We start from the raw sequence: 115,343 nt of genomic DNA on the forward strand, positions 1-115,343 counted from the left end.
TTGAAGGGACTGAGCCCGGTTGACTACCGGACACAGTCCCTTGCAAACTTAGAAACGACTCCCAATTAGAACTCCCACTTAAGGGGTTCAGTTCATCACGCAGGGGCTTTCTTCGTTTAAGTTCTAACCAACTTGGTGCAGCCAGCGGACAGCCGCCATGTCTGAGGCATAACGGAAGACATCAATCTCTGAGTCCCACTCTTCACCTAGAGAGCGCGAGATGCCCGTTCTGAGCAGATCAGCATCATTTCCAGCAAAGTCCAGGACGGCGCGGAGTCTGTTTTCGGTGATAACCATGTTTCCAGCAGCATCCACGGGTGAGTGAAAGAGCCCCAGACTAGGAGTGTGGCACCAACGGCCACCATCTATGCCAGGAGCTGCGTCCTCAGTCACTTCGAAGCGCAACTGCTCCCAGCCCAATAAAGCAGAGGCTATGGCGCTTCCAGAGCCCACTGGGCCCTGCCAGACATACTCGGAGCGCTGTGACCCGATCAGGATGGGCTGTGGGCTCCAGGAGAGTGTGATGCCCTTACCAAGGACACGACTAATAGCCCACTCAACATGTGGGCTTAACGCGCGAGGCGAGGAGTGGATATAAACCACTCCAGTCGACACAGCAGTCATCTCTTCATCCTTTTCTTTGTGGTGCGTCTTCCCCTACGACCACATGGATGCCAGATAACTCTCGAGCGTATTTTGTTGTGGGACTAGTGTGACACAGCCCAGACCCGCATAACAACAAGGGTTTATCCCCTCACAGCGAGTTCTCAGAGTGGACTCTACTCAGTAGAGTGTTTCCATGGCCGTTCGCGAAGCACTCCTGGGGATCTTGACCCTGGGCCCCGCATATGGTCTCCAGCTTCATGCAGAACTGGGCGCTCGTGCTCCGCACCGCGCAAGAACTAACGTAGGCCAGGTCTATGGCACCCTCGATCGCCTCAGCACAGCTGGCCTGGTTGCTCACCAAGGCCTCACGGGCGACGGACTCCCCCTCTATGCCCTGACGGATTCTGGCATCGCAGAAGCTACTTCATGGCTCGACGGTAGCTCGCTCACGGCTCTACCTGAGTGGGTAGATGTGCAGGATGTGGTGCTCATTAGTTCCAGCGTGAGCGGTCTTCATGCTACTTCGTTGTTGAGCAAGCTAGACGTGTTGCTCGAGCAAAATGACATGAGCACTTCACAAACCACGACACAATCTCCTGCCCAGCACTTAAACGAACAAGCTAACCAGCGATACCGCGAAGCGGTGTCGTCTTGGCTAGCTGACGTTCAGGCAGCAGTCATCCAACCACAGCCTGGATATGCGATTGGACGGCCCAAACGTGGCCGTCCCGCCAAGTCTTAGTGAAGTAGTTCGCCTGCCTTGTTGAGAACGTTCTTCTCCCCTGCTTCAACAGCAAAAGGAAAACGGTTCTCAGCCGGAGGCATTGGGCAGTTGAAGTTGTAGCTAAATGCACACGGGGGCAAATAAGCACGGTTGAAGTCCAGCGTGATGGTGCCATCCGGGTTGGGAGCAACCATGAGGAAACGGCCCACGCTATAGCTCACAGGCCCTGAGGTGGCATCCGAAAACACAATCATGAGAGCACGGCCCTCTTTGAACGCAGAAGGTGCGTATTCGACGCCTTCGATGGTGAAACGAATGTCACCAGGAATCACCTTGTCACGGCTAGCTCCCTGATCTTTGAGGTGTGACACCTCAACAGCACGGCCACCGTCAATGGGAGTGAAGGTTCCGGTGACTACCCAGTCAGGGTTGTAGTCAAAGGCATCTATGGAGCCAAAGTTTTGTAGATCATCTGAGTTCGTGTCCCATACGCGAAGTGCATATTTGCCATCTTCACCCTTGATGATGGTTCCTGATTTTGTCTCGTCAAAAATAATCGTGGACGCAATCTCTGCATCTTTGCCCGTGACAACCACGGTTCCGTCAACAAGAGCTCCATCGACAAAGATGTTGTCAGCTGCTACAGCAGTGAGCTGAACACCCTTCTCGCCTTCAGGAAGTGCAGACCAGAGACCGTTGACTCCCCAGACACTCTCAGTTTCCCCGGGAGCGCCATAGAACCATTGTGTGTTGACCAGTGCCAGTGAGCCTTGAGGCAGCAGAGCCATCTCATGACGACGGCTCCGGAAATAGGCATATGCCTCTTCAGGAGTCTGTGGAGCGGGAGTCGTTGAGGATGCTGATTCAGTCACGTATTCAGAGTAGTTTGCTGATCCGGCATTGCCCGGAAACACACCCAGAAAGAATGATGACTGTGGTCACTTCTCCTGAGAAACAGAAGGGGTAGCAGTCAGTGAAATAGGCAACCAAACAGTGAGTTTCACCCCGCGTGTAAAGTTCTCAAGTTTGTAGTCGAGTGCAACGCTCTTGAGGAAAGCTGAGCCCAAACCGTTTTGTGTTTCAGAGGTCAAACGCTCACCGTTGTTGGTCATCGCGACCTGCAAAATTCCCGGCTGTGGAGAAGAGAGGATTGCTGTTGTTTCTGAGGAGCGTCCATGTTTGAGTGAATTATTTTGGAATTCGCTCAATACATCTTCCAGCACGCCCATCGCAACAGAATCGTTTTCAACCTGAGCCGACGTCTCGGCAGAGGCCGTGTATCTCATCGTGATGATTCCGGCCCAATTGTCGTTGATTCTTTGAATGATTGACGCCAAGGTGAAGTCGCGAGTAGCGGTGGAACCAAAATTGATGCTGCGGCTAATCAGATCTTTGACTTCTGGCAGTGCGTCAGTTGCAGAATCAGGGTTCGCATCAATACTCGCTTTGAGTTTGAGAGCTGCCGCAAGCAGGGTTGCCTGAACATCATTGTGCAAGGTCAGGGCAAGACTCTTTTGGTCAAGCCACAGTTCTGATTGGATTCGTGCGTTTTGCCACGCTAATTCATCATTGATTCGGCTGATTTCAACCAGCATTTCTATACGGGCTGTTCTCATACCTGCTGAAGAAGCAATGAGCCAACCCAGCACGAAGCCCAGTAGAGAGCCATACAGGATTGTTTCACTAATAACCGACTCTTGGACTACATCTGAATTGAGCGCAACTTGAACAAAGAAAATTGCAGGAACCGCATACACAATCGAAATCAAGACAACGCGAATGAACAGCGGTATCGATGACAAATGCGGAGCTAAGAATTTTCGAGCCAGTGCATTTGTTGCATAAATAAACACCAAAGCTAAGGTCCACTGCGCGATATACATCAGCCTGAGGTCAAGAAAAACAGATGGTAGAGAAAGCAGGGCTGCCATCACAGTAAGCAAGCCTGGTCGAAATGGTGCAGCAAGTGAACTTTTTCTAATCACGGTTGTAATCGGAACCCGAGGAGATTGAGCTTCTAACTGGTTTGCGCTGAGCATCAAAGGATTTTCAAATAATGAGTGACTGAGCGGGCGAACAACTTCTTCAGCCACTGAAAAGAGATTTTGAATAATCAACGGAAACTGAGGAGTCAGTTTTTCAGTTTCAGAGAGTGTGCTTTTGAGAGCAAGTGAAAGTTGTTCACGAGTAGTTTTGATGAGCTGATCCCGTGCACGAACCAAGTTATCGAGAGATGCTTCGATTACCGATCTCAGTCGAAAACGTTGGATTGCAAGCTCTTTATATGATTCGCGATAGATTGCTGAATCATTAACTACCGTTGAAACGAGTGCAAAAACAATAATTCCGGTGGTGAGCGCTGCAACAATTCGAAATCCCCATTGGGGATTCGTTTCCAGTCCAGACGCCTCAGCAAATACTTGAATCAATACCGCCCTGACAAGCTCAGTCGTGGCATAAAGGATGCCAATGAGCCAGGTACGAAGTTTTCCAAGTTGTCGCACCGAAGCATTGATGATTGCACCGAGAACCGTGAAATAGAGTCCAGCAACAATCAACGCGGCTGCGGAAGACCGCAGCAGAATCAAACGCGCTTCAGGCTCATCTGAAATCCCAGAACTAGAAATGTTCAACGAGAGCAAGAAAAGGATGGGCCACACAATGGTTTGTGAGGTGGCTTTGTATCCACCAAATCTAAAACTTCGACCGCTGAGTTCCGATTCTTGAAACACGCTTTCGGAAATACGAGGGCTAGTCACTAAATGTCCGTGAAAGTGCCGACGGCCTTGTGGTGTCCTGTAAGAACTCCAACACCGCAGCAACACGTGCATTCTTCCCCTCAGGAATGCCCAGCGCGTCATAGATTGCAATGAGGTGGTTTCCCACCGAGTTCACTGCAATTCCTAGGTCATTTGCAATTGTCTGGTTGCTGTCCCCCCGGGCAACCGAACGGATAACTTCAAACTGTCTGTTTGTCAGTGAACCAATACCCGTACCAGGCCGTGCCTGAGAGCGATTAATCAGAGTTGGATCAATAACGGTTTCGCCTCGTGAAGTCGAACGAATTGCAGAAGCAAGCGAATCAATTGACTTCGTTGAACTCTTGGTGAGGTAGCTCCAGCCTGCGCGGACGTCCTGCGGCAGACCGAGAATAAGTTCAAGCATGTCTCTGTCTGAAAGCAACACAATTCCCAAGTTGGGATTGCGCCTGCGCATGGTGATTCCCAAACCAACACCATTGCCGTCCGGGAGCTCAATGTCCAAAATCACGACGTCAAGGTTCTCGGGTTCAAACCACTTCTTTGCCTCAGTTACGTTGTCAGCGGTTGCAATGACATCAAAGTCTGCAACTTGTTCCAGGGCAGAGCTCATCAACTGCAGGAAGAGACTGTGGTCTTCTACAATTCCAATACGTAATGGCTTTACTGAGTTCACGCTCTAAGTATCCGTCAGGCTCTAAGGGGTTTTTCCCTTGTTTTGGGTGACATCGCAAAAATAGTTTTGGGGAAATATTCGCTCGACCCTAACAATGTTAGCCTTGAAATTATGCGGAATTATGGACTTTTTTTTTATTTCTGAGGTCCGCACAGGGTCGACACCGTCACATCAACTGCAATCTTGTCCCAGGCAGCTGCGGAGCACTGAGTTGGATCAATTTCGTAGACCAAACGACCGTTAACCATCCCGGTGTACCACACTGAAAACGCCATCGTGTCGAGCTCAGGAAGAACCCAGCCTTGGGCCTGTGCATAGGTCAACGTGGAATCCAAGAGTAGGTGTGATTCACGCTGAGCTTGTGCCACAGCCTCTTTGAGTTCCGGACGAGACATTGCACTTCCCAGAACATCAGCTCTGACGGCTCGCACCGACTGGCGATCATCCGCAAAAACTGCTGTCGTCACCGTTCTAATTGTTTCGATGAAAGCATCACGCGATACACATTGGTGGACGAGGCGGTCAAATACTTCAGTTAATTCAAGAAGGCCACGGATGTAACGCTTCGCCTGCGCGGCTTCAACAAGACCATCTCTGTTACCAAAATAGTGATACACAGAGGGTTCTTTCACCCCAGCACGAGCTGAAACGTCACGCACCTTGAGAGCTTTGACTCCACCTTGATCAATCACGAAAACAGCAGCATCAAGAAGACGAGCTCGAGTGTTTGCAGCTTCAGGCATCTGCCCAGCTTAGAGTTGCCTAGGCAATTCCCATTAATCGCAAAGCGACAATCAGAATCAGTACGCCGCCAAATCGGAAAATCAATGGATTCTTCTGGGAGAAACGAACTTCATCTGGCGTGGCACCATGTCGACCGAGAAGTCCCAAGAGTGCGATTACCAAAATGGGCAATGGCAAGAGAACCATGTTCCAGGCTGCGAAAGCCGGGTTGGCGCCAATGAATGCCATCACAATCATTGCAGAAGCAGCTGAAACAAACAGGGTGAACACCAGGCCCGGCATTCCCTGTGGCATCACTCGCCACAACACAACACTGTTGGGGAATGAATCACTAAATTTCGCCAAAATCGTGGGTAACAAGAAGAAGAATGATCCAACATAAACTTGCCAGACTTCACCCGACAAAGCTCCTGTGAGGAAAACCCACATTCCGTAGGACATGACCAAGGACGCCCACTGTTGAATAGCGGGTGGATCTGGCAGCAAAGACGGGTTGATCGAGTTCAATCGTGCGGGGAAAGCTTTGGTAGCAAATTCCTCGAAAATCACGCGAACTATCGCAGCTGCCGCAACATAAATTCCAAATGCTGCAACGTGGTTTGCAACTGGAAGAGTCAACCCTGCCAGTGCGGGGAGGACTGTCACCGCGGTAGTAACTGAAACCCCAGCCATCACCGGAGCAATGACGAAGTCGGTTGCCCTGTCCCACACTCCAACAAAACCTGGAACAGTGTCCTTGCGCAAAGCCCTGAACGCAGTCATGAGCAGAGCAGGACCCATCGAGATGAAGAGCACACCGAAATACATTCTGAGATCAGAAGCCTGTATGTGTTCCTGCGCAGTTAGAAGAGAGATAGCAATGAATACTGCTGCTCCCATAAATCCAGCAAAGGCGTCAAACACGCCGATCAGGGCAATTGCGAGGAACATGCCCCATTGAGGAGGGAGAAGTTGGCCGTGATTCGACACTGCCGACATAACTGCCACAGCACTGGATGCCACCGGCAACAGAAGTGACATTGATCCGGTCATGGCGCGCAAATATGCACCATCAATGATTAATTTCGCAAACATTGGGCTGAATCTCGCAGCCTTGACTGCACTGTCATGGCTAAATCGATCCAAGAATACGAACAAAGCACTTCCGAATATCGGGAGTTTGTCTCCCCACGCAGAGCGACTAATTGTAATCACATCTTCAGAAGCTTCGAGCCCTTCTAGCTCTGCTCCCCCGTCGGAGGAACCTGACTCTCCACCTGTGGGAGCTTCTCCTGCCGAGCCGGCAGAACCACCAGCAGTCGCAGCAGCAACACCGCCAGCTAATGAGACGGCCATAACTAGAGCACCGCTAAGTGCCGCGACACTCTCCGGGCTACCCAGAGGATCAAAAGCTTCTACTGGGGCAGAATCGTCACCGCTTGCCCCAATTGCCGGATTGGCTACAGCAGCAGAGGGGTCGGTGATGATGCTTGGTGGAGCAAAGGCAGCATTCAATAACGCAGCAACAGCCGCAGCAGGATCGCTGAGTGCGTTGAGAAGAGTGTCAGATAGAGAAGGTGGAGATTTTGGCGTCTTGTCACTCTTTGCTGCAGCGGCAGCAGGTGCTGCAGCAGGCACAACTGGAGGAACGATTGCAGGTGGTTCCTCCACTACTGGTGGAGGTGAAACAACTTCGCCTGTGGAAGTCTCAACCGTGATTGAAGGAGGCGGAGCTGCAACCATCCTGGTTGCGATTGTGAAATTAAACGGAACGCCATTTAGTTCCAAAGGAACAACAGTATTTGAAGCAACGTTCTGCGAATTGATCACACTTGCATTTGGCACTAACGTCCACTGGCCTGTTGTTGACTTGAAATACAGAGTGCCGAGGGAAGCAATAACTTTGCGGTCATAGGTAATTCCGGAGAACGTAGAGGAAACCGTAGTTGCGTTTTGAGCGGAATACAGAAGTGCAGAATCACCATCTGTTCCACCAAAATTGCCAGCTACATTCGCGAAGGTGTCTTGGACCCCTTCGGTATTGTCCAGTTGCATAGAGCTATCGACCGGAACTGCAGGATCGTCGTTGAGAGTGAAGTTCACTGTCTGAGTTGCAGTCGCGGAGGGTGTGCTCCCGGTACCGATTTGATAGCGAATTGTTTTTGAGGAAGAAGGGTTGACTGCCGAACTTTGGTACTTCACTGCTTTGAACAAATTGGCAACCCAAGTTGACGAAAGAGGCGGTGAAAGTTCAAACATGTCGAGTTTTACATCTGTTTGCAGTCGAGAAACGGTGGCACTTGGCCACAACGCACCCGCAGTAATTGCAAGCTTGAATCGCCCGGTAGTAGGAACAGAGATGCTGTAGTTGTCAGCCCAGTTCTCACCTTGATCCATAACAGCATGCCCAACAGAAACAAATTTCTGTGTTGAAACATCGACTAGGCCCACCCACATAGCAACATCTGCAGTAGACGAACAAGAAGTACATAAGTTTCGGTGAGTAAACGAAACCCTATCGCCAGCTGTGGCATTAAATTCAGGGCTTGTAACACCTGCACCACGAATAGATCCTCCGCCACTGGGAAGACCAGTTGCAGACATATCAAGATATATCGCAAGTGAATTGTTAAAACGACCAGGGCTCGTTCGGATGACAGAGCTATTGGTCAGTGAGGTGAACGTCGAGTTGGTGAATAGGGACGATGGTCCACCACCGATGCCAGACCATCTACCCAATAGTTCAAAAGTGATCCCACCGGAGGGAATATAAGTTTCTCCGAACGTAGAGGCAGAGGTTGAGTTGACCGGGTTGGAATTTGTCCAACCTGCCCAAGCAGATGAGTAATTCGCAGAAGGAATGGTGTCAAAGGTGTCAAGGTTGATTTTCAAAGCGGTAGCCTGACCACCTGCAAGCGTTGAATCTATCTGACCGATTCGTCGAGCGAACAGTCCGTCGCCCACATAGACCAATGAGCCAACGACGCTCACAGCTCCTGATGTAATTACTGGAGTTGAAACAGTTGCGATGGTGAGTGAATCAGTCGCATCTGCACTATCGACAGATACCTGAACATACTTTCCGAAATATTCGGTTGTAGTAGTGGGAGTTATGCCAGTCAACAATGAGGAAGCAGAGGCACCTTCGTTGATACTGATCGTACCTGGAGTGACAGAAAGACCATCGGCAGCAAATGCAGGACCAACTTGAAGTGCTAAAAACAACATCGACAGAATCACTGCAGGGATTACCCTCAGTTTTCTCATCGAAGCCACCTCTAAAAATAGGAAAGTGCTAAACACTTTCACTAGAAATGCTCTCAGAAATAGGCTTTGAACTGGTATTTCAGAAAAGGTAAAAATCCCTTTACTTATAGGGATTAACACCCCATCAAACACAATTGCGTCAAATATATGTGCATAAAGTTTTCCACAGATTTAAACAAAGAGTCTAAAAATCCAGCCCTCTCCCAGAAAACCTGCGTTGTCTGAGATGTAAGAACCGGTCACCTCAGAGCCACAAGCCCTGTCTGAACCGGAAATTCAGAACACTCAAATGAGGAGAGATACTCACGTGAAAACAACACGAGCGACAACCGCGGCGATTGCCACCTTGGCAACCGCTGCCGCATCACTAATCGCCTTTGCCACCCCGGCACAAGCAGTAACTTCTGACGTCAATGTTGACTGGAAGATCACCCAGGACTGGGGCTCCGGATACCAAGGCACAGTGACAGTCAAGAACACCACGGCCAAGAGCATCAACCCCTGGTCGGTCACCATCCCCTATGCAAACTCCATCAACTCCACCTGGGACGCCACTGCGACTAGCACCGCAGGTGGGTACCGCTTCTCCGGTCCCAGCTGGAACATGTCTCTCGCACCCGGTGCTTCTGTCACATTCGGATTCATCGGAGCCGCCAAGGGCGGCGCATTGACTCCCACCACATGTGTGGTCTCCGGCGTAACATGTTCCGTGAACTCTGGTTCTTCCAGTGTGACTCCTGACCCCACCCCCACTTCTCCTGCGCCGGTTCCTACCGTGGACCCCACAGTGACACCTACTCCAACACCCACCACTCCCGCCACTTCGGCTAGCGCACTGAAGGTTGCACTCAAGGTAACCAGCGACTGGGGAACTGGTCGCAACGTGGACATGGTCGTGACCAACACAGGAACCACCACGCTCAACAAATGGTCAGTGTCTGTCCCATGGAAGGGCTCTAGTGTCTCAATGTGGAACGCAAGTTCTTTCCTAGCAGGTGGCGTTCTCACCGCAACCAACCTGTCTTGGAATGGCACGATTGCACCTGGCGCATCAGTCTCTCTCGGCTTTACCGATAACGGCAGCTTTGTGCTCCCGACAACATGTGCAACTGCTGTGGGAACCTGCGAAGTTGCCGGATCAGGAGTGGCGCCACAACCCACACCGTCGGAGACAACCACACCAGACCCCAGTCCCACTGTTGACCCCACTACTCCCCCTGTGGAACCTGTCGACCCTCCAGTTGTTGATCCGATTGAACCTTATGTTCCCAGCGACGATGCCTACACCGGTGATAAGAAAATTGTGGCCTACTACCCCTCCTGGGCAACCTATGCGCGCAACTACCAAGTCTCAGACATTCCAGGCCAGAAAATCACACACATAAACTTTGCTTTCGCCAACATTGCTGATGGCAAATGCGTAGTGGGTGATTCCTATGCCGATACCGACAAAGCCTTTGCCGGAGACAGCTGGGACACTGGTGCCAAGCGCGGAAACTTCAACCAGCTGACTAAACTCAAAGCCGCCAATCCCAATCTAGAGACCATGATCTCTATCGGCGGTTGGACCTGGAGCAAGAACTTCTCAGCAGCTGCTGCAACGGATGCATCGCGTAAAGCGTTTGTCTCGTCCTGTGTGAACTTCATGAAGACATACAATTTCGATGGCATTGACATTGACTGGGAATACCCCGTCTCTGGCGGTCTCTATGCAGGGACTGCAGCAGATAAGGCAAACTACACAGCACTTCTGTCAGAGTTCAAGACCGAACTAGCCGCGCAGACTGCAGTTGATGGAGAACACCACCCGCTCACTATTGCAGCTCCAGCCGGCCCCACGACGATTCCAAACCTAGAAGCAAAGAACATCGGTGGAATCGTTGACTGGATGAACTTGATGTCCTACGACTATCACGGTGGCTGGGATCCCATTACGGGACACAACGCACCCTTGAACGTGGGAACAAAGGACACTGCCACAGGTTTCAGTGTCTCTGATTCTGTTGACGCGTACCTGGGCGCTGGATTCCCCGCGCAGAAACTTGTCTTGGGACTTCCCCTCTATGGTCGCGGCTGGGAGAACGTGAACACCACTGCACACGGTCTCTACCAAACAGGTGTGAACGCAACTGTGGGGACGTGGGAAAAGGGTGTTTTTGATTACACAGACATCAAGAACAACTACCTGCCCACGATGACCCGCTACTGGGACTCCGAAGCACAGGTTCCCTACCTCTATGACCCCGCACGCAAGCTCTGGATCAGCTATGACGACCCCCAGTCGATCAAGATCAAAGTCGACTACATCAAGGCCAAGGGTCTGGGAGGAGCCATGGTGTGGGAACTCAGCGGTGACCGAGATGAAGAACTCATTGATGTCATCGGGGCGAACCTGAACTAAACAGAACACACAACTGTGGGAGAAGCTCAAGAGCTTCTCCCACAGTTTGTATAACTCCTAGGCCGGTAGTGATTCTGAGAATTTTGCGAAGAGTGAAGAAAGTGCCGGGATGGGTCTTGCCTCTGAAGAAAGTGCCTTTTCTAACTGAACAATCTCATGAGGAGAAAGCTTGATCACTCTCTCTTGAATCAAAATGTCTCTGGCCTGATTCAACGCAGCACTCAAAACAAAAGAAGAAACATCCTGATTATTGACCGCAGCTGCTACTTTAAGGTCCTCGAGGGCTTCAGGAGTGATGCGCATATTCAGTCGGGCTGTGCGGAGGTTAAGTTCAGTCATGGTTTTCCCTTCACATTCAATGTACTACCAATGTATGTACAAAACAATTTTCACAGTGATGCAGTTATCTGCTTCAACGTGACAAAGAGTCGAAGTGGATCATCTGCAAACGAAGCAAAACCGTATCGACGATAGAAGGCCATCGCATCCGTATTCAATGCATCAACGATGACTACTTCCAAACCCGCATGTTCTGAAATCGCAACTGCTCCCCTCAGAGCATGAACCAACAGACGTGAACCTAATCCGTTCCCTTGCTGCTTTGTATCGACTGCGAGTCGAGCTATCAGCACTGCAGAAACTGGATATCTCCCTGTGCCCACACCAAGGAGTTGAGCTGAGTCGCTGGCCTCTACTTGAGCAATAACTGAGCTGTAATATCCAACAACGTTGTTCTCAGTGTCCCTGCGCGCCAGGAAAGTTTTGGTTTTCCCGCGCTTCTCTTGTTGGCCAGATTGAGACATCAACCAAAAATTGAGGCTGTCTTCGCCACAATCAAATCTTTCTCGATTGAGCTTCCGAGAAAAAGGTTCAATCAGGTAATCCATGGTGCTCCATATCGTGATGATCATCACGATATGGAAAGCCACTGACAATGTGAGAGTAGGGCGGACGGGACTTGAACCCGTGACCGACGGATTATGAGTCCGCTGCTCTAACCAGCTGAGCTACCGCCCCTAGTGGTGTTACGAGTAAAAGTTTAGTCGTCTGTGAGCTCGGGGTCAGGGTCAACAACCTCTTGGCCTCGATATAGAGCTTCGAATGTGTCGAGTGTGCGGGTGATGTCGTGCCCACGAATGAACTTCAATGAGTTGTTCTTCAGGCGAAGAAGTTCGTCCTTATCCGCAGTGAGAACCTTGACCAACTTGTCGCGAAGATCATCCACATCATTGGGCTCAAAGAGATAGCCGTTCTCACCATCGTGGATGAGGTGTGGCAGGGCCATCGCGTTTGCTCCCACGATAGGAAGGGCTGTGGCCATGGCCTCCATGGTCGCAATGGACTGGAGCTCGGCAATAGATGGCATGGCGAAGACCTTGGCTCGCGTAAGCGAAGCCTTCAGCTCGTCATCTGAGACATAGCCAGTAAAAGTGACCTTGTCATTGAGTCCTAGGTGAGCAACCAATTGCTTCATGGGCTGAAGCTGGTCTCCCCCGCCCACAAATTCCAGAGATGCGTTGAGCTCAGGTGGAAGTTTGCGGAATGCCTTGAGGAGAACATCGAGCTTCTTCTCACCTGTGATCCGTCCAACAAAAACGATCCGGTTTTCACCGTCAGTGTCAAAGTTCGGGGTGTAGTGATGTGCATTGATACCGCATGAAATCGCGTGAACATCGGTGAGGTGGGTGTATTCCTCAAGGAAGTTTGCAGCGCGTCGCGTGGGGGTGGTGACGGCCTCTGCGCGACCGAAGGTGCGCGCTGCTGCCTTCCACACCAAGCGGATGACTCCACGCTGAGTTGGACCAGGGAGAAGCGTGAACTGCATCATGTTTTCTGGCATGAAGTGGTTGGTACCAATGATGCGGATACCGCGAAGTTCTGCTTCTTTCGTCAAACCGCCACCCACGATGAGGTGAGACTGGAAATGAACAACGTCAGGCTTAAAGCTGTCGAGAACACGTGCACTGTTGTGACGAACGCGCCAGGGAATCATGTAGCGAAGCCAGTCGTGGGGGTACCAGCGCCAGCTCTTGATGCGATACATCGTCATGGGCTGACCTTCGTGGGTTTCTACCCAGGTTCCCGATTTACGGCCAGCAGCTGGAGCCATGACACGAACATCGTGTCCACGCTCAACAAGGCCAGCAGCTAAACGTTCTGCGAACTTGGCCGCTCCGTTAACGTTTGGACCGAAGGTGTCACACCCAATCAGGATGCGTAAAGGTTTCGGCATAGTGGCTTTAGTTTACGGACTTAGCCTTCTTGATGGCCTCTTTGGCGCCGTGTGCCGCTGTATTGACCTTGGCCTTTGAATCAGCTGTGGCGCCTTTGAACCCAGCTTTAGCTTCAGCACTGGCTTCTGCAAGGGGTTCGTGTGCATCTGGGTGATACTTCGCCAGCAGGAATACGCCGATCACGGCAAGAACTCCCGCAATGATGTAGGCCACGATGGCCCAGGGTGGCGCCTGCGAAGCCTCATCGAGGATGACGATACCGATGGTGACAGCCACGATGGGATCGATAACTGTCAAACCAGCAATCACGAGGTCTGGTGGGCCTGAGGAATAGGCGTTCTGAACGAACAATGCGCCCAAAATTGTCGCGGCAAGAAGTGCTGCCAAGCATGCCCAGGTCAACCAGTCGGTTGCACCGTGGGTGATGCTGGTGATGACAACCTTGGCCAAGGTGGCAACAAAACCATAGAGAACACCCGCGCCCACGATGTAGTACAACGCAGAGAGGTGCTTGCCAAGGAACAGGAATAGGGCACCAAAGATTGCCAAGACGATCAGCAAAATGATGAGAATTTCAGCAAGGTCGGCTGAGGTCATCGGTGCGTTCACCGCAGTGAAAGCAGCGATAGAAACGAAAATACCAATGCCTCCCACGCTGAGCGTGATGGCGAGGATTGATTCTTTATTGAGCTTGGTTTTACTTACTCGGGAATTGAGGATTGCGGTCATCACGAGAGCAACAGCACCAATGGGCTGAACCACGATCAAAGGAGAAAAACCAAGCGAGATGAGCTGGAACACAATGGCGCCACCCAGGAGCAGTGTTCCGGTGAGCCACGAAGGGCGACGGAACAATCCCAACAGCTGCTTGAAGTTTAAAGAGGAGCTGCCTTCGTCGGCGTCATCTCCGACTTTTCCCACACCACGGTGCTGAAGTTGCGCACCAATCGACATCAACACAGCGCCCACGAGAGCAAACGGAATACCGATGAGCTGCGATGGTTCGAAGTGGACCTGTGAGAGGTCGGGCAAGTCGCCGAGCATAACTAGAACGCTACCCTGCCAACCTGCTAATAGGCTTGAGGCATGACCGTGCGCCCCATTGTTATCTCAGGTGATCCTGTCCTTCACGAACCCGCAAAGCCGGTTACTGAATTCAACGACGAGCTCCGCCAGCTCGTTCAAGATATGTACGACACCATGGATGAAGCTCCTGGTGTCGGTCTCGCTGCACCTCAGGTGGGCGTTGGCCTCCAGGTGTTTGTCTATGACTATCCCGAAGATGATGGAACACCACGTCGTGGGGTTGCGATTAACCCCTCATTGTTGATCTCGCCTCTTGAGATTCGTGACACCACTGATGCAGACGATGAGGGTTGCCTCTCATTCCCTGGAGAACGCTTTCCATTGGTCCGGGCAGATAAAGCACTTCTTCGCGCTGTAGACCTTGAAGGCAAGCCATTTGAGATTGAATGCGATGGCTGGTTCGCACGCATCTTCCAGCACGAATACGACCACCTCCTCGGCTACCTTTACACCGATCGCTTGGATTACGAATTCAACAAGCAGGCTGCAAAGATTGAGCGCAAACGCGGCTGGGGTAAGCCTGGGAAGTCGTGGATGCCTGGAGTCGATAACCTCGACGACTAGGCCATCCAGCCCAGGTTTCGAAGCACTACTGCGACAATTCCTGCCACCGCGACGACCACAATAAAGGGCACGCGGAACGAGAACAGGATTGCTGCCACGATGACGGCAGGAATGCGCGCATCAATCGCAATTGATTGGCCTGCACCCAGCGTCTGAACAGCGACTAAAGCCGCAAGCATGGCAACAGTGAGCAAGTTCGTCACACGTGTGAACTTTGGCTTTTCGAGCAAGCTTTGCGGAATGAGATACCCGGTGTATTTCACGACGAAAGACAACACCGAGGCTACGATCACTGTGATCCAGAGAGTCATGATGCTGTCCCCTCATGTCCTGGATGGAACCCGGGGGTGTCCAAAGGTTCTGACGCGTCATCGGGCTGCACCTGTGCAGCAGGTTCACGGTGGAGCCAGTTGGTCAGGCCAAAGACCAACGCAACCAGGGCAGCCGCTAGCACTGGAACGCCAGGTGGCGTGAATGGAATCAGGATGGTGGCGAGCACTGCAGCAACCATGGCCACGGCGGCAGCCTGAAGCTGCTTGAGCCTGGGCCACAAGAGCCCCACGAACGCAGCAGCTGCAACGGCGTCTAGCCCGAACTTGTTGACGTCCCCTACGAGGTTGCCGAGCAATGCCCCAGCAAACGTGGCGAGGTTCCACCCGATATATATGGCAATACCGGTGGTCCAGAAGCCAACCTTCTGGGCGCTTTTCTCATCCTGCGCAATCGCGACTGCGGTTGATTCATCGATGGTGAGCTGGGCTGCAATTATTCGTCGCCACCATGGTCCCTCTCCCACGATGGGTGCCACTCGCATGGAATAAATGCCATTACGCAGGGCAAGGAATGTGCTGGATGCAATCGCAGGAATTCCGGCAGCTGCGCCACCTGAAGCAATGATGCCAATCACGGCAAACTGTGAGCCACCAGAAAACAAGACCAGTGAGAGGAAACAGGTCTGCCAAACATCTAAACCGGCAGCCACACTCAGTGCCCCAAAAGAAACACCATATGCAGCAACAGCAATGCCGACAGAAATGCCAGTTCGAAGGGCGCGCTTATCAGCAGCAGATAAAGCCACGGCGCCTCCTCGGTAAGAACATTCCCACGCTACCGAAGTCCACGGAGGAAAGTAAAAAGCCCCTGATCGTGGAGGACCAGGGGCTTCGCTCCCCGACATGGACTCGAACCATGAACCTACGCATTAACAGTGCGTTGCTCTGCCAATTGAGCTATCGGGGATTGCTTTTAGGCGTTTTTATATTACCCCAAATGAGACGGTGCAAAAACCGCACTAACGTTAACCGCTCTAGTAGCCGGCTTCCGTGTCCACAACACCGGTGAACTGCTCCCCTGCAATGAAGGCAGCAACGTTGCGAGAGATACGTTCCGCCAGCAACGGTGCAGTCATATCCGGCGTATCTGCCATGTGCGGAGTGATGAGAACATTCAGTGCGGTCCAGAGTGGATGTCCATCCGGAAGAGGCTCAGGCTGGGTGACATCCATAGCAGCGCCATAAATCTTTTCTGAGTTCAAGGCGTCAACAAGTGCATCAGGATCCACCAACGGCCCTCGAGCAATGTTCACGAGAACGGCAGTCTTCTTCATCAAGGCAAGTTCTTCAGCGCCAATGAGGTGCGTGGTCTCCCCTGTCAGCGCTGCAGCAACAACGACAACATCCGCTCCAGGGAGGACTTTGTGAAGTCGGTCTGTGGTGACAGTGCTGGCAGCGCCAGGAACCTGAACTGCTGAGCGCCTGACCACGGTGATGGAAGTGTGGAACGGTTCAAGCTGGCGGATGAGTTCGCGGGCGATTCCCCCAGCACCAATGATGACTACGTTTTTGTGGAACAAAGAAATGCCTTTGGGGACCGCATCCCAGCTGGTTGCACGGATGCGACGAGGGAACAAACGCAAGAGTGCAAAGATCATGCCGAAGGCATGCTCTGCAACAGGCTGGGCATAAGAACCCTTTGCACTCGTGAAGACCAGACCATGACGAGATTGTTCTTTGAGAACCTGCGCATAGGCGTCGACACCTGCCCACGGCAGTTGCACCCAGGTGAGTTGAGGATTAGCTGCGAGCACATCTCCAAGTTCAGAAGACTTTGTGTAGGAGAGCCACACTAAACCGCGAGTATCAGGGCCCAGTGGCTGAAGGTCTCCCCCAGCTTCAACCACAGCATCACGGAATACTTGGCTACCGCCAATGGTGTTGTCGTCGTGGTTTTCGGGAAGCACAGCAATAGGACCTGATTCAACCCGTGGCGAAGTAGCAGAGGTAGTTTCATCTCCCAAGACTGCATTGTGTTGAGGTACCTCACACACGCAATCTTTCTGGCGAATCTTCATGGACTAATCCTCGCGCAGCAGTCGACGCTTTGTCTCAAGATCGAGGAGTTCTCTCTGAATCTCGCGGCTGACTTCACCTTGATCAACACTGGTGCGCTGGAGACGACCCACAAGCTCAGACTTTCGACGAACAAGGTCACGCTCAATCAACGAGATGACAACACCACGGCAGTAAATCTGAGTTTGTTCTGCGTTCTTCTGTGGCAGCGGAGCGACAGCCAGCTGGGTAACTAGCGGTTTGAAGTCCTGCGGGAGATCATTCTGAATGCGATCAAGCCAGGTTTCCCCGCCGAGTTCATTCACATTCGCACCAATGGCATCGCGCACGGTGGCAAGGTTGGCATCCATGATGGCCGACTGGGCTGCCTCTGCAGCAAGCTCAAGTCCGACGAGTTCAGGGTATTGGATCAGTGCCATCAATGCGTCGCGTTCGAGACGCGTGGAAGGGTCATTCTTCAGTTCAAAGACGCGAGGACCCTCAGGCTCAGAAGGAGTTTCCGTGGACGAATCGACTGATGCTCCAGGAGCTCCAGCAGGACGACTCGTGGCAGGCCCTGCATAGCCCTGACGTGCACCCTCCGAGGTGGTCTGCATGCCTTTAGAGCGCGAAGCCTTCACTGCGTTTGAAACAGCAACCTGGGCCTCTGATACGTCCACGCCGGTGAGGCGAGCAAGTTCACGCGTATATCCAGGGCGAAGCGCAGAGTCACGAATATCGGCCACAACAGGAGCTGCTTCACGCAGTGCGGCCACTCGTCCCTCGACAGTGTCTAGGTTGTAATTCTTCAGCATCTGACGAATCACGAATTCAAACATGGGCACCTTGGCGTCCATGAGATCTCGAACAGCTTGTTCGCCTCGCTGTAAACGCAGATCACAGGGATCTAAACCTTCAGGGGCCACTGCTACGAAGGTCTGCGCAGCGAAGCGTTGTTCTTCAGCAAAAGCTCGCATGGCGGCCTTCTGGCCCGCTGCATCTGGGTCGAAGGTGAAGATGACTTCACCGAGACCCGAGTCATCTCCCATGATGCGGCGAATGAGTTTGATGTGCTCCACGCCAAAGCTCGTTCCACAGGTTGCTACTGCTGTGGTCACCCCAGAGAGGTGGGCAGCCATCACATCGGTATAGCCCTCGACAACAACGACGCGGCGGGATTTCGAGACGTCACGCTTTGCTAAATCCAGTCCGTAGAGGACTTGTTGCTTGTGATAGACCGGGGTTTCTGGAGTATTGAGGTACTTAGGGCCCTGGTCATCGTCATAGAGCTTGCGGGCACCAAAACCAATGGTCTGCCCGGTCACATCACGAATAGGCCAAATCACGCGACCACGGAAGCGGTCATATACGCCCTTGTCTCCCTGGGAGAGCAAACCTGCTTGCAACTGTTCTTCTTCGGTGAAGCCCTTGGTCTTGAGGTGGTCACGAAGTTCGTTCCACGCCTTGGGCGCATAGCCAATCCCGAAGTGTTCTGCCGCTGCCTTGTCGAAGCCACGCTCACCAAGGAACTTCCGGCCTTCTGCAGCACCAGGCGCAGCAAGCTGCGCCACGAAGAATTCAGCGGCAGCAGTATTGGCAGCCAGAATGCGAGAACGGTTGCCAGACTCATTTGGCTTGCCTGAGCCTTCTTCGTAGTGAAGTTCAAAGTTGATGCGCTGAGCGAGACGCTCAATGGACTCCGTGAAGCTGAGGTGGTCCATCTTCTGGATGAAGGTATAGACGTCACCGGACTCTCCACATCCAAAGCAGTGGAAGTAGCCCACCGTAGGACGAACGTGGAAGCTCGGTGAGCGCTCATCGTGGAAAGGACACAGTCCTTTCATGGAGCCCACACCAGCGCTCTTGAGTGTTACGTAGTCACCGATGACATCGGCGATGTTGACGCGCTGCTTGAGCTCTTCCACGTCTGCTTGACGAATACGGCCTGCCACTAGGAAATCACCTGCGCAGAATTGTTCCCGCCACACAGACGGTCATGCCAGGCGAAAGCAGATTGGTCGGTCAGGCTCGCAACCTGGTCAATAACGATTCGGCGACGGACAGCTTCATCAGTGGTATTTTTCCAATCCTCACCGAAGTGTGGATCAAGAACAGCTGGGCCGCCTTGGAAAAGTGCATTACATAAATCGGTAAGCACCTCACGCTGGTGAGCATAAACAGGCTTCCGTGCATTTGTAGTCATCACGAACGCAGCAACTATTCCCTTCAGCACAGCAATCTCAGCCCGGACCTCAGCAGGAACAATCACGTTGCCACCGAAGCGAACCAGGTTCTGCTGCGGATGGGCTTCGCGCGTCGCGTGAACGGCAGCATGCGCAAAACGTCCAATCAGCTGGCTGGTCAAGTTCTTGAGCTTGGCTTGCGCGATGCGCGAGCCATCCCATGTGTCTACCCAAACATCGAGGTTGTCTAAGCGGTCAAAGGCGGCAATGAGTTCATCGTGAGTGAACTCACCACCAATCCACTCAAACATCGACTCAACGAGTTCATCGTGGTTAACACGAGCACCCAGCTCGCCTGCATCAACGTAGCCGTTGACAATGGCGTCTTCGAAGTCGTGCACGGAGTAGGCGATGTCATCACTGAGGTCCATTACCTGTGCTTCGATGCAACGCTGGCGGTCAGGTGCACCTTGGCGCATCCAGTCAAAGACATCAACATCATCGGCATAGAACCCAAACTTGGCACGGCCGGTGGGATCAATCACGGCCTGCTGTTCGGGCCAGGGATACTTCGTGCTGGCATCCAAACTGGCCCGGGTGAGGTTCAAGCCAAAGCTGCGCCCGTCGGTTCCAAAAACTTTGGGCTCGAGGCGGGTGATCAAACGAAGAGTTTGAGCATTACCTTCAAATCCCCCGATGTCCTCAGACCACGTACTCAAAGCTTTCTCACCATTGTGGCCAAAGGGCGGGTGCCCGATGTCATGAGCAAGACACGCAGTGTCAACTACATCTGGATCAAGACGCAAACGTCCAGCGATCTCACGACCAACCTGAGCAACCTCAAGTGAATGAGTGAGGCGGTTACGAGCAAAGTCGAGACCTGCTGTGGGACTGAGAACTTGGGTCTTTGCAGAAAGGCGACGCAGCGCACTTGAATGCAGCAAACGCGCACGGTCACGCGCAAAGTCGGAACGACGTGAGGAGTGTGTCTCCTCGAGCATGCGCTCGGCATCAAACTCGGAGTATCCCGGGGTAATTGTCGGGATAGAAGCGGTTTCGTGAATGTGATCAGACATTAGCCACCACTCGCATCGATTTCAGCGTGGGCAACAACGGCCTTTTCAGCGTCGCTGAGCGACTGTGAAGCCAACCACTGATCAGGCAGAGAAGGTCGCTTGGGCGTGCCCTGGCGACCACGCTGACCCTCGGCATCTGCACCGGGGTATGGCACCGACCAGTCGAGCTGTCCAAGGAGGTCGTCCAAGTGCTGCAAGCTCGTGACCTGAGCCAGTTGAGAGCGCACGTCTCCCCCGACGGGATACCCCTTGAAGTACCACGCCATGTGCTTGCGAATATCGCGGCAGGCATGCTCTTCAGTGTCAAAGAATTCAATCAACAACTCAAGGTGACGGCGAAGCGTGGCTGCGACATAACCCAGCGTGGGCTCAACCCTGTTACCGGGTTCTTGTAATCCAGCACGCTCGCGGAACGCGGCGTCCAATTCAGCGAATAGCCATGGACGCCCAAGGCATCCGCGTCCAACCACAACACCATCACAGTCAGTCTGATCCATCATGCGAATCGCGTCTTCAGCAGACCAGATGTCGCCATTACCTAGAACAGGAACACTTGTGATGGCTTGCTTGAGCTCACCGATGGCGTTCCAGTCAGCGTGCCCTGAGTAAAACTCAGCAGCCGTGCGACCGTGCAGAGCAATTGCGGACACTCCAGCACCCTCAGCTGCTTTCCCCGCTTCGATGAAGGTGAGGTGGTCTGCGTCGATACCTTTACGCATCTTGATGGTCAGAGGAATGTCTCCTGCCGCCTTGACTGCTTCTTCAACAATCTCGCGGAACAGATCTTTCTTCCAAGGCAAAGCAGAACCGCCACCCTTGCGGGTGACCTTGGGTACGGGGCAACCAAAGTTCAAGTCAATGTGGTCTGCGCGGTCTTCTGCCACCAGCATGGTCACTGCTTCACGCACTGTTTTGGGTGCAACACCATAAAGCTGAATGGAGCGGATTTCTTCGCTTGGGTGGGTCTGAATCAAATGCATTGAGCCTGGTGTGCGCTCAACGAGTGCACGAGAGGTAATCATCTCGGAGACGAAGATTCCGGAGCCCTGCTCGCGGCAGAGGCGACGGTAGGCCATGTTAGTAATTCCAGCCATGGGTGCGAGTACGACAGGAACCTCGGCCTGAATAGGCCCAATGTTCAAATTGCCCGCGCGGGCACCTGTCTTCACACTCGTCATCGTCATTCGCTCCTGTGTATCCAGTATCCCACGTTGTGTGCTGGGACTGTAGCCGAATGAGAAGAGTTAGTTTCTGTTTTCTGCAGCTTCTGTGAGTGCTGCAGCGAAGGTGGCGGAATCCTGTGCACCAGAGATGCCGTATTTGCCGTCAATGACATAGAACGGAACACCGTTGATGCCATACGCCTGAGCCTGGGCCATATCTGCCTTCACGGCATCAAGGAACTCCTCCTCGATCAGTGAACGCAGCACATCGGCCTCATCAAGGCCAACTTCAGCAGCTAACTTGGCCAGGTTCTCGCTCTTGCCGACATGCTCTCCGTCGATGAAGTAGGCCTTGAGGAGGCGTTCTTTCATCTCGAGTTGCTTGCCATGTGCTTTGGCATAGTGCAGGAGCTCATGCGCCTTGATGGTGTTGGTCTGGTGCACCTGGTCATAGTTGTAGTGCAGACCCACACTCTCGGCAATGCCAGTAACGCGCTCTAACATCTGGTGCACCTGCTCAACAGGAATACCTTTACGTTCACTCAGGTACTGAACAGGATCGCCCTCGAAGTCGACGGGAGTATCGGGAGCAAGCTCAAACGAGTGGTACTCAATCTCAACAGGGCGGCCATAGAGCTCTGCGCCCTTCTCAAACTTGCGCTTGCCGATGTAACACCAGGGGCACTGCACGTCAGACCAGATATCGACCTTGAGGGGATTGGTCATGAATAATCCTTTGCAACGAGTTCAATAATGGTCTGGGCCGCAGATGCAGGCTGTGGGCGAACTGCCGTAACGAGAGCTTGAATTTCAGCAGTTCGGTCTGGCAAAGATCCCGATTGGGCCTGCGCAATGGCTTGTTCAACTTCCAGCATCGTGTGAACTGTAACGGTAGAAGCTGCTGCGACATTCCCCAATGGAGAGAAGTCCCAGTGCACCTTTTTTTCCCAAAAGATGGCGGGCTTCCCTGTCACAAGTGGGTATTCCGCGAGGAATGAGACTCCGTCGGTCACCAGCGCATCTGAAGCAAGCAACAGGGCAGTCAACGGGGCGCCAAGATCGGTGAAAGTGTTGGGAAGAGCATCCCAGCGCGAACGCCAGTCATCGACCTCTTCTTGTGTCATCACTTCACGGTCAGTCATGGTGCCAAACAAGAATGGATGTGGCCTGAAGACAATGTCCATCTCCGGGTGCGATCTAGCGAAGGCCAACATAGGTTCACGTTGGTCGTTGAAATGACCAAAGTTCAACCAGCGATCGGCATAACTGTGATGGGGTGCCCAAATCAGTTTGAAAGGTTCTGTTTTCGCATTGTGTTCTCTCACAATGGGCCAGATTGAGGGGACTTCTGATTTAGCAGCCATCAAGGCATCAATCTTGGGCGTTCCGGTCAAGAAAGCGTGATCACCGCGACCGCTGGCATCAAAGGCAGCTTTGGTGTCAGCATCTTGCAAGAACACCATGTGAGCTAGTTGGTGAGTGGGCTGAGTGTATTGATGCGGAGCAACACCCGACTCCCCCGGCTCCTGCACGAGAGAAGTGGAGAAGTAGGGAACGTAGCAAACTTTGGTGAACTCGACCAGTTTTTCTATCTGGTAGTTCTTCTTGTAGTTGCGCTGCCAGGGATAGTTCAAGAACACATAGTCAGGGGCAAGTTCTTTGAGCCTGGCCAGGCCATCTTTGCTCTTCTTGAAAGAAAAACGCTCATGTGCGATGCCCTGAGAGTCAAGAAAAGCACTTACCTTTTTCTCATCACGGAACTTGTCATAACCGGTGAGCTTGCGCGGCAAAGAAACCACCAGCGGATCAAAGCGAGGGTCTGCCAGCATTCCTCGATAGACAGCATCAAGCGCATCCCAGGCTTCGAAATAGAAGCCGAGGAAGACCACTCGGATAGGTCTGCTCATGCCACGACTTTAGGCGGAGAAAGAACTCTGCGCAGGCTATTTCGCGCTGGGCTTATCAATAGCCCCGCCGAATCTGCGATCGCGACCAATGTATTGCTCAATGCTTTCCCACAGGTCTGTGCGCGAGAAAGAAGGCCAGAGCTGGTTCAGGAACACCATTTCGGCATATGCCGATTGCCAGAGCAAGAAGTTCGATGTGCGCTGTTCTCCGCTGGAACGAACAAAGAGATCCACATCGGGCATATCTGGAATGTAGAGGTTTTTCGCGAGGTACTTCTCAGTGACCTTGCTGGGGTTGATCTTTCCTGAGGCAACATCTTCTGCGATCTTGCGCACCGCGTCCGCTATTTCTGTACGACCGCCATAGTTCACACACATGGTCAAAGTCAGAGTCTTGTTGTTCTTGGTGAGTTCTTCGGCGTATTGAAGCTCGTCAATCACGGATGCCCACAGCTTGGGCTTGCGGCCTGCCCAGCGCACGCGCACATCCCATTCGTTGAGCTGATCGCGACGTCGGTGGAGAACATCACGGTTGAAGCCCATCAAGAAGCGCACTTCATCAGGTGAGCGCTTCCAGTTCTCGGTGCTGAAGGCATAGACACTGAGGTGCTTCACACCAGCCTGAATTGCTCCGGCCACAACATCAAGCAGAGCTGCTTCACCGGCTTTGTGGCCTTCCACACGGGTGAGACCGCGCTGGTTCGCCCAGCGTCCATTGCCATCCATCACGATGGCAACGTGGTTAGGAACAGCACCATCAAAGGAAGGTGGATAGACACCCGTCCAGTCAATGGGCTTGTATTCGACCGCGTCTGTGTGAGTGTAGGGCTTACTCATTTCGCTACATGCTCCAAAGATCGAAGGGTTCGTTCCAAATGCCACTGGGTATAGGCAGAGACCAAGGCAGATGCCTTGCTCCAATTCTGCTGGGTATGAGCCTCTGCCGCATCCCACTCGCCACGAACAAGTGCATCCAGAAGAAGTACGACGTCTGGAACGATGTGTGGAGCACCGGGAGGCGCACACTTCACACAGACCATTCCACCAAGTTGAACGACAAAACTTTCGTGCGGGCCCACTTCGCCACAACGAGCACAGCTATCAAATGTGGGAGCCCACCCTGCCAAGCTCAACGCACGCAAAAGATAAGAATCCAAAGTGAGTTCGGTCGGGTGCTCTTGACGAGAGAGTGAGCGCAAGGCTCCCACCAGCAGCAGGTACTGCTGCGGGGAGCCTTCTAGCTCGGTCACCTTGTCGGCGGTTTCAACCATCACGCTGGCCGCGGTGAATCGTGGATAGTCATCCACAATGTCAGCACCATAGGACGCGATGGTTTCTGCCTGCTGAATAGTGTCCAAGCTTCGGCCTTCATAGAACTGAATGTCTGCGACCATGAAGGGCTCTAAGCGAGCACCGAACTTGGACGACGTTCTACGCACACCCTTGGCAACGGCACGAACCTTGCCATGGCCCTTGGTCAGAAGGGTGACAATACGATCTGCTTCACCGAGTTTGTGGGTGCGTAGCACCACTCCCTCGTCGCGATAAGTGGGCATTACAGGTCTCGTTGAACGTCGACAGGCCCAGTCAAATCGGTTGGTCGCACAAGCTTGGGATTGCGCAAAGACTTCAACATGCGCTGCTCTGGAAGTGACCACCCGAAACGCACTGCCAAAAGTCTCAAGACAGTTGTGACAGCAACGCTGACGGGAACACTAATTTCTAAACCGATATTTGCTTCATTGAATCCGAGCAAGACAATAGATCCCGCTGTCGCCGCGATGGCGTAGAGAGAACCCACGTGCATGACTGAGATAGGCATGTTGAGCAGGAGGTCGCGAATGAAACCTCCACCCACAGCAGTGATCACGCCGACAAAGAGTGCGGGAACAAAGGGCAAACCAGAAACCAAGGCAGCGGTCGTTCCGAGTGCGCCAAACAACCCCAAAGCCAATGCGTCAAGAACAGTAATCAGCCAGTCAATGCGACGGAAGATTCTCGCCAAAAACATACCGAGCAGGGCAGCAACAAGAGCAGTGAGGATGTACCAATTCTCGGTGAGAGCAATGGGGAGACGATTGAGCAGGATGTCACGGAGGAATCCTCCGCCCAACCCAGTTGCAATACCGATAACTGCAACACCAAACAGGTCAAGTTTGCGATCACGGAAACCCGATGCGTAAATAGCGCCCTGCAGACTTGCAACACCAATAGCAAGACCGTTCACCCAAACGGGAACATCTATAGGCTCTGCAATCAGCATGAGTACAGGCTACGCCTGAGTAACCTCACAAGCGCTGTGCCACCTCATGCAAGCTCAAACTATTGAGGGATATAGGTTCCTGAAATAACGAAAACGTCAGAGGTAGTCAGTGTCACCGGAGAGTTGTGGTCAAACATCACCTGTTGAGATCCGCTGTCGTAGGTCAGTTCCAAGATGTTACTGCCCGCATCCGCGTAGCCGTGCAGCGTAAAGTCGTGTCCAGATGAGGTATCCGTGATGCGGCCTTCACTGGTTGAGTATCCGTACTTTGAGGCAAATGGCAGAGTCACGTAATACTGACCAGTTCCAAAACCGGTGATGTTCGTCATAACCACCGTCACGTTGAAGAAAACGGTTGCACCGGTTCGTACATAAGCACCGTAGAACATCGGTGCGCCGTTAAATGTTGGCTGCGTGCCAGAGATCGTTCCGCCACCGAGCGTGTATGGCAGCTCAACAGGGGCAAACGCCGGTCCGACTGGTCCTTGAACTCCCTGAATACCTTGAGCTCCTTGAGGACCGGCAGGGCCTTGAAGCTGAGCAGAAGTTTGAGTTGTTCCATCTGGGAACTTAATCCCCCGGGAAGGTACAAGGAATCCTAGATCTCCACGGTTACCAATTGAGATGTCCTGACCAGAAACTATCGACTCGAGGCCGGTCGAGGTCAAACGAATGTTCCCGATTCGAAGTGAGTCTGCACCGTCAACGAGAAGACTTCCGTTGTCCACGGCAATGCCTGTTTGGACACCGGTTGTGGTGTCTTGGATGTAAATAGTCCCTGGGCCTAATTGAAGGCTTTTCCAGCGCTTATCTGGAAGCCCGAGTGTGTAGAAGTTGTCTACCGCAGGAACAACATTCCCTGAGATTGAAGCTAGGGTCGATGCGTCACACACACCGGTAGCACCTGTTGCTCCAGTTGCTCCAGTAGCACCGGTGGGGCCAGGAGTTCCATTAGTGCCGTCTGTGCCGTTAGTGCCGTTAGTGCCGTTGGTACCGTTAGTGCCGTCAGTCCCATTGGTACCGTTAGTGCCATTGGTACCGTTTGTGCCGTCAGTGCCATTGGTACCGTTTGTACCGTTAGCGCCATCGGTACCGTCAATTCCGTCGACACCGTCAAAGCAAACACCAGTTGAAGATGTTGGCGAAGAGACATTTGAGGCATTAAGCCCTACCCCTAAGCCAAAAACTATTCCTGCCCCAGTAACTGCCGCAATTGACGCGACAAATACATCTCTAGTCCCCATACCTCGAGACTAGACCCAGAGTGTGGTCTCAGTGAATTACGCCAACTCAATGAGGTCGGCATATTCCTTGTTCCAGTGGTCTTCAATACCATCGGGCAAGATCAACACACGTTCAGGGTTGAGCGCTTCAACGGCACCGGGGTCGTGAGAGACCAAGACAACGGAACCCTTATAGCTGGCCAGGGCACCTAGGATCTCCTCACGAGAAACAGGATCCAAGTTGTTAGTGGGCTCGTCCAAGAGCAAAACGTTGGCACTCGAAACTACGAGCATGGCTAATGCCAGACGCGTCTTCTCGCCACCGGAGAGAACCCCCGCAGGCTTGAGAACGTCATCACCGGAGAACAGGAAGGAACCCAGCACCTTGCGGCACTCTGTCTCTGTCATGTGTGCTGCAGCAGAAACCATGTTCTGAAGAACCGAGTCCTGCACGCGCAGAGTTTCGTGCTCCTGGGCGTAGTAGCCGACCTTGAGGCCATGGCCTTCGATGACTTCACCGGTGTCGGGCTTGTCCACGCCCGCAAGAATGCGCAGAAGAGTGGTTTTTCCGGCTCCGTTGAATCCCAAGATGACCACGCGAGAGCCACGGTCAATGGCGAGGTCTACAGCGGTGAAAATCTCCAGTGAACCATAGGAACGAGACAGGTCAGTTGCCATCAGGGGGGTCTTGCCACAGGGAGCAGGATCCGGGAAGCGCAGCTTCGCCACCTTGTCGCTCATGCGAACTTCATCAAGACCGGCCAGGAGTGTTTCAGCACGACGAGCCATCTGCTTTGCTGCCACAGCACCTGAAGCACGAGCACCCATCTTGGCAGCCTGAGTTTGAAGCGTTGTTGCCTTCTGTTCAGCATTGGCACGTTCACGCTTGCGGCGCTGTTCGTCCTGTTCGCGCTGCTTCTGGTAGTTCTTCCAGCTCATGTTGTAGACGTCAATGACTTGACGGTTAGCGTCGAGATAGAACACGCGGTTCACCGTTTCGCCGACAAGCTCAACATCGTGACTGATGATGATCAATCCACCTTGGTAGCCCTTGAGGAATTCACGCAGCCAGACAACCGAGTCTGCATCCAAGTGGTTCGTGGGCTCATCGAGGAGCATTGTTTCCGCTCCGGAGAACAAAATACGTGCCAGTTCAATACGTCGACGCTGACCACCCGAGAGCGTCTTCAGAGGCTGTTCGAGAATACGATCAGGAAGTTTGAGGTTAGAAGCAATAGAGGCAGCTTCCGCCTCAGCGGCATAACCACCGAGAGCATCAAAGCGGTCAGCGAGTTCGCCATACTTACGCATTGCTTCGGCGGCGACCTTTTCATCAGCATCACCCATGAGCATGCTGCTCTCGGCCATCCCCTGAACCAGGGATCCGAGGCCACGTGCGTTGAGAATACGGGTGCGAGCAAGCTCTTCAGGGTCACCGGAGCGAGGATCCTGCGGGAGATAACCAATCTCTCCGCCGACCTCAATGAGGCCACCAGCTGGTTGCAGATCGCCTGCGAGTGTTTTTGTCAACGTGGTCTTGCCGGCACCATTACGGCCGACCAACCCAATCTTGTCTCCGTTGGAAACACGGAAGGAAACTTCCGACATCAGCACTCGGGCGCCTACGCGCAGCTCAAGGTCTTGGACGTTGAGCACAGGCTTTTCCCGATTCTTTGGTACATCTTGGCTAAGCCATAAGGCTCATTACTTCCTTTAGTATATTTCTATGTCGAACATCACTCTTGCTGCTTCACGTCCTGTGCTCGTTGACCGTCTCGGTTCACGCACTCTCGTTACCGATGTTGCCCTCATTGCTGCTGGTGCAGCTCTGACCGCGGGCGCAGCACAGCTGGTTATCCCTATGTGGCCTGTGCCCATCACGGGACAGACCTTCGCGGTGCTGTTCGTCGGTGCAACCCTCGGTTCTCTCCGTGGTGCACTCTCCATGCTCTTGTACGTCGGCCTCGGCGTAGCCGGTCTTCCCATCTTCGCTGAAGGTGGTGCAGGTCTTGAAAAGCTTGCTGGCCCTACCGGTGGTTACATGATTGGTTTCGTTCTGGCAGCAGCTCTTGTTGGTTGGCTTGCACAGAAGGAGTGGGACCGTAAGGTTCTCGGTACCATCGGTGCATTCCTAGCTGGAACCGCCGTCATCTACGCAGTAGGTCTCCCCTGGCTCTCTGTTGCTCTCGGTCAGCTGGGTTACCCCAACGACCTGAGCGCAACTCTCCAGGCAGGTCTCTACCCCTTCATTCCAGGTGACCTGCTCAAGGCCCTGGCTGCAGGTGGACTGCTTCCTCTCGTGTGGAAGCTCAGCACCCGCACCAAGTAAGGCAGTTTTCAACACGAAAGCCCCTGACGAATGTCAGGGGCTTTCGCTTTATACAGGTGAAATGTCGCAGGGGTGCGACGAACAGATCAACCTGTAGGTCTTTGCGTATTCGCGAGTACTGATTACAGCAGAGAATCCAGTGCTTGCGCAAGGTCTTCGATGAGGTCATCGATATCCTCGATGCCCACACTGATGCGAACGAGGTTCGCAGGAACTTCAAGAGCAGTGCCTTCGACAGAGTGGTGAGTCATGAGACCTGGGTGTTCAATGAGGGATTCAACCCCACCCAATGAAGGGGCAAGAATGAAAAGGTTCGTGCGTGTAGTCAGCGCAGTTGCTGCCTTCTCTCCCCCAGCAAGCTGAATCGACATCATGCCGCCAAAGAGAGACATCTGACGCTTGGCCACGTCGTGACCAGGGTGAGAAGTAAGACCTGGATAAAGAATACGCTCAACGGCCTTGTGGCTTTCAAACCGTTCAGCCAATGCCAACGCGTTGCTGGAGTGACGCTCCATCCGCACACCGAGCGTCTTGATTCCACGCATGGTCAGATAGGCATCAAATGGTGAGGAAATAGCGCCCAGCCAGTTCTGAATCTGAGCAACTTTTTCTGCAAGCTCAGCATCTTTGAGAACAATGGCGCCACCCACAACGTCGCTGTGCCCACCGAGGTATTTAGTGGTGGAGTGCAAAACAACGTCAGCGCCGAGCTCAAGTGGGCGCTGCAGTGCTGGTGTGGCAAAGGTGTTATCTACGAGAACCAGCGCACCGTGCTTGTGGGCAATGTTTGAAACGCCTTCAATGTCCACGATGGTCATCATGGGGTTGGTGGGTGTTTCAATGCGCACCACGCGGGGCTTGGTGGTCTTGATGATCTCCTCGACAGAGGTGAGATCAGTGAAGTCGATGCACGAGTTAGTTACACCCCAGGCACCATAAACCTGTTCAATAGCGCGGTAGGAACCACCGTAGGCGTCATTACCCAGCACGATGTGGTCACCCGGCTTCAGAACAGCACGAAGGAAGGCATCTTCGGCTGCCATGCCACTCGCGAAGGAGTAGGACATCAATCCACCCTCAAGCGAGGTCAGGTTCTCTTGCAGAGCTGTGCGGGTGGGGTTATCACAGCGAGAGTATTCAAAACCATTCAGGGGCGTTCCAGCGACCTCTTGCTCGAATGTCGAGGAGAGATAGATGGGCGGGACAACAGCACCTGTGGTGGGGTCTGAGGTTTGTCCTGCGTGAATTGACCGCGTATTGAATCCCTGAGGCATGTTCTCAGGCTAAACGTTCACAAGAAATTGTGAAAAATTTCTTCCAAGAATTGTTACGACGAACTGGTCTCTATATAGAGAATCCGAGGGCTCGCATCATTTCGCGGCCGTCGTCGGTGATCTTCTCAGGTCCCCATGGTGGCATCCACACCCAGTTGATACGGAATGCATCAACGACCTTATCCAGTGCTTCAGCGGTCTGCTCTTCAATCACATCGGTGAGAGGGCAACCAGCACTGGTCAGAGTCATGTGAATGATCAGTGCATCATTCTCGTCATCCCACTTGAGGTCATAGATGAGCCCCAGGTCAACAATGTTGATACCTAGTTCGGGGTCCATGACCTCTTTGAGTGCATCAATGCACTCGTTGTAGCGTTCATCAGAGAGCTCAGAGGACATTGTTAGGCAATCTCGAGGTAACGGTCGTAACCCTCAGATTCGAGGCGATCAGCGAGCTCGGGGCCGCCTTCTTCAGCAACCTTGCCGTTGACGAATACGTGAACGAACTCAGGCTTGATGTAACGAAGAATGCGTGTGTAGTGAGTAATCAGCAGCACACCCATGTCTGAGTTCTCCTTGGCACGGTTCACGCCTTCAGAAACGATCTTGAGTGCGTCTACGTCCAAACCAGAATCAGTCTCATCCAGTACAGCAAACTTGGGCTTGAGCAGTTCGAGCTGAAGAATCTCGTGACGCTTCTTCTCTCCACCCGAGAAGCCTTCGTTGACGTTGCGTTCAGCAAAGCTGGAGTCCATCTTGAGGTTCGCCATTGATTCGCGAACATCCTTGATCCAGTTACGCAGAGACGGTGCTTCACCATCAATGGCGGTCTTTGCGGTGCGGAGGAAGTTGGTGACTGTCACACCAGGGATCTCAACGGGGTACTGCATGGCCAAGAACAGGCCAGCCTTGGCACGTTCGTCCACGCTCATCTCGAGCACATCAACGCCATCGAGAGTGATGGAACCGCTGTCCACGGTGTACTTGGGGTGTCCTGCGATTGTGTAAGCCAGGGTCGACTTTCCTGAACCGTTAGGTCCCATGATCGCGTGGGTCTCACCCGAGTTGATCTCAAGGTTGACGCCGCGCAGAATCTGCTTGGTGCCCTGGTCGGTCTCGACGCTAACGTGCAGGTCGGTGATCTTCAGAGTTGACATGGCTTAGATCTCTTTCGTGACGGTGGGGTCAATGAAAATCTCGCCGTCGATGACATCGACGACAAAAACGGGAACGGGTTCGTAGGCAGGCAACGTCAGTGGCTTGCCGGTGGTGAGTTCAAACTTGGAGCCGTGAGCCCAGCATTCAAGGGTGTCGTCTTCGACGAACCCTTCAGAGAGGGAAATATCTCCGTGCGTGCAGGTGTCACCAATGGCGTGGATATCTCCAGCTGCGTCAAGAACGAGTGCAACGGGAATGCCGCCCACAACAACCTTCTTGGCTTGGTTGAGCACGAGCTCACTTGCAGCACATACCTTTTCAGCAGCCATTACTTCACTCCTGCTTCGAGTTCGGCGTTGAGGGAAGCCTCAATGCGCTCAGCCAGAGCAGGAACACCGAGCTGCTGAACAACTTCATTCAAGAATCCACGAACGACCAGTCGGCGTGCTTCTTCTTCACTAATGCCGCGGGCCTGGAGATAGAAGAGCTGCTCGTCATCGAAACGACCAGTTGCTGACGCGTGACCAGCACCTGCAATATCGCCGGTTTCAATCTCGAGGTTAGGAATCGAGTCAGCACGTGTGCCCTCGGTGAGCATGAGGTTACGGTTCTGCTCATAGGAGTCAGTGCCGGTTGCCTTGTTGCCGATGAGGACGTCACCGATCCAGACTGTGCGAGCACCCTTGCCCTGCAGTGCACCCTTGTAGGTAACACGGCTCTTGGACTGGGGTGCGTCGTGGTTAACGTAGACCTGCTGCTCGATGTGCTGGTGCGCATCTGCGAAGTAGACACCGAGCATGTTGACCGAAGAACCATCTTCAGCCAAAACGGTGGAAGGGTTCACGCGAATAACTTCTCCAGTCAGCGAGACAACGCTGTGCTGAAGTGATGCATTGCGACCCACACGCGAGAAGTGGCTAGCTAAGTGCAGTGCGTCATCGTTCCATTCCTGGACAGAGATGACGTTGAGCTGCGCTTCAGCACCGACGAGAATCTCGACGTTCTCAACCAGACGAGCATCTCCGTTGTTCTGAAGAACAACAGTTCCCTTAGAGAACGGTGCTGCCTCAATCACAATGTGAGCTGCGCGGTGAGTGGTGCCGAGTGCATCACGAGTAATCGTGATCTCGGAGACATCTTCAGACGTGACAGAAACCAGAAGAACCTCGGTAGCAGCTGCCCACGCATTGGCAGAAGCCTTGTCTTCGGGAAGGCCAGCGGAACCAACACGTGGGTCAGAAACAGGAATCCACGAGAGGGATACTCCAGCTGTTTCTGAAGCGGTGTAGTCAAAGCGCGAGCCATCGAGATCGCCAGCAATGAGTTCCTGCAGCTTGGCTACAGGGGTGAACTTCCAGTCGAGTTCACGACCGGTCACGGCCTCAAAATCGGCTGGATTAGTGGATTTCGGGCGCGCAGAACGAACTTGTACGGGAACAGTCACTTAGCCCACGGATCCTTCCATGCCGATTTCAATCAGCTTGTTGAGCTCGAGTGCATATTCCATGGGAAGTTCACGAGAGATGGGTTCAATGAATCCACGAACAATCATGGCCATTGCTTCGTCTTCTGCCATACCGCGGCTCATCAGATAGAAGAGCTGGTCTTCACTGACCTTGGAGACAGTTGCCTCGTGGCCGAGTTGAACGTCATCGACACGAATGTCGATAGCAGGGTAGGTATCAGAACGAGACTGAGTGTCCACCAAGAGCGCATCACAACGAACGGTGTTAGCCGAGTTGTGGGCATTGGCATCGATACGGATTTCACCGCGGTAACCGGCACGGCCACCTCCACGAGCAATCGACTTAGAGACGATTGAGCTCTGCGTGTTGGGAGCCATGTGGATCATCTTGGCGCCAGCGTCTTGGTGCTGTCCGGGACCTGCGAAAGCAATGGAGAGAGTCTCACCCTTTGCACCTTCGCCGACCAGGTAGACCGAGGGGTACTTCATGGTGACCTTGGAACCGAGGTTGCCATCAATCCACTCCATGGTTGCACCCTCGTGTGCAATCGCACGCTTGGTGACCAGGTTGTATACGTTGTTGGACCAGTTCTGGATGGTGGTGTAGCGAACGCGAGCGTTCTTCTTCACAATGATTTCCACCACAGCAGAGTGCAGCGAGTCGCTCTTGTAGATCGGTGCAGTACATCCCTCGATGTAGTGCACGTAGCTTCCCTCGTCAGCAATGATGAGGGTGCGCTCGAACTGACCCATGTTTTCAGTGTTAATGCGGAAGTAGGCCTGAAGAGGAATCTCAACGTGCACACCTGGGGGCACGTAGACGAAGGATCCGCCCGACCACACAGCAGTGTTGAGTGCAGCGAACTTGTTATCTCCCGAAGGGATAACGGTGCCGAAGTATTCCTCGAAGAATTCGGGGTGCTCTTTCAGAGCAGTGTCGGTGTCCATGAAGATGACGCCCTGGCGCTCGAGCTCTTCGTTGATCTGGTGGTAAACCACTTCAGATTCGTACTGTGCAGCCACACCGGCAACGAGACGCTGACGCTCTGCCTCAGGAATACCTAACTTCTCGTAGGTGTCCTTGATTTCATCAGGGAGGTCTTCCCAGGTTTGTGCCTGACGTTCCGTTGAACGGACAAAGTACTTGATGTTGTCGAAGTGAATACCGGAGAGATCTGCACCCCAGTTGGGCATGGGCTTACGGCCAAAGATCTCATACGCCTTCAAGCGCATCTTGAGCATCCACTCGGGCTCAGACTTCAGCCCAGAGATGTCCGAAACTACTTCAGCACTGATGCCTCGGCGAGCGCTTGCTCCAGCCGCATCTTTATCGTGCCAACCGAATTCATACTGACCAATGCCCTCAAGTTCGGGCCGGTCAATCAGGATGTCTGACATGGCACTCTTCCTTACGAATCTAGAATGAGAAGAGAACGCACGAACTGTCGCGAAAACCGCGGCAATCTCGCATGTTCTCGCCCTCGAGATATCGGCTTACGCACGATCACATTGAACTTACTTAGCCTAGCCTTACTTCATTGGTAAAGACAGGGTAAATAAGTTCTTCCTGAGCGAACAACAACTATTCACCAAAGGATTATTCCCATCGTGAGAACACTTATCGACTGGTTCCCCACCACGGTTGACCGCAAGGTCCGTATCGCAGCGTGGGTAACGCTGGTTGTTCAGACGTTGATTGTCGTCACAGGTGGCGCTGTACGCCTTACCGCCAGCGGCTTAGGCTGCCCCACCTGGCCCACTTGCACTGAAGACTCCTTGGTGAACACCCCCGAGATGGGTATTCACGGCATTATCGAATTTGGTAACCGCCTCCTGACCTTCCTTCTGGTCATTGTCGCGATTGTGACGTTTGCTCTGATTCTGCGTATGCGTAAACAGCGCCGCGACTTGTTCTGGCTGACTCTGCTGATCGGCTTAGGTATCCCCGCGCAGGCTGTCATCGGCGGTATCTCTGTTCTCACTCAGTTGAACCCATACGTTGTAGGCCTGCACTTCATCGTCTCGATCGCCATGGTTGTTCTGTCTACCGTGCTGGTCTTCAACGCATACAACGGCAATGGACCTTGGACCTGCGCTGTCTCCGGGGTCACCATCACATGTGCGTGGATGATGGCGTCCTTCCAATTCATCACCATTTGTGTAGGCGTGCTCACCACTGGGTCTGGACCACACGCAGGTGATGCTGAGGCTCCCCGTAATGGCCTCAACAGTGAACTACTGCAACACATCCACTCCTACCCCGCATATATCGCCGTAGGACTAGCTGCGGTCACACTGCTTCTTGCCATCCGCCAGAAATCGGCTTCTCTTCGCAATGCTGTGATCGCGCTCTTGGTCGTCAACGCGGCACAAATCATGGTGGGCATTGCCCAATCACGCATGGGACTGCCTGAGCTCCTGGTGGGGCTGCACATGCTCCTGGCATGCCTCGTCACCATTGCGGTAACGAATGTGCTGCTGAACCTGCGGAAGCCGGTCAGCTAGCAGTTCTGCTCAGCTAGAAAGGCAGCAGAGCATCAATGGCTACCGCAAGGAATATCAGCGATAAGTAGCCATTAGAGAAGTGGAACAAGCGCATGGGCTTGGGGTCTTCATCGCGCAGAGCGCGTGAGTAAAGCATGTGGCTTTCTGCTAAGAACCAGATACCGGACACAGTCGCAATAGCGGTGTACGTCCAACCCATGTGACCAATAGGCACCAACAGCAAAGTTGCCGCAAAGGTTGCCCAGGCATAAAGAACAATCTGAAGCCCAACGGTGACACGTCCACGCACCACTGTGAGCATGGGAACGTTGGCGTTCTTGTAGTCCTCTCGGTAACGCCATGACAAAGGCCAGTAGTGCGGTGGTGTCCACAAGAAGATGATGAGGAACAAAACGACAGGGGTCCACGTCAGACTGCCTGTGACCGCAGCCCAGCCAATGAGCACGGGGAAACCGCCGGCAGCACCGCCCCAGACAATGTTTTGTGGGGTGCGGCGTTTGAGAACCAAGCTGTAAATGATGACGTAGAAGGCAATCGCCGAGACGGACAGCGAAGCAGCCAACACATTCGTAAAGAGCAAGAACCACACTGTGGAGATAATTGCTAATGCCCAGGCGAAAACAATGGCTTCACGGTCAGAGATCTCACCGGTAACCAGAGGGCGACCCTTGGTGCGGTTCATCACGCGATCGATATCGCGGTCGATGTAGCAGTTGAAGGTTCCGGCAGAACCGGCGCTCATCATGCCGCCGAGGAGAACGACGAGAACTAACCACAGGTTAGGGATGCCCTCTTGAGCCAAAAACATGGTCGGAATGGTCACTGCGAGAAGCAGTTCCATCACGCGAGGCTTGGTTAGCGAAACATACGCCGCAACTTTGCGCTTAAAACCGACCTTGGACACCGCTGTGGTGCCAGATTCGGAAGCGTTCATAAGTCCTCAAGTGATGAGTGCGCGAGAGCCTCAAGTCTACGGGAGGTAAAGGTTCGACATATGGCACGTTCCCCGCCAGCGTAAGCCTGCGCACGCCTATACTTAGAGGAGCCGTTATTCGGCGTGCATGGCTGTAATTTCCAGTCATCGTAATTTCTCCCTCACCTCCCCCGCGGTAATACGGAAGGCCGATATAAACATGGCGCAGCTCGACTGGTCCGAACTAGACAACAAGGCAGTTGACACCGCGCGTGTACTCGCCGCAGACGCAGTAGAGAAGGTGGGTAACGGTCACCCCGGTACCGCCATGAGCCTCGCTCCTGCCGCCTACTTGCTGTGGAACAAGGTCATGCGCCGCGACCCCCTGGATGACCAGTGGATTGGCCGCGACCGCTTCATTCTTTCGGTTGGCCACTCCTCGCTCACTCAGTACGTCCAGCTGTACTTGAACGGCTACGGCCTCGAACTCGATGACCTCAAGGCATTGCGCACCTGGGGCTCGTTGACCCCCGGTCACCCCGAATATGGCCACACCAAGGGTGTGGAAATCACCACCGGCCCACTCGGACAGGGCCTGGCTTCTGCCGTTGGTTTTGCCTACGCATCTCGCTTCGAGCGCGGTCTGTTTGATCCCAACGCAGCTGCAGGTAAGAGCCCTTTCGATCACTTCGTCTATGTCATTGCCGGTGACGGTGACCTTCAAGAAGGTGTCACCGCAGAAGCGTCCTCGCTTGCTGGCCACCAGCAGCTGGGTAACCTCATCGCGATTTACGACTCGAACCAGATCTCGATCGAAGATGACACCACCATTGCCTTCACCGAAGATGTCGCCAAGCGTTACGAGTCCTACGACTGGCACGTCCAGACTGTGGACTGGAAAAAGACCGGTGTCTATGTTGAGGACGTAGCCGCTCTCAACGACGCTATCGAGGCAGCCAAGGCAGTTACCGACAAGCCTTCACTCATCATCCTCAAGACCATCATTGGTTGGCCTTCGCCAAAGAAGCAGAACACTGGAAAGATTCACGGTTCTGCTCTGGGTGCAGACGAGCTCAAGGGTCTCAAGGAAGTTCTTGGCTTCGATCCTGAGCAGAGCTTCCAGGTTGCCGACGAGGTTATCGAGCACACCCGCAAGGCAGTGACCAAGGGCGCTGCTGAGCGCGCCGAATGGCAGAAGAGCTTCGACGCTTGGGCTGCAGCTAACCCTGAGAACAAGAAACTCCTCGATCGCCTCGAAGCTGGAAAACTTCCTGATGGCGTCGAGGCAGCACTTCCCGTCTTTGAAGGTGGCACTGAAGTGTCCACCCGTGCCGCCTCTGGCAAGGTGCTCAATGCTCTGGGTGCAGTAATCCCTGAGCTCTGGGGTGGTTCTGCGGACCTTGCCGAGTCCAACAACACCACGCTAGAAGGCTCTAAGTCCTTCGTTCCTGCTCAGTGGTCAACCCACGAGTGGACCGGTGACAACTACGGTCGCGTACTCCACTTCGGTATCCGCGAGCACGCCATGGGCGCCATCCTGAACGGTATTGCTCTTCACGGCAAGACCCGCGCATACGGTGGAACCTTCCTCATCTTCAGCGACTACATGCGCCCTGCTGTTCGCCTGGCAGCGCTGATGAAGGTGCCTTCGATCTTCGTCTGGACCCACGACTCTGTGGCTCTCGGTGAAGACGGCCCCACTCACCAGCCCATTGAGCAGCTCGCCACCTTGCGCGCTATTCCTGAGCTGGATGTGGTTCGCCCCGCAGACGCCAACGAAGTTGCCTACGCCTGGAAGACCATCCTCGAGCGTCGCAACGGACCAGCTGGTATTGCTCTGACTCGTCAGAACATTCCAGTTTTCACTCGTGGTGAAGGCGCTGCCACTGGCGACACCTTTGCTCACGCTCGCGAGACTGCCAAGGGTGCCTACACACTCGTGGACGCAGCCAACGGAAAGCCTGACGTCATCTTCATCGCCACCGGTTCTGAGGTTCAGCTTGCTGTTGCCGCTCGCGAACAGCTTGCAAGCGAAGGCATTCACGCCCGCGTGGTGTCAGTTCCTTGCCTCGAGTGGTTCTACGAGCAGCCTGCGGCATATCAGGAGAGCGTTCTTCCAGCAGCAGTGAAGGCTCGCGTCTCCATTGAGGCAGGCCTTTCATTGACCTGGGACAAGATCGTCGGAACCGCTGGCCGCAGCGTCTCGATCGAACACTTTGGTGCATCGGCTGACTACAAGACCTTGTTCACCAAGTTCGGCATCACCACCGATGCCGCCGTCGCTGCTGCAAAAGAATCCATCGCAGCTCAGTAACACTTCACTCGGGGTCAGGAATAACTTTCTTGGCCCCGGGTTACAACTTCACATACACACCACAACCTGATCCGCTCCCCCTCAATTACTGGAGAATCAACGTTCATGTCGAACACCCCCACCGCACAACTGTCCGCAGCCGGCGTCAGCATCTGGCTCGATGACCTCTCCCGTGAGCGCATCACCTCTGGCAACCTTCAGGCACTCATTGCCCAGAAGAACGTAGTGGGCGTCACGACCAACCCCACCATCTTCGCTGGCGCCCTCACCAACGGTGAGAGCTATGCAGCACAGGTCAAGAAGCTCGCAGCTGCGGGTGCAGATGCAGAGGCAGCAGTCTTCGACATCACAACCGATGACGTTGCAGATGCCTGCGACATCTTCCGTGGTGTCTACGACGCAACCCAGGGCGTTGACGGCCGCGTTTCCATCGAGGTTTCCCCCACACTTGCTCACGATGCTCCTGGCACCGTGGAAGAAGCAAAGCGTCTGTGGGCAAAGGTCAACAAGCCCAACGCTCTGATCAAGATCCCCGCAACCCTTGCAGGTCTGGACGCCATCACCGAAGTTATTGGGGCGGGCATCTCGGTCAACGTGACCCTGATCTTCTCGCTCGAGCGCTACGAAGCAGTCATCAATGCCTACCTTGCAGGACTCGAGAAGGCGCAGGCTAACGGCCATGACCTTTCACAGATCCACTCAGTTGGTTCATTCTTCGTTTCCCGCGTGGACTCCGAGGTAGACAACCGCCTGAACGCCATTGGCACACCTGAGGCTCTGGCTTTGAAGTCCAAGGCTGGTCTTGCTAATGCTCGCCTGGCATATGAACTCTTCGAGGACATGTTCGACACTGAGCGCGCAGCAGCACTACTGGCCAACGGTGCCAACGTGCAGCGTCCCCTCTGGGCTTCCACCGGCGTCAAGGACCCTGCCCTCCCCGACACTCTCTACGTGACCGAACTGGTTGCTGCGGGCATCGTGAACACCATGCCTGAAAAGACTCTGGATGCCACCTTCGACCACGGCGTGGTCACCGGTGACACCATCACCCCCAACTACGCAGACTCCAAGGCTGTCTTTGCAGCTCTTGCTGCTGTCGGAGTCGACTTCCAGGACGTCACCAACGTCCTCGAGTCTGAGGGTGTTTCCAAGTTCATCATCTCGTGGGGCGAACTCCTCGAGACCGTCAACACCGCTTTGGCTGGAGCATAAATGTCATTCCGCATCAAAGTATCTGGAGCTGCAGAAGCAGCTGTTGAGAAGCACGTCCCCCAGCTCGTTGCTGACCTTGTAGCTTCGAGCATCACTGCTCAGGACCCCGCACTCTGGGGCAAGGCTGCTGAGGCAGAATCCGCTATTCGTCTGGGCTGGACCGAGTCGGTATCCATCTCTCGTCCACTTGTGGCAGAGATTGAGGCACTGCGTGATGAACTGCGCGCACAGGGCATCAACCACATTGTCTTAGGTGGCATGGGTGGCTCCTCACTGGCTCCTGAAGTCATCACTGCAACCATGCAGGCTGACCTAACTGTTCTCGACTCAACCGAGCCTGGCCAGATTAAGGCAGCGATCACCGACCGCCTGCACACCACTGCCGTGGTCATCTCCAGCAAGTCCGGTGGAACTGTGGAAACTGATAGCCAGAAGCGCATCTACGAAGCTGCATTCGCTGCTGTGGGCATCGACCCTCTCGAGCGCATCATCATCGTGACCGACCCAGGTTCTCCTCTGGACAAGTCTGCTCGTGAAGCCGGTTACCGCGTTTTCAATGCAGACCCCAACGTGGGAGGTCGCTTCTCAGCACTGACAGCTTTCGGGCTCGTTCCATCTGGTCTCGCTGGTGTGGACATTGCTGAGCTTCTCAATGAGGCAGAAGCAATCACACTGGATCTCGCTGTTGACCAGCCAGAGAATCCCGGTCTCATCCTTGGTGCAGCAATTGCGGGCACCTCACCGTTGAAAAACAAGCTTGCTCTCGTCACCGACGGCACTCACTTGGTTGGTTTCCCCGACTGGGCAGAACAGCTCATTGCTGAATCAACCGGTAAGGAAGGCACAGGAATTCTTCCTGTTGTTCTCGATGTCGTCTCCCCCGAACTTTCTGCAGGCTATGCAGATGTTCAGGTGCTGCGCCTGGTGGATGACGCTCACGAGTTCCACCTGCTCAACCGTGACAAGCACGAAGGTGAAATCCTCGTCTCGGGCACCCTGGGTGCCATGTTCATGGTGTTTGAGTATGCAACAGCTGTTGCAGGCCGTTTGCTGGGTATCAACCCCTTCGACCAGCCTGATGTGGAATCAGCAAAGATTGCTGCTCGTGCACTTCTGGATAACCGCCCTGCAGCCACCGAGCCACTCTTTGTCGAAAAGGGCATCGAAGTTCGCGCTCACGGAAGCATTGGCGATGCCAAAACTGTTCGGGAAGCAATCACTGCTGTTCTTGAGCAGCTCCCTGCAGATGGTTACCTCTCCGTTCAGGCCTACGTGGACCGCGCAAACTACCCTCAGCTTCACGGCGTTCGCGACCTCGTCGCAGCCCGTGCTGGTCGCCCCGTGACCTTCGGTTGGGGACCTCGCTTCCTGCACTCCACCGGTCAGTTCCACAAGGGTGGCCCAGCAGTGGGTGTGTTCATCCAGATCCTTCAGGCACCAGAGGGTGACGTTGTCATCCCTGAGCGTCCCTTCAGCTTTGGTCAGCTCATTGCTGCCCAGGCTGCAGGTGATGCCAACGTTCTGGCCGACCACGGTCGACCCGTTCTGACTCTCACTCTGACTAACCCCAACACTGAACTCGAACACCTGTTCGCAGCCTTCAACTAAAGGACCTTCATGTCACCTGTTGACATCACTCCGGAGAACAACCCTCTCCGCGTTGCCGAAGACCGTCGACTGAACCGCATCGCAGGCCCCTGTGGGCTGGTGCTGTTCGGCGTGACCGGCGACTTGGCACGTAAGAAGCTCATGCCTGCGGTCTATGACCTCGCAAACCGTGGTCTCCTTCCTCCCGGCTTCGCACTTGTGGGCTTTGCCCGCCGCGACTGGGAAGACGAAGACTTCGCACAGATTGTTCACGACTCAGTCAAGCAGTATGCCCGCACGGAGTTCCGCGAGGAAGTCTGGGATCAGCTCGCCAAGGGCATTCGCTTTGTTCAGGGTGAATTTAACGATGACAAGGCGTTTAATCGCCTGAAGAAGACCATCGCAGAGTTGGATGAGAAGCGTGGAACCATGGGCAACCATGCGTTCTATCTCTCTGTTCCTCCCCGCTCCTTCCCTGAGGTTGTTTCTCAGCTCAAGCGTGCTGGTCTCGCGGATGAAGTCGAAGGCCAGTGGCGCCGTGTTGTCATTGAGAAGCCTTTTGGTAGTGACCTCAAGACCGCTCGTGAACTCAACAAGGTTGTCGAATCTGTGTTCCCGGCAGACTCAATCTTCCGCATTGACCACTACCTCGGCAAAGAGACTGTTCAGAACATCCTGGCTTTGCGCTTTGCCAACCAGCTGTTTGAACCCCTCTGGAACGCTGAGCACGTGGACCACGTCCAGATCACCATGGCAGAAGATATTGGCGTGGGCGGCCGTGCTGGCTACTACGACGGCATCGGCGCTGCTCGTGACGTTATCCAGAACCACCTCCTCCAGCTTCTCGCGTTGACTGCAATGGAAGAGCCCATTTCGTTCGAGGCTGAAGATCTTCGTGCAGAGAAGGAAAAGGTTCTAGCTGCTGTGCGTTTGCCAGAAAACCTCGGCGAAGCAACAGCCCGCGGCCAATACGCCAGCGGTTGGCAAGGCGGCGAAGAAGTTGTCGGCTTCTTGGACGAAGAGGGCATGAACCCTCAGTCTGTGACAGAGACCTATGCGGCTATGCGCCTGGACATCGGAACCCGCCGTTGGGCTGGTGTTCCTTTCTACCTCCGCGCCGGCAAGCGTCTTGGTCGCCGCGTGACCGAAATTGCCGTGGTGTTCAAGCGAGCACCTCAGTACTTGTTCGCAGACCACCAAACTTCTGCCCTCGGTCAGAACGCACTGGTTATTCGCGTCCAGCCCGATGAGGGTGTCACCATTCGTTTCGGCTCTAAGGTCCCAGGTGCGGGCATGCAGGTGCGCGATGTGACCATGGACTTCGGTTACGGCCACGCCTTCACCGAAGCCAGTCCCGAAGCTTACGAGCGTCTGATTCTGGACGTTTTGCTCGGCGATCCACCCCTGTTCCCCCGTCACGAAGAGGTGGAACTGAGCTGGAAGATCCTCGACCCGATCGAAGAATTCTGGGAGACCCAAGGACAGCCTGAGCAATACGCTCCAGGAACCTGGGGTCCTGCCTCTGCAGATGCCCTCATGGCCCGTGACGGCCGCGTTTGGAGACGTCCATGATCCTCGAACTCCCCGACACCACCACCGCCAAGGTTGCCAAGGAACTGGTCAACCTCCGCGAAGAAGGTGGCGCTGTTGCGCTTGGTCGTGTGCTCACCCTTCTCATCTCCACCACCATTGGCGAAGAAGAAGAGGCCATTGCCGCGGCAAATGAAGCATCTCGCGAGCACCCTATGCGCGTCATTGTGCTCTCAGTGATTGAACCAGAACACTCCATTTCGAACCGTCTCGACGCGGAAGTCCGCGTCGGTGGTGACGCAGGAGCCAGTGAAGTTATTGTCTTACGCGCCTATGGCAAAGTTGGTTCGGACGAGCAGGGTCTCGTCACCGGCCTGCTTCTTCCCGACACCCCTGTGGTGGCATGGTGGCCAGGTGCTGCTCCTGAGAAGGTTTCTGAATCTCCTCTGGGCAAGATCGCGCAGTGCCGCATCACCGATGCAGCATCGCAGGCAGACCCCATCGAGGCTCTAGCCGATCTTTCCAAGACCTATGCCCCTGGCGATGCAGACTTTGCCTGGACTCGCTTGACTCTGTGGCGAACCCAGCTCGCTGCTGTTCTCGACCAGCCACCTTATGAGCCCATCACCGAAGCTCACGTCACCTCCACACCAGACTTCCCCTCGGCGAAGATGCTGGCCGCGTGGTTGCAACTGCAACTGGGTGTTCCCGTCTCGTGCGATCTCACTCACACTGGCCTGAGCTGGGGCGGCATCCACGGCGTTCGCTTGGTTCGCCCTTCCGGCGACATCGAGCTCACCCGAGTTGAGCCATCCGTAGCACGCCTGAAGCAACCCAACCAGCCCACGCACGAGATTGCGATGCCCCGCAGAAGCTTACGTGACTGCTTGGCTGAGGAACTGCGTCGTCTTGATCCTGATGAGGTCTATGGCCGCGTTGTGACTGAAGGCTTGCCCCAGATCATTGTGACCGCCAAGTGAGCGAAGAAACCACGCTCGAAGCGTATGCAGACAAGCAAGAACTCATCGACAACATTGATGAGATTTTTGAAGAAGCCGTGAAAGAACTCCTCGTGGAACAGCCCGCTGTTCACGTCGTTTTGACCGGTGGAACCGTCGGTATCGCACTGCTGGAAAACATTGACCCCAGCAACAAGCTGGATTGGTCTCGAATCCACCTGTGGTGGGGCGACGAGCGCTTCGTTCCTGCCGGTCACGCTGACCGCAACGAGGGACAGGCAACAGCTGCTCTCATCCACCGCCTCCCTATCCCCGCAGAGAATGTCCACCGCATGCCTGCCTCTGACGCAGGAATGACGCTGGATGAGGCAGTTGACGCTTATGACGATGAACTAGCGAAGTACTGGCCAGAACTCCCTGAGTTCGACATCACGTTCTTAGGCGTGGGACCTGATGCGCATATCGCTAGCTTGTTCCCCGGTCTAGAAGGCATCGAAGTCGATGACCGTGCTGTGATTGCCGTGCGCAACTCCCCCAAGCCACCGGCAGAACGCATCAGCCTGACACTGCCTGCACTCAACAACTCCAAGAACGTCTGGATCGTCGCCTCTGGCGAGGACAAGGCAGATGCGATCTATGCCGCTTTCACCTCTGAAAGTGCCTCAGAAGCGCCTGTGAGCGCCGTTGAGGGCATTGAAGAGACTGTGTTCTTCACGGACGAGGCAGCAGCAGCTCGCCTCATCGACGAGAACTAGCTAGCGCAGCCTGCTCGAGGCAGGAATGTGGAGAGCACCATCGTGGTAACTCACACCCTCAAGGCTTTTCACGACGATGTTCACATCGGTATCCAGGGCTACCTGTGTGACACCGATCACCTGTGCGGCACCAGCAGCGAGACCTGCCTGAATACCGGCAGCAGCATCTTCGAAGACAATGCACTCCCCTGGCGCTAACCCTAAGTTCTGCGCTCCGCGCAGATAAGGGTCAGGGTAAGGCTTGCCGAGTTCCACGTCTTCAGACGAGACCAACTCGGCAGGAACGGGCAAACCAGCAGCACGCAGTCGTGCAGCACCTAAACGCGGGTTAGCTGAGGTGCAGACAGTCCACATCCCCGGAGTGAGTGAGGTGAGGAGCTCAACAGCACCTGGCAGCGGCTTGGTCAGGCTAGAAGAATCCTGCTCAAGCTGGTGAATATAGGCAACAGCTTCGTCATAGAGATCATCCGCGACATGCCTGCGAACCATGTCCTCTGCGCGGATCCCTGCATTCGAGCGATCGCTCCAGTCAAAATCCGGGGCAAACTTCTTCGACCAGGCATCCCAGGCTTCAACAGCAGCACCATGGCTGTCGACAAGGACACCGTCGTTATCAAAGAGCAAGCCAGCAACTGGAATCACGAGGTCAGACAAGGCGACTCTTTCTTCGTTAGGAACAGATAAAAATATAGCCCCTGATTTCTCAGGGGCTATATGAAGCTACTTAGTGGGCTTGACCGTTCCGCGGCGGACGCGAAGCTGGTGAAGAGCATCTTCGAGAATCTGCTCAGCCTCTTCCTCGGTGCGACGTTCTTTCACATAGGCAAGGTGAGTCTTGTAAGGCTCAAGCTTGGCAAGCTCAGGTGGGTTTGCCTTGTCGCGACCTGCGGGAAGACCAGACTGTGGGCAGTCGATGATCTCAGGAATTTCTTCTTCAGGCAGGTTTGCTGCGAAGTAACGTACTGTCTCGTTACCGAGAGCATCCCAGTAAGAGATAGCAATACGTTCTGCGTGAATACCGTGATCTTGTTCTCCCATGGGTCCCGCGCCAACGCGCGAGCCACGGATTGCACTTCCGCCGGATGCCATAGTTATGCTCCTTGGAACTTAGTAATGAGGCCCAGCAGGATGATGCAAGTAATCCAGATCAGGCCCAAAATGATGGTGATGCGGTTGAGGTTACGCTCAGCCACACCAGAGGATCCCAGAGTCGAGCTCATGCCGCCACCGAACATATCGGAGACGCCGCCACCGCGACCCTTGTGGAGGAGGATCAGCAGGGTGAGGAGCAGGCTCGTGATGCCGAGCAGCACCTGCAGAACAATCTGAAGAATTTCCATAGCTACAGTCTACCCGACTAGATAACGTGCTTCTGGAAACGAGCAATGCTCGAGAACTCAGCAACGTCCAGGCTGGCACCACCGACGAGAGCACCGTCGATGTTGGGCTGACGCATGAAGCCAGCGATGTTGTTGGCCTTGACCGAACCGCCGTAGAGAATGCGAGTGCGCTGCGCTGCAGCGTCACCCAGAACTTCTCCCAGTGCCACGCGAATTGCAGCACAGACAGCTTCTGCTTGCTCTTCGGTTGCGACCTTGCCGGTGCCGATAGCCCAGACAGGTTCGTAAGCGATCACGATGTCTGCATCCTGAGAGACACCCTCGAGTGCCTTCTTCAGCTGTGCCACAGGAACAGCAGAAGGACCAAACTCTTCAAGCTCTGCTTCGGTTTCACCCACGCACAGAACAGGAACGACACCGTGCTTGAGCGCAGCCTTGACCTTGTTGCCCACGATTTCGTCGTTCTCGCCGTGGTACTGGCGACGCTCTGAGTGACCAATGATCACATAAGAGCAGCCCAGTGCCTTGAGGAATCCACCAGGAATCTCACCGGTGTATGCGCCGGAATCGTGCATGGAAATGTCCTGAGCCCCGTAAGCGAGTTCGAGCTTGTCTGCTTCAACCAGGTTCTGCACCGAACGAATGTCGGTGAAGGGTGGGAAGACCGAAACTTCAACGTCGGTGTACTTGTGGTTGGCGTCCTTGAGGGTCCATGCCAGCTTCTGAACGAAGGCGATTGCCTGGAGGTGATCCAGGTTCATCTTCCAGTTACCCGCGATAAGCGGGGTACGAGTGTTTACCATCCGAGGACCTCCAGGCCAGGTAGACGCTTGCCCTCGAGGAATTCGAGGCTGGCTCCACCACCGGTTGAAATGTGACCGAACTGGTCATCTGCGAAACCAAGAATGCGCACAGCAGCAGCTGAGTCGCCGCCACCGACAACGCTGAGGCCGTCGACTTCCGTCAGTGCCTGAGCAATTGCGCGAGTGCCTTCGGCGAAGGCAGGAATTTCAAACACACCTGCAGGGCCATTCCAGAACACTGTCTTGGATGCCTTGATCTGCTCAGCGAATGCTTTGCCGGTGTCGGGTCCAATGTCGAGGCCCATCCCTGTTGCACCAAAAGCGGTGTCTTCCAGGGCGTCTGCAGGAGCAATGACGTGCTCTGCATCTGCGCCAAACGTGCTAGCCATCACGATGTCGGTAGGAAGAATGATCTTCACGCCACGCGCTTCCGCATCTGCGATGTAACCGCGAACGGTGTCGAGCTGGTCAACCTCAAGAAGGCTGGCACCGACTTTGTAGCCCTGAGCCGCGAGGAAGGTGAAGACCATGCCGCCGCCCACCAAGATGGTGTCGACGCGAGGAAGCAGGTGGGAAATCACACCGAGCTTGTCAGAGACCTTAGAACCACCGAGAACGACCGTGTAGGGGCGCTCTGGGTTTTCGGTGAGGCGATCGAGAACATCGAGTTCAGTCTCGATGAGCAGACCTGCTGCGCTAGGAACCAGCTTGGCCAGGTCGTAGACAGAAGCCTGCTTGCGGTGAACAACACCGAAGCCATCAGAGACGAGAACGTCACCCAATTCTGCGAGCTGTGCAGCGAATGCGCCACGCTCAGTTTCGTCCTTGGCGGTCTCCCCTGGGTTGAAACGCAGGTTCTCGAGAACAGCAATCTGGCCATCAGCCAGAGCAGAAACCGTGGCCGTTGCCGAGTCACCGACGGTGTCGGTAGCGAAAGCAACAGGCTTGCCGAGCAATTCACCGAGGCGAGTTGCTGCGGGTTCGAGGCTGTACTTAGCCTCTGGTGCTCCGTCAGGACGCCCGAGGTGGCTCATCACCACGACACGGGCGCCCTGATCGAGCAGAGCGTTCAATGTTGGCAGAGACGCACGGATACGTCCGTCGTCAGTAATCACACCATCCTTGAGCGGGACGTTGAGGTCGCAGCGGACCAAAACGCGCTTGCCAGCAAGCGAACCGAGTGAGGAAAGGGTGCGAAGTGCCATATTGAATTACCTTCTTTAGAGCTGTTCGCCGACGTACTCAGTCAGGTCGACGAGACGGTTGGAGTAACCCCACTCGTTGTCGTACCAGCTTGAGATCTTGACCTGGTTGCCCAAGATGCGGAGCAGACCAGCGTCGAAGATCGACGAGTGTGGGTCGGTCACGATGTCGCTAGAAACGATCTCGTCTTCGGTGTACTTCAGAATGCCCTTGAGGTGACCCTCTGCAGCAGCCTTGAATGCAGCCTTGACCTGAGCCTCAGTGATGGGCTTTTCAACCTGGATGGTGAGGTCAGTGATCGAACCGGTGGGTACGGGTACGCGCAGTGCGAAACCGTCGAGCTTGCCGTTGAGTTCAGGAAGGACCTTACCGATGGTCTTTGCAGCACCAGTCGAGGAAGGAACAATGTTGATCGCTGCAGCGCGTGCGCGGCGCAGGTCAGAGTGAGGACCATCCTGCAGGTTCTGGTCAGCGGTGTAAGCGTGAACAGTGGTCATCAGACCGGTCACAATGCCGAATTCCTTGTCAAATACCTGCACGAGAGGTGCGAGGCAGTTGGTGGTGCAGGATGCGTTCGAGATGACGTGGTCAGTAGCCGCGTTGTACTTCTCGTTGTTAACACCCATTACGAAGGTGGGGATGTCATCGCCGGTGGGAGGAGCAGAGATCAGAACCTTCTTGGCACCAGCAGCAATGTGCTTGCCAGCAGAAGCGCTGTCAGTGAAGCGACCAGTGGACTCAATAACGACGTCAACGCCGAGCTTGCCCCAGCCGAGGTCAGAAGGGTCGCGCTCTGCGAGCACCTTGATCTTCTTGCCGTTGACGATGATGTTCTCAGCATCGTGCGATACGTCTGCATCCAGACGACCAGTTACCGAGTCATACTTCAGCAAGTGTGCGAGCACCTTGGTGTCGCTGAGGTCGTTTACGGCAACGATTTCGATGTCTGCGCCCTGTGCGAGTGCAGCACGGAAGTAGTTACGTCCGATACGGCCGAAACCGTTGATTCCAACTTTGACAGTCACTTCGTCTCCAAGTGATGTTAGGGAGCTACAAGCTCCAGCGGTGGTGATGGTGGAGGGAGGGTATTTCTTGGGAAATCAGTAGGAACGGGTGCCCCGAAAAGCTTCGAGACACCCGTTGTCAACTACTAAGAGAATAGCAGGACGCTGGATGCGCCCTTGCGTGCAGCGTCGAAACGCGCCGAAACATCAGCCCAGTTGATGATGTTCCAGAATGCATTGACGTAGTCACCCTTCACGTTCTTGTAGTCCAGGTAGAAGGCGTGCTCCCACATGTCGAGCATAAGCAGAGGAATGGTTCCTGCTGCAATGTTGCCCTGCTGGTCATAGAGCTGCTCAATGATGAGGTTCTTGCCCAGTGCATCCCATGCCAGGAATGCCCAGCCCGAGCCCTGCAGACCGAGTGCAACAGCGTTGAACTGTGCCTTGAATGCGTCGAAGGATCCGAAGAATTCATCGATTGCTGCAGCGAGTTCGCCGGTGGGGCGTTCTTCAGAACCGGGGGTCAGGTTCTTCCAGAAGATGGAGTGGTTGGTGTGACCACCGAGGTGGAATGCCAGGTCCTTTTGGAGTTTGTTGATGTTCGCGAAATCGTTCTTCTCGCGAGCTTCTGCCAGCTTCTCGAGTGCCATGTTTGCACCGTCAACGTATGCCTTGTGGTGCTTGCTGTGGTGCAGCTCCATGATGGTTGCGCTGATGTGCGGTGCGAGAGCTGCGTAGTCGTAGTCCAGCTCGGGCAGTGTGTAGTTAGCCACGGTGTTCTCCTTAGAACGTGCGTTGGGGTCTTACTGGTGTTAACCGTCTCGGCTTCAAGTTTATTGCCGAAATCGGGTGGTTTTTTGTGGAAAGTTAGGCGTCGATGTCGTCGGGAACAGCTGATTCAGTCCCCGGAACTCCGAGATCCTGAGCACGCTTGTCCGCCATGGCGAGCAAACGGCGAATACGACCAGCGACGGCATCCTTAGTCATCGGAGGATCAGCGTGGTGTCCCAGCTCATCCAGGCTGGCGTCACGGAAGTTCAGACGCAACTCCCCTGCATACTTGAGGTGTTCAGGGATGTCATCACCCAAGAGCTCGAGAGCGCGCTCTACGCGAGCACAGGCTGCGACTGCTGCTTGAGCAGAACGACGCAGGTTGGCGTCATCGAAGTTGACCAGACGGTTCGCCGTTGCGCGCACCTCGCGACGCTGACGAAGCTCTTCCCAGTTCTTAACGGTCTCGGTCGCACCCATGATCGTGAGCACTGCAGAAATAGCTTCGTCCTCGCGGATCACAACACGGTGAACTCCGCGAACTTCGCGGGCCTTAGCAGCGAACTGCAGGCGGTTTGCTGCCCCCACGAGAGCCATAGCGGCCTCGTTGGTGGGGCAGACGATTTCAAGTGCTGCCGAACGGCCTGGGTCGGTCAGTGATCCTGCTGCCAGGAATGCACCACGCCAGATAGCCGAAAGGTCTTCTATATTTCCCGTGGTGAGCTTGTTGGGCAGGCCGCGGATGGGGCGACGACGTGCATCGAGGAGACCGGTCTGACGGGCAAGTGTTTCACCGTCAAGCACGCGCACCAAGAATGTGGGAGCATTCTTTCCACCAGAGTTAGGTGAGAGTCGACCTTCGGAACGCACACCGTAGATCTCTGCCAAGTCTTTGCGCACGCGGGTGGCAAGTTCTTGGGAGTCCAGCTCTGCTTCAACCGCGATGCGTCCTGAGATGGTGTGCAGACCACCAGCAAAGCGCAGCACAGTAGCCAACTCTGCGGTGCGCACGCTCGTTTTGCCCGCGCCAACGGTAATCAATTCTTGTTTGACGTTCTCAGTGAGACCCATATCCCCAGATTCCTCTTTGTTTCTTCAGTAATGATGTGTTGCGTGGTCGCTATTCGCGACCAAAATCTCTGTGCTTAACCCGCACAACAACGCCCGGAAGTTCGGCGAGCCGCTTGGCAAGCTCCTCAGTGAGCGCCACCGAGCGATGCTTACCTCCGGTGCAGCCAATCGCAATCGTGGCGTGACGCTTATTCTCACGCTGGTAACCGGCAAGAACGGGCTCAAGTGCTTTGGCGTAGTTCTCTACAAATTCCATGGCACCAGGCTGGCCCAAGACGTAGTCAGAGACGGCCTTGTCCATGCCGGTACTCCCCCGCAGTTCTGGAATCCAGAATGGGTTGGGCAAGAAGCGACCGTCGGCAATGAGGTCAGCATCAGTGGGAGTTCCGTATTTGAAGCCGAAGCTCATGAGGTTCAGGCGAACACCAGCGGTGTCTTCTTGAGCAAATTGCTCAGTAATCAGGGTGGAGAGCTGGTGAATGTTGAGATCGCTGGTGTCAACCACGATGTCACTGCTTTCACGCAGTGCCGTCATGCGTGAACGCTCTGCCAGGATGCCTTCCAGGATCGTTCCATCGCCCTGAAGGGGGTGCGGACGACGCACAGACTCAAAACGACGAACCAGCGAGGCATCAGTGGCATCCAGGAACAGGACACGAACGACCGTGTCCACGGGCATGGATTGAATGATCTCTTGCAAGTTCTCAAAGAAGTCGCGGCCACGAACGTCGACCACAGCGGCAATCTTGGGCAGGTTGGCCCCTGCTTTATCCGCTAGCTCAACCAGAGGGCGAAGCATCTGTGGTGGCAGGTTGTCGACCACATACCAATCGAGGTCTTCCAGGGCGTTGCCCACAGTAGAGCGACCAGCGCCAGACAAACCGGTGACGATGAGCACTTCCTGCTTGGTGCGGGATTGCTCGGGCATAGTCACTTCCTTGATATCTGGGGCGTGTTACGGCGTGTCGTTCAAGACTAGCCATTTGCGACACGCCGGGAAACTCCGGAGGTGTAAACCTTTGCCTAGGAGTTGAAGGTTATCCCGCTGCCAGAACGTCGAGAGCGTGCTGCAGATCCGCCGGATAAGGCGAAGTGAACTCCACGTACTCCCCGGTAGAAGGATGAGTGAAACCTAATTTGTGAGCATGCAGCCACTGACGAGTAAGACCGAGGCGGCCACTCAACGAGGGATCAGCCCCATAGAGGCTGTCTCCGACACAGGGGTGGCGCTGGGCGGCCATGTGCACGCGAATCTGGTGGGTGCGCCCTGTCTCCAGCTTGATCTCCAAGAGGGAGGCAAAGGGAAAGGCTTCAATCGTTGTGTAGTGCGTGACAGCATGCTTGCCGTCGTTGGTGACGGCAAACTTCCAGTCAGATCGTGGGTGGCGCCCAATAGGAGCGTCAATCGTGCCCGCCAGAGGGTCTGGGTGGCCCTGAACAACGGCATGGTAAATCTTGTTGACCTTGCGGTCATGAAAGGCCTGCTTGAGAGCGCTGTAGGCCTTCTCGCTCTTAGCTACGACCATGAGACCCGAGGTTCCGACATCAAGGCGGTGAACGATTCCTGCACGTTCAGCAGCACCGGAGGTAGCTATGGTGAATCCTGAGGCGGCTAGTGCACCGAGGACAGTGGGGCCATCCCAGCTTGCTGCAGGGTGTGCCGCAACGCCGACCGGCTTATCCACCACGACAAAGTCATCATCGTCATAGACGATGCCGAAATCGGGAACCATCATCGGTACGATCTCGGGGCCACGCTTTTCTTCCCAAGAGACCGTCAAGTGAGCTTCAGCACGAAGCTTGTCTGATTTACCCAGGGGAACACCGTTTTGCTCAACGCCGCCGGCTTCAGCAATCTCTGCTGCCTGGGTTCGTGAAAAACCAAAGAGTCGGGCTAGCCCTGCATCAACCCGGACGCCATCAAGACCATCCGGAACGGGAGTGGATCTAGTTTCCACCTGCGCCACCGTCTCCGAACGAGCCACCGTCAAAACCACCATCGACAGTTCCATCAATCCCGACAGATTCACTGCCGCCTAAGACGCTGGAAGTTGTTCCGGCAGCACCGAGAAGAACAGTTGCACCAGCATCTGTCGTTTCAGGCTTGCGGTTTTTGCGAGGCTCACGCGTGCCATCAATGTGGATGCCCAGCAGCGTCAGCAGAACAAGCAGGCACATGCTGGAGACGATGGCAATGTCAGCCACGTTATAAATCGCAGGCATCATCCAAGGCGTTGAGATGAAATCAATGACGAGGCCGTTACCAAAGGAAACGACGCCTTCACCATTTTCTTTGGTCAATCGATCGGTCAAGTTACCGAGCGTGCCACCCAGAAGAAGGCCGAAAACTGCTGCCCATGCGATGGAGCGAATCTTGCGAGCAAAAACAATGATGACGACTGTGACGACCGCGGCCAAGATCGAGAACACCCAGGTTGTTCCCGAGGACAGCGAGAACGCTGCACCGGGGTTACGCACGAAATAGAACTGCAGGAAATTACCAAGTACTGGTTCACTCACACCTTCGGTGAGGGTCGACATGACCCACATCTTGCTGAGCTGGTCAGCAGTGTAGACAACGACAGCAGTAATGCCGAGAAGCGTCAATACAGCCCAAATGGGCCGTTTAACAGCCACCGTTAGTTCTTGGCTGAGTTAACAGCCACGTCGAGCTCATCAAGCTCCGACAACTGGGTAGAAATGAAACCACGAAGCTTTTCGCGGTATTCCTTCTCGAAACCGGTGAGTTCAGCAATACTGCTCTTGAGCTTGGACTTCTCGGTTTCGAGGGAGGACAGCTGAGACTTTGCAGTTGCTTCTGCTTCAGCAACGAGACGTGTTGCAGTCTCGTGACCTTCAGCGATGAGAGCGTCACGCTTCTCAACACCTTCACGCACGTGCTCTTCGTGAAGACGACGAGCGAGGGTGAGAAGATCGTTAGCACTAGCCGTTGCACTCGAGTCATCGACTACTGCAGGCGCAGGAGTGGAGACGGGACGAGCAGGAGCAGCAGACTCGCCGCCTTCGAGGCGTGCCTCTGCGGCTTCAAGCTTGGTGCGCAGTTCATCGTTTTCAGCGCCAAGGCGGCGAAGTTCGACAACGATCTCGTCGAGGAAGTCATCAACCTCGTCCTGGTCGTAACCTTCGCGGAACTTCGTCTGCTGAAAGCGCTTGTTTACTACGTCTTCTGGCAGTAATGCCATGTCGAGCCATCCTCAAGTGAGAGATACAAAAATGTGATGTCTAGGTGACAACCTCCCTAACGCTACCAAAAGAGTTGCAGTGGGAGGAAACACCTGGGAAAGAAATAAAGCTGTTTGCTAGAGAACCATCAAGTATTCGGCGATATACATTGCCACGATGGCCGCCAACATGACGACTGTCCAGCCAAAATCAAGGGCAATTGCACCAAAACTCATGGGCTTGACGAATCTGCGCACTGCAGTCATTGGCGGGTCAGTGATGCCATAGACAACACCGCTGATCACGAGCAAGAAGCTCGGTGGTCGCCAACCTGGTCGCATTGCACGCAGGAAGTCCAGAATCAGACGTGCCCACATGGCAATGACGAATACCAGTAATGCGTAATAGAGAATTACGCCCACAATGCCGATGACAGACATGAGTTCGTGTGAAGTAGCAGCCACCGTGAGCGGCAGGCTACTTACTCTCCGAAGAAGGTGGTGTCGACTTCAGCGGTCTCAGCAGCTGCATCGCCCGACACAGCAACGTGTGCTGGGGAGAGCAGGAATACCTTGCTGGTGACGCGCTCAATCTTGCCGAAGAGGCCCTGAGAAAGACCCGATGCGAAGTCGATGAGACGACGAGCATCAGTCTCGGTCATCTGCGAGAGGTTCATGATGACGGGAACGCCTTCGCGGAAGTTCTCAGCAATAACCTTGGCGTCCGAGTACTGCTTGGGGTGGACGGTTACGATCTCGTTCATGTCGCTCACAGCCTGGTTCTTTGCAGTGTTACGGCGCAGGGGGGTTACCTGTGCACGGCCAGCAGATACGGGAGCAACCTGAGGTGCTGCAGCGTATGCGGGTGCGTCGTAGCTCGTGTCCTCGTCAGCGAGACCGAGATAGACCATGGTCTTCTTGAGTGGGTTGGACATTGAGTACCTCCAGGAATAAAAACTTCTAATTGAGATTAACCGGAAACAGGCCGGTTACCCGTGATTGCAGAGCCAATTCGAAGGTGTGTCGCGCCTTCTGAGATGGCAGCGGCGTAGTCATGTGACATGCCCGTGGAAATGAAGGTTGCTGCCGGAATAACAGATTGAACTCGCTCTGATGCTGCACGAACCCGGGCAAAGGCCACTCTGGGCTCTTCATCGAGAGGTGCAACTGCCATCACTCCGAGCAAGTTGAGGCTGGGCTGAGCTGCGACAAGCTCTGCGAGTTCCACCACGTCGGCAGGTTGAACTCCACCTCGGCCTGGATCTTGAGTCAGGTTGAGCTGAACAAAGCAGTCCAAGACGGGAACAATATTGTTTTCGGGTTCACCAGTTGGGGTGAACGCCGCATTCCCCAGTGACGTGACCAAACTGTCTCGATCGACCGAGTGCACCACGCTGGCGTATTTGCGGGCAGCGCGTGCTTTGTTGGACTGAAGCTGGCCAATGAAATGCCAGGTGAGATCAAGCTCAGCAAGTTCGGCAGCTTTCGCTTCCGCTTCTTGGTGACGGTTCTCCCCTACGTTACGCACTCCGAGGTCGTAAAGATCACGAACAAGCTGTGCCGGGTGGAACTTTGTCACCACAATGGTGGTGAGATCGTTGACGTCGCGCCCAGCATTGCGGGCCGCCTCAGCGATTCCCTCCTCTACGAGCGCAAGGCGCTCGGCTAGGGAGGTACTCACTTACTTGAGGAAGTCGGGGATGTCGAGGTCGTCATCCTCGTCAACGTAGGAAGGAGTCACCGAAACGTGGCTGGTGGTTGCAGGTGTCGAAAGAACACCGGCAAGCTCGTCATCGGCGAACACACCTGTGGTCGAGGAGACAATGGGGGTGTCAGCGTAAATGCTCTCACCGGCGGGCAGGACCGAACCGGTGTCGGTCGAAGTGAATGCACGGCGAGGCATGGGCTTGTGCGTGGGCTCGCCACCATCAAAACCAGCGGCGATAACCGTGACGCGAACTTCGTCACCCAGGGTGTCGTCAATGACAGCACCAAAGATGATGTTCGCCTCAGGGTGTACGGCTTCGCCGACCAGTGCAGCAGCGTCATTGATCTCGAAGAGACCAAGGTTGGATCCACCCTGAATGGAGAGAAGAACGCCACGAGCGCCTTCGATGCTGGCCTCAAGCAGGGGTGAGGCTACGGCCAGCTCGGCTGCCTTGATCGCGCGGTCTGCACCGCGTGAGGAACCGATTCCCATCAGGGCAGATCCAGCGCCCTGCATAACCGACTTCACGTCTGCGAAGTCGAGGTTGATCAGACCAGGAGTGGTGATGAGGTCTGTAATTCCTTGAACACCGGCCAGGAGTACCTGGTCAGCTGTAGCGAAAGCTTCTTGTACCGAGATGCTGCGGTCGCTGATCTCGAGTAAACGATCGTTGGGAACAACGATCAGGGTGTCAACCTCGGCGCGAAGTGCGGCAACACCGCTGTCTGCCTGTGCCGCACGGCGCTTACCCTCGAAACCGAAGGGCTTGGTTACAACACCGATGGTGAGGGCACCAATGGACTTGGCAATCTTTGCCACGATAGGTGCGGCACCGGTACCGGTTCCACCACCTTCACCTGCGGTGACGAAGACCATGTCAGCACCAGCAAGTGCTTCTTCGATCTCTTCTGCGTGGTCTTCAGCAGCCTTGCGGCCAACTTCTGGGTCTGCTCCTGCACCCAGACCACGAGTGAGCTCACGGCCGATGTCGAGCTTGACGTCTGCTTCACTGAGTAGGAGGGCTTGTGCATCAGTGTTGACTGCGATGAATTCAACACCCTTGAGACCTAGCTCAATCATGCGGTTCACAGCGTTGACGCCACCACCGCCGACGCCGACCACCTTGATGACGGCGAGGTAATTCTGATTCATTGACACGTTGTGGCCTCCGCTAGAACCCTAAAGTTCAAGTCGAACCTTAAAGTTATGCTCAGTATGCATTTCTTGATTTGAGAGTAGGTCGAAGCAACCCGCTCCCCCGTGCGACACGCCAGAGGAACTGAGATACGAAAATAAATTAGCGAACGACGGCTGTTTTTGGCGAGGAGACGTCGTACTCACTGACCGAACCAACTGGGTTGACGGCGAGCAGTTGAGACAAGACTCGGTTCTTCATCGCGGCGTTTTCAGGTCCACCCCAGAACACACGGGCACCACCAACGAGAACAAGCGTCACATCATCAGTGGTGTTGGCAATGACTTCTTCCAGCTGTCCCGCCAAAGCACTAGGCAGAGAGAGGATGACGTCGATCGCGGCGGCAAACCCCTTGGACTTCACATCGCCGCCCTCGACAGTTATGAGAGGAACACCAGGAATGCGTTCAGTTGACACTTCCAAGACAACACCTGCAGGATCCACCATGGTGAGGTCCTTATTGACCATGACGTAGCCGATAGGGCTTCGTTCCACGATCTTGATTACCAGCGTGTGCGGAGGAACCGCAACGGTGGAATAGGTCTTCACCAAAGGCTGTGCCTCAACTGCTTTGCGAACCGCGCCCATGTCCACTAACGGAAGGGGCTTATTGATCTGCGGTTGCAATGCAGCTCTGATCTGGTCGGCAGGAACGCGGGTTGCGCCCTCGACCACGATGGCTTGCAAAGCAAGAACCGGAGTAAACACGCCAATTCCCACAAAGACCATGACCGCGGCAAGCGTGCTGGCAATGGATGCCCACATGATCTTTCGACGACGCAGGTGTGCTGTGAAACGGCGAACTTCATCACGCTCAAAAGCTTTTCTCGCCTTGACTGCCTCTTTGAGTTTGCGTTTGGCTTCTGCCGCCTCCTGCTGCGCCCTCGTGAGGCGACGAGCAGGACGTCGAGATTCTTTCCGGGCTTCCGTTACAACGGGCGTTACAGGCTTGCTGGGCTCGCTAGCAGGACGACGAATACCCTGAACTCGGCTTCCCGCCGTTTCGACGCGCGCAGGCCCGGAGGGAACTGCGCGAGGTCGCTGAGGAGAAGAGGAAGCCGCTCGAGCTGATGATTTCAGAGCTTTGCGCTCAGCACGCGAGGGCTTTGCTGCCTTGGGAGCTTTGGCAGGCTTCGCCGGGGTGGACTGTGCCCGGGCCTGCGGTTGAGAGGTTCGTGGCGGAGGTGTGACTCCGCCAGGCCCAACTGGACGTTTCATGAGGGCTACTCAGTAGCTTCGAGGGAAGCAAGGATTTGAGGAATGATGCGATACACATCTCCGCAGCCCAAAGTAATGACAAAGTCACCAGGCTGAGCAATGGAGGCGATGTGCTCGGCGGCGGCTTGCCAGTCCGCAATGAAAGCGACCTTGGATTGGTCGGCAAATTTCTCCGAGACCAACGCACCGGTCACACCGGGTACTGGATCTTCACGAGCGCCGTACACATCCAACACAACGGTGAGATCAGCATCGTTTTCCAGGGTGTGAGCGAACTCACCACAGAAATGCTGGGTGCGGCTATACAAGTGCGGCTGGTGAACAGCAATCACACGGCCCTCACCCACCACAGTGCGTGCAGCGGTCAATACCGCGTTCACTTCGGTGTGGTGGTGCGCGTAATCGTCATAGACGCTCACCCCACGACGGATGCCGTGGAGTTCGAAACGACGTTCAGTACCACCGAATTCAGAAATGCCCGCAAGCGCAGAGGCAGCATCGAAACCAAGACCAACCAGGGTCGCAAAAGCACCGGCAGCGTTGAGGGCATTGTGACGGCCAGGGACCTTGAGCTGGGCAGTGTATTTTGTGCCCAGATACTCAATCGTGAGGGTCGCTCCCCCCGTTGTGGTGTCGATGTGAGCTAGGCGAACATCGGCATCCTTCGCTTCACCAAAAGTCAGCACACGAGGACCGCTGATTTTCTTGGTCACCCGGACAGCACCGGGATCATCGCTTGAGATGACAACAAGTTCTGTGGCAGCCGAAGCAAAGTCGACAAAAGCCTGATCGAATGCTTCGAGTGAACCGTAGTGATCGAGGTGGTCCGCATCCACGTTCGTCACCAAAGCCACCGCGGTGTCATAAAGAAGGAATGAGCCGTCAGACTCATCGGCTTCCACGACGAACAGCTCCCCTTCGCCATAGGCCGAGCTCAGGCCATATGCCTGGACTACACCACCGTTGACAAAGCTGGGATCTGCGCCGAGTTCACGTAATCCGGTGACGATCATGCCGGTGGAGGTTGTCTTGCCATGTGCTCCGGCAACGGAGACGAGGCGTGAGCCTCGGGTGATCCATTCCAATGCTTGTGAGCGATGGAGAATCGTGAGTCCTCGCTCCTGGGCCAGGACATACTCTGGGTTGTCCTGCCACAAAGCACCGGTCACAACCAACGTCTGGGCATCGCCCAAATTCGCTGCGTCATGACCGATATGAACGGTCACTCCTAAATCTTGTAAAGCGTGAATGTTGTTCGAGTCGCGCACATCTGAACCGGTCACGGTGATGCCTTTGGCAAGAAAAAGGCGAGCAATACCACTCATGCCCGAGCCACCGATGCCCACCATGTGAACGGTGCCCAAATTATCTGGGGCAATAACGATGGGGTCTGGCTTGATCACGGGCGAGCTTTCTTCTCACGGGCAGCAAAAAGCCACCGACTTCCGTTATAACTCAGAAAGCTGTGACTACACCGATGACAGGGCGGCATCGATGAGATTCATCATGCGGGCAGTGCCATCTCGCATTCCGACGGTGGCAGCACGTGTGCCCATGATCTCTAGGGCAGCTTCATCCCGTAACAGCGGAATGAGAGTGGATGTAACCCATGCGGGTGTGAAGTCTTGATCAGCGACCATCACGCCACCTCCGGCCTTCACAACCCCTGCTGCGTTGAAGCGCTGCTCACCATTACCGACGGGATACGGGACATACACAGCGGGGATACCGAGAGCAGAGAGTTCGGACACGGTCGCAGATCCAGCGCGTGAGACGACCAAGTTGGCCGCAGCGAGGGCCAGATCCATCCGATCGCAATAATCCAGAGCCACATAACCTGACAGGGTCGGAATACTCTCAGGCTTGTTCTGTCCGACAATGTGCAGAACTTGGTAGCCAGCAGCCACAATGTCTGCAGCGGAGTTGGCAATCGTCGTGTTGATCGAGCGGGCACCCTGGGAACCACTGGTCACCATGACGACGGGACGATGAACATCTAGCCCGAAGTGAGCACGGGCAGCGGCTCGAACAGCAGGGATATCGAGCGTCTCGATTTCTTTACGAAGTGGCGTGCCCACCGTCACTGCATGAGGCAATGGCGTTCCAGCAAAAGTCACCCCGACATAGGGTGTGCGCAGGGCGCCCCACCGATTAGCCAAACCAGGTTTTGCATTGGCCTCATGGATAACGAAAGGAACGCCGGCTTTGCGAGCTGCGGCATATGCCGGCGCTGCACTGTAACCACCAACTCCGACGACAACATCAACCTTGCGCTCGGATATCAACGCGGTAATGGTCGACACTGCTGTGGGCCAGCCTGCGATGAAATTTCGTGAGGAAGCCACCAGTCCCCTGATGCGAGGAAAAGGAATCCGCGGAATAGTGACCAATTCATAACCCCGGGCCGGAACCAACGTTGCTTCAAGCCCCTCAGCTGTTCCCACACACACAATCTGCGCTTGAGGATCGCGCAGGCGAATTTCATCAGCCATCGCCAACATGGGATTCACGTGGCCGGCTGTTCCACCACCAGCGAGAAGATAACTGGTCATCGAGTACGAGCTTGCTGTGTTTGCCTCGCTCGCGCTTGAGGTCTGGGCTGTGGACGTGAACGCTGACGTTTGACTGGTTTCTCTTCCTTCGTGAAGGACAAGACCACGCCAATTGCTAATAGCGACATGATCAGCGCTGAACCACCTGAGCTCAAGAGGGGAAGCGGAACACCCAGCACGGGCAAGACGCCCAATACAACGCCGATGTTGACGAAAGCCTGACCCACGATCCAAATCATGATTCCGCCGGTGACAATGCGAACAAGGGGGTCATTAGCCATGCGGATAATCCGGATAAAGGCCACGGCCAAGGTTACGAACAATCCGATGACAACCAAGCACCCGATCATGCCGAGTTCTTCCCCAATGATGGCGAAAATGTAGTCGTTATCTGCCGCAGGAAGCCATGACCACTTCGCTTTGGATTGGCCGAGACCCACACCAAAAACACCACCGTTGGCCAGTGCCCACTTTCCGTGAAGGGGCTGCCAACACGCATTGGTGTAGTCGGTGCAGTTCTCGTTCAAGAACGAGAGAATTCGTGCCATGCGGTTGGGGCTGATGATTGCCAGAACAATAACACCTGCGGCGCCAGCGATCATGGGCCACACAATCATGCGGGTTGCAACACCAGAGAAAGCCAAGCACGCCACGATAATGGCGAAAATGATGATGGCCGTTCCCAAGTCCTGACCAGCGAGAACCACAACCAGTGCCGCATAAACCGGAATCAGTGCGCTAAAGATGCGGTAGCTGTATGGACCCACTCTCTTGATGATGAGCGGGAGATTCACGCCAAGCCAGACCGCGATGGTCAGCTTGATCATCTCGGAGGGCTGGAATTGCACACCGATATCGAGCCAGTTACGGTTACCACCGGATTCAACACCCAACGGCGTGAATACCAGGAGCTGCAGACCAATTGTGGAATACAGCGCAATGTTGGCCCACTTGCGATAGAAAACGAGGGGCAAACGACTAATGCCCAGCATCACAGGTAGTGCGATGACGGCAGCACCTGCTTGCGTCAAGAAACCAACGAAGAAACCACCGCTTTGCAAGAACGAGTCCACTGCTGAGGCAGAGAGCACCATGATCAAACCCAGGATCACAGTGAACAATGTCACCCCGGCAAGAAGATAGAAGTTGGGCGACTCGGCCCGGAACGCAGTTCCCAGCTGAAAGCGGGTAGCAAGTCCGCCAGAGCGTGACGCCGAGGACGAGCTGGGTTGTGCTGCGCGACCAGTTGTTCTCCCGGGTGAACCAGGAGCGGAGCTGCGAGGAGCAGAAGCCGGTCTGCGAGTGTTATTCGTGCGAGGCGGAGTCGCCATCCGCCTCACCTCCAACTTTGTTTCGAACTGCTTGAGCGAAAAGGCGTCCTCGCTCGGCATAATCAGTGAATTGATCCATCGAAGCTGCAGCTGGAGCCAATAACACCACGTCACCGCTGTGGGCTAAGTCTGCGGCCAAGTTCACGGCATGAACCATGACATGACTAGTGTCATCCGCCTCAACCTCGAGCACGGTGACCCCGGGCGCGTGTCGCTCGAATGCCGCTGTGACAGGTTCACGGTCAACGCCGATGATCACAGCACCTCGCAAGCGATGAGCATGACGAGAAACGAGCTCATCAATGTTGACGCCCTTGAGTAAACCGCCCACAATCCACACGATGGACTGGTTGGCAGTCAAGGAAGCATCTGCTGCGTGAGGGTTTGTTGCTTTAGAGTCGTCGATCCAAGTGATATCTCCCACCGAAGCAACAACTTCGTTGCGGTGTGAATCCAAGCTGAACGTCTTCAGGGCCTCATAGATTGCCTCTGTAGGTGCACCGAAAGATCGTGCCAGCGCACTGGCAGCAAGTATGTTGGCCACGATGTGAGGAGCAGCTAAGCCCCGCTCTTCCAGGTCGCGGATGGTGGTGATTTCCAGAGCAGTGGAGTGGCGGTCATCCAGGAAGGCACGGTCACACAAGATGCCATCGACGACACCCAGGTCACTCTTACCCGGTGCCCCCAAATCGAACCCGATAGCTCGGGCTCCCTCCATCACGTCAGCGTTTTCCACCATGCGTTCAGTGAGCTTGTCTGCTTTGTTATAAACACACGCAACCTGAGTGTTTTCAAAAATCTTGGCCTTGGCAGCAACATAGGCTTCAAAAGATCCGTGCCAGTCCAGGTGGTCATCGGCGATGTTGAGCACAGCTGCTGAATAGGGATAGACACCGGTCATCCAGTGCAGTTGATAACTGGAGAGCTCCACCACAAAGACATCGAAACCTTGAGGATCACGAACCGCGTCAAGGACTGGAACACCGATGTTCCCACAGGGGGCAACGCGGAACCCAGCTGCGGCGAGCATGGCTGCAGTGAGCTGAACAGTCGTGGTTTTTCCATTGGTTCCGGTAACCATCAGCCATTGTGCTGTATTGACTTTGTCCCGCACACGCCAAGCAAGTTCAATGTCTCCCCAAATTGGGATGTTGCGTTCTGCCGCCCAGAGGAGAATCTTGTGATCAGGGTGATAGCCGGGTGAGACCACAATCAACTCTGGAGCAAACTCGATCAGTTCATGAGGAACATCTTCCCCACTTCGCTCTTGCACGTAGGTTGCACCGATGACATCCACCATGGTGATGCGCAGTTCTTCCGCACCAGCAGCGACCACCATGACCTGCGCGCCCAACTCGGCGAGAGTATCCACGACAGAGAATCCGGTGACTCCGAGACCCAAAACACCAACACGCAGCCCTGACCAGTCGGCATGCCAACTTGTCAGAACAGAGAGATCGCGAGGCGAAGCCATGAGGATCCGACTAGCGGGTGAGCCACTCGAGGTAGAACATGCCCACACCCGTGATAACGAACAGTGCCGAGATAATCCAGAAGCGGACCACAACGGTCACTTCAGCCCAGCCCTTGAGCTCAAAGTGGTGGTGAATAGGTGACATCAGGAAGATGCGCTTACCCTTTGTCAGCTTGAAATAGCCGCGCTGAACGATAACCGAGCCCGTGTCGATGACGAACAGACCTGCAAGAACAACAAGAAGAAGTTCGGTCTGGCTGAGGATAGCCAGGGCAGCTAGTGCACCACCGAGAGCCATAGAGCCAGTGTCTCCCAGGAAGATTTGTGCAGGTGACGTGTTCCACCACAGGAACCCAATCAAACCGCCCACGATGGCGGCAGCAACGATGGCGAGATCCAGAGGATCGCGCACGTCATAACACTTGTACGCAACCTGAGGGTCGAGACGACCACTGAAGCAGGACTGGTTCTGCTGCCAGAAATTGATAATGACAAAGGAACCAATAGTGAAGATCGATGCACCTGTTGCGAGGCCATCAAGACCGTCGGTGAGGTTCACGGCGTTGGAGGTACTGGTCACGATCAAGATAATCCAGACCAGGAAAGCTGCGATAGCCAGTCCCCCACCGAGCACCGCAAAGTTGAAGTGAGTGTTTCGGATGAAAGAAATACTCATTGACGCTGGCGTGACACCGTTTTCGTCGGGGAAGTTGATTGCAAGCAACGCGAAGACAACAGCAACGATTACTTGTCCGAAAACCTTGGGCCAGCCAGAGAGTCCCAGGGAACGCTGCTTGTGGGTCTTGATGAAGTCATCAACGAAGCCCACCAGACCTAGGCCCGTCATGAGGAAAAGCACCAAGATGGCAGGAAGTTCGATGGTGGAGCCGGTGAGAAGAGAAGCCAAGAAGTAGGACAAGATGACGCCCACAACGACGACGATGCCGCCCATGGTGGGTGTGCCCTTTTTCGCGTGGTGAGCGTCGGGGCCGCCATCACTAATGAATTGGCCCCAGCCAACGCGACGGAAGATTCGGATGAAGACTGGAGTCATCAACAATGTGAAGAGCAGCGAGAGCGCGCCGGCGAGAAGTAGGGTACTCACGCGTATGCCTCTCCTAGTCGATCGCCAAGGAACCGGAGCTTCGCCGAGTTCGACGATTTCACCAGAACGATGTCACCTGCAGTAATCAGGCTCGATAGGTAATCGTAAGCCTCATCTGGGGTCGAGTAGAACTTCGACTCACCGTCCCAAGAACCCTCGTTGATCGCAGAAATATGGAGTCTGCGTGCACCATCGCCAACAACAACAAGTTGGTCAATACCGAGGCGAACAATCAACAGTGCGAGATTGTCTTGTTCTTCACCGGCATATTCGCCCAGCTCAGCCATTTCTCCCAGAACAGCAATGGTTCGATTCTCGGGACCAGCAACCTGACGCAATGTCTTCAATGCGGCAGCCATGGAGTCAGGGCTGGCGTTATACGCGTCATTGATGACCGTCACACCGTTTCCACCCATCAGTTCCATCCGCCAGTGTTCAGCGCGGGTTACTGATTGCAAAGACGAGACGATGAGGTCTAGATCGAAGCCCAATTCCAGAGCAACTGCTGCGGCAGCGGCAGCATTCATGGCGTGATGCTCCCCCAACACTTTGAAGCTCACATGTGCGTGCCCAACGGGGGTGTGCAATTCAAATTCAGTTCCGGAAATGGAGGAAACGATGTCCGAGACCCTCACATCAGCAGAAGGGTTGTGACCAAAGGTGATCACCTTGCCGGGGGCAGCAGATTCCATGGACATCACGCGGGGGTCATCGATGTTCAGGATGGTGACGCCCTCTGAGCCCAGGGATTCAACGAGCTCACGCTTGGATTCAACCGTGACGTCAACCCCACCAAATTCTCCAGCGTGGGCCAAGCCGACCATGAGCACAACCGCGATATCAGGCTGAACCATGCCTGTCAGGCGAGAAATATGCCCCTTGCCACTGGCGCCCAGTTCGAGGACGAGATAGCGAGTATCTTCGGTGATCTTCAACATAGTGATGGGTGCGCCCACCTCGTTGTTGAAAGAGTCACGAGGAAAAACTGTGAGTCCCACCTGCTCACACATCGTGGCCACAAGATTCTTGGTGGTGGTTTTCCCGTTGGAGCCGGTGATGCCCACAACCGTGAGTTGTCCTGCAGCTCTCACTCGTGCCACAACCTCTGTTGCCAACGCCCCCATAGCCACGACGGTATCTGGAACAACAATCTGTGGGGCTGCGATATCAACCTCGTGATCGACGATCACCACGGCAGCACCGTTCTCAACCGCTGCAGGAACAAACAAGTGACCGTCGGTGAACTCTCCTGGCTTTGCCACAAAAATATCTCCGGGAGTAATCAGACGTGAATCAGTGTCGGTCAAACCCGTGACTGCTGTTTCTGCCGTCGCGCCAGAAGAACCCAACACCAGTGTTCCGGACATGGTCGCAGCAATATCTGCCAAGGTCATCGAAATCATGACGTGTGGTCCCCTCGAGGTGAATAGCCTGCCTCGCGCAGAGCACTGTGTATTTCTTCACGGAAGTTGAAGGGAATACTTCCGCTGGCAACTTCTTGCTCAACTTCGTGCCCAGGTCCGGCATAAACAATGGCATCCCCGGCACCAGCTTCAGAAATAGCTCGCGCAATAGCGCTGCGCACGTCGCCTTCTTCAATGATCAGAGCGGTTGAATGGGCAGACTCTGCCCCCTCACGAAGTGCGCTCCGAATCATTGCTGGATCTTCTGAGCGTGGGTGATAATCAGTGATCACGACAACATCAGCACCAGTGGCGGCAATCTTTCCCATGGCAGGACGTTTGGTGGTGTCTCGATCGCCATCGGCACCAAAGAGGAACACCACCTTGCCAGTGGTGACTGCTCGGACAGCTGTCAACAAGCTAGTAAATGCTTCCGGGGTGTGGCCGTAATCAAGATAGAAAACAGGACCTTCATCACCAGAGACAATTTCGGTGCGACCAGGAACCACAACGTCGATCTGCCCAGTTGCACTGAGGGCATGTGCAATGTGTTCAAGATCAAAGCCGGACTCCACCAGTATGACAATGGCCAATGCTGCATTGGAAGCCATAAAACTGCCCAGGAGCGGGACGGAGGTGGTGAGTTCTCGTCCGTCGGGCCCTTGCAGGACAAAAGAGGTTGCTCGCTGAGTTTGGGACGTAACCGTCATCTTCCAGTGTGCTGTTTCCCAGCCCACTGAATTAGGAATCGTTGCCAACGTGGTGATGGGGATATGCGTTTCACCAGCAAGGCGAACACCCCACTGATCATCCACGGTGATGACACCCCTGCTGGCCACATCTGAGCTAAAGAGTTGCGCCTTTGCTGCGTAATAATCTTCAAAGTCTGCGTAATCATCGAGGTGATCGTGGCTGAGGTTGGTGAAGCCAACCACGTCGAAATAAATTCCGTCTACGCGATGACGGGTCATCGCCTGTGCAGAAACCTCGAGGCACACTGCACGAACAGACGACTCACGCATTCGGGCGAGCAGAGCGTGAACCTCAGTGGATTCTGGGGTGGTGAGGCCACTGATCATGGCCACATCACCTATGCGGCGCTCCGCAGTAGAACTGAGCCCGCTCTTGAGCCCAAGTTGGCTCAGCAGCGCGGACAGGATGTAGACCACGGAAGTCTTACCGTTCGTTCCGGTCACACCAAAGACAGTGGCATCAACTTCTTGGGTGCGATAAATCCAGGATGCAATGTGGCCGAGGGATTCACGAACCTTTGACACAACAACAATGGGGATGCCGCAGCCCTGAGCAATCTCTGAGCCTGCAGCATCGGTGAGAAGGGCAACAGCACCTGCCGCAATTGCTGAATCCACAAAGCTGGCACCGTGAACCTTGGCACCGGGCATACCCACAAAGATGTCGCCGGGGCGCACATCCTTCGTGGTGAGAGTAATTCCCGTGACCTCGAGGTCATCCAGGGAATCGGTAGAGGTCAGTCCAAGTTCTGTAACGAGTCCCGCCAGCGCTCGAGGCTGGGGATGCTCAGGCCTTAAGGACCCAACAAAAGCACCCACGCGAGCACCACCTTTCCTTGCCTCAAGTCTAAGACCGTTCAGCTATTGGAAGCGGATTGGGAAGTCCGGTGCTTCACCCTGTGATGGCTTGATGCGGTAACGCTTGATGACCTGTTGCTCAATTGCCTTGAATACAGGAGGACAGACCATCGAAGTGAACGTAATCTTCGGTTCAGCAATTACAACCGTAATGATGTATTGCGGGTCATCAGCAGGAACCATTCCCATGTTGGAAACAACATATTCAGCCTTATATCCACCCGCGCCATCGGGCTGCTGTGCAGTACCCGTCTTCATCGCAACTCGGTATCCAGGAACAGTAACTTCCTTGGTAATCCATCCCTTAGTCACGAAGTTTTCCATCATTCCGATCACAGTTTTCGCTGATTCTGGCTTGATCACTTGAGTAGTTTCAAGAACATCGGGCTTCACCACTGTTCCATCTGGCAAAGTGCAACTCTCCACCAAAGTGGCAGGGATGAGCTTTCCATTGTTAGCGATGGCTTGATAGGCACTCGACATCTGAATCGCGGTAGTTGCAACACCCTGACCGAAGGTGACGGTGTAGTGGGTCTGGTTATCCCACGCATCAGAGGAGGCCAAAATACCTGCGGATTCCGCAGGATATCCGGCAGCAGAAACGGAAGACAAGCCAAACTTCAACATGTAGTCATAACGCTGATCCGGTGCCAATGTGTCACCGAGCTGGGACATTCCCACGTTAGAAGACTGTTCCAAAACTCCGGTCAAGGTAAGCGGCAAAGTTCCGTGCATCACGGCATCTGTCACTTCAGCACCATTGGGGAATTTCATGTAATAGGGATCCCAGACTTGAGTTTCTGGGGTGGCCAATCCGGTATCAATCAACATTGATGCCGTGATGGGCTTCATGGTTGAACCGGGCTCATAAGGGCTCATGAACGCGCGAGAACCACGGTTGGAATCATCGGTGGCATCAACGTTGTTGGGATCAAGTGTTGGGTAATCCGCTACTGCAAGAAGCTTGCCTGTCTTGGCCTCTTGGACAACAGCGATACCCCACTCTGCCGAGTACTTGTCTACTTGTTTAGCGAGGGACTGCTGAACAAACCACTGCAGATCTGAATCAATAGTGAGCTTCAGAGTGCCACCGTTCTGGCTTTTCACACTGGTGACAGTGCTGCCGGGGATCCTGACACCATCAGCACCTCGCTGGTACATCTCTTCGCCGTTGACGCCAGCAACACAGCTGTCCCAACCCGATTCAATGCCGGCCTGGGCCGAACCATCTGCTCCAACGAATCCGAGCAAGTTACCTGCCACAGCACCGTTGGGATAGGTGCGACCAGGTGCCTGTTCATAGAACAACCACGGGATTTCGAGCGCGTTGAGTGCCCTGAAGGTGTCTACATCAACAGCCTTCTTGATGTAGGCAAAGTCTGATTTGGGGTTTTCTGCCAGGGCATCAGCAATGATTTTGAGAATTTCTTCAGGCTTCTGCCCCGTCAATGTGCCAATCTCAATGGCAGCTTGCTGCGGAGTGATGGTCACTTCAGAGCGGTCAGTTTGGCGTAAGAAATCTTTGGCGTTCTTTGGTGAGACAGTGACGTTGTACCGCATCACACTGTCTGCAAGAACAGTTCCGTTCTTATCCGTGATCTGACCACGCTTGGAATACACCGTGGTAGGAATAGAACGTTTATCAACTGACTGCTGGGTCAGTGCCGCAGCCTGAATAACTTGGATATCTATCAGTCGGATGACAAAAACTGCGACTAAGAAAACCACAAACGCCAGCACAAGAGTTGCGCGGAATTTGACCGGGTTGGTTCTCACACAAGTTCCTTATAACTGCTGGCGTGGAGCGGAGCTTTCAGCCCACACTTAGCGCGTAGCGACACCAGGAAGGCCGTTGGTCAAAGCTACCGGCCCAGCTGGAACAGCTGCGGCAGGCGCGCTGTCAGTCACTGGAGCGGTCTTGGCGGCTTCAGCAGCTGCCTTCTTTGCGGCTGCTGCCTTTGCTTCTGATTCCTTCTGGGTAACCAGAGTCACACCGGTCAGGAGAGAGTTAGGAACAGCTCCTTCAGCGCCTGCGATCAATCCAGAAGTGGCAGATGCGGGCTCAGGAGTTCCCAGGACTGCGCCATCAGACAAACGCAGGTAGACGGGGGTGCTGTTGTTGACCATGCCCAGGGCTTCAGCATTTGCTGCCAGGTTCTGTGGTGAAGACAAGCGGTCCAGATCCTGGTTCATGGTCTGGTAGCTGCGGCCAAGCTCTTTGTTCGACTGCTGCATGGCAGCAATTTCGTAGGCGCCCGACGCGACAGCAACAGAGAGAAGCAGGTTCGAAATGATGATTCCGAAAATGACACCCACGGTGACAATTGCATAAAAAACCTTGGGACGAGCTTTGCGCTGTGCACGAGTTGCTACAACCTGAATGGATGGACGCCACGCAGTTGCCTTGTTCAGTGAGGTACGCGCTTTGAGTGCGAGATTGCCCTGAATGGTGGGAGATGATCCTCGCTGGGGTGCTGAAGGACGAGCGGAAGGCTTCGTTGCCATCTGTGGTCGAACCTGGGGACGTGAGATACGCGATGCGTTCAGGGAACTCATGCAGCCTCCTTGATTCGTTCGGCTGCACGGAGACGAACAGGTGTTGCACGAGGGTTACGTGCCTTTTCTTCGTCGCTGGCCAGTTCTGCACCACGAACGAGAAGTTTGAGTTCAGGCTTGAACTGCTCCAGCTCTACGGGAAGCCCCACAGGAGCTGACGAAGCAGCACCTGTCTGCAGGAATCCCTTGACAATGCGGTCTTCGAGCGACTGGTAAGACATGACCACGATTCGACCGCCCACGGCCAGTGTGCTCAGTGCTGCAGGGATAGCTGTTTCGAGTACAGAGAGCTCCTGGTTCACCTCGATACGAAGTGCCTGAAAGACGCGCTTGGCGGGGTGACCCGAGTGAGACAAAGCTGCAGGTGTAGCCACGGTGAGAATGTGCACCAGCTGGCCCGAGCGGATAATGGGCTCAACCGCGCGGTTGGTCACAATTGCTTTGGCGTAACGCGCAGAGAGTTTCTCATCCCCGTACTTGTGGAAGATGTTGCGCAGTTCGTGTTCGCTGTAGGTCGCAATGACATCAGCCGCGGTGATTCCCTCGGTCTGGTTCATGCGCATGTCCAGCGGTGCATCCTGCGAATAAGCGAATCCGCGCTCTGCCCGATCTAGCTGAAGTGAGGAGACGCCAAGATCAAACAGAATTCCGTCAACGGAAGAGATGCCCAAACCTTCGAGTGCATCCGCAATTCCGTCATAGACGGTGTGAACCAGGTGAACACGATCACCGAAGCGAGCTAGACGCTCACCGGCAATGGCCAGAGCGTCGGTGTCGCGGTCCAAGCCCACCAAGGTGAGTTCGGGGAAACGAGTCAAGAATGCCTCTGAGTGGCCGCCCATACCGAGCGTTGCATCAACAAGCACTGCTCCTGGTTTCTCGAGCGCAGGAGCAAGGAGCTCTACACAGCGTTCGAGGAGTACGGGGGTGTGAATGTCGTTGAGTGCCATATCGATTCTGGAACGAAGGCCCTAGATTCTGATCCCCATCCAGGTCAACCTGCTTCCGGGGAAGTGGAGTCAGGGTGCACAGGCTGGGAGTCAGAACCTACGGACTAGAAAAGTCCAGGAATCACCTCCTCCGTGGTGTTGGAGAAGGCTTCTTCGTTGGCAGCGAGGTAGGTGTTCCAAGCCTCGGTGTCCCAAATCTCAACGCGGTTACCTGCACCAATGACGGTGAGGTCGCGATCCAGACCTGCATACTGACGCAGGTTGGCGGGGAGCGTGATGCGGTTCTGGCTGTCTGGAGTTTCTGAACTAGCTCCGGAGAGGAATACACGCAGGAAATCACGAGCTGACTTGCTGGTGACCGGCGCCTGGCGGATTTTCTCGTGCAGGTCGTTGAACTCTGCAGCACTAAAGACGTAAAGGCAGTTCTCTTGACCGCGGGTCACAACAATGCCTTCAGCTAATTCATTGCGGAATTTAGCAGGCAGGATGACGCGTCCCTTGTCATCGAGCTTGGGTGAGTGGGTTCCTAAGAACATCTGCGTCACCCCCTTTCACAACCGGCCTTGTTGGTAATATCTCCACTTTACTCCACTTCCAGCCACAAGTGTTAAAAATTACCCACATTTTTGGCACGGCGTGTCGAGTTATCCGCTAATTTACAGGGTTTAAGTAGGTGGAGGGAAATGGAGCAATAGGGATTAACTTGGATCGGTTTGGGCGCACAAAAAAACCGCCCCGAAAGGCGGTTGTGGTGAGGGGCTTCCTACTTAGAGTCGGCCACCATCGCGCTCATCCCAGCGCTGTTCCATGCGCTGCATGAATGAACTTCCCGTTGAACGTGGCTTCTTGTCACTCGGCGAAGCTGGTGCGCCTGGCTTAGCAGCAACCAATACTCCAACAAACATCAGGGCAAAGCCAGCGATACCGATGGCAATCATCTGGGTCATGACACCAGCAAGCAGACCGCCCAAACCGGCGAGCGCGAGGATGACACCCAGCACGATGGCGCGGTAATTAGGGCGAGGCATTCCGACGAAAGCGGTCGAGGTGACATCAGCATCGTGACCATAGAGATTACGTTCCATCTCATCAAGGAGACGCTGTTCATGCTCGGACAGTGGCATGTGCTTCCTCCTTGGGTTTTGATGATGTGAAGTGCTCGAAGTCCCAGTGTACCTGCGCTGGCCTAGATAGGCTAGGCGCATGCGTGACCAAGACACATGGGTTGAACGAGTAAACACTCGCGTGGACCAGTTCATCACGGACCATGAGTCCATTGTGCGCGAAGTTTCCCCCGATTTGGAACCCTTCCTGCAGTTTTCACGGGAGTTTCTCAGCGGTGGAAAACGTTTCCGTGCCCGCTGTGCTCTGCTGGGTTATGGCACACAGCATGAGTCCACCCCCGATCACGTCATCGATGTTGCGAGCGCGTTAGAGATATTCCACGCAGCTGCTCTGGTCCACGACGACATTATGGACAAGTCAGATACTCGCCGTGGCGCCCCCTCGGCTCACCGCCGCTTTGAAAAGCTTCACCGCGAGTCAGGCTGGGCCGGCACTAGTGAAGACTTTGGCACTTCCTCTGCACTTCTCTTCGGTGATCTTCTCCTCGCGTTCAGCGATGAGTTGTTCTCTACCGGCATTGCCGCAGAGACCAACCGACCTGCTGTTCGTGCTTCACGTATTGAGTTCGACCGTATGCGCATTGATGTGACTGCTGGTCAATATCTCGACATTGTCGAAGAACGAGCGTGGCCCGTCATTGACAAGTTGGATGCCCTCACCCGCGCTCAACGCGTTGTCGTCTACAAGTCCGCGAAGTACTCCATCGAGGCTCCGCTGGTTATTGGCGCTGCCCTGGGTGGGGCAACACCCGAACAGTTGGAGTCTCTTCGAGCAATTGGGCTCCCCCTGGGTATTGCTTTCCAACTTCGTGATGACTTATTGGGCGTCTTTGGTGACCCAGCAGTAACGGGCAAACCAGCGGGTGATGATCTACGCGAAGGCAAGCGAACAGTGTTGATCGCTCTCGCACAACAAGAACTTTCTGCTACTGCGATTCGCCTGATGGATGAACTTCTAGGCGATTCGAGTCTTGATGATGCTCAAATCTCCATGCTGCAAGCAACCCTGACCAACACGGGCGCAGTCGACAAGCTGGAACAGGTTATTGAAGAGCAGGTCGTTCTTGCTCAACGCGCTATAGCGACCGCAGGCTTCAGCGACATTGCGACCCAAGGCCTCACTCAGCTAGCTGCGCTGGTATCCCAGCGAGCTGCGTAGAAAGCTTATTTAGAGCAGGGCCTGTGCGATACGTCGCACTTCTGCTTTGCGCCCTGCCTTGAGCGCATCAACTGGAGATGCTTTCAGGCTCTCTTCCTCAGCAATGAGCCAGCCCACCAGTTCATTACCTTCGAAACCGACGTCCTTCAGTAACACGATTGTTCCCTGGAGGGCCTGAAGCGGCTCACCATCATGGATGAAGTCAGCAGGAACTTTGAGGACACCATCAACACGCGCTGCGGCGAGAACGTTGTCCTCAATGAGTCGACGAACTTGGCTCTGGTTGAGTCCAAGCACCTCCATGAGATCGGGAATCGTCAACCACTGGGTCTGGGGTGTTTTTGCGTTAGCCACGAGATAAGCGTGCCACAGGTGGGAGCCTGGCGCGAACACAGAGGAAAACAGCGACACGCCGAATTCACTCCACGTTAACCTTCAAGCTGAGGTAGAGACTAAGCAAATCTTTTAATGGGGAGAGGAGTGCGCACATGTCCGGTCGAACCTATCGATCCACCCACGAGGCACTCTCTTCTGCAACCCCTCTGAAACCGCGCAAAATAAAGAAAATCGCGGCCATTCCGGTTGCCCTTGCTGCTGTTACAAGCATGATCTTCACCGCACAGTCGGCTTCTGCAGATCAGCTTCCCAAGATTGAAAAGCTTCCCAAAGCTAATGCGGAAAATTCTCCGACGATTGCGTCCTCTTCTTACAACTCCACTGCCCCACTGCGTGCTGACAAGTACACCGTCGCAGCGGGTGACACCCTGCGAAGTATTGCTCAGCTCCATGGTATCTCCTCTGCAGAACTGCTCGCTGCAAACGGTTTGAGCTGGAAAACCATGATGTTTGCTGGCCAGCAACTCAATATTCCCGCCTCCACCAGCGGCACTGAATCAGCTGAAGTGGGCGAAAGTATTACTCGACACAATGTTGCATCAGGCGAAACCTTGGAAGCCATTGCACGCAGCTATGGTGTGCAGCCACGCGCCATCATGACCGCTAATGGTCTTGACCGTTCCAGCCGTTTAGTTGTTGGTCAACGACTCGTTATTCCAGACGCAGGTCTGATGAGCAGCATGCCTGCTGTTGCCAGCGCGTAAAACGCCGGTGTTTCTCAGCGTTTTGCCCACCTGCCTTACATAGACTCACGTTGTGACTACTGCGCCCGAAGACCCCATGATCGGTCGTCTTATCGACGGCAGATATCAGGTCAAGTCACGAATTGCTCGTGGTGGCATGGCGACGGTCTACCTCGCCACAGATTTGCGCCTGGAACGCCGCGTCGCGGTCAAGATTATGCACGGCCACTTGGCAGATGACAGCGCCTTCAAAGCACGCTTCGTGCAAGAGGCCCGCTCTGCAGCTCGCCTGGCTCACCCCAACGTGGTCAATGTGTTCGACCAGGGTCAAGATTCCGACATGGCTTACCTTGTCATGGAGTACCTCCCCGGCATCACCCTGCGTGATCTGCTCAAGGACTACGGCAAGCTCACCCCGGAACAGACCGTGGACATCATGGATGCTGTGCTGCAGGGCCTTGCCGCTGCTCACGAATCCGGCATTGTTCACCGTGACTTGAAGCCTGAGAATGTTCTTCTGGCAGATGATGGTCGCATCAAGCTGGGTGACTTTGGCCTTGCTCGCGCCACCACAGCAAATACTGCGTCAGGCCAGGCCCTGCTCGGCACGATTGCCTACCTCTCCCCTGAGCTCCTGACTCGTGGCGTTGCCGATGCCCGAAGCGACATCTATGCCATTGGCATCATGATGTATGAAATGCTCACCGGTGAGCAGCCATTCAAGGGTGAACAGCCCATGGCTGTTGCCTATCAGCACGCCAATGACAAGGTTCCGGCTCCCTCTGCTTCTAACCCTGCCATCCCCGTTGAACTGGACGAGATCGTCGAATGGGCAACCACGCGTTCCCCCGATGGTCGACCTGAGAATGCAGGGATTCTGCTGGATAAACTCCTCCAGGCAGAGAAGGTCATTCGCTCAGGTTCGAGCTACCAAGATCTCTCCACACAGCAGACCATGGTTATGCCTGCTGGCATGCTCATCGGCTCCGACGATGAGACCAAGGCTTTTGGTACTGGGGCACTTGCGGGGCTCAACCGCAAGCTTCCTATTGATAACCCTGTTGCTGCTCTGAAAGAAATTTCTTCCACCCGACGTAGCCGTGGGTTCTGGATATTTGGAATCACTATCGTCCTCGCTGTTCTCGGAGCAACCGCAGGCTGGTTCTTTAGCTCGGGTCCAGGATCGCTTGCCACCATTCCTGCAACAGCAGGCATGGCTCCGGCAGATGCTCAAGCCATCATTGAGAAAGCAGGCTTCACTGCCAAGGTTGTGGAGACGAACGATGCCACTGTGGCTGTGGGCAAGGTCATCGAAACCGACCCCAAGGGTGGCAGTTCCGTCACCCGCGGTGCAACGGTCAAGATCCTGGTTTCCCTCGGCCCCAAGATTGTGGATACTCCTGCTTTTCCCGGCATGACCGAAGCAGACGCCAAGAAAAAGGCTCAAGACTTAGGCTTCAAGCTCAAGGACCCCTCACAACAGTTCTCAGCTGATGTTGCAAAGGGTTCTGTCATTGCAGCTGTTGATGGCAAGGGCGCTCCACTCCCCGCAAAGTATCCTGTGGGCGGCGAAGTTCAGTTCGTTGTTTCCTTAGGGGCAATTCCACCCGTTGAGGGTTTGAGCGTTGCAGATGCCACCAAAGCATTGACAGATGCTGGTCTTGTCGTTGGCGCTACCAATGAAGAATTCAGCGACGTTGCCAAGGGAACTGTTCTTTCCCTTGCTGTCCCTGAGGGCGTTGTGACAAAGGGAACTAACGTCACTCTTGTCGTGTCTAAGGGCCCAGACCTCGTAACCGTTCCCAATGTAGTTGGAAAGTCTATTAAGGACGCCATCGCAGTTCTGGAAGCTGCTGGATTCGGGTTCTCAACTGAGGTTGATCAGGAACTGTGGGATGCCAAGGCCGTTCGAAGTCAGAACCCTGCAGGTGACAGCCAAGCGAAACGTGGCGCCGTCGTCACCATCTCTAACCGCTAAAGCGGCGGAGATTATTCGCTAAGCCGAAGGCTTAGTTGCAATGCTGACGATCTTGGGTGCGCGCACAATCACGTTCACGATCTCGCGACCTTCGAGCGCTCGAACTACACCTGCAAGTTCACGTGCCTGAGCCTCTAGATCTGCCTCGGCAATATCGGGAGCGACGTCAAGACGGTCTCTCACCTTGCCATCAACCTGAACAACGCAGGTGACGGAATCCTGAACGAGCAAGGCAGGGTCAGCAGCAGGCCACACAGCGTGAGCTACTGCAGGCTGGTGGCCCAGAGCTGACCACATGTCTTCTGCAGTGTAGGGAGCGTAGAGGTCCAGCATCATGGCAATGGTCTCTGCCGACTCGCGCACAGCAGGATCTGCAGCACCAACACCGGAGTCAATAGCCTTACGGGTCACATTCACGTGTTCCATCAGGCGTGCGACAAGAACGTTGAACTTGAAGCTTTCGATCAGTCCAGGCGCTTCAGCGAGCAAGTGATGTGTTGCCTTGCGCAGAGCCTTATCTCCCCCGGTAAAGTCAACTCCAGGTGCACTGGAGACGTCCTGGGCAATACGCCACGCACGAGCCAAGAAGCGGTTGCTTGCTGCAGGTGACACGTCAGCCCAGTCAATGTCGTCCTCAGGAGGACCAGCAAAGGCCATCGTCAAGCGCACAGCGTCAACACCGTGCTCTTCGAGCTGTTCAGAGAGCTTCACAATGTTGCCCTTGGACTTGCTCATTGCAGAGCCTTCCATGAGCACCATTCCCTGGTTGAGCAGGTTGGTGAAGGGTTCTTCAAAGTCAATAAAGCCGAGGTCAAAGAGAACCTTGGTGATGAAGCGGGCATAGAGCAGGTGAAGAATGGCGTGAGTCACGCCACCGACATACTGGTCAACCGGAGCCCACTTCTTCGCTTCTGCAGGATCAAAGGCCTGAGTGTCATCATTCGGAGACAGGAAGCGCAAGAAATACCATGAGCTGTCCACGAAAGTGTCCATGGTGTCGGGGTCGCGTCGTGCTGGGCTGCCATCAATAGGGTTGGGCACATTGACCCAGTCCTCTGCAGCACCCAGGGGTGATGAGCCCTTGGGCTGCAGGTTCAGCCCCTCTGTGGGAGGAAGTACAACTGGAAGCTGGTCTTCAGGAACGGGGATCTCTGTTCCATCTTCGGCGTGGATGATCGGGATGGGAGTTCCCCAGTAACGCTGACGTGAAATCAACCAGTCGCGCAGACGGAAGTTCTTCGCTGCCTTACCTGTGCCGCGTTCAGAAAGAATGTCGATTGCCTTGGCAATCGCGTCCTTCTTGGTCAGGCCATCGAGTTCACCAGAGTTGATGAGCTTTCCTTCGCCACCGGTGGCGATGCCGGTCACGGCAGGGTTGTTGTCGAGGACATTGCCGTCTTGGTCAACACCGGCAGGAACGTCCACCACGATCTTGATAGGCAGGTCATAGGCGCGCGCAAAGTCGAGGTCGCGCTGGTCATGAGCAGGAACGGCCATCACGGCACCGTGACCATAATCAGCGAGAACGTAGTCAGCAGCCCAGATGGGCAGACGCTCCCCGTTGACCGGATTGATCGCGTACCGACCAAGGAAGACACCTGTCTTGGGGCGATCAGTTGCCTGACGCTCGATTTCAGTGGCCTTCTGAACCTCAGTGAGGTAGTCGGTAAATGCTGCCTGAATCTCAGGAGTAGAACCGGCTGCCAGCTCGGTTGCGAGGTCAGCATCCGGAGCAACAACCATGAAGGTTGCACCATGGAGAGTGTCCGGACGCGTGGTGAAGACGGTCACGGGCTGGTCGCGGCCTTCGATGACGAAGTCAACATCTGCACCAATCGAGCGACCAATCCAGTTGCGCTGCATGGTGAGCACCTTGGCAGGCCACTGGCCTTCGAGGGTGTCGAGATCATCGAGTAGGCGGTCTGCGTAATCGGTGATGCGGAAATACCACTGGGTGAGCTTCTTCTTCACCACGATGGCGCCTGAGCGCTCCGAGGTGCCATCTGGCATGACTTGCTCGTTTGCGAGCACGGTCTGGTCTACGGGGTCCCAGTTAACCCAGCTGTCCTTGCGATAGGCCAAGCCCTTTTTATACATCTGCAGGAACAACCATTGGTTCCACTTGTAATACTCAGGGTCTGAAGTGTGAATGACACGAGACCAGTCAAAGCTCGTTGCGTAACGACGCATCGAGCGCTTCTGCTGGTCAATGTTGTCGTAGGTCCAGGTGACGGGGTTCAGCCCACGCTTGATGGCTGCGTTCTCGGCAGGAAGGCCGAAAGAGTCCCAGCCAATGGGGTGCAGAACATTGTGGTCACGGTGGCGCCAGTAACGTGCAATCACGTCGCCGAGTGCATAAGCCTCGGCGTGACCCATGTGTAGGTCACCGGAGGGGTAAGGGAACATGTCGAGGACATACTTGCGTGGACGCTCATCTGTGGGGTCGTCAGAGCGGAATGGCTGGATCTCATCCCAGATAGGAAGCCATTTTTCTTGAATTTCCGCGAAGTTATAGGTCGCGCCCTCGTTTTCAGACATCCTTCTAAGAATACTCGCTTGGTGCGACCCCTAATGCCCGCAATAAAGGCGCAACCTTCACCCAGGTTTCTTCCAGTTCTGCACGAGGTACAGAACCACTTGTAATCCCGCCACCGGTGCCGATGGATGCACCTGCGGGGGTGAGCACGATGCTTCTGATAACCATGGCCAGATTGGCAGACCCATCGATGCCGAGATAGCCGAAAGCACCGGAGTAAATGCCACGCGGCCCTTGTTCCAACCCATTCAAGATGGTCATTGCACTGAACTTGGGCGCACCGGTCATCGACCCTGCAGGGAAACAGGCTTCGAGGGCGTCAACTGCGCTTAATCCGTGAGCAAGTTCTGCAGACACTGTGGAGACCAGCTGATGCACGTGCTCGTAAGTTTCCACTTCGAGCAGAGAATCCACCCGAACGGTTCCCAGCTGGGCAACCTTCCCGACGTCGTTTCTCATCAGATCAACAATCATGAGGTTCTCTGCACGCTCTTTGTCGCTAGCCAAGAGTTCCTCGGCGAGCGCGACATCCTGCACCTGGTCGTCTCCACGCTTACGAGTTCCCTTGATGGGTTTCGTTGTGAGGTGACCATCTGCATTCACGGTGAGGAATATCTCTGGACTGCTGGAGAGCAAAGCAAGCTCATCCACGACAATCAATCCCCCGTGGTGACTGGGGTTAGCGTCGCGCAAGCGCAGATACACCTCGAGCGGATCGAAATGGCCGGCAACCTGAACTTCGTTGGTGAGGCACAACTGATAAGCATCACCTGCAGTGATGGCATCCAAACACCGTTGAACTAAGACTTGATAGTGCTCAGCCGAGTGACGCCAGCTCACCGAAGCAGAATGTGCGGGTGCTGGCGCCTGCTGCTCTGGAACTGCAGTGCCTGTCAGGAGATGCTCTATCTCTTCTTGTCTCCTATGGAGTGCATCCACATCACCCAGGACCAAAAGGTCCAGTGTTGCCAGTTGGTGGTCAAACTCAAGTGCCCAATCCACATAGACAAAAAGAGCATCCGGCGTTGTGGCATCAGCCGTGGGGACTCCTGTCGTGTGAGCTGCTAATTCATAGCCCAGCCAGCCAACCCAGCCCAGAGAAAATCCACCCTCACGGACTGCCGAGGTGTCTACCGCTGAGTCGTGCTCCAGGGAAGAACGCAGTCTCTCGAAAATAGTGACATCCCCAGCGCTGACGTTCTCACGCAATTCTTTATCTGTAGGGATCGAGATGTAGGACAGACCCGAATCGGCTTGAGGACCGGCATCTAGCCAGATTGCTCGAGAGTGACCTGCGGCGAGCGCGCCATAGACAACAGCTGGGTCTACCCACTGCGGCATCCTGATGCGCTGAACTTGCCTGGTCACCGTACTAGCCTAGGGCTGTGGATGTCTTACGTTTTCGCTGGAATGGCAGTGAACTTGTTGACGTCACTGGCGCGCCTGAAATCCCGCTCTACGTAGCTGACTCATTCCTTCTCAACGAAGGCAAAGTGGTGGGTTTTGACCGCCACCTCGTCCGCTTCACTTCTTCTGCTGAGTTTCAAGGACTGGTTCGTCCAGTTGACGACTTCCTCTCCGCAGTAACGGCTGCCTTACCTCGAACGGGCACACTGTTTCCTCGTATTGACCTCACCGAACGAGGTGAGCTTGAACTTCACCTCCGCCCAGCTCCTGAGCTGAAAGAAACCATTGTTGTGGCGACGGCAACACATGATCCTCGAGTTGAACCCAGCATTAAGGGACCGGACATTCCTGTCCTCAATGCTCTTCGGCAGGAAGCCCAGGCCCTGGGTGCTGACGATGCCGTGATTCTCGATGCACAAGGCCGCATCGTGGATGGCTCAACCACCTGTTTCGTGTGGTTTGCGGACGGCGAATTACACGTACCTCCCGCTGAGGCAATCAGGGTCGACAGTACGACCGTTGCCTCGGCACGTGAGCTAGCAGCTAAGGGTGGCATCTCAGTAACGGAAACCTGGGCAACTGCCGCAGATCTTGCAGGTGTTGAGCTGTATGCCCTCAATGCCTTGCATGGCATCAGAGCAGTCTCGAAGTGGATTGATGGCCCTGTGCTCTCAGTGAATGAGGACAGGCTCGTACATTGGCGCCAGCAATACGATCTCTTGGCACAGGAACTTCCGGAGATCTGATGAACGAGATCATCAACAACATCTTGGCAACGGTTGCCTCAGTTGACCCTGTCACGCGCACCTTGATTTCCGCGTTGTTCATCATGCTGGAAACCTCCTTCCTGGTTGGTCTGGTGATCCCCGGAGACACCGTTGTGTTGATTTCCAGCACAGCCATTACGAACCTGCAGGAATATGTGTTCATGGTGGTGATGGTCATTGTTGGCTCACTCACCGGTGAAACCATTGGGTTCTTTGTGGGCAAATTCTTTGGCCCCAAAATTCGCACCAGCTGGTTGGGAAGAAAACTAGGCCCACATCGCTGGCAGCAAGCAGAGAATTACATCGACCGCCGTGGCGGCATCGCTGTGTTCTTGAGCCGATTTCTCCCCATTTTGCATTCACTTATTCCACTCACCGTGGGCATGACGAAGATGAAGTACCGAACCTTCATTGCCTGGACTGCTGCAGCGTGCGTGATCTGGACTTTTGTCTATGTGACGCTGGCAGCTGTCCTCAAAGACCAATACGAGGCTTTCGCAGCAAAGTATGAGTGGGCAGGATTCCTCTTCATCGGCATTGTGGTTGCTTTCATCGTTGTTGTTTCTCTCATCAAGAAGCGCGTCGAGAAAACCCAAGAGAAATACATGGATGAGCCAGGGGATCACGATTCCCGCACGGTAGAGAACTCTCTGGGTTCCTAAACTCTGCCAAACTGAGTGACGTGAAGTCGACCAAACCTTCGAGTGCTGCAGAGCTGACCCAAGATGTCATGCATCGCGCAGCTCGCATTGAGGATCGCTTCCACGCCTATCGCGAGAAGCGTGCACGCAAGCGCGGCTATGCCGTCACCGTTGTGCCCTATCCCGGATACGGTTCAACTGAGTGGGTTCGTGTTCTCTCTCGTGTTCTCCTGACACGCAATCCACGTCCAGGTTCTCGTGCTGCACGCAAGATGCAGAAACGCTCAGAGAGCGTGCGAGGGTGGCGTTCATTCGTTGCTGTACCTATCAACGAGGTTTCGGTCACCATCACAATCGATGGCACACAAACAGTGGTGAAGGCAGACCGTGGCGGTGTCGTGGATGTTCAGATCCCCATGAAACTCACCCCCGGAATGCATACGGTACAGATTCAGGCCGAAGGATCTGAAGTAACCGAGTCGACCATTCATGTGATCTCTCCCCAAGTGTCTGTGGGGCTTGTCTCTGACGTGGATGACACTGTCATGGTGACTGCACTCCCCCGACCATTCCTAGCCGCCTGGAACTCTTTCGTGCTCGATGAGCACGCCCGCGTTCCCACCCCTGGCATGGCCGTTTTACTCTCACGCCTTGCATCCATCCAGAAAGATATGCCCGTGGTCTATCTCTCTACAGGTGCGTGGAATGTTGCCCCCACGCTGCGCCGTTTCTTAGGCCGCAACCTCTATCCCAAGGGAACACTGTTATTGACGGACTGGGGACCCACCCACGACCGTATGTTCCGTTCGGGTCGCGCTCACAAAGAAACACAGCTGCGTCGCTTGGCTTCTGAATTCCCCCAGATCAAATGGATTCTGGTGGGCGATGACGGCCAGCACGATGAAGCCATCTACTCAGCTTTTGAGAAAGAGCACCCACGCAGCGTCAAAGCTGTTGCTATTCGTCAGCTTTCCAATGGTGAAGCAGTTCTCGCTGGTGGACGCAAGAAAGCCGAAGAGCATATTCAGGCCGGAGATGCACCCTGGGTCTATGCACCTGACGGCGCTGGCCTGTCAGCACAGCTGACAGAGTTCAACGTTCTCTAACTAGGCAGAGACGAATTCTTCAAACTGAGGAAGGTCCGCGTGCTTCACTCGAACATGAACGCGGGTTCCCTCTTCTTCATACTCTGTGGAATCAACCACTGCCTTGGCATGAAGTGCGGAAACTACGTCCCCACGGTCATAAGGAACCAATAAGTTCAACGGAACATCTGGAGTGGGGATGCGGTCAGCAATGACCTGCAATACCTCGTCAATACCTTCGCCGGTGCGCGCCGAAACAAAGATCGCAGAAGGTTCAAGACCCCGCAACAACAGTCGAGTGTTGTCGTCGATCAAATCACTCTTGTTGAAAACAATCTGTTCAGGAATATCTGACGCATCGGCTTCACCAATCACATCTCGCACCGTGCGAATCTGAGAGGCAGGATCAGGGTGGGATGCATCGACGACGTGAACAATGAGGTCCGCGTCAGCAACCTCTTCAATGGTGGAACGGAACGCTTCCACCAATTGGTGAGGAAGATTACGCACAAACCCAACAGTGTCGACCAATGTGTAATTACGACCGTCTTCGGTCTGTGCTTGGCGCACCGTGGCATCCAGGGTGGCAAACAGAGCATTCTCAACAAGCACACCAGCACGGGTAATGCGGTTGAGTAACGAAGACTTTCCAGCATTGGTGTAACCCGTGATGGCAACGGAGGGCACTGAGTTGCGCTTGCGATTCGCTCGCTTGGTATCTCGAGCAGGCTTCATCGCCTCAATCTGCTTACGCAGTTTGGCCATGCGCGTATTGATGCGGCGACGATCAAGTTCAATCTTGGTTTCACCAGGACCACGGGAGCCCATGCCGGCACCACCACTACCCACCTGACCACCGGCCTGACGGGACATGGATTCACCCCAACCACGCAGACGGGGAAGCATGTATTGCATCTGAGCAAGCTCCACTTGGGCTTTACCCTCACGGCTCTTGGCATGCTGGCTAAAGATGTCCAAGATGACTGCGGTGCGGTCAATGACCTTGACCTTCACCTCGTCTTCCAGCGCACGGCGCTGGGAGGGGGCAAGTTCTGTATCTGCGACGACGGTGTCTGCACCAAGTGCAGCAACGAGGTCTCGTAGTTCTTGAGTCTTTCCTCGACCGAGGTAGGTTGCAGGATCCGGCATGGGACGCATTTGCATGACACCGTCAAGAACTTGAGCACCTGCCGTTTCGCACAGCGCTGCCAGTTCGCGCATCGAGTTCTCGCCGTCTTCTACCTGCCCCTTGGGATAGACCCCAATGAGGACAACGTTTTCGAGTCGAACCTGGCGATACTCAACCTCAGTAACATCTTCCAGTTCAGTGGAAAGACCCTGCACTCGACGTAAAGAAATACGGTCAGCTAAGTCCTGCTGTTCACCGTCAAAACTGCGATCATGATCTCCGGCAGATGAATCATCGAGAGCTTGCGCCCTGCCGGAAGAAAACACGGAAAGACGTGCCCGGTCTGTTTTCTCCGCAGCGCGGGAGAGAACGCGGTCAACGATATCGTCGGAGGGCTCTGTAGTCATTGCTTCAAAGATATCGCCACTTACTGTGAACGATTCCCAGCTTGCGCCCAGTAATGTGAGGCTATGACCACAACTCTTGCTCCCTGCCCCCACTGCGGTGCTGCTTTGGTGCCAATTGTGTATGGCTTTCCTGCTCCTGATGCTTTCGAACAAGTCGCCCGAGGCGAAATAGTTCTCGGTGGTTGCATGATGTATCCAGGCGCCCCTGATGATGGCTGCCCTACAAAAGGGTGCTCAGGCCCAGCCGTTGAGGCACCTACCCAGAAGCGATAAACTCTAGACAAGGTCTGCGTCTCTACGTAGGCCATTTCTATGAGGAGTTCTTGTGTCAACACCTAGCAATCCAGCCCGATCATCGTCCAAGCTTCCTTGGATCATTGTCAGCGCTCTCGCTGCAGTTATCGTGATTGCTCTCGTGACGTTTGTGCTCGTTGCTAACGGAACACCCAAGCCAGATCCCACGAACTCGGGCATCCCCACCGTGACCCCGACCCCTCACCCCACCGCGACGCCCACCAAGACTCCTACGCCGACGGTTACCCCCACCCCGACACCAACAACTACCCCTACCAAGTCGCCAACACCCACTCCTAGCCCCACTGTTGTTCCCGTCACTGCATGGGCAGATAAGACGTATGGCACCTTCACCCCGGTGAGCCGCACCAACCAGACCGGAACCAAGGTTGTTGACTTCGGCAACAACATCACCGCTGGTGTGGTCAAGATCGACTCGACCAACCTCAACGATGTTTCATTCCTTGTTGAAGTTCTGGCAACTGATAACACAACCGTGATCGACACCATCGTGACAAGCCCCGGAAGCTACAACGGAACTGTTGCATTTGGCTTGGCTGGTTACGGTGATCAAACTGCTGGCGCCCTCAAGATCACTACCGCGAACGATGTGACCTGGTCTGTACTGATTTCACCTGTATCTGTAGCTCCACAGGGCCCTCTTGCTGCACCCAGCTCTACGAGTGGTGACGTTGTTTACCTCTACGCTGGCGCAGCAGCAACCCTGCATGCAGAGACCTTCGCTCCTAACCAGGGGATTGTGGTCATTCAGTACTTTGGTCCCACCAACACTGCTTTGACCCTTGTGAACTCCCCCACCATGATTGACCAACGCAGCCCTATCTCTGCTGGTCCATCTGTCGTCACCGTGAAGGCTGACGGCTCGTGGAACGTCACCGTCAACTAACCTGAAGACATGACCGAGAAGAACACCGAGCACTACTTCTCGGCGCAACCTGCAGGCGAATTCCGCAGCACCGAGATTGCTGTGCGCCTGGCGCACGGTGATTACACCGTGGAAACGGCAGGGAGCATTTTCAGCCCTGATCACATCGATGCAGGTACTGAACAGCTGCTTTACAGCGTCCCCACGCCACCAGCTACGGGAAACTTCCTTGACCTGGGCTGTGGCTGGGGCCCTCTTGCGCTCACCCTTGCACTGGAAGCACCTGAAGCTGCAATCTTTGCCATAGATGTGAACGAGCGGGCTCTCGAGCTGACTCGACGGAATGCAACACGACTAGGACTGGGTAACATCTCGGCAGGCCTTCCTGATTCGATTGACCCAGCTGTGAGTTTTGACCTGATCTGGTCGAACCCTCCTATCCGAGTGGGCAAGGCAGAACTTCACGACATCATGAAAACCTGGCTCCCCCGCCTGACCATTGGCGGCGAGGCATACCTCGTTGTGGCCAAGCACCTTGGTGCTGACTCTTTTGAAAAGTGGTTGGGCACTCAGTTCAAGGCAACCCACCAGGTATCGCGAGAAGACACCCGTAAGGGCTTCCGCATTATCAAGGTTGTGCGAACGAACTAAGGAAGTTTCGGAAGCTCCAAGTTCACCGAAGCACCCAAGATGGCACATCGGGCAGAGATGCCCACACCTGAAGCAATAAAGCCCGCAACATCGGGTTGATTGCCATCAACCACAAACTGGGCGTTCTTCTTGAGCTCAGTTAAAGCTTCCGTCAGCTGCTTATCGGTTGCCTGACCCAACACAGCATCAAGTTGGGTAGGGATGTTAATGAAATCTTGGGGAAGAGCAGCAATATTGCCCGAGCTCAACGCAGTGTTGAGTGTCTCCCACGTCGAACCAATCGCTTCACACGCGGCGGTGTTTGCTACTTTATCGCTCGCATCCAAACTTGGAATCTGGTCACAGCCTGAGAGTGATACCGCAGCGAGAACTGCCACTGAGAAGCTCAGAATGGCTTTATGAGAGGTTTTCATGTTCAGTTACGCCAGTTCCACGGTTCCGGTGTACACAAGCTCTGCTGGGCCTGAAAGAGCGACGTGCTCCCCTTCTTCAGTGGGGAACATACGCACGGCAAGAGTTCCTCCTGGAACGTCCACGCGCCAGTTGTGTGGCGCACCCTCGCCAGCCCAGTGACGAGTTGCTAAAGCAGCAGCGACAACCCCGGTGCCACAAGACAGCGTCTCACCGGAGCCACGTTCGTGGACGCGCATCCGGATGTGTCCGACGCCATCTTTCACGAGAGGGTCATGAGGAACAACGAGTTCCACGTTGGCACCGTCGGGAAGTTCTGGCTCCAGGCGTGGTGCGGAACTCAAGTCAGCTGCATCGAGCTCTGCGTCGTCTGCGAATGCTGCGATGACATGTGGGTTGCCCACATTAATACCCACGCCCGGACGGGCAACAGGAACTCCAGCCACCTTGACAACGGGCTCGCCGCCATCAAAACTCCAACGACCCATATCCACCTGGAACTGAGTTCCCTGTGCAGTGAGGTCGCGCACACCGGCTCGCGTGCCAATGGCTAAAGTTTCTCCACGATTAATGGTGGCAAGCCCTGTTTCTAGCAAGTACTTGGCATAGACACGAATGCCATTTCCACACATCTCCGAGAGTGAGCCGTCGGAGTTGTAGTAATCCATAAACCATTCAGCCGCTGAATCCTCGGCAAGTGCAGCAGAACCAGCAGGGTCCACAACGATCTGGCCAGGTTCGTGCTTGCGGTTGAGTTTGCTGCTTTTTACGGCGCGAATCACGCCATCAGCACCAATACCGAAGTGGCGGTCACACAATGCCGCGATCTGGCTAGGGGTGAGCGGAAGCTCCCCCTCGGGGTCGCTATAGAGCACGAAATCGTTTCCAGTTCCGTGACCCTTGGTGAAGTGCAGCGAGATAGCCATGACTCCAGCTTAAAGGTTGAGTTGTGAGATGACGTGAGAGACATTTCCCGAGTCCCCCGCCGGAAGCCAGGAAAGGTCGGAGTATCTCTTGAACCAGCTCACCTGACGTCGTGCATATCGTCGAGTAATGGATTGCGTCTCAGCTATAGCATCTGCACGCGTCATCTCACCTGAGAGTTCCGCCAATGCTTGGGCATAACCAATTGCTCGGCGTGCAGTAATCCCCTGTTGAATGCCTCGAGGAATCAAAGCAGTTACTTCATCGAGAAGACCATCAGCCCACATCTTCTCCACGCGACGATCCAAACGCTTGACCAAAACTTCACGGTCCTCAGCTAGACCGATAATGACGGATGGCAGCCAATAGACAGCTTCCTCAGGAAGGGTCCCCAGTGCTGCAGTGCTCCCTGTGACCTCGAGAACTTCGAGAGCACGAACGACACGTCTCGAGTTCTGCTGGTCGATACGTTCCGCTGCTTCGGGAGCTACTTCCTTCAGGCGTTGAAAGAGTGCACCTGGACCTAAGTCTTCCAATTCTTTTTCGAGGCGCTCTCGAATGACATCGTCATGGCCGGGGAAATCAAAATCGAAAAGAACACTGCTGACATAGAGACCCGATCCACCCACCAAAATGGCGAGGTTCCCTCGAGCATTGATTTCCGCAATGACTGATCGTGCCTGGGTTTGATAGTCCGCCACAGCTGCCTCATCGGTCACAGCCAGGACATCAAACATGTGGTGTGGAATTCCTCGACGCTCAGCCTCAGGAAGCTTTGCGGTGCCAATATCCATCCCGGCGTAGAGCTGCATGGCGTCTGCGTTGACAATTTCAACACCATGGCCTTCGGCAATCAACGCTTCAGCAACATCCAAGGAGAGATCAGATTTCCCCGTGCCCGTTGCCCCCACGATCGCAAGGATCTGGGTTTTCTCGCTCACGCTAACGCTGTCCGTCGTCGAGGTCGTAGATCGGAGCTGTTGAAACGCGCAGAGACGGCATACCTAATCCCACAACAGGGATTGAGGTTGAACCAAGATTCTTAGCTCCACCAGTGCTAGGAACACCACAGCTTTCTGCTTGTTCTCTATCCCAAGCATCACCCGCGATGGTGCGTCGGACCTTCAGGGGCGCTCCGGTGGGGTCATCTGCGAGCAGGTGGAAAGGAGCCGCTTCAGTGATGGTCACGGTGACGATGTCGCCCGGACGAGGGATCTCACTACCGGGCGTCACCTCAAAGTGAACCAAGCGAGAGTCTTCAGCACGACCACTCATCCGCTCAGTGGCGCTGTCCTTTCGGCCTTCGCCATTTGCCACCAGCACATGAACCTCGCGGCCAATCTGGGCTTTGTTTTCTTGCCACGCAATGTCGTTTTGGAATTTAAGCAAGCGCTCATAGCGTTCTTGAACAACAGCCTTGGGAATCTGATTTTCCATCTCGGCAGCAGGCGTTCCAGGGCGCTTGGAGTACTGGAACGTAAATGCGGTTGCAAAGCGAGCTTCGGCGACCACACGCATGGTTTCTTCGAAGTCTTCCTCTGTTTCACCAGGGAATCCCACGATGATGTCTGTGCTGATGGCAGCATGCGGCATTGCCTCTCGCACGCGCTGCAGAATTCCCAAGAACTTCTCACTGCGATAGCTTCGGCGCATGGCTTTCAGCACGCTGTCAGAGCCCGACTGCAGGGGCATGTGAAGCTGTGGCATCACGTTAGGCGTCTCTGCCATGGCGGCAATCACGTCATCAGTGAAGGCAGCGGGGTGTGGACTGGTAAAGCGAACGCGCTCCAGCCCCTCGATCTCACCGCATGCTCGGAGCAGCTTGGCAAAAGCACCCTTGTCACCAAACTCAACACCATAGGTATTTACGTTTTGTCCAAGGAGTGTGACTTCTATGGCACCCTGATCAACGAGCGCCTTGACTTCGTTGAGAACTTCGCCTGGGCGGCGGTCGCGTTCTTTACCTCGGAGGCTGGGCACAATGCAGAAGGTGCAGGTGTTGTTGCAACCCACCGAAATGGAAACCCAACCCGAATATGTCGAATCGCGCTTAGTAGGAAGGGTCGAGGGGAAGGTCTCGAGGGACTCAAGAATCTCAATCTCGGCTTTGTGGTTGTGCCTTGAACGCTCGAGAAGACTTGGCAGTGAGCCCATGTTGTGGGTTCCGAACACCACATCAACCCAGGGTGCCTTCTTGAGAAGAAGTGCTTGATCTTTCTGGGCTAAGCAGCCGCCCACGGCAATCTGTAGGCCTTTGTGCTTTTCTTTAACTCGAGCAAGGTGACCTAAGTTTCCGTAAAGCTTGTTATCTGCGTTCTCGCGAACGGCACAGGTGTTGATGACAACAACATCTGGTTGAGCAGAACTTGCACTGCGCTTGAGGTCGGGATCTTGTTCTGCTTCTGCAGCGAACTCGAACTTCACATAACCAGCCGCTTCCATGGAACCAGCCAGTCGCTCACTGTCGTGAACGTTCATTTGGCAACCGAATGTGCGGACTTCGTAGGTACGCTGGCGCCCATTCTCATCCACAGCTGCGTTAGACGCGGCGATGAGGGTGGGGGCTTCACTGGGGTTGTTCATAACCCCATAAGTTTACGCGCCAGAAGGCACAGGTTATTTCGGTGCGTTCGGACCCATGTAATGAGACCAGAGACCGGCAAGGGCCCACAGAACTCCGACATATCCAGCGGCATAGCTGGCAAACATCCACGGCGTGGAGACACCGGTGGGAAGTACTGCTGAAATCACGCCGAGAACAGAACACAAGATTGCACAGATGATGACGGCAACAACATTCATCTTCTTTGTCTTTGCACGAGCAGCTATCTGCTTGGGGGTCAAAGGCTTCGCTGGCTGCGATTCTTCAGCTGGTTCAATGTCAAACACGTCAGTGCTCTACTTTCTGCGGCGGTAGCCCCATGTGATGTACGCAATGATTACCAGCAAAGCTGCGGCAATTGCATAGGGACTGTTGAGGAGGTCGTTGAGCACGAACTCAGCCTAATTCCTTGACGCAAGTGCCTCTCTGCACGCCTCGCGGACAGTTTGACCCGAATACCCGCGGCGACTGAGAAAACCTACGAGACGACGTTCTGCCGTCGCCTGATCTAATTTACTGAACTGCCTGACCCGCTGAAGAGCAAGCTCCGTTGCTTTGGCTAGTTCATCATCGTCATCGATGGCTTCTAACGCGGCATCTACGGCATGCGAAGAAATTCCTCGCTGACGTAATTCCCGCGAAATAACGCTTTTACTCTTGCCTTTGCGCTCACTTAAGCGAGAGACGAGCTCACGAGCCAGACGCTCATCATCGAGGTAGTTCAATCGCTCAAACTTGGCTACCAGTTCGGCAGCATCTCCCTCAGCGGCATCTTTCGAACGAAGCCAGGTCATCACCTCGTGCACAGACATGTCATGTGTGTGCAGCTTACGAAGCAACGTTTGCTCTAAAGCATCAAGATCCAGGGCCGCAACTGATTCTTCTTCCTCAGTTGAATCTTCAACTTCAGTAAACATCACACGACTCAGACGTTGAACACCTGCAGGAATATCGGCAGCATCCCCTACTGCCTCGCCTGATATTTCAGGCGAGGCAGCGATGGGACTGCTTTCTGGGTCTACCCAGGGCAGAAAAGTGACGTTCGTCACGAGGCTCAAGCTTCCTTACGAACCTCTTCAACTGCGTCGAAGTCAGGTTCAACCTCAACTGCAGTTGCGGCAGCCTCGAGCGCAGCGGCTTCAGCAGCTGCTGCTCCGACGCCAAGCTTTGCCAGAATCTTCTGTTCGATCTCCAGCGCAACAGCAGGGTTCTGGAGGAGGAAGTTACGAGAGTTTTCCTTACCTTGACCCAGCTGATCAGCTTCGTAGGTGTACCACGCACCCGACTTCTTGACGATGCCGTGGTCGACACCGAAGTCAATCAGGCTACCTTCGCGAGAGATACCGGTTCCATAGAGGATGTCGAACTCTGCCTGCTTGAAAGGAGGAGCCATCTTGTTCTTGACAACCTTGACTCGGGTGCGGTTACCTACAGCGTCGGTACCGTCCTTGAGGGTCTCAATACGGCGGATGTCCAGACGAACCGAAGCATAGAACTTCAGCGCCTTACCACCGGCAGTGGTTTCGGGGCTTCCGAAGAAGACACCGATCTTCTCGCGAAGCTGGTTGATGAAGATCATGGTGGTGTTGGTGGTGTTGAGGCCACCGGTGAGCTTACGAAGTGCTTGAGACATCAGACGAGCCTGGAGACCCACGTGGGTGTCACCCATTTCACCTTCGATTTCAGCACGAGGTACCAGAGCTGCAACGGAGTCGATAACTACGAGGTCAATCGAACCTGAGCGCACGAGCATGTCTGCAATTTCCAGAGCCTGTTCACCCGTGTCGGGCTGTGACACCAGAAGTGCGTCGATGTCAACGCCCAGCTTCTTGGCGTAGTCGGGGTCAAGTGCGTGCTCAGCATCGATGAAGGCAGCAATTCCGCCCTGCTTCTGAACGTTAGCAATTGCATGAAGTGTGAGGGTGGTCTTACCCGAGGACTCAGGACCGTAGATCTCTACGATGCGGCCACGAGGAAGTCCGCCAATGCCGAGCGCAACATCCAATGCGATGGAGCCGGTCGGAATCACCTCGACGGGAGCGCGCTCGTCGCTTCCCAGGCGCATGACGGAACCCTTACCAAACTGGCGGTCGATCTGGGCTAGTGCTGTTTCTAGTGCTTTTTCGCGGTCAGCGGCAGATGCCATGGCCGTCTCCTTTACTTATCGAGGGTGATTCGCCTATCGGCTGCCGTGCTACTCCTCCGCTACCGACCGGCCGGTGAAGGCGGGACGGGCGCTGCGGGGCGCTTACGACAAGGCGCATGCTCCTATATGAACGAGTTTCACCGTAGAAGGAGCCACTGACATTGACTGTCAGAGGAGATCCTCCGTGGATAACACGTGCAAACAAGTGCATGTGTAGGAGACTAGCCGTTTTCGAATACATATTCGAACAAATGTCGGCGTGTTGAAAATTACTTCTTGGGCTCCGGGAGGCCCACGCCATACCAGCGGGACTCGGGAACATCGACCGCTTTCACCAGGGCAAGCCAGACGTTACGTGCAGGAATGCCCTTGCGTAAGGCCTCAGCTGACGTCACGGAACCTAATTCGGACAGCACCAAGTCATTGACCAAGACACGCCCATAAGCCTCACCGAACTCGTCCGAGACGGCACGCCAAAATTCGCTGAGGCGCACGAAAGCTACTAGCGAGTTGCAGCGAAGTCGTTGACGAACTCGTCAGGAACAGTGTCGGGAATCGCACGAATGGGATCGATTCCTTCAATCACAGCAAGACGGTCCCCTACTTCACGCATGATCTGCGAGATGGGGGTATCCAGAGCATCTGCTACAGCAGCAAGAATCTCTGAGCTTGCTTCCTTTTGACCACGTTCTACCTCGCTCAAGTAACCGAGTGCCACGCTGGCCTTGCTTGCAACCTGTCGCAGTGTGCGACCTTTCTGCAGGCGGTAGTCGCGCAGAACATCGCCGATTTCCTGTCGAACAAGAATCATGGTGCCTCCCTACGCTTGTGAACCAAATGGTTCCTCTACATCTATAACCCCATGCTAGCTTCAGAAACCTGAAAACCAGATGTGAGTCTGCTTGTATCAACTTAGGTTACGACAGTTTTATTCCCGAAATGTTTCATGAAACTCAAGAAATAACGGAAGTAAGCAACCTCAAAGCTGCGTGGACCGTCAAAGAACGGATCTCATTACGTGTTCCAGCGAGCGAAAGCTCTTCTACAACACGCTTTGTGCCCCATACGCAAGCGATAAACACTGTTCCTACAGCTTTTCCATCCTGCGGTTCTGGCCCGGCAACTCCCGTAGTGGATAAACCAATATCTGACCCCAGCTTGTGAGCAACACCTGCTGCCATTTCGAGTGCGACATCTGGATCAACAGCGCCCCGGCTCGCAAGAAGTTCCTGAGAAACACCCAGCATTGAAGACTTGAGGTCTGTCGCATAGGCCACTACTCCCCCACGAATGACGGCGGATGCTCCTGGGGCTTCTGTGAGTGCTGCACACAGCAAACCCCCGGTGAGTGACTCAGCAACGCTAACGCTGAGCCCACGCTCGGTGAGATGCCCGATGAGTTCAGTAGTCACGAGTGAGCCTTAGGCCTGACGAGAAAGTTTCTTGCTTTGACGCCAGGCATCCAGCAGATAGTCCACGCCTGTCCAGACCGTGATGATGGTCGCTGCGGACATCAAGACGATGTTGATCATGTTGGCAGCGTCACCCATGACCGATTGCATCGGGAGCAATGCGAAGGTAATAGCAACAAACTGAGTGATGGTCTTGATTTTCCCGCCCCGTGAGGCGGGAATGACACGATCACTGAGCACGGCAAGGCGGAAGACAGTGATACCCACTTCACGAAGGAGTATCAGTCCAGTTACCCACCATGGCAACTCGTCCAGGATGGACAGCGTAATCAGCGCGCCGCCGGTGAGAACTTTGTCAGCAATGGGATCAAGCAGCTTCCCAAAGTCACTCACCACGTTGTATTTACGGGCCAGGTAGCCATCGATGCCATCTGTTGCCATGCCGACAACAAATAATCCGGCACCCCACCAGCGCAGTGGTGATGTGAGGTCATCTCCAGCGGTCAACAGCATCCATATAAAGACCGGTGCAAAGAAGATCCGGACAATGGTGATGGTGTTGGGGACGTGCTTCATAACACTCACGTTAGTCGCGACCAGTGAGGTTCCAGGCGTCTTCACTGCCTTCGTCGCCGTCGATTTCTTCCAGGCCAGCAGACATTTCTGCAACAGGGTCATTGGCATAGGGGTCACCAGCAGGAATGACAGCGGGCGCGGCAGGTGCTGCGACAACATCGCCCTTGAGCTTGGCCAGAACTTCTGCGAGCTGCTCTTGAGATACCAAAACGTCACGCGCTTTGGAACCTTCGGAGGGGCCGACAATGTCGCGACTTTCCATCAAGTCCATCAGGCGCCCAGCTTTCGCAAAGCCCACACGAAGCTTGCGTTGAAGCATGGAGGTTGAACCGAACTGGGTGGAGACAACAAGCTCAACGGCTTGAAGTAGCACGTCGAGGTCATCCCCGATATCTGCATCAATCTCTTTACGCTCGGCCGCAGCGGCCACGTCCTGTCGATACTCAGGGCGTGCCTGACGGGTTACATGGGTGACAACCTTGTGAATTTCCTCTTCAGAAACCCACGCACCCTGAACACGAATGGGCTTATTTGCCCCCATTGGTAAGAACAGAGCATCACCTTGACCGATGAGCTTGTCAGCGCCGGGCTGGTCCAAGATCACGCGGGAGTCGGTAACGCTGGTCACTGCGAATGCGAGACGAGAAGGCACGTTTGCCTTAATCAAACCGGTTACAACATCAACTGATGGTCGCTGAGTAGCCAACACCAGGTGAATACCGGATGCACGCGCTAGCTGAGTAATGCGGACGACGGAGTCTTCCACGTCTCGAGGGGCAACCATCATGAGGTCTGCGAGCTCATCCACTACAACGAGCAGGTAGGGGTAGGGACGTAGTTCACGCTTGCTGTCCGGCGGCAGAGTGATGTCGTTGTTGACGACAGCACGGTTGAAGTCGTCGATGTGACGGAAACCGAAACTTGCCAGGTCGTCGTAACGCATGTCCATCTCTTTAACAACCCACTGCAAGGCTTCTGCAGCCTTCTTGGGGTTGGTAATAATGGGCGTGATCAGGTGAGGAACACCGGCATAGGGGGCAAGCTCTACGCGCTTGGGGTCCACCAGGACCATGCGCACTTCAGCAGGGGTCGAGCGCATGAGGATGCTCGTAATCATCGAGTTCACAAAGCTGGACTTACCTGAGCCTGTAGAACCAGCTACCAAAAGGTGAGGCATCTTGGCCAAGTTAGCGACGACGAAGCCACCTTCGACGTCTTTACCCACACCAATAGTCATGGGGTGCTCACTCGAGGTGGACGCGTTAGAACGAAGAACATCCCCCAAGGTCACGATTTCACGGTCAGTGTTGGGAATTTCAATACCGATGGCACTCTTGCCTGGAATCGGGGAAAGAATGCGAACTTCGTTCGATGCCACGGCGTAGGAAAGGTTCTTGGACAGTGCAGTTACGCGCTCCACCTTCACGCCAGGGCCAAGTTCAATCTCGTAACGAGTAACGGTAGGCCCACGACTAAAGCCGGTCACAGACGCATCAACAGCGAATTGCTTGAGAACTTCAGTAATTGCGCGAACAGCTTCATCATTAGCCGCAGATCGGGTCTTGGCAGGGGCTCCCTGAGCTAACGCGTTGGCAGGCGGGAGGCGATAGATCGCAGCAGGACCCTTGGGTACTGGCGGTGCCGCAACTACTGCTTCGTCGACTCCTGCAGCTGATGCAGTAGGCGCAACAACGGCTACTGGAGCCGTCGAGACATCATCCTGCGCAGCCACGGCAGAGGCATCGGTGACAACTTCGCCGGTGTGGAACACGCGCAGAGCTTCTTCAGCGTTGGCAAGCTCTTCAATGATGTCGAGGTCGGTCATCTCACGCGTTGCCGCAAGGTCCACAGCGTTAGCTGCAGGATCTGTGATGACAGGCGAATCAAAGGCAGCTTCAGTTTCCCGGCGGCTGCTGTTTCGACGCCACCACGGCAAGGAAGAAGCTTCGACTGGATCCAGGTCAAGAATTTCAATCTTGCCGGTCTGATTCGCTTCTACTTCAGAGTGTGCACCGAAAAGGTATTCATAAAGTTCACGGAACCGCGCCCCGATACGGTTCGGCGGGGTCTTGGTGATGATGAGCAAAGAAAGTGCAATCAGCACAATCATCACGATGACGGCACCGACAGAAGAAATCACGGTCGACAGCGGGCTTGCCAGAATCCAGCCCAGGAGGCCACCGGCATCAGCGAGTGCAGCAGGACCAGCAGAGGGGTCAGGCTGTCCACCAAAGACCTGAGCAAGACCTGCTGTTGCCATGAGCAGCAGCGTGATGCCCACACCAATACGGTTATTGTCGTTCACCGAGCTGGGGTGACGGAAAAGCCAAATTGCCATCAAGAGCATGACGACGGGCAATCCATAGGCGATGCGCCCAAAGAGACCGCCGATAGTCCAGTCGTTGATGATCTGTGCGATCTCGTTGTTAGGCAGGAACCACTGAGTGATTGCGCCGGCAACGGCCAACACCACCAAGGTGAATGGGACACCGTCACGACGTTCATCCTTGGCAAACTTTTCAGGCCCCAACATGCGCGCAGCACCACCGGTGATGTGTGCCAGCGTCATCCACAGCCAGGCGATTCCGGTGTATTTACTTCCACCGTTAGAGGAAGCTGAGCGAGTACTCGGAGAAGATTTTGTGGACTTCGAACCGGAGGTACGCGAACGAGACCCACCGGTCGAGCGGGAACGCGAATTAGAGCCTGAAGCCATGCCTCAAAGTTACGCGAGAGGACTGACTTTCCCCGTGATTACAGGCGAGTGTCCAGATATAAGAATGCCCCGCAGCCTCAGGGCTGCAGGGCATTCAAACGGAGGGAGGGAACCCCTATTGCGTGATCCACGCGGTGGCGTTGCCTGGAAGCTTGCCATCCACCAATGGAGCACTTGTGAGTCGAACCGTGCCTGCAGGAAGGGCCACTGGCTTCTTCCCGAAGTTTGTAATGCTGTGCCATCCGTTTTCACGAACGAAGTGCACAACCTTGCGCTTGCTGTCCACAAACTGAAGTGACTCAGTAGACAGCAACTCCTTACGGATCTTGAGTGCAGCGCGGTAGAGCTTGAGAGTTGAATCTTCCTGAGTTTCTTCAAACTCAACCGAGTGACCAGCGAACCAAGTTGGCTGTGGAAGGTGAGCTGAACCAGTTCCGAAACCAAAGGAAGAACCTGTCTTTTCCCACGGCAATGGAACGCGGCAACCGTCACGGCCCTTGCGGGTCATGCCATCACGCAGCCACATAGGATCCTGAAGCACCTGACCGGGGAGGTCAGCTACTTCAAAGAGGCCAAGTTCTTCACCCTGGTACAGGTAGGTGCTACCGGGAAGAGCAAGCAGGAGCATGGTTGCCGCACGAGCGCGTGTTTGTCCCTTTTCGCGGTCTAGCTCAGGGCTAGTTCCATCTGTCATGACCCACTTTTCGAAGTTGGTCTTCTTTGGCAGGCCATAACGGGTGGCATGGCGAATCACATCGTGGTTCGACAGAACCCATGTTGACGACGAGCCGGACTTCTCGGACAAATCAATGTTGAACTCGATCGTCTTCTTGAACTTCTTGGCAGACCAAGAGGCACTCAAGAGGTCGAAGTTGAAAGCCTGCCCCAGAGTTTCAGGACTTGCATAACGTGGGCGACGTTCTGCTGGAACCCACGCCTCAGCAACAGCAACACGAGGTGGGTTGTAGGAGTTGAAGATTTCTCGCCAACCCTTGTAAATCTCCATCACGTCATCACGGTCGAAGAGGTGGTGCGAACCATCGAGAGGAATGTTTTCCATGTCGTAGTTCTTGATTTCGGGGTAGGGCTCCGACATATCCTTCTTCATGGCGTGTGCCACGTCGATGCGGAATCCGTCTACGCCGCGGTCAGACCAGAAACGCAGGGTTTTCTTGAAGTCTTCAATGACCTCTTCGTTATCCCAGTTGAAGTCGGGCTGCTCTGGTGCAAACAAGTGCAGGTACCACTGACCGGGGGTGCCATCAGCGTTGGTTGTGCGAGTCCATCCTGTGGGCCCAAAGTGTGAGGGCCAATTGTTTGGGGGTAGTTCGCCGTTTTCACCCTTACCGTCACGGAAGATGTAACGATCACGGGCAGCAGATCCTGGCTCTGCCTTCAGCGCTTCCTGGAACCACACGTGAAGGTCAGAAGAGTGGTTGGGCACGATGTCAACAAAGACTCTGATTCCCTTGGCATGGTATGCCGCAATCATCTCGTCAAAATCAGCAAGATTTCCGAGCTTGGGGTCTACGTCACGGTAATCCGCAACGTCATAGCCGCCATCTGCGAGAGCAGAAGGGTAAAAGGGGCTCAGCCAGATCGCATCTACGCCAAGTTCTGAAAGGTAGTCAACCTTGGAGGTAATTCCCTTGATGTCGCCCAGGCCATCACCGTTGGAGTCCTTGAACGAGCGTGGGTACACCTGGTACACAACTGCTTGGCGCCACCAGTTTTCATCTCCGGAGAGGAATACTGACTCAGACATGTCACTCAACTTTCGTTTGTTTCTGTGATGCTACGTGATGTTTCTTTCGAACAGATTTCCTGTTCATCGACGCGCGTCGATTGTGGGGCAAAAGGTGGGGTTGTGAGGGATGTTACTCCCCCACAACCCCCAGTTATTACTTGACTGAACCCATCGTGACACCCTTGAGGAGTGTGCGCTGGAAGATCAGGAAGAACAAGAGAGTTGGCAAGATACCAACCAAGGCTGCAGCCGCCTGCGTGGTGGGGTCACTGGTGTACTGACCAGAAGCCAGACCCATCGACAACGCCACGGTTTGGCTGTCATTCGACGGCAACATAACCAGCGGTAGAAGGAATTCGTTCCAGGTCCAGATGAAGAAGAACACCATCAGAACAGTCAGCGTGGGGCGGACCAGCGGGAACACGATGTCCTTGAGCAAACGCCAGCTACCTGCACCGTCAATGCGAGCTGCTTCTAGCAGTTCCATGGGGAAGTCAGACATCACTGAGGACACCAGGTACGTACCAAAGGCGCTCTGCAACACAGCGAAGATGATGATCAGTGCCCAGATGTTGTCATAGAGACCAACCATCTTTGCCATACGGAGAAGTGGGTACATCAGTGCTTCACCAGGAATGGTGAACGCAACAAGGAACAGACCCAGAATCCAGAAACGACCACGGACGCGGCCAATACCAATGGCATAAGCGGTGAAGAAGCTCAGAGCCACACCCAAGATAGCTACCCAGAAGCTGATCTGGAACGAGTTCCAGAGCTTGAGGGAGAAGTCAGCCTTCTCCCAGAAGTGAAGGATTCCTTCAAAACTGATTTGGCTAGGCAGAGTCAGCGGACCAGTTGTGGTGTATTCCTCTGGGGTCTTGACCGAGTTGACGAAGGCCAGGTACAGCGGAGAAATCCATGCCAGTGCGCTGGCAATCATGAAAGCTACGACGAGCCAGGAAACAGGAGTGCGCTTGTTGAAGCCACCCTTACCCTTTTTGCTGACCTTTTGAGCTTTACGAGACTCGGGGTTGAGGGTGTTTTCAACCATGATTGCGGTGCTCATCGGTTTTCCCCCTGCTTGTTCTGGTAACGGAAAATGACCAACGACATGACGATCAGCAGGATGGCGAGCACGGTAGAAATAGCGGCACCGTAACCAACCTTGCTGGTCTGGATGAAGTTGAAGTAGGAGTAGTAAGCAGGAACTGTTGTAGCTGTACCTGGACCACCTTGTGTCATGACATAGACCGGAGCGAATACCTTTAGAGCCGCCACTGTCGTTGTCAGCAATACCACTGCAATTTCAGGGGCGAGCTGGTTCAAGGTGATGATGCGGAAGCGCTGGAACCATGTAGCGCCATCGATTGCTGCAGCCTCGTGAACGGACTGGTCAGCACGGGCAAGACCAGACATGAAGATCACGATGGTGTATCCGACCTGAATCCAAATCAGGACGATGGTGACCGAGAACATGGCCCACTTAGCGTCACCGAGCCAGTTTTGCGCCCATTCAGGGTGCCCCCAGTCGGTCAAAACCTTGTTGACGATACCGGTCTGTGAAGAAAGCATCCAAGTCCACAGCAGACCTGCGATGGGGATGGGGATGATCTGAGGGAGGAAAAAACCTGCGCGAGATGCTGCCGAGGTTGCGTTTCCAAATCGTGGTGACACGTAGTCAAAAAGTGCGGAGGCAATAATCAGACCCAGCGCGGTGGGGACAATCGCCATAGCGAAGATGAAGACAACAGAGTGAAGGAACGACTGCCAGAAGGTCTCATCGACCATGAGCTTGGCGTAGTTATCGAAGCCAATCCATTTAGGAGCGCCGAGGCCATTCCACTTCGTGAAGGAGAGGTAGATGTTCCATACGAAAGAAACAATCACGATCAAAGTGAAGGCGATGAGTCCTGGAACCATGTAAGGCCAGTAAACGCCGTTTGAGTTTTTGTACTTCTTGCGGACTTTGTCCGAAGTAAGTGCAGTCATGATGACCTCGTTGTCAGAAAGTTCAAGGTGGAGGGAAGTGTGAGGGGTAAACCCCTCTGTTGTCTCACGAGACTAGCGAGGAGAAGAATCCCCCGCAAGAAAGAGAAATCCGGTGCGATGCCGCGGACGACACCGCACCGGATTGTTGCCTATCAGTATGGTGAGGCTAATGCCTCATCGACGACTGGTTATGGCTTGTTCTCTTCGTAGTACGAACCGATTGCCTCGCGGTACTCAGCAGGAGTGGTGTTACCTGCTACGAGGTCGATTACGGCAGCCTTGAGGATGTCGTAGTAACCGGATACGGGCCAGTCAGGGTAGAAACCGAGACCGTTGTCAGCAACGAGCTGCTGGAAGAGAGGCAGGGTGATTGCAGTAGTTGCGTTGTCACCGAGCTCGGTTGCGAGCAGTGGAAGACCACCGTTTGCAGCCATGGTGTTCTGTGCCTTTGCCTGCAGAGTCAAGTTAATGAACTCAGCTGCGAGGTCAGGGTTCTTACCCTTTGCAGGGATAACCCAGATGTTTCCAGCAGAACCGGTCGATACAGCGTTACCTGGGTTGAGGATCTTGCCCCAGGTGAACTTAGCTGCACCAGCAACGGTTCCATCAAGCCAGGTACCACCAGGCATGAATGGAGAGGTGCCGCTGGTGAATGCTGCGACTGCGTCGTCAGCGGTTGCACCGGAAGCGCTAGCTGCGATGTAACCCTTCTGGGTCCAGCTCTGGATCTGCTCAGATGCCTGAGTGAAAGCTGCGTCGTTGAAGTCAGTTTCTCCATCGAAGAACTGGTAAGCGTTTACCCAGTCGTTGTCAGCCTTGTTCAGGGTCAGGTTGTATGCGAGGTGCACGAGCATGTAGTCAGCTGCTGCGATAGGAGTGATTCCTGCAGCAGTGAGGGTTGCGAATGCAGCTTCGAGGTCAGCCTGGCTCTTGAGAGCGGTTGCGTCGATTCCGTTAGCGGAAAGAACGTCAGCGTTGTAGAACCAACCTACGTACTCACCGTAGGTAGGAACACCGTAGAGGTCTCCGTTACCCATGAGGCCGTCGGTGTAGCGTCCAACCTGCTGTGCAGATGCGGGGAGGAGGTCAGTCCAGCCGTACTGAGCTGCGTAGTCCTCGAGGTTGAGGAGCAGACCAGCCTGTGAAGCTGCACCAGCGGTACCGTTACCCTTGTTCCACTCGGAAAGGTCAGGTGCCTTGTCGGAGTCGAGGATGGAGTTACCCGACTTCTCGATCTGTTCCCAGGTCTTGAACTCGAAGTTAACGGTTACGTCAGGGTTTGCGGCCTTGAACTCATCGAGAGCCTCGGTCCATGCGATGTACTGAGCGGTGTCTTCACCGGAGTACCACCATACGTTGAATGTCTTGCTGTCGTTACCACCAGCGGCACAACCCGAGAGGGTGCCGAGGGTGAGCGCACCTGCAGCAACAGCTGCGGCGACGCGGAGACCGCGCTTGCTTACCTTCATTAGTAATTACCTTTCTCAGTGGTGACCAATTTGGCCACGCAACTTCTTTGGTGCTTCCAGGTTGACGCGCATCGTCGACGCGCGTCGATAAAGAGAAATCTATCTAATGGTTAAGGGCATTGTCTACCCCGGAAACGCCGTTTCGGATTTTCGTAACCGAATCGTGATTCAAGGGGTAATTTGTTCCCTTACCCGCGTAATTGCGGGGCAGGACCAGTACTGCCCCGATCAAAGAACTGAGGCTGGGTGAGATTTTGCAGCACCGACTTCTTGTCACCATTGAGACGGGCAATGAGGTACTGCACAGCCATTCGGCCCAGCTCGGGGCCATCCACGTTGATCGTGGTTTGAGCAGGGACAGTCATATTTGCTGCTTCATCAGAAAGTCCAAAGCTTAGAACAGAAAGATCACCAGGAATGCTCATGCCCCTGGCACCAGCCACCTCAAGAGCACCAATAAAGGCAGGTTCGTTGAAGCCGATGATTGCCGTGATATCGGGTTGCTCTTGAAGCAATTCTTCGAACGCCTGTCGCCCGGAACGAATGGTGGGCTTGGGGTGCTTGATGGTCAGCTTCACGCCAGAGCGGTTGGCAACTTCGATCAGCGGCTTCTCAGTGCGCACAACAGGACCATATCCAGCCTCAACGAGTTCATCTCGCATAGAGATGACGCCAACGTTGGTGTGGCCGAGATCTGCCAGGTGGTGAATAGCCATTGGGCCCCATTGCGAGAAGTCCGCATCAACATAAGTTAAATCTTGGGAATCATCAGTACGGCCGATCAAGCAGAACGGAGTTCCGCTTTCTCGCAATACTTCAACGCGAGGGTCGTGAGACCTGACCTCCATCAAGAGAACACCCTCGACGAGGCCTTGCGCCACAATCTTCTTGAGCGATGCAGTGTCTTCAACAGCGTTAGGCCACAACAGCAATTGATAGCCGTCTTCGGCTGCTGCCTCAGTGGCTGCCTCGACATACTCAAAGTCGGTCTCGCCAAAGCCGCGCTCCCCCACGGGAAACAACAGTGCGAGCAAACCAGACTTCTTACTAGCCAAAGCTTGTGCCATGGCGTTGGGAACATAGCCCAAAGTTTGCATGGCCTCTTCGATGCGCTCACGCGTATCTTCACTGATGGGGCGAACGCCTGTAAGGGCGTAGCTCACTGTGCTCTCGGAAACGCCAGCCATCCGCGCAACATCAGCACGCGTGGCTTGTTTTGGTTTCTTCGTTGAGGACACATCTGTAGCCTAAACGAAATCATCGACACGCGTCGACTACTTATTCGATGAATTTAGGCTTCGATGACGAGAGGGATAATCATCGGGCGGCGACGGTAGCTCTTGGAAACCCACTGCCCCACTGTGCGACGAATGACCTGCTGCAGGGAATGCGCATCGCGAACTCCATTGTGCGCAGCTTCCTGCAGAGCCTTGGCAATTGCTGGCTTGATTTCATCAAACACAGCATCATCTTCAGCAAAGCCCTTGGCATGAATCTCTGGCCCCACGATGATCTTGCCGGTGGCAGGATCAACTACCACGATGATCGAGATGAAGCCCTCTTCAGCAAGGATGCGGCGATCCTTAAGGTCGTTATCTGTAATCTCACCGACGCTGGAGCCGTCAACGTAGACATAACCAATGTCGAGCTGGCCAACAACACGAGCAATGCCATCTTTGAGATCGATCACGGTGCCATCTTCGCCCAAGATGGTGCGGTGCGCATCAACGCCTGAGTCGATAGCAAGGTTGGCGTTCGCAACGAGGTGGCGGTATTCACCGTGGACTGGAAATACGTTCTTCGGCTGCAGGATGTTGTAGCAGTAAAGCAACTCCCCAGCAGCTGCGTGACCTGAAACGTGAACCTTGGCATTGCCCTTGTGGACGACCTTCGCACCAAGCTTGGTCAAACCATCAATGACTCGATAGACCGCGTTCTCGTTTCCAGGAATCAGACTCGAAGCCAAGATGACAGTGTCTCCAGGACCAACTTCAATTTGGTGTTCGAGGTTTGCCATACGAGCAAGCACAGCCATCGGTTCACCCTGGGAACCAGTGGACATATAAACCAGACGGTCATCGGGAAGATCTGCAGCCTTCTTGGCATCGATGATGGTTCCTTCAGGAACTTCGAGATACCCCAGCTCAGTAGCAATGCCCATGTTGCGCACCATAGAACGGCCCATCAACACCACGTGACGATTGTTTGCCACCGCAGCATCAATGACTTGCTGGACGCGGTGAACGTGGGAAGAGAAACTGGCCACGATAACTCGGCGCTTGGAGCGGTGAATCACACTTTCTAGCACCGGCCCGATTTCACGCTCGAGCGGGGTGAAGCCGGGAACGTCCGCATTAGTGGAGTCAGGAAGGAAAAGATCCACGCCCTCTTCACCGAGGCGTGCGAATGCACGCAGGTCGGTGAGGCGACCATCGAGAGGAAGCTGGTCCATTTTGAAGTCACCAGTGTGAAGGACAAGGCCTGCTTCAGAGCGAATAGCGATAGCCAGAGCATCAGGAATGGAGTGGTTGACCGCAACAAACTCGAGTTCGTAAGGTCCGAACTGTTCCTTATCGCCCTCTTTCACCTGCAAGGTGTAGGGCTGGATGCGGTGTTCTTTGAGCTTTGCTTCGATGAGAGCAAGCGTCAGACCAGAACCCACCAATGGAATGTCATTCTTCAAACGAAGAAGATAGGGAACAGCACCAATGTGGTCTTCATGGCCGTGAGTCAGAACAATCGCAAGAACATCATCCATGCGATCACGGATGTAGCTGAAGTCCGGGAGGATCAGGTCTACACCTGGCTGAGTCTCTTCCGGAAAGAGAACACCACAGTCCACGACAAGCAGTTTGCCATTGAGTTCATAGACGGTCATGTTGCGACCAATCTCCCCCACTCCTCCGAGTGGGACAACGCGCAGCGTTCCGTTTTCTAATGCAGGTGGGTCAAACAGTTCGTTAGGCATATTCCTCTTACGAGCATGGATCAAAAGATCCGTATTCACGCCCTGGCGGATGCCCTGACGAGTGTGGCGCTACCTGGTAGTGCCGGCGATTTTGGGCAATGCTCCGCCAGCGGCGGCATTGCGGTCGGGGCGGAAGTTGGAGAAGTCAACGCCAGCAATCGGACCGACAAGAGAGATCTCATCTTCGATCTTGGCTGCTTCCCATTCCTCAGGACCGACGAGGGGAAGACGAACGCGTGGGCTACCAATCTGGCCCAGGCCGTGCAGAACGTACTTCGCAGCGACAGTGCCGGGAACGTGAGTCATCAGAGCTCGAACTAACGGCTCGAGAGCTTTGTGTTCAGCTGTTGCAGTCGTGAGGTCACCCTTGTTGACTGCGTCAACGATCGCACGATACGGAGCGGGTGCAACGTTTGCGGTGACACCAATCAAACCCGATGCGCCAATAGCCATGTGAGGAAGCACGTTGGCATCATCACCAGAGAAGTAAAGAAGATCTGTCTGGTTCAACACACGGCTGACTTCGCTGAAGTCACCCTTGGCGTCCTTCACAGCAAGAATGTTGGGGTGCTTTGCCAAGCGGAGGATGGTTTCATACTGGATCTGAATACCTGATCGGCCTGGGATGTCGTACATGATGAACGGCAGGTCAGTCGCGTCTGCAACCATCCGGAAGTGAGTAAGCACGCCAGCTTGGGTGGGCTTGTTGTAATACGGAGTGACCGCCATGATGCCGTCAGCACCGGCTTTGGCACTCTTCTTTGCCAGCTCAATAGCGTGAGCGGTTTCGTTTGAAGGACCACCCATGATGATCTTGGCGCGGTTGCCCGCAACCTTCTTACCCACTTCGACGAGCTTGACCTTCTCATCGTCAGTCAAGGTGCTGGTTTCACCTGTGGTGCCGGTCACAACAATGCCGTCAGCGCCATTCGAAATGACGTAGTCAATGTGCTTCTCAACGTCATTCCAATCCACTTCACCATCTGCGGTGAACGGAGTTACGAGCGCGACAAGTACTTGTCCGAAAGGGTTTTCTGGGGTAGCCACAGATTAAGCGTACTGAAAAGCCGTGATTACGGCGAAACGCGACCGTGCTCATTGAAAGCGGAGTAGGTCAGAGGCATGAGCTTGGCCCATTCGTCTTCCATCTTCTCGGCAACCATTTCAATCTCACGCTGAGGGAAAGAAGGGAAGTGGGTACCTTCACGCTTGGTACGCAATGACAGGAAGTTCATCAGCGAGCGCGAGTTCATGGTTACGTACATCGAGGAGTACGTAGCGACGGGAAGAACTCCGCGTGCAACTTCACGAGCAATGCCCGCTTCCAACATGCGCTCGTACTCTTCGTAAGCCACAGTTACTGCACGCTTGGTTGCTTCCTGAGTCAGAGCTGTCTGCTCAGGGGTTCCAGGAATGAAGTCATAAGCACCTGGCTTACCCACCTGAATAAGGTTACGGTCAGCAGCGGGCACATAGAAGACAGGGTTGAGCTCACGGTAACGAGCAGATTCTTCGTTGTAGGAAGCAATGCGGTGGCGCATGAACTCGCGGAAGACGAAGATCGGTGCCTGTACGTAGAAGGTCATCGAGTTGTGCTCGAAGGGAGAACCGTGGCGGTCACGCATCAGGTAGTTGATGAGACCCTTGTCGCGCTTCTCGTCCTCTGCACGTGACTCAGGAGTGTGCATGGACTCTTCTAGAGTCTGCTCTCCCTGGGTCGACACACGTGCAGCAAAAAGCACATCGGAGTCGTGGGCGCTCGAGCGCACCAATTCAACAGTTACATCTGAACGAAATTCAATCTCAGCCACGGATAAAACCTTACCCGTCGTCACGTTACGTCACACTCGGCACGACGGGGTTGAGGAGAAATAGTCTGTAATAACCATGGACCTCTCACTCATCCTTCTGCTGATCGGCGGACTCATTGTGGTTTCCACCGCGCTGGGTCTGATCATTAAAGCTGCTGAAGGCCGTGTGAAGAAAGAAGATGGTCTCACTCGAGTCGACCCTGCAACCTTGGGTGGTGGCGTTCAGTTCGGCAAAATCGGAACACTGCTCCAGTTCAGTTCAGAGTTTTGCACCAAGTGCCCTGGCACCAGGAAGTACCTCGAGCAAGTGGCGAAAGATCACCCCGGCGTCTCCCATGTCGATGTTGACCTCACCAACCGTCAAGACCTGGCTCAGCAGTTCAACATTCTGCAAACCCCCACCACGTTCATCCTCGATGACAGCGGCGCCATCGCCGCTCGTATCGGTGGATCACCACGTCCCGAAGCAGTCACCGCTGGTTTGGAAATCGCTATCAAGAGAGAACACGACAGCTATGTCATCTAACAAGCCCAACCCCCTCGCAGCCAAGCCCGGAACCAAGGGTGTTGACCCTCGCGGTCCCCGCTTTGGTGCAACTGTCACGTTAATCACCCTCACTGTTGAACTGGTCTTCTTACTGGCAAATCCTGAGGCACTCTCCAGCAGTAACTCTTTGGCCCAGAACTTCGCCACCCCCGCAGGCATCCTGTTGACCTACATCACCGCCATCTTTGCAATCGGCGCATTTGCGGGCATTGCCAAGCACCCCTATGGCGCAATCTTCAAGGCCCTGGTTCGCCCCCGCCTTTCGGCTCCCGCCGAGCTCGAAGATCCCAAGCCACCCACATTTGCTCAGTTGATCGGGTTCATCATTTCTCTGGCTGGTTTGATCTTTGCCCTGCTGGGCCTCACCACCGGAGCTATCGTTGCCGTGGCATTTGCCTTCGTGGCCGCATTCCTCAACTCAGTATTTGGTTACTGCCTCGGCTGCCAAATCTATGTGTTGCTGGTGCGCGCCGGTATCGTGGGACGCGGAAGCGCTTCCGCCTAACTCATTCTTTTTCGAGCCACGGCCGCTTCCTGAATTGGAGGCAGTCGTGGCTCGTTCGTTAACCGTCCTCATTGCTGGTGGTACCGGCATGATCGGAACTGCCCTTCGCCAAGAACTCACAGCATCGGGGCACACGGTGCACTACCTTTCACGCACTGCAAGTTGGACTGCTGGTGGGGTGATGGGATTTACCTGGCCGAAAGAAAATGAGCCGCTAGATCTTGACCACATTTCCGATTTCATTGGCAAACCTATTGATGTGATTGTGAACTTGGCAGGTTCTTCTATTAGCAAGATGCCATGGACAGCAAAAACCAAGCATGAGATTCTCTACTCACGTTTAGCAACAACGACCACAATCGTAGAAGCAATCGAACTAGCCAAGAAAAAGCCTCGTGCACTCATCAATGGTTCAGCTGTTGGTTTCTATGGCAACCGCGACAATGAAGTCCTGACAGAGAAATCACCCCGTGGCGATGGTTTCCTCTCAGATGTTGTTGTCTCGTGGGAAGCAGCAGCGCAACCCGCAGAAAAGCACACACGGGTTGCCTACGCACGAACCGGTTTAGTCCTCGGCAAGAAGGGTGCCCTAGGTCCGCTGCGGCTACTTACTTCTTTCTTTGTTTCAGGCCCGCTTGCTGGCGGTAAAGACTGGTGGCCCTGGATCAGCCTGCGCGATGAAGCCCGCGCACTAGCGTTCCTCATTGAAAACAACATCTCCGGTCCGGTGAATCTCGTGGGACCACAACCTGCAACATCTGGAACCCTCATGAAAGCTCTAGCGAAGCTGATGAGCCGTCCCTACTGGTTCCCCGCACCAGGCTTTGCCATCTCTCTTGTATTAGGACAAGCCGGTCGTGAACTACTTCTTTCCAGCCAAAAAATCTCTCCTGAAGTTCTATTAAGTTCAGGTTTCACTTTCCTCGATTCAGACGTATCGGAAGGCCTGCGCTCTGCTCTGAGATAACGTGGAGGCATGGGTGTACGCATCGAAAAAATTGACCTCCCTGGTTTTGGAGTTCGTCACGACGTCGTGACGCAAGCCGGCCAGCACATTGGTGTCCTGAGCTTCCGCGACGGCCACCGTGAAGTTGCTCTCTACGATCCCGAAGATCCAGACGCCATCCTTGGCTCTGTAGCGCTGACTGGTGACGAAGCTGCCGCCTTGTCTGATCTTCTTGGCCACGCAGCTCTCTTGAGCCAGCTCTCTGGCTTGGGCAGCGGAACCATTGGTCTTTATACCGAGCAGCTCGTCCTGCCCGCAGATTCACGTTTCTTGGATCGCCCTCTCGGTGACACCCAGGCGCGTACCAAGACCGGAACGTCTATTGTTGCCATCTTGCGTGGCAAGGATGTCATTGCTTCCCCAACGCCCGCAGAGATTCTCCGAATGGATGACCTCATTGTTGCGGTAGGAACACGCGAAGGTCTGGACTCACTCGACAAGCTTCTGGCACACAGTCAGGTCTAGTTATGCACGACGAGACCTGGATGCTGATTGAGGTGGGAGCTATGCTCCTGGGCCTCAGTCTGCTCGGGCGCCTCGCCATCAAGTTCGGTCAATCACCTATCCCCCTCTATATGACGGCAGGGCTGGTATTCGGCTCTGGTGGCTTGCTCCCTTTGCAAGCGAGTACTGACTTCCTTAGCTCTGGTGCAGAGCTCGGAGTCGTACTGCTACTTGTCATGCTCGGTTTGGAATATTCACCCACAGAGCTGGTGGGCAACCTGAAGTCTTCTGCCCGGGCAGGTATTTGGGACGGTCTGCTCAATGCCATCCCTGGCGCAGTGTTTGCTTTGGTCTTGGGCTGGGGCCCCATCGCTGCCCTCGCCATGGCAGGTGTGACGTGGGTTTCGTCTTCCGGTGTCATTGCCAAGGTGCTGAGAGACTTGGGCCGCTTGGGTAACCGCGAAACTCCCATTGTTCTTTCTGTCCTCGTGCTCGAGGACTTGGCCATGGCGTTTTATCTGCCGATTCTCTCGGCCGTGGTTATTGGTGCCAGCTTGCTCCAGGGTGCAATCACTGTGGCGATCGCAGTCGGCTCGGTTTCTATCGTTCTTTACCTGGCCGTTCGTCACGGAAAGAAGCTCTCCCGCATCTTCCACTCAGAACAGCCTGAAACCCTGTTGATGGGCGTTCTGGGCCTCACCATGTTGGTGGCAGGCCTCGCCTCAGAAGTGCAGGTCTCTGCAGCTGTGGGAGCCTTCCTGGTTGGTATTGCCCTCTCAGGTCAGGTTGCCCACAACGCTGAGAAGCTGCTGGCTCCCCTACGTGATCTCTTCGCAGCTATCTTCTTCGTCTTCTTTGGTCTCACGACGAACCCCGCAGATATTCCAGAAGTCTTCTTCCCCGCGCTGATTCTTGCTGTAGTCACCATGAGTACCAAGGTCCTCACGGGTTATCTGGCGGCCAAACGAGCAGGTATCGGCCGCCCAGGTCGTTGGCGTACCGGACTAGCTCTGATGCCACGTGGAGAGTTCACTGTGATCATTGCTGGTCTCGCCGTCTCTGCCGGCGTTCAGCCGTTGATCGCACCACTTGCTGCTACCTACATGCTCATCACTGTGATTTCAGGGCCTGTCCTGGCACGCATCACGGACACTGCTTGGTTCAAGCAGCAGATGAAAGCAGCAGCTAAGCGCGAGGGTGCGCTTGCTGGTAGCTCGACGTCAGTCGCTCCATAGAGACGTGAGTGTAAATCTGAGTCGTGCCCATGCTGGCGTGACCAAGCATTTCCTGCACAATACGCAAGTCTGCACCGCCATCAAGTAGATGCGTTGCTGCGGTGTGACGCAGGGCGTGTGGGCCTGCAGGTCCGCTGCCCCCTAAAGGTTCAAGCAGTGACGCAACGAGCCCATAGACGGCACGCGTGCTGAGTTTGCCACCACGTGCACCGACAAAAAAGGCTGTTGTCGAAGGCTTTCCTTCAACCAAGATCTTGCGCGAACGAGTGAGGTAGTCCGTAATTGCTGATGCTGCCGGAATACCAAATGGGACAACGCGCTCTTTCGATCCCTTACCCATCACTCGGACAGTGAGGCGATCGAGGTCAACATCTCCCGTGTTCAAGCCCACCAGTTCTGAGACACGTAATCCTGAGGCATAAAGCAGCTCAATGATGGCAAGGTCTCGCAGGGCAAGTGGATCACCTTCATTGGCGTTATCGACCAACTGCTCAAAGATCTCATCCAGTTGAGGCATCGAAATGACTCGAGGTAGGGATTGATCTGCTTTAGGCGACTTAAGCCTGGCTCCCGCGTCATTCTCAGAAATTCCTTGGCGACGCATCCACGCTGTGAAGCTTCGAACACTCGCCGAACGCCGTGCGAGTGTTGTCTTGCTCAGACCAGTTTGTGCAGATTCATACAGCCAGTCACGGAGGAACTCGAGGTTGATTCCCTCCAGAGTTTTCACATTCCGACGTTCGGCATAGCTCGCCAGATCTCTGAGGTCTGACGAATACGCCTTGATGGTGTGCTCGGAATAGCCACGCTCAGCGCCCAGATAGGCGATGAAGCCGTCTAGGGCACTCTCAAGCTGCATAGGTTCAAGAATGCCTCACTCTTGCGCTTCTGCACGCTCTGACTCGCTTAGAGCTGGTGGCTGGCCAGGCAGCAGCTCCAACATCTCTGAAGCTGTCGTGACGCAGACGGCGTCATATTCACGTAGCAAACGGTGACAGCCAGCAGATGACGCGCTGGTGACAGGACCTGGGACAACTCCGAGAGGCCGCCCCAATGTTGCGGCATGGTTTGCCGTGTTGAGAGATCCTGAACGCCACCCTGCTTCCATCACTACGGTGGCCTGACTGGAAGCTGCAATCAAGCGATTACGAAGCAGGAACCTCCACTTCGTAGGTGCATAACCACAGGGTGCTTCTGCCAACACCAGACCTGATTCCATGATGCGCCCCAGCAAAGCATCATGCCCGCTGGGATAGAAGCGATCCACTCCACCGGCAAGGAAAGCCATGGTTGTTCCACCCACAGCCAACGCTGATCGATGGGCCATGCCATCGATGCCATAGGCAGCCCCGGAAACAATCGCTACGCCTACCTCAGCAATCGCAGAAACGGTCTCCATCGTGACGTGCTCGCCATAACCCGTTGAAGCACGTGCTCCAACGATTGCGAGAGAGTTCTCAAACTTCTCTAGTGCTGAGTATTGCCCCCTTCCCCACAACACCAGTGGAGCATGCATACCCAAATCGTCGAGTCCTACGGGCCACAGTTCCTGCTCTGGCGTAACTAGAAATGCGCCTAGCTTGGCTGCATGCGCCACCGCATTCAGCGCATCTCCAGAGTTGAGCCGCGGCTGCCATCTTGTGATTCCTTCAGCAAGATCTTCCTCGAACTGAGCTGGCTCACTCTCGAGTTCAACGAATTCTTCAGATTCCTTGACGATCTCATCAGCACGGAAACGGTCAATGAGGAACTGGAGGGCCCGCTCTGGTCCGAACAAGCCAACGAGCCGACCGGCGACTCTGTCGCCCGGTTCAATCAGGGTGGACCATGCTGCTCGAGCAAAACCAATGGCAAGCTTTTCTGAATCTTCATCTTCCGGCATCACCTGCCGCATATGTTCTTCAACAGCCAGACTGGGCAAACCACAAATTGTTGTCATGATGACCTCCGAAGAGAATCATCAGCTCAACACAGGTTCATGAACCCACAGAGAAACATAGATGTGGCCGAGTTCACTTCGACACAACTGTGGAGGACTACTCGTCGAGAGCGAGTTCCTTCGGGAGTTCAAACTCCTTTGAGGAGAGCTCCTCAACGTTCACATCCTTGAACGTCAATACACGCACGCTCTTGACGAATCGGTCAGCGCGGTAGACATCCCAAACCCAGACGTCACTCATGGTGAGTTCGAAGTAGAAGTCGTGTTCAGCGTCAATGCGCTTCACGTCGACTTCGTTGGCGAGATAGAAACGACGTTCTGTCTCGATCACGTAGGAGAACTGACCAACGACATCACGGTATTCGCGGTACAGAGCAAGCTCAGCCTCGCGGTCGTAGTCGTCGAAGTCTTCTTCATCCATGGTGAGTCAATCCTACGTCTAACAGCAAAGGTCTTACTTCACCCAGCTGGCACGGTGATAAGGAGTCAGCCCGATGGTCTTGATGGCTTCCATGTGCACGGCAGCTCCATAGCCCTTGTTCGATGCCCAGCCATATTCAGGGTGCTGTGTATCAAGAGAAACCATCAGTTCATCTCGGGTCACTTTCGCAACAATGGACGCCGCTGAGACAACAGCACAATCCTGATCGGCCTTGACCCGAGTAATCACCGGAAGTTTGCTCGACAGGGCAGGATTCAACCAGTCGTGTGCACCATCAAGCAGCACGGTTGCTTCTCCCACGGGAATACCTGCTTCATGGAGCTGGATGAGCGCTCTGCGCGCAGCAAGACCTAAACATGCCGTGATGCCTAGTTCATCAATTTCTGCGGCTGAGGCCTCTCCCACGGCCGTGGGAGCCCACTCTCGAACTTCAGGGAACAAAGTATTGCGCTTCTTTTCAGAAACCAGCTTGGAGTCTCGCAAACCGGCAGGGAATTCTGTCTTTCCGGGTCGCAGTGCACACACGCCCACCATGACCGGTCCTGCCATCGCCCCACGACCGACTTCATCGATACCAATGATGAGGGTGGAGCCCGAAGCAAAGAGTTCCTGCTCGACATCGAGGGTGGGTTCAGCAGGCATGAGTCCTACTTGGCGATTGTGGCGTCAGGAACGTCAGCAAAGACTTCTGGGTAGTTGGAGAGCCAACCCCAGTGGCTCATTGGCCAGCTCAGTACGAAGGCGCGTCCGACGACGTTATCTATTCCGACGAATCCGCCACCGGGCTTATCGGTGTTGTAGCGCGAGTCTTTGGAGTTGTAACGGTTGTCGCCCATCACAAAAAGCGAGCCTTCAGGAACAGTCACGTTGAAGTCGATAGCTGAAGCCCGGGTCTCCCCCGCAGGAACGGTGATGTACGGCTCTGAGATGGGAACACCGTTGACAATAATCTTGCCGTCAGCAGAGCAGCACTCAACCGTGTCGCCTGGCAATCCAATCACTCGCTTGATGAGGTGATCATTGCTATCAGGCGAGGCCAAACCAAAGAGGGAAAGAACCCATTCGGTTCCAGCTTGGATTCCTGTGACCTCCACAGGAGGTCTGGCGGGAAGCCATCCCCCGGGATCTTTGAAGACCACGATGTCGCCATGGTCCACCGCAACTGCCTTGGGAACGAGCTCGTTGACAATGACACGGTCATCAATCATGAGGGTTTGTTCCATCGACGCCGAGGGAATAAAGAAGGAGCGAACAAGGAAGGTCTTGACGAGGAAAGAGACCAGAATTGCGATGCCAAAAATAACTAAAACATCACGCAGGAAATACAGAAATGAACGCAATAAGGGGCGTCGCGGGGGTGCTACTTCTGTCATGAACCTGAATCTCTCTTCTGCACCTCAAGTCTAGGTTGCGCTTTCCGACAAAAGCCTGAGTGGTGCATATGAAACACCGCGGGGAAAACAAAAGACCCCCGGAGGAACCGGGGGTCTTTGTGAGAATCGACTTAGAAGTCGCGCTTCTCTTTGATCTTTGCCTTCTTGCCGCGAAGGTTGCGCAGGTAGTAGAGCTTCGCACGACGTACATCACCACGTGAGACGAGCTCAATGTGGTCGATAACGGGCGAGTGAACGGGGAACTTACGCTCCACGCC

The 115,343-nt window shown here is 54.7% G+C and carries 114 protein-coding genes and 2 tRNA genes (1 of these 116 running past the window's edge); 25 read left to right on the forward strand and 91 right to left on the reverse strand.

Features of this window, described 5'->3' with window-relative positions; all coding sequences use genetic code 11:
- Positions 1–123: 123 nt before the first annotated feature.
- Positions 124–624, reverse strand: a complete 501-nt coding sequence (locus tag M2118_RS04555; RefSeq protein WP_280794756.1) for a DUF3145 domain-containing protein — start codon at positions 622–624, stop codon at positions 124–126.
- A gap of 175 nt (positions 625–799) precedes the next feature.
- Between M2118_RS04555 and M2118_RS04560 the strand changes: the two genes are divergently transcribed.
- Positions 800–1,348: a PadR family transcriptional regulator gene (locus tag M2118_RS04560; RefSeq protein ID WP_280794757.1), complete on the forward strand. Its 549-nt coding sequence runs from the start codon at positions 800–802 to the stop codon at positions 1,346–1,348.
- Here M2118_RS04560 and M2118_RS04565 read toward each other — a convergent pair.
- From M2118_RS04565 to M2118_RS04585, 5 genes are all read right to left on the reverse strand, one after another.
- Entirely contained in the window at positions 1,345–2,202 is an 858-nt protein-coding gene (locus tag M2118_RS04565; protein WP_280794758.1) for a DUF1684 domain-containing protein, read from the reverse strand. The genes M2118_RS04560 and M2118_RS04565 overlap by 4 nt on opposite strands.
- Before the next feature lie 66 nt (positions 2,203–2,268).
- Positions 2,269–4,062, reverse strand: coding sequence for a hypothetical protein (locus M2118_RS04570; RefSeq protein ID WP_280794759.1), 1,794 nt, complete (start codon positions 4,060–4,062; stop codon positions 2,269–2,271).
- Between the two features lie 19 nt (positions 4,063–4,081).
- Complete coding sequence (locus M2118_RS04575; RefSeq protein WP_280794760.1) at positions 4,082–4,765, reverse strand: response regulator transcription factor; 684 nt, start codon at positions 4,763–4,765, stop codon at positions 4,082–4,084.
- 134 nt (positions 4,766–4,899) lie between these two features.
- A complete protein-coding gene (locus M2118_RS04580) occupies positions 4,900–5,508 on the reverse strand; it encodes a TetR/AcrR family transcriptional regulator (RefSeq protein ID WP_280794761.1) in 609 nt (202 codons plus the stop codon).
- 19 nt (positions 5,509–5,527) lie between these two features.
- Positions 5,528–8,755, reverse strand: coding sequence for a hypothetical protein (locus tag M2118_RS04585; RefSeq protein WP_280794762.1), 3,228 nt, complete (start codon positions 8,753–8,755; stop codon positions 5,528–5,530).
- Between the two features lie 307 nt (positions 8,756–9,062).
- On the opposite strand from M2118_RS04585, the gene M2118_RS04590 reads away from it, so the two are divergent.
- A complete protein-coding gene (locus M2118_RS04590; protein ID WP_280794763.1) occupies positions 9,063–11,156 on the forward strand; it encodes a glycosyl hydrolase family 18 protein in 2,094 nt (697 codons plus the stop codon).
- 57 nt (positions 11,157–11,213) lie between these two features.
- On the opposite strand, the gene M2118_RS04595 is transcribed toward M2118_RS04590, so the two are convergent.
- From M2118_RS04595 to M2118_RS04615, 5 genes are all read right to left on the reverse strand, one after another.
- Positions 11,214–11,495, reverse strand: coding sequence for a DUF1778 domain-containing protein (locus tag M2118_RS04595; RefSeq protein WP_280794764.1), 282 nt, complete (start codon positions 11,493–11,495; stop codon positions 11,214–11,216).
- A 50-nt stretch (positions 11,496–11,545) separates the two neighbouring features.
- Positions 11,546–11,959: a GNAT family N-acetyltransferase gene (locus M2118_RS04600; protein WP_280794765.1), complete on the reverse strand. Its 414-nt coding sequence runs from the start codon at positions 11,957–11,959 to the stop codon at positions 11,546–11,548.
- A gap of 140 nt (positions 11,960–12,099) precedes the next feature.
- A tRNA-Ile gene (locus tag M2118_RS04605) sits at positions 12,100–12,173 on the reverse strand.
- 22 nt (positions 12,174–12,195) lie between these two features.
- Positions 12,196–13,389, reverse strand: coding sequence for a glycosyltransferase (locus M2118_RS04610; RefSeq protein ID WP_280794766.1), 1,194 nt, complete (start codon positions 13,387–13,389; stop codon positions 12,196–12,198).
- 7 nt (positions 13,390–13,396) lie between these two features.
- The gene (locus M2118_RS04615) at positions 13,397–14,434 is read right to left on the reverse strand and encodes a DMT family transporter (RefSeq protein ID WP_280794767.1); all 1,038 of its coding nucleotides are present in this window, start codon (positions 14,432–14,434) and stop codon (positions 13,397–13,399) included.
- A 42-nt stretch (positions 14,435–14,476) separates the two neighbouring features.
- Here M2118_RS04615 and def point away from each other — a divergent pair, with 42 nt between their 5' ends.
- Positions 14,477–15,040, forward strand: a complete 564-nt coding sequence (def, locus tag M2118_RS04620; RefSeq protein ID WP_280794768.1) for a peptide deformylase — start codon at positions 14,477–14,479, stop codon at positions 15,038–15,040.
- On the opposite strand, the gene M2118_RS04625 is transcribed toward def, so the two are convergent.
- The 14 genes from M2118_RS04625 to M2118_RS04690 form a co-directional block, all read right to left on the reverse strand.
- Positions 15,037–15,351, reverse strand: a complete 315-nt coding sequence (locus M2118_RS04625) for an AzlD domain-containing protein (protein WP_280794769.1) — start codon at positions 15,349–15,351, stop codon at positions 15,037–15,039. The two genes, def and M2118_RS04625, sit on opposite strands and share 4 nt — an antisense overlap.
- Positions 15,348–16,118 (reverse strand): AzlC family ABC transporter permease, encoded by a 771-nt coding sequence (locus tag M2118_RS04630; RefSeq protein ID WP_280794770.1) that lies wholly within the window; start codon positions 16,116–16,118, stop codon positions 15,348–15,350. The genes M2118_RS04625 and M2118_RS04630 overlap by 4 nt, the downstream gene beginning before the upstream one ends.
- 88 nt (positions 16,119–16,206) lie before the next feature.
- Positions 16,207–16,279: transfer RNA gene (locus M2118_RS04635), tRNA-Asn, on the reverse strand.
- Positions 16,280–16,346: 67 nt separating this feature from the next.
- Positions 16,347–17,390, reverse strand: a complete 1,044-nt coding sequence (locus tag M2118_RS04640; protein WP_280794771.1) for a D-isomer specific 2-hydroxyacid dehydrogenase family protein — start codon at positions 17,388–17,390, stop codon at positions 16,347–16,349.
- Positions 17,391–17,393: 3 nt separating this feature from the next.
- A complete protein-coding gene (dnaG, locus tag M2118_RS04645) occupies positions 17,394–19,319 on the reverse strand; it encodes a DNA primase (RefSeq protein ID WP_280794772.1) in 1,926 nt (641 codons plus the stop codon).
- A complete protein-coding gene (locus M2118_RS04650) occupies positions 19,319–20,626 on the reverse strand; it encodes a deoxyguanosinetriphosphate triphosphohydrolase (protein WP_280794773.1) in 1,308 nt (435 codons plus the stop codon). The genes dnaG and M2118_RS04650 overlap by 1 nt, the downstream gene beginning before the upstream one ends.
- Entirely contained in the window at positions 20,626–21,810 is a 1,185-nt protein-coding gene (gene dusB, locus M2118_RS04655) for a tRNA dihydrouridine synthase DusB (RefSeq protein ID WP_432418377.1), read from the reverse strand. The genes M2118_RS04650 and dusB overlap by 1 nt, the downstream gene beginning before the upstream one ends.
- 60 nt (positions 21,811–21,870) lie before the next feature.
- Positions 21,871–22,515 (reverse strand): DsbA family oxidoreductase, encoded by a 645-nt coding sequence (locus tag M2118_RS04660; RefSeq protein ID WP_280794776.1) that lies wholly within the window; start codon positions 22,513–22,515, stop codon positions 21,871–21,873.
- Positions 22,512–23,696 (reverse strand): hypothetical protein, encoded by a 1,185-nt coding sequence (locus M2118_RS04665; RefSeq protein ID WP_280794778.1) that lies wholly within the window; start codon positions 23,694–23,696, stop codon positions 22,512–22,514. The genes M2118_RS04660 and M2118_RS04665 overlap by 4 nt, the downstream gene beginning before the upstream one ends.
- A 36-nt stretch (positions 23,697–23,732) precedes the next feature.
- Positions 23,733–24,533 (reverse strand): isoprenyl transferase, encoded by an 801-nt coding sequence (locus M2118_RS04670; RefSeq protein WP_280794779.1) that lies wholly within the window; start codon positions 24,531–24,533, stop codon positions 23,733–23,735.
- Entirely contained in the window at positions 24,530–25,252 is a 723-nt protein-coding gene (recO, locus tag M2118_RS04675) for a DNA repair protein RecO (protein ID WP_280794780.1), read from the reverse strand. The genes M2118_RS04670 and recO overlap by 4 nt, the downstream gene beginning before the upstream one ends.
- A complete protein-coding gene (locus tag M2118_RS04680) occupies positions 25,252–25,959 on the reverse strand; it encodes a trimeric intracellular cation channel family protein (protein WP_280794781.1) in 708 nt (235 codons plus the stop codon). Before M2118_RS04680 ends, recO begins: the two co-directional genes overlap by 1 nt.
- Before the next feature lie 59 nt (positions 25,960–26,018).
- Positions 26,019–27,203 carry a hypothetical protein gene (locus M2118_RS04685; RefSeq protein WP_280794782.1) on the reverse strand — a complete coding sequence of 395 codons (1,185 nt, stop codon included), beginning with the start codon at positions 27,201–27,203 and terminating at the stop codon, positions 26,019–26,021.
- Positions 27,204–27,239: 36 nt separating this feature from the next.
- Complete coding sequence (locus tag M2118_RS04690; protein WP_280794783.1) at positions 27,240–28,838, reverse strand: ABC-F family ATP-binding cassette domain-containing protein; 1,599 nt, start codon at positions 28,836–28,838, stop codon at positions 27,240–27,242.
- A 70-nt stretch (positions 28,839–28,908) separates the two neighbouring features.
- Between M2118_RS04690 and M2118_RS04695 the strand changes: the two genes are divergently transcribed.
- Entirely contained in the window at positions 28,909–29,511 is a 603-nt protein-coding gene (locus tag M2118_RS04695; RefSeq protein WP_280794784.1) for a biotin transporter BioY, read from the forward strand.
- A 122-nt stretch (positions 29,512–29,633) separates the two neighbouring features.
- Here the strand turns inward: M2118_RS04695 and M2118_RS04700 are convergent, their stop codons facing one another.
- The 6 genes from M2118_RS04700 to sufB form a co-directional block, all read right to left on the reverse strand.
- Positions 29,634–30,785: a cystathionine gamma-synthase gene (locus M2118_RS04700; RefSeq protein ID WP_280794785.1), complete on the reverse strand. Its 1,152-nt coding sequence runs from the start codon at positions 30,783–30,785 to the stop codon at positions 29,634–29,636.
- Positions 30,786–30,855: 70 nt separating this feature from the next.
- Complete coding sequence (locus M2118_RS04705) at positions 30,856–31,185, reverse strand: metal-sulfur cluster assembly factor (protein WP_280794786.1); 330 nt, start codon at positions 31,183–31,185, stop codon at positions 30,856–30,858.
- 2 nt (positions 31,186–31,187) lie between these two features.
- Entirely contained in the window at positions 31,188–31,943 is a 756-nt protein-coding gene (sufC, locus tag M2118_RS04710; RefSeq protein WP_280794787.1) for a Fe-S cluster assembly ATPase SufC, read from the reverse strand.
- 3 nt (positions 31,944–31,946) lie between these two features.
- Positions 31,947–32,273, reverse strand: a complete 327-nt coding sequence (locus M2118_RS04715; RefSeq protein WP_280794788.1) for a non-heme iron oxygenase ferredoxin subunit — start codon at positions 32,271–32,273, stop codon at positions 31,947–31,949.
- Complete coding sequence (gene sufD / locus M2118_RS04720) at positions 32,273–33,388, reverse strand: Fe-S cluster assembly protein SufD (RefSeq protein ID WP_280794789.1); 1,116 nt, start codon at positions 33,386–33,388, stop codon at positions 32,273–32,275. Before sufD ends, M2118_RS04715 begins: the two co-directional genes overlap by 1 nt.
- The gene (gene sufB, locus M2118_RS04725) at positions 33,389–34,807 is read right to left on the reverse strand and encodes a Fe-S cluster assembly protein SufB (RefSeq protein WP_280794790.1); all 1,419 of its coding nucleotides are present in this window, start codon (positions 34,805–34,807) and stop codon (positions 33,389–33,391) included. It abuts the gene before it with no gap.
- Positions 34,808–35,017: 210 nt separating this feature from the next.
- On the opposite strand from sufB, the gene M2118_RS04730 reads away from it, so the two are divergent.
- Positions 35,018–35,914 carry a COX15/CtaA family protein gene (locus M2118_RS04730; RefSeq protein ID WP_280794791.1) on the forward strand — a complete coding sequence of 299 codons (897 nt, stop codon included), beginning with the start codon at positions 35,018–35,020 and terminating at the stop codon, positions 35,912–35,914.
- Positions 35,915–35,927: 13 nt separating this feature from the next.
- On the opposite strand, the gene M2118_RS04735 is transcribed toward M2118_RS04730, so the two are convergent.
- Entirely contained in the window at positions 35,928–36,848 is a 921-nt protein-coding gene (locus M2118_RS04735) for a heme o synthase (RefSeq protein WP_280794792.1), read from the reverse strand.
- A gap of 199 nt (positions 36,849–37,047) precedes the next feature.
- Here M2118_RS04735 and tkt point away from each other — a divergent pair, with 199 nt between their 5' ends.
- The 6 genes from tkt to pgl all read left to right on the forward strand — a co-directional run bounded on the left by tkt (position 37,048) and on the right by pgl (position 45,184).
- Entirely contained in the window at positions 37,048–39,141 is a 2,094-nt protein-coding gene (tkt, locus tag M2118_RS04740) for a transketolase (RefSeq protein ID WP_280794793.1), read from the forward strand.
- A gap of 105 nt (positions 39,142–39,246) precedes the next feature.
- Positions 39,247–40,353: a transaldolase gene (gene tal / locus M2118_RS04745; RefSeq protein WP_280794794.1), complete on the forward strand. Its 1,107-nt coding sequence runs from the start codon at positions 39,247–39,249 to the stop codon at positions 40,351–40,353.
- Entirely contained in the window at positions 40,354–41,961 is a 1,608-nt protein-coding gene (locus tag M2118_RS04750; protein WP_280794795.1) for a glucose-6-phosphate isomerase, read from the forward strand.
- A 9-nt stretch (positions 41,962–41,970) separates the two neighbouring features.
- The gene (zwf, locus tag M2118_RS04755) at positions 41,971–43,512 is read left to right on the forward strand and encodes a glucose-6-phosphate dehydrogenase (protein WP_280794796.1); all 1,542 of its coding nucleotides are present in this window, start codon (positions 41,971–41,973) and stop codon (positions 43,510–43,512) included.
- Entirely contained in the window at positions 43,509–44,450 is a 942-nt protein-coding gene (locus M2118_RS04760) for a glucose-6-phosphate dehydrogenase assembly protein OpcA (protein WP_280794797.1), read from the forward strand. The genes zwf and M2118_RS04760 overlap by 4 nt, the downstream gene beginning before the upstream one ends.
- Complete coding sequence (pgl, locus tag M2118_RS04765) at positions 44,447–45,184, forward strand: 6-phosphogluconolactonase (protein ID WP_280794798.1); 738 nt, start codon at positions 44,447–44,449, stop codon at positions 45,182–45,184. The genes M2118_RS04760 and pgl overlap by 4 nt, the downstream gene beginning before the upstream one ends.
- On the opposite strand, the gene M2118_RS04770 is transcribed toward pgl, so the two are convergent.
- The 29 genes from M2118_RS04770 to M2118_RS04910 all read right to left on the reverse strand — a co-directional run bounded on the left by M2118_RS04770 (position 45,185) and on the right by M2118_RS04910 (position 72,784).
- The gene (locus M2118_RS04770) at positions 45,185–45,838 is read right to left on the reverse strand and encodes an HAD-IA family hydrolase (RefSeq protein ID WP_280794799.1); all 654 of its coding nucleotides are present in this window, start codon (positions 45,836–45,838) and stop codon (positions 45,185–45,187) included.
- 66 nt (positions 45,839–45,904) lie between these two features.
- Positions 45,905–46,273: an RNA polymerase-binding protein RbpA gene (locus M2118_RS04775; protein ID WP_110233133.1), complete on the reverse strand. Its 369-nt coding sequence runs from the start codon at positions 46,271–46,273 to the stop codon at positions 45,905–45,907.
- A 2-nt stretch (positions 46,274–46,275) separates the two neighbouring features.
- Complete coding sequence (gene secG / locus M2118_RS04780) at positions 46,276–46,524, reverse strand: preprotein translocase subunit SecG (RefSeq protein WP_280794800.1); 249 nt, start codon at positions 46,522–46,524, stop codon at positions 46,276–46,278.
- A 17-nt stretch (positions 46,525–46,541) separates the two neighbouring features.
- Positions 46,542–47,327 carry a triose-phosphate isomerase gene (gene tpiA / locus M2118_RS04785; protein WP_280794801.1) on the reverse strand — a complete coding sequence of 262 codons (786 nt, stop codon included), beginning with the start codon at positions 47,325–47,327 and terminating at the stop codon, positions 46,542–46,544.
- Positions 47,321–48,532, reverse strand: coding sequence for a phosphoglycerate kinase (locus M2118_RS04790; protein ID WP_280794802.1), 1,212 nt, complete (start codon positions 48,530–48,532; stop codon positions 47,321–47,323). The genes tpiA and M2118_RS04790 overlap by 7 nt, the downstream gene beginning before the upstream one ends.
- Positions 48,533–48,547: 15 nt before the next feature.
- Positions 48,548–49,555 (reverse strand): type I glyceraldehyde-3-phosphate dehydrogenase, encoded by a 1,008-nt coding sequence (gap, locus tag M2118_RS04795; RefSeq protein ID WP_280794803.1) that lies wholly within the window; start codon positions 49,553–49,555, stop codon positions 48,548–48,550.
- Between the two features lie 125 nt (positions 49,556–49,680).
- Positions 49,681–50,307 (reverse strand): superoxide dismutase, encoded by a 627-nt coding sequence (locus M2118_RS04800; RefSeq protein ID WP_280794804.1) that lies wholly within the window; start codon positions 50,305–50,307, stop codon positions 49,681–49,683.
- 94 nt (positions 50,308–50,401) lie between these two features.
- Positions 50,402–51,376, reverse strand: a complete 975-nt coding sequence (gene whiA / locus M2118_RS04805) for a DNA-binding protein WhiA (protein WP_280794805.1) — start codon at positions 51,374–51,376, stop codon at positions 50,402–50,404.
- Positions 51,377–51,425: 49 nt separating this feature from the next.
- Positions 51,426–52,304, reverse strand: coding sequence for an RNase adapter RapZ (gene rapZ, locus M2118_RS04810; RefSeq protein ID WP_280794806.1), 879 nt, complete (start codon positions 52,302–52,304; stop codon positions 51,426–51,428).
- Positions 52,305–52,413: 109 nt separating this feature from the next.
- Positions 52,414–53,334 (reverse strand): RluA family pseudouridine synthase, encoded by a 921-nt coding sequence (locus tag M2118_RS04815; protein ID WP_280794807.1) that lies wholly within the window; start codon positions 53,332–53,334, stop codon positions 52,414–52,416.
- On the reverse strand, positions 53,324–54,013 hold the full coding sequence (lspA, locus tag M2118_RS04820; protein WP_348519955.1) for a signal peptidase II: 690 nt from the start codon (positions 54,011–54,013) through the stop codon (positions 53,324–53,326). Before lspA ends, M2118_RS04815 begins: the two co-directional genes overlap by 11 nt.
- Positions 54,014–54,015: 2 nt before the next feature.
- Positions 54,016–54,579 carry a DivIVA domain-containing protein gene (locus M2118_RS04825; protein WP_280794808.1) on the reverse strand — a complete coding sequence of 188 codons (564 nt, stop codon included), beginning with the start codon at positions 54,577–54,579 and terminating at the stop codon, positions 54,016–54,018.
- A 117-nt stretch (positions 54,580–54,696) separates the two neighbouring features.
- On the reverse strand, positions 54,697–55,023 hold the full coding sequence (locus M2118_RS04830) for a YggT family protein (RefSeq protein WP_280794809.1): 327 nt from the start codon (positions 55,021–55,023) through the stop codon (positions 54,697–54,699).
- Between the two features lie 17 nt (positions 55,024–55,040).
- The gene (locus M2118_RS04835) at positions 55,041–55,493 is read right to left on the reverse strand and encodes a cell division protein SepF (RefSeq protein WP_280794810.1); all 453 of its coding nucleotides are present in this window, start codon (positions 55,491–55,493) and stop codon (positions 55,041–55,043) included.
- Positions 55,494–55,528: 35 nt separating this feature from the next.
- Entirely contained in the window at positions 55,529–56,239 is a 711-nt protein-coding gene (locus M2118_RS04840; RefSeq protein WP_280794811.1) for a YggS family pyridoxal phosphate-dependent enzyme, read from the reverse strand.
- On the reverse strand, positions 56,240–57,424 hold the full coding sequence (gene ftsZ, locus M2118_RS04845; protein WP_280794812.1) for a cell division protein FtsZ: 1,185 nt from the start codon (positions 57,422–57,424) through the stop codon (positions 56,240–56,242).
- Positions 57,425–57,563: 139 nt separating this feature from the next.
- Positions 57,564–58,679, reverse strand: a complete 1,116-nt coding sequence (locus M2118_RS04850; RefSeq protein WP_280794813.1) for an FtsQ-type POTRA domain-containing protein — start codon at positions 58,677–58,679, stop codon at positions 57,564–57,566.
- A gap of 5 nt (positions 58,680–58,684) precedes the next feature.
- Positions 58,685–60,082: a UDP-N-acetylmuramate--L-alanine ligase gene (murC, locus tag M2118_RS04855; RefSeq protein ID WP_432418378.1), complete on the reverse strand. Its 1,398-nt coding sequence runs from the start codon at positions 60,080–60,082 to the stop codon at positions 58,685–58,687.
- Positions 60,083–60,148: 66 nt separating this feature from the next.
- On the reverse strand, positions 60,149–61,231 hold the full coding sequence (locus M2118_RS04860) for a UDP-N-acetylglucosamine--N-acetylmuramyl-(pentapeptide) pyrophosphoryl-undecaprenol N-acetylglucosamine transferase (protein ID WP_280794814.1): 1,083 nt from the start codon (positions 61,229–61,231) through the stop codon (positions 60,149–60,151).
- Positions 61,228–62,562, reverse strand: coding sequence for a peptidoglycan glycosyltransferase FtsW (locus M2118_RS04865; protein ID WP_280794815.1), 1,335 nt, complete (start codon positions 62,560–62,562; stop codon positions 61,228–61,230). Before M2118_RS04865 ends, M2118_RS04860 begins: the two co-directional genes overlap by 4 nt.
- Positions 62,537–64,036 carry a UDP-N-acetylmuramoyl-L-alanine--D-glutamate ligase gene (gene murD / locus M2118_RS04870; RefSeq protein ID WP_280794816.1) on the reverse strand — a complete coding sequence of 500 codons (1,500 nt, stop codon included), beginning with the start codon at positions 64,034–64,036 and terminating at the stop codon, positions 62,537–62,539. Before murD ends, M2118_RS04865 begins: the two co-directional genes overlap by 26 nt.
- 10 nt (positions 64,037–64,046) lie before the next feature.
- Positions 64,047–65,141: a phospho-N-acetylmuramoyl-pentapeptide-transferase gene (gene mraY / locus M2118_RS04875; RefSeq protein ID WP_280794817.1), complete on the reverse strand. Its 1,095-nt coding sequence runs from the start codon at positions 65,139–65,141 to the stop codon at positions 64,047–64,049.
- Positions 65,138–66,544, reverse strand: coding sequence for a UDP-N-acetylmuramoyl-tripeptide--D-alanyl-D-alanine ligase (locus M2118_RS04880; RefSeq protein ID WP_280794818.1), 1,407 nt, complete (start codon positions 66,542–66,544; stop codon positions 65,138–65,140). The genes mraY and M2118_RS04880 overlap by 4 nt, the downstream gene beginning before the upstream one ends.
- A complete protein-coding gene (locus M2118_RS04885) occupies positions 66,541–68,115 on the reverse strand; it encodes a Mur ligase family protein (protein WP_280794819.1) in 1,575 nt (524 codons plus the stop codon). The genes M2118_RS04880 and M2118_RS04885 overlap by 4 nt, the downstream gene beginning before the upstream one ends.
- A gap of 42 nt (positions 68,116–68,157) precedes the next feature.
- Positions 68,158–69,930: a peptidoglycan D,D-transpeptidase FtsI family protein gene (locus M2118_RS04890; protein WP_280794820.1), complete on the reverse strand. Its 1,773-nt coding sequence runs from the start codon at positions 69,928–69,930 to the stop codon at positions 68,158–68,160.
- A 48-nt stretch (positions 69,931–69,978) separates the two neighbouring features.
- Entirely contained in the window at positions 69,979–70,710 is a 732-nt protein-coding gene (locus tag M2118_RS04895) for a hypothetical protein (protein WP_280794821.1), read from the reverse strand.
- A complete protein-coding gene (gene rsmH / locus M2118_RS04900) occupies positions 70,707–71,660 on the reverse strand; it encodes a 16S rRNA (cytosine(1402)-N(4))-methyltransferase RsmH (RefSeq protein ID WP_280794822.1) in 954 nt (317 codons plus the stop codon). Before rsmH ends, M2118_RS04895 begins: the two co-directional genes overlap by 4 nt.
- Positions 71,661–71,764: 104 nt before the next feature.
- Positions 71,765–72,196 carry a division/cell wall cluster transcriptional repressor MraZ gene (gene mraZ / locus M2118_RS04905; RefSeq protein WP_110234855.1) on the reverse strand — a complete coding sequence of 144 codons (432 nt, stop codon included), beginning with the start codon at positions 72,194–72,196 and terminating at the stop codon, positions 71,765–71,767.
- Between the two features lie 231 nt (positions 72,197–72,427).
- Positions 72,428–72,784 (reverse strand): DUF3040 domain-containing protein, encoded by a 357-nt coding sequence (locus M2118_RS04910; RefSeq protein WP_280794823.1) that lies wholly within the window; start codon positions 72,782–72,784, stop codon positions 72,428–72,430.
- A gap of 79 nt (positions 72,785–72,863) precedes the next feature.
- On the opposite strand from M2118_RS04910, the gene M2118_RS04915 reads away from it, so the two are divergent.
- A complete protein-coding gene (locus tag M2118_RS04915; RefSeq protein ID WP_280794824.1) occupies positions 72,864–73,943 on the forward strand; it encodes a polyprenyl synthetase family protein in 1,080 nt (359 codons plus the stop codon).
- 9 nt (positions 73,944–73,952) lie between these two features.
- On the opposite strand, the gene M2118_RS04920 is transcribed toward M2118_RS04915, so the two are convergent.
- Positions 73,953–74,297: an Rv2175c family DNA-binding protein gene (locus tag M2118_RS04920; RefSeq protein ID WP_348519956.1), complete on the reverse strand. Its 345-nt coding sequence runs from the start codon at positions 74,295–74,297 to the stop codon at positions 73,953–73,955.
- Positions 74,298–74,431: 134 nt separating this feature from the next.
- Between M2118_RS04920 and M2118_RS04925 the strand changes: the two genes are divergently transcribed.
- Both M2118_RS04925 and pknB read left to right on the forward strand, forming a co-directional pair.
- Positions 74,432–75,043: a LysM peptidoglycan-binding domain-containing protein gene (locus M2118_RS04925; RefSeq protein WP_280794825.1), complete on the forward strand. Its 612-nt coding sequence runs from the start codon at positions 74,432–74,434 to the stop codon at positions 75,041–75,043.
- Positions 75,044–75,095: 52 nt separating this feature from the next.
- Complete coding sequence (pknB, locus tag M2118_RS04930) at positions 75,096–77,000, forward strand: Stk1 family PASTA domain-containing Ser/Thr kinase (protein ID WP_280794826.1); 1,905 nt, start codon at positions 75,096–75,098, stop codon at positions 76,998–77,000.
- Between the two features lie 18 nt (positions 77,001–77,018).
- On the opposite strand, the gene leuS is transcribed toward pknB, so the two are convergent.
- A complete protein-coding gene (gene leuS, locus M2118_RS04935) occupies positions 77,019–79,538 on the reverse strand; it encodes a leucine--tRNA ligase (protein ID WP_280794827.1) in 2,520 nt (839 codons plus the stop codon).
- 4 nt (positions 79,539–79,542) lie between these two features.
- Entirely contained in the window at positions 79,543–80,904 is a 1,362-nt protein-coding gene (locus M2118_RS04940) for an anthranilate synthase component I family protein (protein ID WP_280794828.1), read from the reverse strand.
- Positions 80,905–80,921: 17 nt separating this feature from the next.
- On the opposite strand from M2118_RS04940, the gene M2118_RS04945 reads away from it, so the two are divergent.
- From M2118_RS04945 to M2118_RS04955, 3 genes are read left to right on the forward strand one after another with little or no spacing between them, the layout of a single operon-like run.
- On the forward strand, positions 80,922–81,689 hold the full coding sequence (locus M2118_RS04945; RefSeq protein ID WP_280794829.1) for an aminotransferase class IV: 768 nt from the start codon (positions 80,922–80,924) through the stop codon (positions 81,687–81,689).
- Positions 81,689–82,372: a DedA family protein gene (locus tag M2118_RS04950; protein ID WP_280794830.1), complete on the forward strand. Its 684-nt coding sequence runs from the start codon at positions 81,689–81,691 to the stop codon at positions 82,370–82,372. Before M2118_RS04945 ends, M2118_RS04950 begins: the two co-directional genes overlap by 1 nt.
- Positions 82,373–82,383: 11 nt before the next feature.
- The gene (locus M2118_RS04955; protein WP_432418382.1) at positions 82,384–83,457 is read left to right on the forward strand and encodes an App1 family protein; all 1,074 of its coding nucleotides are present in this window, start codon (positions 82,384–82,386) and stop codon (positions 83,455–83,457) included.
- Here M2118_RS04955 and hflX read toward each other — a convergent pair whose 3' ends face one another.
- Complete coding sequence (gene hflX / locus M2118_RS04960; RefSeq protein WP_280794832.1) at positions 83,458–84,972, reverse strand: GTPase HflX; 1,515 nt, start codon at positions 84,970–84,972, stop codon at positions 83,458–83,460.
- A gap of 63 nt (positions 84,973–85,035) precedes the next feature.
- On the opposite strand from hflX, the gene M2118_RS04965 reads away from it, so the two are divergent.
- The 3 genes from M2118_RS04965 to M2118_RS04975 are packed head-to-tail and all read left to right on the forward strand — an operon-like array spanning position 85,036 to position 86,803.
- Positions 85,036–85,245, forward strand: coding sequence for a hypothetical protein (locus M2118_RS04965; RefSeq protein WP_280794833.1), 210 nt, complete (start codon positions 85,036–85,038; stop codon positions 85,243–85,245).
- A gap of 52 nt (positions 85,246–85,297) precedes the next feature.
- Complete coding sequence (locus tag M2118_RS04970) at positions 85,298–86,173, forward strand: hypothetical protein (RefSeq protein WP_280794834.1); 876 nt, start codon at positions 85,298–85,300, stop codon at positions 86,171–86,173.
- Positions 86,174–86,182: 9 nt separating this feature from the next.
- The gene (locus M2118_RS04975; RefSeq protein ID WP_280794835.1) at positions 86,183–86,803 is read left to right on the forward strand and encodes a class I SAM-dependent methyltransferase; all 621 of its coding nucleotides are present in this window, start codon (positions 86,183–86,185) and stop codon (positions 86,801–86,803) included.
- Here the strand turns inward: M2118_RS04975 and M2118_RS04980 are convergent.
- From M2118_RS04980 to thyX, 20 genes are all read right to left on the reverse strand, one after another.
- The gene (locus M2118_RS04980; protein WP_280794836.1) at positions 86,800–87,216 is read right to left on the reverse strand and encodes a hypothetical protein; all 417 of its coding nucleotides are present in this window, start codon (positions 87,214–87,216) and stop codon (positions 86,800–86,802) included. The two genes, M2118_RS04975 and M2118_RS04980, sit on opposite strands and share 4 nt — an antisense overlap.
- 6 nt (positions 87,217–87,222) lie before the next feature.
- Entirely contained in the window at positions 87,223–88,140 is a 918-nt protein-coding gene (gene dapF / locus M2118_RS04985; protein WP_280794837.1) for a diaminopimelate epimerase, read from the reverse strand.
- A 9-nt stretch (positions 88,141–88,149) separates the two neighbouring features.
- Positions 88,150–89,079, reverse strand: coding sequence for a tRNA (adenosine(37)-N6)-dimethylallyltransferase MiaA (miaA, locus tag M2118_RS04990; RefSeq protein WP_280794838.1), 930 nt, complete (start codon positions 89,077–89,079; stop codon positions 88,150–88,152).
- 1 nt (position 89,080) lies between these two features.
- Positions 89,081–90,721, reverse strand: a complete 1,641-nt coding sequence (gene miaB, locus M2118_RS04995; protein ID WP_280794839.1) for a tRNA (N6-isopentenyl adenosine(37)-C2)-methylthiotransferase MiaB — start codon at positions 90,719–90,721, stop codon at positions 89,081–89,083.
- 33 nt (positions 90,722–90,754) lie between these two features.
- Entirely contained in the window at positions 90,755–91,027 is a 273-nt protein-coding gene (locus tag M2118_RS05000) for a hypothetical protein (RefSeq protein WP_280794840.1), read from the reverse strand.
- 114 nt (positions 91,028–91,141) lie between these two features.
- Entirely contained in the window at positions 91,142–91,789 is a 648-nt protein-coding gene (locus tag M2118_RS05005) for a regulatory protein RecX (protein ID WP_280794841.1), read from the reverse strand.
- 5 nt (positions 91,790–91,794) lie between these two features.
- The gene (gene recA / locus M2118_RS05010) at positions 91,795–92,886 is read right to left on the reverse strand and encodes a recombinase RecA (protein ID WP_280794842.1); all 1,092 of its coding nucleotides are present in this window, start codon (positions 92,884–92,886) and stop codon (positions 91,795–91,797) included.
- A gap of 269 nt (positions 92,887–93,155) precedes the next feature.
- Entirely contained in the window at positions 93,156–93,380 is a 225-nt protein-coding gene (locus tag M2118_RS05015) for a DUF3046 domain-containing protein (RefSeq protein WP_277494439.1), read from the reverse strand.
- Positions 93,381–93,388: 8 nt separating this feature from the next.
- Positions 93,389–93,697 carry a helix-turn-helix domain-containing protein gene (locus tag M2118_RS05020; protein ID WP_280794843.1) on the reverse strand — a complete coding sequence of 103 codons (309 nt, stop codon included), beginning with the start codon at positions 93,695–93,697 and terminating at the stop codon, positions 93,389–93,391.
- Positions 93,698–93,839: 142 nt separating this feature from the next.
- A complete protein-coding gene (locus M2118_RS05025; RefSeq protein WP_280794844.1) occupies positions 93,840–94,298 on the reverse strand; it encodes a CinA family protein in 459 nt (152 codons plus the stop codon).
- A gap of 9 nt (positions 94,299–94,307) precedes the next feature.
- Positions 94,308–94,874 carry a CDP-diacylglycerol--glycerol-3-phosphate 3-phosphatidyltransferase gene (gene pgsA / locus M2118_RS05030; protein ID WP_280794845.1) on the reverse strand — a complete coding sequence of 189 codons (567 nt, stop codon included), beginning with the start codon at positions 94,872–94,874 and terminating at the stop codon, positions 94,308–94,310.
- A 10-nt stretch (positions 94,875–94,884) separates the two neighbouring features.
- Positions 94,885–97,590, reverse strand: coding sequence for an FtsK/SpoIIIE family DNA translocase (locus M2118_RS05035; RefSeq protein WP_280794846.1), 2,706 nt, complete (start codon positions 97,588–97,590; stop codon positions 94,885–94,887).
- 115 nt (positions 97,591–97,705) lie between these two features.
- Positions 97,706–99,355 carry a glycoside hydrolase family 13 protein gene (locus M2118_RS05040; protein ID WP_280794847.1) on the reverse strand — a complete coding sequence of 550 codons (1,650 nt, stop codon included), beginning with the start codon at positions 99,353–99,355 and terminating at the stop codon, positions 97,706–97,708.
- Between the two features lie 136 nt (positions 99,356–99,491).
- Positions 99,492–100,403: a carbohydrate ABC transporter permease gene (locus tag M2118_RS05045; protein WP_280794848.1), complete on the reverse strand. Its 912-nt coding sequence runs from the start codon at positions 100,401–100,403 to the stop codon at positions 99,492–99,494.
- Positions 100,400–101,326 (reverse strand): carbohydrate ABC transporter permease, encoded by a 927-nt coding sequence (locus M2118_RS05050; RefSeq protein ID WP_280794849.1) that lies wholly within the window; start codon positions 101,324–101,326, stop codon positions 100,400–100,402. The genes M2118_RS05045 and M2118_RS05050 overlap by 4 nt, the downstream gene beginning before the upstream one ends.
- 188 nt (positions 101,327–101,514) lie before the next feature.
- Positions 101,515–102,795 carry an ABC transporter substrate-binding protein gene (locus tag M2118_RS05055; protein WP_280794850.1) on the reverse strand — a complete coding sequence of 427 codons (1,281 nt, stop codon included), beginning with the start codon at positions 102,793–102,795 and terminating at the stop codon, positions 101,515–101,517.
- A 188-nt stretch (positions 102,796–102,983) separates the two neighbouring features.
- Positions 102,984–104,033, reverse strand: coding sequence for a LacI family DNA-binding transcriptional regulator (locus M2118_RS05060; protein WP_280794851.1), 1,050 nt, complete (start codon positions 104,031–104,033; stop codon positions 102,984–102,986).
- Positions 104,034–104,086: 53 nt separating this feature from the next.
- Entirely contained in the window at positions 104,087–105,763 is a 1,677-nt protein-coding gene (locus tag M2118_RS05065; protein ID WP_280794852.1) for a ribonuclease J, read from the reverse strand.
- 69 nt (positions 105,764–105,832) lie between these two features.
- Positions 105,833–106,810, reverse strand: coding sequence for a 4-hydroxy-tetrahydrodipicolinate synthase (gene dapA, locus M2118_RS05070; RefSeq protein WP_280794853.1), 978 nt, complete (start codon positions 106,808–106,810; stop codon positions 105,833–105,835).
- Positions 106,811–106,836: 26 nt separating this feature from the next.
- A complete protein-coding gene (gene thyX, locus M2118_RS05075) occupies positions 106,837–107,574 on the reverse strand; it encodes an FAD-dependent thymidylate synthase (protein ID WP_280794854.1) in 738 nt (245 codons plus the stop codon).
- Between the two features lie 76 nt (positions 107,575–107,650).
- Here thyX and M2118_RS05080 point away from each other — a divergent pair, with 76 nt between their 5' ends.
- From M2118_RS05080 to M2118_RS05100, 5 genes are read left to right on the forward strand one after another with little or no spacing between them, the layout of a single operon-like run.
- A complete protein-coding gene (locus M2118_RS05080; protein ID WP_280794855.1) occupies positions 107,651–108,100 on the forward strand; it encodes a TlpA family protein disulfide reductase in 450 nt (149 codons plus the stop codon).
- Positions 108,090–108,626, forward strand: coding sequence for a DUF4395 domain-containing protein (locus M2118_RS05085; protein ID WP_280794856.1), 537 nt, complete (start codon positions 108,090–108,092; stop codon positions 108,624–108,626). The genes M2118_RS05080 and M2118_RS05085 overlap by 11 nt, the downstream gene beginning before the upstream one ends.
- Positions 108,627–108,672: 46 nt before the next feature.
- Positions 108,673–109,593 carry a TIGR01777 family oxidoreductase gene (locus tag M2118_RS05090; RefSeq protein WP_280794857.1) on the forward strand — a complete coding sequence of 307 codons (921 nt, stop codon included), beginning with the start codon at positions 108,673–108,675 and terminating at the stop codon, positions 109,591–109,593.
- A gap of 9 nt (positions 109,594–109,602) precedes the next feature.
- Positions 109,603–110,097, forward strand: coding sequence for a cation:proton antiporter regulatory subunit (locus tag M2118_RS05095; RefSeq protein ID WP_280794858.1), 495 nt, complete (start codon positions 109,603–109,605; stop codon positions 110,095–110,097).
- A 2-nt stretch (positions 110,098–110,099) separates the two neighbouring features.
- The gene (locus tag M2118_RS05100) at positions 110,100–111,311 is read left to right on the forward strand and encodes a cation:proton antiporter (RefSeq protein WP_280794859.1); all 1,212 of its coding nucleotides are present in this window, start codon (positions 110,100–110,102) and stop codon (positions 111,309–111,311) included.
- Here M2118_RS05100 and M2118_RS05105 read toward each other — a convergent pair.
- From M2118_RS05105 to rplS, 6 genes are all read right to left on the reverse strand, one after another.
- Positions 111,262–112,170, reverse strand: a complete 909-nt coding sequence (locus tag M2118_RS05105) for a tyrosine recombinase XerC (RefSeq protein WP_280794860.1) — start codon at positions 112,168–112,170, stop codon at positions 111,262–111,264. The genes M2118_RS05100 and M2118_RS05105 overlap by 50 nt on opposite strands.
- A 15-nt stretch (positions 112,171–112,185) precedes the next feature.
- Positions 112,186–113,250, reverse strand: a complete 1,065-nt coding sequence (gene dprA, locus M2118_RS05110; RefSeq protein ID WP_280794861.1) for a DNA-processing protein DprA — start codon at positions 113,248–113,250, stop codon at positions 112,186–112,188.
- A gap of 97 nt (positions 113,251–113,347) precedes the next feature.
- Entirely contained in the window at positions 113,348–113,671 is a 324-nt protein-coding gene (locus tag M2118_RS05115) for a DUF2469 domain-containing protein (RefSeq protein ID WP_280794862.1), read from the reverse strand.
- 33 nt (positions 113,672–113,704) lie between these two features.
- A complete protein-coding gene (locus M2118_RS05120) occupies positions 113,705–114,334 on the reverse strand; it encodes a ribonuclease HII (RefSeq protein WP_280794863.1) in 630 nt (209 codons plus the stop codon).
- A 5-nt stretch (positions 114,335–114,339) separates the two neighbouring features.
- Complete coding sequence (gene lepB / locus M2118_RS05125; protein WP_280794864.1) at positions 114,340–115,065, reverse strand: signal peptidase I; 726 nt, start codon at positions 115,063–115,065, stop codon at positions 114,340–114,342.
- Between the two features lie 131 nt (positions 115,066–115,196).
- Positions 115,197–115,343: the 3' end of a 50S ribosomal protein L19 gene (gene rplS, locus M2118_RS05130; protein WP_110233071.1), read on the reverse strand. The gene runs 201 nt beyond the window's last position; the window shows 147 of its 348 coding nt (coding positions 202–348); its start codon lies beyond the right edge, outside the window — the gene reads right to left on this strand; it ends in the stop codon at positions 115,197–115,199.

The organism is Aurantimicrobium minutum (assembly GCF_029892845.1).
Classification (GTDB): Bacteria; Actinomycetota; Actinomycetes; order Actinomycetales; family Microbacteriaceae; genus Aurantimicrobium; species Aurantimicrobium minutum_B.

Coding starts and splice junctions, on each gene's coding strand:
- M2118_RS04715 (WP_280794788.1), bottom strand. CDS start 32,273: ATGGCTGCTGAAAAGGTATGTGCTGCAAGTGAGCTCGTGCTCAACCAA.
- M2118_RS04640 (WP_280794771.1), bottom strand. CDS start 17,390: ATGAAGATTCGCCAGAAAGATTGCGTGTGTGAGGTACCTCAACACAAT.
- M2118_RS04760 (WP_280794797.1), top strand. CDS start 43,509: ATGATCCTCGAACTCCCCGACACCACCACCGCCAAGGTTGCCAAGGAA.
- tal (WP_280794794.1), top strand. CDS start 39,247: ATGTCGAACACCCCCACCGCACAACTGTCCGCAGCCGGCGTCAGCATC.
- recA (WP_280794842.1), bottom strand. CDS start 92,886: ATGGCATCTGCCGCTGACCGCGAAAAAGCACTAGAAACAGCACTAGCC.
- secG (WP_280794800.1), bottom strand. CDS start 46,524: ATGGAAATTCTTCAGATTGTTCTGCAGGTGCTGCTCGGCATCACGAGC.
- M2118_RS05035 (WP_280794846.1), bottom strand. CDS start 97,590: ATGGCTTCAGGCTCTAATTCGCGTTCCCGCTCGACCGGTGGGTCTCGT.
- M2118_RS04775 (WP_110233133.1), bottom strand. CDS start 46,273: ATGGCATCCGGCGGAAGTGCAATCCGTGGCTCGCGCGTTGGCGCGGGA.
- M2118_RS04560 (WP_280794757.1), top strand. CDS start 800: ATGGCCGTTCGCGAAGCACTCCTGGGGATCTTGACCCTGGGCCCCGCA.
- M2118_RS05055 (WP_280794850.1), bottom strand. CDS start 102,795: ATGAAGGTAAGCAAGCGCGGTCTCCGCGTCGCCGCAGCTGTTGCTGCA.
- M2118_RS05085 (WP_280794856.1), top strand. CDS start 108,090: ATGTCATCTAACAAGCCCAACCCCCTCGCAGCCAAGCCCGGAACCAAG.
- M2118_RS04670 (WP_280794779.1), bottom strand. CDS start 24,533: ATGAGTAAGCCCTACACTCACACAGACGCGGTCGAATACAAGCCCATT.
- M2118_RS04750 (WP_280794795.1), top strand. CDS start 40,354: ATGTCATTCCGCATCAAAGTATCTGGAGCTGCAGAAGCAGCTGTTGAG.
- M2118_RS04825 (WP_280794808.1), bottom strand. CDS start 54,579: ATGGCATTACTGCCAGAAGACGTAGTAAACAAGCGCTTTCAGCAGACG.
- M2118_RS05095 (WP_280794858.1), top strand. CDS start 109,603: ATGGGTGTACGCATCGAAAAAATTGACCTCCCTGGTTTTGGAGTTCGT.
- M2118_RS04865 (WP_280794815.1), bottom strand. CDS start 62,562: ATGGCGACTCCGCCTCGCACGAATAACACTCGCAGACCGGCTTCTGCT.
- M2118_RS04685 (WP_280794782.1), bottom strand. CDS start 27,203: ATGGGGACTAGAGATGTATTTGTCGCGTCAATTGCGGCAGTTACTGGG.
- M2118_RS04910 (WP_280794823.1), bottom strand. CDS start 72,784: ATGCCACTGTCCGAGCATGAACAGCGTCTCCTTGATGAGATGGAACGT.
- mraZ (WP_110234855.1), bottom strand. CDS start 72,196: ATGTTCTTAGGAACCCACTCACCCAAGCTCGATGACAAGGGACGCGTC.
- M2118_RS04680 (WP_280794781.1), bottom strand. CDS start 25,959: ATGCTGATTGCAGAGCCTATAGATGTTCCCGTTTGGGTGAACGGTCTT.
- def (WP_280794768.1), top strand. CDS start 14,477: ATGACCGTGCGCCCCATTGTTATCTCAGGTGATCCTGTCCTTCACGAA.
- M2118_RS04610 (WP_280794766.1), bottom strand. CDS start 13,389: ATGCCGAAACCTTTACGCATCCTGATTGGGTGTGACACCTTCGGTCCA.
- M2118_RS04585 (WP_280794762.1), bottom strand. CDS start 8,755: ATGAGAAAACTGAGGGTAATCCCTGCAGTGATTCTGTCGATGTTGTTT.
- rsmH (WP_280794822.1), bottom strand. CDS start 71,660: ATGGCACTCAACGACATTCACACCCCCGTACTCCTCGAACGCTGTGTA.
- M2118_RS04580 (WP_280794761.1), bottom strand. CDS start 5,508: ATGCCTGAAGCTGCAAACACTCGAGCTCGTCTTCTTGATGCTGCTGTT.
- M2118_RS05105 (WP_280794860.1), bottom strand. CDS start 112,170: ATGCAGCTTGAGAGTGCCCTAGACGGCTTCATCGCCTATCTGGGCGCT.
- M2118_RS04650 (WP_280794773.1), bottom strand. CDS start 20,626: ATGTCTGATCACATTCACGAAACCGCTTCTATCCCGACAATTACCCCG.
- pgsA (WP_280794845.1), bottom strand. CDS start 94,874: ATGAAGCACGTCCCCAACACCATCACCATTGTCCGGATCTTCTTTGCA.
- M2118_RS04965 (WP_280794833.1), top strand. CDS start 85,036: ATGACCACAACTCTTGCTCCCTGCCCCCACTGCGGTGCTGCTTTGGTG.
- M2118_RS04950 (WP_280794830.1), top strand. CDS start 81,689: ATGAACGAGATCATCAACAACATCTTGGCAACGGTTGCCTCAGTTGAC.
- M2118_RS04660 (WP_280794776.1), bottom strand. CDS start 22,515: ATGACCAATCCCCTCAAGGTCGATATCTGGTCTGACGTGCAGTGCCCC.
- M2118_RS04915 (WP_280794824.1), top strand. CDS start 72,864: ATGCGTGACCAAGACACATGGGTTGAACGAGTAAACACTCGCGTGGAC.
- M2118_RS05020 (WP_280794843.1), bottom strand. CDS start 93,697: ATGATTCTTGTTCGACAGGAAATCGGCGATGTTCTGCGCGACTACCGC.
- hflX (WP_280794832.1), bottom strand. CDS start 84,972: ATGACTACAGAGCCCTCCGACGATATCGTTGACCGCGTTCTCTCCCGC.
- M2118_RS04700 (WP_280794785.1), bottom strand. CDS start 30,785: ATGCCTCAGGGATTCAATACGCGGTCAATTCACGCAGGACAAACCTCA.
- M2118_RS04600 (WP_280794765.1), bottom strand. CDS start 11,959: ATGTCTCAATCTGGCCAACAAGAGAAGCGCGGGAAAACCAAAACTTTC.
- murD (WP_280794816.1), bottom strand. CDS start 64,036: ATGGCTTCGCCTCGCGATCTCTCTGTTCTGACAAGTTGGCATGCCGAC.
- M2118_RS04925 (WP_280794825.1), top strand. CDS start 74,432: ATGTCCGGTCGAACCTATCGATCCACCCACGAGGCACTCTCTTCTGCA.
- M2118_RS05115 (WP_280794862.1), bottom strand. CDS start 113,671: ATGGATGAAGAAGACTTCGACGACTACGACCGCGAGGCTGAGCTTGCT.
- M2118_RS04705 (WP_280794786.1), bottom strand. CDS start 31,185: ATGTCCTCTGAGCTCTCTGATGAACGCTACAACGAGTGCATTGATGCA.
- sufB (WP_280794790.1), bottom strand. CDS start 34,807: ATGTCAGACATCCTGATTGACCGGCCCGAACTTGAGGGCATTGGTCAG.
- M2118_RS05080 (WP_280794855.1), top strand. CDS start 107,651: ATGGACCTCTCACTCATCCTTCTGCTGATCGGCGGACTCATTGTGGTT.
- M2118_RS05045 (WP_280794848.1), bottom strand. CDS start 100,403: ATGAGCACCGCAATCATGGTTGAAAACACCCTCAACCCCGAGTCTCGT.
- miaB (WP_280794839.1), bottom strand. CDS start 90,721: ATGAACAACCCCAGTGAAGCCCCCACCCTCATCGCCGCGTCTAACGCA.
- M2118_RS04895 (WP_280794821.1), bottom strand. CDS start 70,710: ATGAGTTCCCTGAACGCATCGCGTATCTCACGTCCCCAGGTTCGACCA.
- tpiA (WP_280794801.1), bottom strand. CDS start 47,327: ATGGTAAACACTCGTACCCCGCTTATCGCGGGTAACTGGAAGATGAAC.
- rapZ (WP_280794806.1), bottom strand. CDS start 52,304: ATGCCCGAGCAATCCCGCACCAAGCAGGAAGTGCTCATCGTCACCGGT.
- zwf (WP_280794796.1), top strand. CDS start 41,971: ATGTCACCTGTTGACATCACTCCGGAGAACAACCCTCTCCGCGTTGCC.
- M2118_RS04980 (WP_280794836.1), bottom strand. CDS start 87,216: ATGAAAACCTCTCATAAAGCCATTCTGAGCTTCTCAGTGGCAGTTCTC.
- M2118_RS05065 (WP_280794852.1), bottom strand. CDS start 105,763: ATGCCTAACGAACTGTTTGACCCACCTGCATTAGAAAACGGAACGCTG.
- dusB (WP_432418377.1), bottom strand. CDS start 21,810: ATGACGATGACGAGTGTGAAGACAGGTGCCCGCGCGGGCAATTTGAAC.
- M2118_RS04790 (WP_280794802.1), bottom strand. CDS start 48,532: ATGGCACTTCGCACCCTTTCCTCACTCGGTTCGCTTGCTGGCAAGCGC.
- M2118_RS04595 (WP_280794764.1), bottom strand. CDS start 11,495: ATGACTGAACTTAACCTCCGCACAGCCCGACTGAATATGCGCATCACT.
- tkt (WP_280794793.1), top strand. CDS start 37,048: ATGGCGCAGCTCGACTGGTCCGAACTAGACAACAAGGCAGTTGACACC.
- lepB (WP_280794864.1), bottom strand. CDS start 115,065: ATGACAGAAGTAGCACCCCCGCGACGCCCCTTATTGCGTTCATTTCTG.
- M2118_RS04665 (WP_280794778.1), bottom strand. CDS start 23,696: ATGAGCAGACCTATCCGAGTGGTCTTCCTCGGCTTCTATTTCGAAGCC.
- M2118_RS04835 (WP_280794810.1), bottom strand. CDS start 55,493: ATGTCCAACCCACTCAAGAAGACCATGGTCTATCTCGGTCTCGCTGAC.
- M2118_RS04880 (WP_280794818.1), bottom strand. CDS start 66,544: ATGATTTCGATGACCTTGGCAGATATTGCTGCGACCATGTCCGGAACA.
- M2118_RS04860 (WP_280794814.1), bottom strand. CDS start 61,231: ATGACCAGTTATCTTCTCGCTGGTGGTGGAACAGCCGGCCACGTGAAT.
- M2118_RS05120 (WP_280794863.1), bottom strand. CDS start 114,334: ATGCCTGCTGAACCCACCCTCGATGTCGAGCAGGAACTCTTTGCTTCG.
- M2118_RS04850 (WP_280794813.1), bottom strand. CDS start 58,679: ATGAAACGTCCAGTTGGGCCTGGCGGAGTCACACCTCCGCCACGAACC.
- M2118_RS04555 (WP_280794756.1), bottom strand. CDS start 624: ATGACTGCTGTGTCGACTGGAGTGGTTTATATCCACTCCTCGCCTCGC.
- M2118_RS04625 (WP_280794769.1), bottom strand. CDS start 15,351: ATGACTCTCTGGATCACAGTGATCGTAGCCTCGGTGTTGTCTTTCGTC.
- M2118_RS04975 (WP_280794835.1), top strand. CDS start 86,183: ATGACCGAGAAGAACACCGAGCACTACTTCTCGGCGCAACCTGCAGGC.
- M2118_RS05100 (WP_280794859.1), top strand. CDS start 110,100: ATGCACGACGAGACCTGGATGCTGATTGAGGTGGGAGCTATGCTCCTG.
- leuS (WP_280794827.1), bottom strand. CDS start 79,538: ATGTCTGAAAACGAGGGCGCGACCTATAACTTCGCGGAAATTCAAGAA.
- M2118_RS04695 (WP_280794784.1), top strand. CDS start 28,909: ATGTCGAACATCACTCTTGCTGCTTCACGTCCTGTGCTCGTTGACCGT.
- recO (WP_280794780.1), bottom strand. CDS start 25,252: ATGCCCACTTATCGCGACGAGGGAGTGGTGCTACGCACCCACAAACTC.
- whiA (WP_280794805.1), bottom strand. CDS start 51,376: ATGGGTCTCACTGAGAACGTCAAACAAGAATTGATTACCGTTGGCGCG.
- M2118_RS05040 (WP_280794847.1), bottom strand. CDS start 99,355: ATGTCTGAGTCAGTATTCCTCTCCGGAGATGAAAACTGGTGGCGCCAA.
- dapF (WP_280794837.1), bottom strand. CDS start 88,140: ATGGCTATCTCGCTGCACTTCACCAAGGGTCACGGAACTGGAAACGAT.
- M2118_RS04615 (WP_280794767.1), bottom strand. CDS start 14,434: ATGCTCGGCGACTTGCCCGACCTCTCACAGGTCCACTTCGAACCATCG.
- M2118_RS04735 (WP_280794792.1), bottom strand. CDS start 36,848: ATGAACGCTTCCGAATCTGGCACCACAGCGGTGTCCAAGGTCGGTTTT.
- sufC (WP_280794787.1), bottom strand. CDS start 31,943: ATGTCAACTCTGAAGATCACCGACCTGCACGTTAGCGTCGAGACCGAC.
- M2118_RS05050 (WP_280794849.1), bottom strand. CDS start 101,326: ATGACTGCACTTACTTCGGACAAAGTCCGCAAGAAGTACAAAAACTCA.
- dprA (WP_280794861.1), bottom strand. CDS start 113,250: ATGACAACAATTTGTGGTTTGCCCAGTCTGGCTGTTGAAGAACATATG.